Source organism: Neptunomonas japonica JAMM 1380 (assembly GCF_016592555.1).
Classification (GTDB): Bacteria; Pseudomonadota; Gammaproteobacteria; order Pseudomonadales; family Balneatricaceae; genus Neptunomonas; species Neptunomonas japonica_A.
Window position 1 is genome coordinate 1,496,220 of sequence record NZ_AP014546.1, and the last position, 108,093, is coordinate 1,604,312.

At 45.0% G+C, this 108,093-nt stretch carries 146 protein-coding genes, 2 tRNA genes and 1 pseudogene (2 of these 149 running past the window's edge); 96 read left to right on the top strand and 53 right to left on the bottom strand.

Annotated elements, in window-relative coordinates:
• From phnL to NEJAP_RS06850, 13 genes are all read right to left on the bottom strand, one after another.
• Nucleotides 1-272: the start of a phosphonate C-P lyase system protein PhnL gene (phnL, locus tag NEJAP_RS06790; RefSeq protein ID WP_236591095.1), read on the bottom strand. The gene continues 439 nt to the left of window position 1, outside the view; 272 of the gene's 711 nt are visible here — the first part of the coding sequence; its start codon is at nt 270-272; its stop codon lies off the left edge, out of view.
• Nucleotides 273-290: 18 nt separating this feature from the next.
• Entirely contained in the window at nt 291-1,067 is a 777-nt protein-coding gene (gene phnK, locus NEJAP_RS06795) for a phosphonate C-P lyase system protein PhnK (RefSeq protein WP_201349895.1), read from the bottom strand.
• Nucleotides 1,067-1,945, bottom strand: coding sequence for an alpha-D-ribose 1-methylphosphonate 5-phosphate C-P-lyase PhnJ (locus NEJAP_RS06800; RefSeq protein WP_201349896.1), 879 nt, complete (start codon nt 1,943-1,945; stop codon nt 1,067-1,069). The genes phnK and NEJAP_RS06800 overlap by 1 nt, the downstream gene beginning before the upstream one ends.
• Nucleotides 1,942-3,066 (bottom strand): carbon-phosphorus lyase complex subunit PhnI, encoded by a 1,125-nt coding sequence (locus NEJAP_RS06805; protein ID WP_201349897.1) that lies wholly within the window; start codon nt 3,064-3,066, stop codon nt 1,942-1,944. Before NEJAP_RS06805 ends, NEJAP_RS06800 begins: the two co-directional genes overlap by 4 nt.
• A 1-nt stretch (nt 3,067) precedes the next feature.
• Nucleotides 3,068-3,724, bottom strand: a complete 657-nt coding sequence (phnH, locus tag NEJAP_RS06810; RefSeq protein WP_201349898.1) for a phosphonate C-P lyase system protein PhnH — start codon at nt 3,722-3,724, stop codon at nt 3,068-3,070.
• Nucleotides 3,725-3,726: 2 nt separating this feature from the next.
• A complete protein-coding gene (gene phnG, locus NEJAP_RS06815; protein ID WP_201349899.1) occupies nt 3,727-4,212 on the bottom strand; it encodes a phosphonate C-P lyase system protein PhnG in 486 nt (161 codons plus the stop codon).
• A gap of 3 nt (nt 4,213-4,215) precedes the next feature.
• Entirely contained in the window at nt 4,216-4,905 is a 690-nt protein-coding gene (locus NEJAP_RS06820) for a GntR family transcriptional regulator (protein ID WP_201349900.1), read from the bottom strand.
• 36 nt (nt 4,906-4,941) lie between these two features.
• Entirely contained in the window at nt 4,942-5,730 is a 789-nt protein-coding gene (gene phnE / locus NEJAP_RS06825) for a phosphonate ABC transporter, permease protein PhnE (RefSeq protein ID WP_201349901.1), read from the bottom strand.
• A 79-nt stretch (nt 5,731-5,809) separates the two neighbouring features.
• On the bottom strand, nt 5,810-6,826 hold the full coding sequence (gene phnD, locus NEJAP_RS06830) for a phosphonate ABC transporter substrate-binding protein (RefSeq protein WP_201349902.1): 1,017 nt from the start codon (nt 6,824-6,826) through the stop codon (nt 5,810-5,812).
• A 28-nt stretch (nt 6,827-6,854) separates the two neighbouring features.
• Nucleotides 6,855-7,682, bottom strand: coding sequence for a phosphonate ABC transporter ATP-binding protein (gene phnC, locus NEJAP_RS06835; protein ID WP_201349903.1), 828 nt, complete (start codon nt 7,680-7,682; stop codon nt 6,855-6,857).
• Nucleotides 7,683-7,840: 158 nt separating this feature from the next.
• Nucleotides 7,841-9,358: an alanine/glycine:cation symporter family protein gene (locus NEJAP_RS06840; RefSeq protein WP_201349904.1), complete on the bottom strand. Its 1,518-nt coding sequence runs from the start codon at nt 9,356-9,358 to the stop codon at nt 7,841-7,843.
• 182 nt (nt 9,359-9,540) lie between these two features.
• Nucleotides 9,541-10,086, bottom strand: coding sequence for a hydrolase (locus tag NEJAP_RS06845; protein ID WP_201349905.1), 546 nt, complete (start codon nt 10,084-10,086; stop codon nt 9,541-9,543).
• A gap of 62 nt (nt 10,087-10,148) precedes the next feature.
• Nucleotides 10,149-11,354, bottom strand: coding sequence for a Bcr/CflA family multidrug efflux MFS transporter (locus NEJAP_RS06850; RefSeq protein ID WP_201349906.1), 1,206 nt, complete (start codon nt 11,352-11,354; stop codon nt 10,149-10,151).
• Between the two features lie 330 nt (nt 11,355-11,684).
• On the opposite strand from NEJAP_RS06850, the gene paaN reads away from it, so the two are divergent.
• From paaN to NEJAP_RS06875, 5 genes are all read left to right on the top strand, one after another.
• The gene (paaN, locus tag NEJAP_RS06855) at nt 11,685-13,373 is read left to right on the top strand and encodes a phenylacetic acid degradation protein PaaN (RefSeq protein ID WP_201349907.1); all 1,689 of its coding nucleotides are present in this window, start codon (nt 11,685-11,687) and stop codon (nt 13,371-13,373) included.
• A 51-nt stretch (nt 13,374-13,424) separates the two neighbouring features.
• Nucleotides 13,425-14,210 carry an enoyl-CoA hydratase-related protein gene (locus NEJAP_RS06860; protein WP_201349908.1) on the top strand — a complete coding sequence of 262 codons (786 nt, stop codon included), beginning with the start codon at nt 13,425-13,427 and terminating at the stop codon, nt 14,208-14,210.
• Between the two features lie 15 nt (nt 14,211-14,225).
• Entirely contained in the window at nt 14,226-14,969 is a 744-nt protein-coding gene (locus tag NEJAP_RS06865) for an SDR family oxidoreductase (protein ID WP_201349909.1), read from the top strand.
• A gap of 273 nt (nt 14,970-15,242) precedes the next feature.
• The gene (locus NEJAP_RS06870) at nt 15,243-15,914 is read left to right on the top strand and encodes an HAD-IIIA family hydrolase (protein WP_236591096.1); all 672 of its coding nucleotides are present in this window, start codon (nt 15,243-15,245) and stop codon (nt 15,912-15,914) included.
• Complete coding sequence (locus tag NEJAP_RS06875) at nt 15,911-16,933, top strand: S49 family peptidase (protein WP_419197846.1); 1,023 nt, start codon at nt 15,911-15,913, stop codon at nt 16,931-16,933. Before NEJAP_RS06870 ends, NEJAP_RS06875 begins: the two co-directional genes overlap by 4 nt.
• A gap of 75 nt (nt 16,934-17,008) precedes the next feature.
• Here NEJAP_RS06875 and NEJAP_RS06880 read toward each other — a convergent pair whose 3' ends face one another.
• Nucleotides 17,009-17,587, bottom strand: a complete 579-nt coding sequence (locus NEJAP_RS06880) for a Maf family protein (protein WP_201349911.1) — start codon at nt 17,585-17,587, stop codon at nt 17,009-17,011.
• A 212-nt stretch (nt 17,588-17,799) separates the two neighbouring features.
• Here NEJAP_RS06880 and NEJAP_RS06885 point away from each other — a divergent pair, with 212 nt between their 5' ends.
• From NEJAP_RS06885 to NEJAP_RS06955, 15 genes are all read left to right on the top strand, one after another.
• Nucleotides 17,800-18,231 carry a YceD family protein gene (locus tag NEJAP_RS06885; RefSeq protein WP_236591097.1) on the top strand — a complete coding sequence of 144 codons (432 nt, stop codon included), beginning with the start codon at nt 17,800-17,802 and terminating at the stop codon, nt 18,229-18,231.
• A gap of 18 nt (nt 18,232-18,249) precedes the next feature.
• A complete protein-coding gene (gene rpmF, locus NEJAP_RS06890; protein WP_028470082.1) occupies nt 18,250-18,429 on the top strand; it encodes a 50S ribosomal protein L32 in 180 nt (59 codons plus the stop codon).
• Between the two features lie 5 nt (nt 18,430-18,434).
• Nucleotides 18,435-19,469 carry a phosphate acyltransferase PlsX gene (gene plsX, locus NEJAP_RS06895; protein WP_201349913.1) on the top strand — a complete coding sequence of 345 codons (1,035 nt, stop codon included), beginning with the start codon at nt 18,435-18,437 and terminating at the stop codon, nt 19,467-19,469.
• A gap of 95 nt (nt 19,470-19,564) precedes the next feature.
• The gene (fabD, locus tag NEJAP_RS06900) at nt 19,565-20,497 is read left to right on the top strand and encodes an ACP S-malonyltransferase (RefSeq protein ID WP_201349914.1); all 933 of its coding nucleotides are present in this window, start codon (nt 19,565-19,567) and stop codon (nt 20,495-20,497) included.
• An 18-nt stretch (nt 20,498-20,515) separates the two neighbouring features.
• The gene (gene fabG / locus NEJAP_RS06905) at nt 20,516-21,259 is read left to right on the top strand and encodes a 3-oxoacyl-ACP reductase FabG (RefSeq protein WP_201349915.1); all 744 of its coding nucleotides are present in this window, start codon (nt 20,516-20,518) and stop codon (nt 21,257-21,259) included.
• 166 nt (nt 21,260-21,425) lie between these two features.
• Nucleotides 21,426-21,659 (top strand): acyl carrier protein, encoded by a 234-nt coding sequence (acpP, locus tag NEJAP_RS06910; protein ID WP_028470078.1) that lies wholly within the window; start codon nt 21,426-21,428, stop codon nt 21,657-21,659.
• A gap of 108 nt (nt 21,660-21,767) precedes the next feature.
• Complete coding sequence (gene fabF, locus NEJAP_RS06915; RefSeq protein ID WP_201349916.1) at nt 21,768-23,006, top strand: beta-ketoacyl-ACP synthase II; 1,239 nt, start codon at nt 21,768-21,770, stop codon at nt 23,004-23,006.
• Between the two features lie 2 nt (nt 23,007-23,008).
• The gene (pabC, locus tag NEJAP_RS06920) at nt 23,009-23,839 is read left to right on the top strand and encodes an aminodeoxychorismate lyase (RefSeq protein ID WP_201349917.1); all 831 of its coding nucleotides are present in this window, start codon (nt 23,009-23,011) and stop codon (nt 23,837-23,839) included.
• On the top strand, nt 23,836-24,873 hold the full coding sequence (gene mltG, locus NEJAP_RS06925) for an endolytic transglycosylase MltG (RefSeq protein ID WP_201349918.1): 1,038 nt from the start codon (nt 23,836-23,838) through the stop codon (nt 24,871-24,873). The genes pabC and mltG overlap by 4 nt, the downstream gene beginning before the upstream one ends.
• Nucleotides 24,873-25,511, top strand: coding sequence for a dTMP kinase (gene tmk / locus NEJAP_RS06930; protein WP_201349919.1), 639 nt, complete (start codon nt 24,873-24,875; stop codon nt 25,509-25,511). The genes mltG and tmk overlap by 1 nt, the downstream gene beginning before the upstream one ends.
• Nucleotides 25,511-26,530 (top strand): DNA polymerase III subunit delta', encoded by a 1,020-nt coding sequence (locus NEJAP_RS06935; RefSeq protein ID WP_201349920.1) that lies wholly within the window; start codon nt 25,511-25,513, stop codon nt 26,528-26,530. Before tmk ends, NEJAP_RS06935 begins: the two co-directional genes overlap by 1 nt.
• 21 nt (nt 26,531-26,551) lie before the next feature.
• On the top strand, nt 26,552-26,902 hold the full coding sequence (locus NEJAP_RS06940; protein ID WP_028470072.1) for a PilZ domain-containing protein: 351 nt from the start codon (nt 26,552-26,554) through the stop codon (nt 26,900-26,902).
• Nucleotides 26,903-26,913: 11 nt separating this feature from the next.
• The gene (locus NEJAP_RS06945) at nt 26,914-27,714 is read left to right on the top strand and encodes a TatD family hydrolase (protein WP_201349921.1); all 801 of its coding nucleotides are present in this window, start codon (nt 26,914-26,916) and stop codon (nt 27,712-27,714) included.
• The gene (locus NEJAP_RS06950) at nt 27,714-28,613 is read left to right on the top strand and encodes a radical SAM protein (RefSeq protein WP_201349922.1); all 900 of its coding nucleotides are present in this window, start codon (nt 27,714-27,716) and stop codon (nt 28,611-28,613) included. The genes NEJAP_RS06945 and NEJAP_RS06950 overlap by 1 nt, the downstream gene beginning before the upstream one ends.
• Before the next feature lie 132 nt (nt 28,614-28,745).
• Nucleotides 28,746-29,846 (top strand): malate dehydrogenase, encoded by a 1,101-nt coding sequence (locus NEJAP_RS06955; RefSeq protein WP_201349923.1) that lies wholly within the window; start codon nt 28,746-28,748, stop codon nt 29,844-29,846.
• A gap of 90 nt (nt 29,847-29,936) precedes the next feature.
• Here NEJAP_RS06955 and NEJAP_RS06960 read toward each other — a convergent pair whose 3' ends face one another.
• The 6 genes from NEJAP_RS06960 to NEJAP_RS06985 all read right to left on the bottom strand — a co-directional run bounded on the left by NEJAP_RS06960 (nt 29,937) and on the right by NEJAP_RS06985 (nt 32,760).
• Nucleotides 29,937-30,449, bottom strand: coding sequence for a chemotaxis protein CheW (locus NEJAP_RS06960; RefSeq protein ID WP_236591135.1), 513 nt, complete (start codon nt 30,447-30,449; stop codon nt 29,937-29,939).
• A 161-nt stretch (nt 30,450-30,610) separates the two neighbouring features.
• Nucleotides 30,611-30,934: a TusE/DsrC/DsvC family sulfur relay protein gene (locus NEJAP_RS06965; protein WP_236591098.1), complete on the bottom strand. Its 324-nt coding sequence runs from the start codon at nt 30,932-30,934 to the stop codon at nt 30,611-30,613.
• Between the two features lie 11 nt (nt 30,935-30,945).
• A complete protein-coding gene (gene tusB, locus NEJAP_RS06970; RefSeq protein ID WP_201349926.1) occupies nt 30,946-31,245 on the bottom strand; it encodes a sulfurtransferase complex subunit TusB in 300 nt (99 codons plus the stop codon).
• Nucleotides 31,246-31,247: 2 nt separating this feature from the next.
• Nucleotides 31,248-31,610, bottom strand: coding sequence for a sulfurtransferase complex subunit TusC (gene tusC, locus NEJAP_RS06975; protein WP_201349927.1), 363 nt, complete (start codon nt 31,608-31,610; stop codon nt 31,248-31,250).
• A 1-nt stretch (nt 31,611) separates the two neighbouring features.
• Nucleotides 31,612-32,004 (bottom strand): sulfurtransferase complex subunit TusD, encoded by a 393-nt coding sequence (gene tusD / locus NEJAP_RS06980; RefSeq protein ID WP_201349928.1) that lies wholly within the window; start codon nt 32,002-32,004, stop codon nt 31,612-31,614.
• Between the two features lie 75 nt (nt 32,005-32,079).
• Nucleotides 32,080-32,760, bottom strand: a complete 681-nt coding sequence (locus NEJAP_RS06985) for a Bax inhibitor-1/YccA family protein (RefSeq protein WP_201349929.1) — start codon at nt 32,758-32,760, stop codon at nt 32,080-32,082.
• Between the two features lie 132 nt (nt 32,761-32,892).
• Between NEJAP_RS06985 and NEJAP_RS06990 the strand changes: the two genes are divergently transcribed.
• The 3 genes from NEJAP_RS06990 to NEJAP_RS07000 all read left to right on the top strand — a co-directional run bounded on the left by NEJAP_RS06990 (nt 32,893) and on the right by NEJAP_RS07000 (nt 35,952).
• A complete protein-coding gene (locus NEJAP_RS06990) occupies nt 32,893-33,729 on the top strand; it encodes a pseudouridine synthase (protein ID WP_236591099.1) in 837 nt (278 codons plus the stop codon).
• Between the two features lie 155 nt (nt 33,730-33,884).
• Nucleotides 33,885-34,634, top strand: a complete 750-nt coding sequence (mtnN, locus tag NEJAP_RS06995; protein ID WP_201349930.1) for a 5'-methylthioadenosine/S-adenosylhomocysteine nucleosidase — start codon at nt 33,885-33,887, stop codon at nt 34,632-34,634.
• Nucleotides 34,635-34,773: 139 nt separating this feature from the next.
• Nucleotides 34,774-35,952, top strand: a complete 1,179-nt coding sequence (locus NEJAP_RS07000) for a pyridoxal-phosphate-dependent aminotransferase family protein (RefSeq protein ID WP_236591100.1) — start codon at nt 34,774-34,776, stop codon at nt 35,950-35,952.
• Between the two features lie 93 nt (nt 35,953-36,045).
• Here NEJAP_RS07000 and NEJAP_RS07005 read toward each other — a convergent pair whose 3' ends face one another.
• Nucleotides 36,046-36,543 (bottom strand): TlpA disulfide reductase family protein, encoded by a 498-nt coding sequence (locus NEJAP_RS07005; RefSeq protein WP_201349931.1) that lies wholly within the window; start codon nt 36,541-36,543, stop codon nt 36,046-36,048.
• Between the two features lie 372 nt (nt 36,544-36,915).
• Between NEJAP_RS07005 and NEJAP_RS07010 the strand changes: the two genes are divergently transcribed.
• On the top strand, nt 36,916-37,785 hold the full coding sequence (locus NEJAP_RS07010; RefSeq protein ID WP_201349932.1) for an NAD(P)-dependent oxidoreductase: 870 nt from the start codon (nt 36,916-36,918) through the stop codon (nt 37,783-37,785).
• Nucleotides 37,786-37,839: 54 nt separating this feature from the next.
• A complete protein-coding gene (locus NEJAP_RS07015) occupies nt 37,840-37,992 on the top strand; it encodes a hypothetical protein (protein WP_201349933.1) in 153 nt (50 codons plus the stop codon).
• 129 nt (nt 37,993-38,121) lie between these two features.
• Here NEJAP_RS07015 and NEJAP_RS07020 read toward each other — a convergent pair whose 3' ends face one another.
• Nucleotides 38,122-38,721, bottom strand: coding sequence for a short chain dehydrogenase (locus NEJAP_RS07020; RefSeq protein WP_201349934.1), 600 nt, complete (start codon nt 38,719-38,721; stop codon nt 38,122-38,124).
• A 105-nt stretch (nt 38,722-38,826) separates the two neighbouring features.
• On the opposite strand from NEJAP_RS07020, the gene NEJAP_RS07025 reads away from it, so the two are divergent.
• Nucleotides 38,827-39,717: a LysR family transcriptional regulator gene (locus NEJAP_RS07025; RefSeq protein WP_201349935.1), complete on the top strand. Its 891-nt coding sequence runs from the start codon at nt 38,827-38,829 to the stop codon at nt 39,715-39,717.
• Here the strand turns inward: NEJAP_RS07025 and NEJAP_RS07030 are convergent.
• Entirely contained in the window at nt 39,704-40,606 is a 903-nt protein-coding gene (locus tag NEJAP_RS07030; protein WP_201349936.1) for a DUF1853 family protein, read from the bottom strand. The two genes, NEJAP_RS07025 and NEJAP_RS07030, sit on opposite strands and share 14 nt — an antisense overlap.
• Nucleotides 40,607-40,719: 113 nt before the next feature.
• On the opposite strand from NEJAP_RS07030, the gene NEJAP_RS07035 reads away from it, so the two are divergent.
• The 5 genes from NEJAP_RS07035 to NEJAP_RS07055 all read left to right on the top strand — a co-directional run bounded on the left by NEJAP_RS07035 (nt 40,720) and on the right by NEJAP_RS07055 (nt 43,786).
• Nucleotides 40,720-41,019: an excinuclease ABC subunit C gene (locus NEJAP_RS07035; RefSeq protein WP_201349937.1), complete on the top strand. Its 300-nt coding sequence runs from the start codon at nt 40,720-40,722 to the stop codon at nt 41,017-41,019.
• A 27-nt stretch (nt 41,020-41,046) separates the two neighbouring features.
• The gene (gene uvrC / locus NEJAP_RS07040; RefSeq protein ID WP_201349938.1) at nt 41,047-42,948 is read left to right on the top strand and encodes an excinuclease ABC subunit UvrC; all 1,902 of its coding nucleotides are present in this window, start codon (nt 41,047-41,049) and stop codon (nt 42,946-42,948) included.
• 32 nt (nt 42,949-42,980) lie between these two features.
• Nucleotides 42,981-43,529 (top strand): CDP-diacylglycerol--glycerol-3-phosphate 3-phosphatidyltransferase, encoded by a 549-nt coding sequence (gene pgsA, locus NEJAP_RS07045; RefSeq protein WP_201349939.1) that lies wholly within the window; start codon nt 42,981-42,983, stop codon nt 43,527-43,529.
• Between the two features lie 88 nt (nt 43,530-43,617).
• Nucleotides 43,618-43,693 (top strand) — tRNA-Gly (locus NEJAP_RS07050).
• A 19-nt stretch (nt 43,694-43,712) separates the two neighbouring features.
• Nucleotides 43,713-43,786: transfer RNA gene (locus NEJAP_RS07055), tRNA-Cys, on the top strand.
• Between the two features lie 143 nt (nt 43,787-43,929).
• Here NEJAP_RS07055 and NEJAP_RS07060 read toward each other — a convergent pair.
• The 20 genes and pseudogenes from NEJAP_RS07060 to NEJAP_RS07150 form a co-directional block, all read right to left on the bottom strand.
• On the bottom strand, nt 43,930-44,631 hold the full coding sequence (locus tag NEJAP_RS07060) for a DNA-methyltransferase (protein WP_201349940.1): 702 nt from the start codon (nt 44,629-44,631) through the stop codon (nt 43,930-43,932).
• Nucleotides 44,628-44,792, bottom strand: a complete 165-nt coding sequence (locus NEJAP_RS07065) for a hypothetical protein (RefSeq protein WP_201349941.1) — start codon at nt 44,790-44,792, stop codon at nt 44,628-44,630. Before NEJAP_RS07065 ends, NEJAP_RS07060 begins: the two co-directional genes overlap by 4 nt.
• Nucleotides 44,785-45,774, bottom strand: coding sequence for a tyrosine-type recombinase/integrase (locus NEJAP_RS07070; protein WP_201349942.1), 990 nt, complete (start codon nt 45,772-45,774; stop codon nt 44,785-44,787). The genes NEJAP_RS07065 and NEJAP_RS07070 overlap by 8 nt, the downstream gene beginning before the upstream one ends.
• Nucleotides 45,774-45,986: a DUF4224 domain-containing protein gene (locus NEJAP_RS07075; RefSeq protein WP_201349943.1), complete on the bottom strand. Its 213-nt coding sequence runs from the start codon at nt 45,984-45,986 to the stop codon at nt 45,774-45,776. The genes NEJAP_RS07070 and NEJAP_RS07075 overlap by 1 nt, the downstream gene beginning before the upstream one ends.
• 31 nt (nt 45,987-46,017) lie before the next feature.
• On the bottom strand, nt 46,018-46,287 hold the full coding sequence (locus NEJAP_RS07080) for a hypothetical protein (protein ID WP_201349944.1): 270 nt from the start codon (nt 46,285-46,287) through the stop codon (nt 46,018-46,020).
• 11 nt (nt 46,288-46,298) lie between these two features.
• Nucleotides 46,299-46,694, bottom strand: a complete 396-nt coding sequence (locus NEJAP_RS07085; protein ID WP_201349945.1) for a phage protein NinX family protein — start codon at nt 46,692-46,694, stop codon at nt 46,299-46,301.
• 21 nt (nt 46,695-46,715) lie between these two features.
• Nucleotides 46,716-47,168: a hypothetical protein gene (locus NEJAP_RS07090; protein WP_201349946.1), complete on the bottom strand. Its 453-nt coding sequence runs from the start codon at nt 47,166-47,168 to the stop codon at nt 46,716-46,718.
• A 94-nt stretch (nt 47,169-47,262) separates the two neighbouring features.
• Nucleotides 47,263-48,198: a phosphoadenosine phosphosulfate reductase family protein gene (locus tag NEJAP_RS07095; RefSeq protein ID WP_201349947.1), complete on the bottom strand. Its 936-nt coding sequence runs from the start codon at nt 48,196-48,198 to the stop codon at nt 47,263-47,265.
• Complete coding sequence (locus NEJAP_RS07100; protein ID WP_201349948.1) at nt 48,188-48,388, bottom strand: hypothetical protein; 201 nt, start codon at nt 48,386-48,388, stop codon at nt 48,188-48,190. The genes NEJAP_RS07095 and NEJAP_RS07100 overlap by 11 nt, the downstream gene beginning before the upstream one ends.
• Entirely contained in the window at nt 48,388-49,302 is a 915-nt protein-coding gene (locus NEJAP_RS07105; protein ID WP_201349949.1) for a helix-turn-helix transcriptional regulator, read from the bottom strand. The genes NEJAP_RS07100 and NEJAP_RS07105 overlap by 1 nt, the downstream gene beginning before the upstream one ends.
• A complete protein-coding gene (locus NEJAP_RS07110; protein ID WP_201349950.1) occupies nt 49,299-49,538 on the bottom strand; it encodes a hypothetical protein in 240 nt (79 codons plus the stop codon). Before NEJAP_RS07110 ends, NEJAP_RS07105 begins: the two co-directional genes overlap by 4 nt.
• On the bottom strand, nt 49,535-49,783 hold the full coding sequence (locus NEJAP_RS07115; protein ID WP_201349951.1) for a hypothetical protein: 249 nt from the start codon (nt 49,781-49,783) through the stop codon (nt 49,535-49,537). The genes NEJAP_RS07110 and NEJAP_RS07115 overlap by 4 nt, the downstream gene beginning before the upstream one ends.
• Complete coding sequence (locus NEJAP_RS19430) at nt 49,780-49,914, bottom strand: hypothetical protein (RefSeq protein ID WP_268927832.1); 135 nt, start codon at nt 49,912-49,914, stop codon at nt 49,780-49,782. The genes NEJAP_RS07115 and NEJAP_RS19430 overlap by 4 nt, the downstream gene beginning before the upstream one ends.
• Nucleotides 49,911-50,264 carry a hypothetical protein gene (locus NEJAP_RS07120; protein ID WP_201349952.1) on the bottom strand — a complete coding sequence of 118 codons (354 nt, stop codon included), beginning with the start codon at nt 50,262-50,264 and terminating at the stop codon, nt 49,911-49,913. Before NEJAP_RS07120 ends, NEJAP_RS19430 begins: the two co-directional genes overlap by 4 nt.
• Entirely contained in the window at nt 50,261-50,527 is a 267-nt protein-coding gene (locus tag NEJAP_RS07125; protein ID WP_201349953.1) for a DUF3850 domain-containing protein, read from the bottom strand. Before NEJAP_RS07125 ends, NEJAP_RS07120 begins: the two co-directional genes overlap by 4 nt.
• Nucleotides 50,524-50,817, bottom strand: a complete 294-nt coding sequence (locus tag NEJAP_RS07130) for a hypothetical protein (protein WP_201349954.1) — start codon at nt 50,815-50,817, stop codon at nt 50,524-50,526. The genes NEJAP_RS07125 and NEJAP_RS07130 overlap by 4 nt, the downstream gene beginning before the upstream one ends.
• A complete protein-coding gene (locus tag NEJAP_RS07135) occupies nt 50,814-51,077 on the bottom strand; it encodes a hypothetical protein (protein ID WP_201349955.1) in 264 nt (87 codons plus the stop codon). The genes NEJAP_RS07130 and NEJAP_RS07135 overlap by 4 nt, the downstream gene beginning before the upstream one ends.
• 134 nt (nt 51,078-51,211) lie before the next feature.
• Nucleotides 51,212-51,382: pseudogene (csrA, locus tag NEJAP_RS07140) on the bottom strand (carbon storage regulator CsrA); the annotation flags it as partial.
• Nucleotides 51,376-51,660: a hypothetical protein gene (locus NEJAP_RS07145; RefSeq protein WP_201349956.1), complete on the bottom strand. Its 285-nt coding sequence runs from the start codon at nt 51,658-51,660 to the stop codon at nt 51,376-51,378. The pseudogene csrA and the gene NEJAP_RS07145, both read right to left, overlap by 7 nt.
• 147 nt (nt 51,661-51,807) lie before the next feature.
• A complete protein-coding gene (locus NEJAP_RS07150; protein WP_201349957.1) occupies nt 51,808-52,299 on the bottom strand; it encodes a helix-turn-helix transcriptional regulator in 492 nt (163 codons plus the stop codon).
• A 161-nt stretch (nt 52,300-52,460) separates the two neighbouring features.
• Between NEJAP_RS07150 and NEJAP_RS07155 the strand changes: the two genes are divergently transcribed.
• A complete protein-coding gene (locus NEJAP_RS07155) occupies nt 52,461-53,396 on the top strand; it encodes a BRCT domain-containing protein (protein ID WP_201349958.1) in 936 nt (311 codons plus the stop codon).
• Between the two features lie 11 nt (nt 53,397-53,407).
• On the opposite strand, the gene NEJAP_RS07160 is transcribed toward NEJAP_RS07155, so the two are convergent.
• The 5 genes from NEJAP_RS07160 to NEJAP_RS07180 all read right to left on the bottom strand — a co-directional run bounded on the left by NEJAP_RS07160 (nt 53,408) and on the right by NEJAP_RS07180 (nt 55,712).
• Nucleotides 53,408-53,710 carry a hypothetical protein gene (locus tag NEJAP_RS07160; RefSeq protein ID WP_201349959.1) on the bottom strand — a complete coding sequence of 101 codons (303 nt, stop codon included), beginning with the start codon at nt 53,708-53,710 and terminating at the stop codon, nt 53,408-53,410.
• 39 nt (nt 53,711-53,749) lie between these two features.
• Complete coding sequence (locus NEJAP_RS07165) at nt 53,750-54,196, bottom strand: hypothetical protein (protein ID WP_201349960.1); 447 nt, start codon at nt 54,194-54,196, stop codon at nt 53,750-53,752.
• Nucleotides 54,171-54,659: a type II toxin-antitoxin system HicB family antitoxin gene (locus tag NEJAP_RS07170; protein WP_201349961.1), complete on the bottom strand. Its 489-nt coding sequence runs from the start codon at nt 54,657-54,659 to the stop codon at nt 54,171-54,173. The genes NEJAP_RS07165 and NEJAP_RS07170 overlap by 26 nt, the downstream gene beginning before the upstream one ends.
• Before the next feature lies 1 nt (nt 54,660).
• Complete coding sequence (locus NEJAP_RS07175) at nt 54,661-54,906, bottom strand: type II toxin-antitoxin system HicA family toxin (RefSeq protein WP_201349962.1); 246 nt, start codon at nt 54,904-54,906, stop codon at nt 54,661-54,663.
• A 122-nt stretch (nt 54,907-55,028) separates the two neighbouring features.
• A complete protein-coding gene (locus NEJAP_RS07180) occupies nt 55,029-55,712 on the bottom strand; it encodes an XRE family transcriptional regulator (protein ID WP_201349963.1) in 684 nt (227 codons plus the stop codon).
• A 116-nt stretch (nt 55,713-55,828) separates the two neighbouring features.
• Between NEJAP_RS07180 and NEJAP_RS07185 the strand changes: the two genes are divergently transcribed.
• From NEJAP_RS07185 to NEJAP_RS07380, 40 genes are all read left to right on the top strand, one after another.
• A complete protein-coding gene (locus tag NEJAP_RS07185; protein ID WP_201349964.1) occupies nt 55,829-56,047 on the top strand; it encodes a transcriptional regulator in 219 nt (72 codons plus the stop codon).
• A 71-nt stretch (nt 56,048-56,118) separates the two neighbouring features.
• Complete coding sequence (locus NEJAP_RS07190; protein ID WP_201349965.1) at nt 56,119-56,721, top strand: hypothetical protein; 603 nt, start codon at nt 56,119-56,121, stop codon at nt 56,719-56,721.
• Nucleotides 56,722-57,235: 514 nt separating this feature from the next.
• Nucleotides 57,236-57,889: a Rha family transcriptional regulator gene (locus NEJAP_RS07195; protein WP_201349966.1), complete on the top strand. Its 654-nt coding sequence runs from the start codon at nt 57,236-57,238 to the stop codon at nt 57,887-57,889.
• Nucleotides 57,889-58,866 carry a helix-turn-helix domain-containing protein gene (locus tag NEJAP_RS07200; protein WP_201349967.1) on the top strand — a complete coding sequence of 326 codons (978 nt, stop codon included), beginning with the start codon at nt 57,889-57,891 and terminating at the stop codon, nt 58,864-58,866. The genes NEJAP_RS07195 and NEJAP_RS07200 overlap by 1 nt, the downstream gene beginning before the upstream one ends.
• 5 nt (nt 58,867-58,871) lie before the next feature.
• Nucleotides 58,872-59,402: a hypothetical protein gene (locus NEJAP_RS07205; protein WP_201349968.1), complete on the top strand. Its 531-nt coding sequence runs from the start codon at nt 58,872-58,874 to the stop codon at nt 59,400-59,402.
• Nucleotides 59,402-59,614: a DUF7220 family protein gene (locus tag NEJAP_RS07210; RefSeq protein ID WP_201349969.1), complete on the top strand. Its 213-nt coding sequence runs from the start codon at nt 59,402-59,404 to the stop codon at nt 59,612-59,614. Before NEJAP_RS07205 ends, NEJAP_RS07210 begins: the two co-directional genes overlap by 1 nt.
• On the top strand, nt 59,611-59,841 hold the full coding sequence (locus NEJAP_RS07215; protein WP_201349970.1) for a hypothetical protein: 231 nt from the start codon (nt 59,611-59,613) through the stop codon (nt 59,839-59,841). Before NEJAP_RS07210 ends, NEJAP_RS07215 begins: the two co-directional genes overlap by 4 nt.
• Nucleotides 59,831-60,109 carry a DUF968 domain-containing protein gene (locus tag NEJAP_RS07220; protein WP_201349971.1) on the top strand — a complete coding sequence of 93 codons (279 nt, stop codon included), beginning with the start codon at nt 59,831-59,833 and terminating at the stop codon, nt 60,107-60,109. The genes NEJAP_RS07215 and NEJAP_RS07220 overlap by 11 nt, the downstream gene beginning before the upstream one ends.
• Nucleotides 60,110-60,188: 79 nt before the next feature.
• Complete coding sequence (locus NEJAP_RS07225; protein ID WP_201349972.1) at nt 60,189-60,476, top strand: hypothetical protein; 288 nt, start codon at nt 60,189-60,191, stop codon at nt 60,474-60,476.
• Nucleotides 60,469-60,678, top strand: coding sequence for a hypothetical protein (locus NEJAP_RS07230; protein ID WP_201349973.1), 210 nt, complete (start codon nt 60,469-60,471; stop codon nt 60,676-60,678). The genes NEJAP_RS07225 and NEJAP_RS07230 overlap by 8 nt, the downstream gene beginning before the upstream one ends.
• A 10-nt stretch (nt 60,679-60,688) precedes the next feature.
• Nucleotides 60,689-61,126 carry a VRR-NUC domain-containing protein gene (locus NEJAP_RS07235; protein WP_201349974.1) on the top strand — a complete coding sequence of 146 codons (438 nt, stop codon included), beginning with the start codon at nt 60,689-60,691 and terminating at the stop codon, nt 61,124-61,126.
• A 5-nt stretch (nt 61,127-61,131) separates the two neighbouring features.
• Nucleotides 61,132-61,449 carry a hypothetical protein gene (locus NEJAP_RS07240; protein ID WP_201349975.1) on the top strand — a complete coding sequence of 106 codons (318 nt, stop codon included), beginning with the start codon at nt 61,132-61,134 and terminating at the stop codon, nt 61,447-61,449.
• Between the two features lie 10 nt (nt 61,450-61,459).
• Nucleotides 61,460-61,924 carry a hypothetical protein gene (locus NEJAP_RS07245; protein WP_201349976.1) on the top strand — a complete coding sequence of 155 codons (465 nt, stop codon included), beginning with the start codon at nt 61,460-61,462 and terminating at the stop codon, nt 61,922-61,924.
• A gap of 359 nt (nt 61,925-62,283) precedes the next feature.
• Nucleotides 62,284-62,499 (top strand): hypothetical protein, encoded by a 216-nt coding sequence (locus tag NEJAP_RS07250; RefSeq protein ID WP_201349977.1) that lies wholly within the window; start codon nt 62,284-62,286, stop codon nt 62,497-62,499.
• Complete coding sequence (locus NEJAP_RS07255) at nt 62,499-62,876, top strand: D-Ala-D-Ala carboxypeptidase family metallohydrolase (protein WP_201349978.1); 378 nt, start codon at nt 62,499-62,501, stop codon at nt 62,874-62,876. The genes NEJAP_RS07250 and NEJAP_RS07255 overlap by 1 nt, the downstream gene beginning before the upstream one ends.
• A gap of 3 nt (nt 62,877-62,879) precedes the next feature.
• A complete protein-coding gene (locus NEJAP_RS07260) occupies nt 62,880-63,200 on the top strand; it encodes a hypothetical protein (RefSeq protein ID WP_201349979.1) in 321 nt (106 codons plus the stop codon).
• On the top strand, nt 63,197-63,385 hold the full coding sequence (locus NEJAP_RS07265) for a hypothetical protein (protein WP_201349980.1): 189 nt from the start codon (nt 63,197-63,199) through the stop codon (nt 63,383-63,385). Before NEJAP_RS07260 ends, NEJAP_RS07265 begins: the two co-directional genes overlap by 4 nt.
• Entirely contained in the window at nt 63,363-63,722 is a 360-nt protein-coding gene (locus NEJAP_RS07270; RefSeq protein ID WP_201349981.1) for a hypothetical protein, read from the top strand. Before NEJAP_RS07265 ends, NEJAP_RS07270 begins: the two co-directional genes overlap by 23 nt.
• Nucleotides 63,712-63,891: a hypothetical protein gene (locus NEJAP_RS07275; protein WP_169565812.1), complete on the top strand. Its 180-nt coding sequence runs from the start codon at nt 63,712-63,714 to the stop codon at nt 63,889-63,891. The genes NEJAP_RS07270 and NEJAP_RS07275 overlap by 11 nt, the downstream gene beginning before the upstream one ends.
• Nucleotides 63,892-63,895: 4 nt before the next feature.
• A complete protein-coding gene (locus tag NEJAP_RS07280; RefSeq protein WP_201349982.1) occupies nt 63,896-64,276 on the top strand; it encodes an HNH endonuclease in 381 nt (126 codons plus the stop codon).
• Nucleotides 64,277-64,362: 86 nt separating this feature from the next.
• Nucleotides 64,363-64,830: a phage terminase small subunit P27 family gene (locus tag NEJAP_RS07285; RefSeq protein WP_201349983.1), complete on the top strand. Its 468-nt coding sequence runs from the start codon at nt 64,363-64,365 to the stop codon at nt 64,828-64,830.
• 3 nt (nt 64,831-64,833) lie between these two features.
• Entirely contained in the window at nt 64,834-66,561 is a 1,728-nt protein-coding gene (locus tag NEJAP_RS07290) for a terminase large subunit (protein WP_201349984.1), read from the top strand.
• Nucleotides 66,562-66,563: 2 nt separating this feature from the next.
• Nucleotides 66,564-67,781 (top strand): phage portal protein, encoded by a 1,218-nt coding sequence (locus NEJAP_RS07295; RefSeq protein ID WP_201349985.1) that lies wholly within the window; start codon nt 66,564-66,566, stop codon nt 67,779-67,781.
• Nucleotides 67,759-68,421 (top strand): HK97 family phage prohead protease, encoded by a 663-nt coding sequence (locus NEJAP_RS07300; RefSeq protein ID WP_201349986.1) that lies wholly within the window; start codon nt 67,759-67,761, stop codon nt 68,419-68,421. Before NEJAP_RS07295 ends, NEJAP_RS07300 begins: the two co-directional genes overlap by 23 nt.
• Nucleotides 68,422-68,423: 2 nt before the next feature.
• Nucleotides 68,424-69,626 carry a phage major capsid protein gene (locus tag NEJAP_RS07305; RefSeq protein ID WP_201349987.1) on the top strand — a complete coding sequence of 401 codons (1,203 nt, stop codon included), beginning with the start codon at nt 68,424-68,426 and terminating at the stop codon, nt 69,624-69,626.
• Nucleotides 69,627-69,681: 55 nt separating this feature from the next.
• On the top strand, nt 69,682-69,885 hold the full coding sequence (locus NEJAP_RS07310) for a hypothetical protein (protein ID WP_201349988.1): 204 nt from the start codon (nt 69,682-69,684) through the stop codon (nt 69,883-69,885).
• 3 nt (nt 69,886-69,888) lie between these two features.
• Nucleotides 69,889-70,467: a head-tail connector protein gene (locus NEJAP_RS07315; RefSeq protein ID WP_201349989.1), complete on the top strand. Its 579-nt coding sequence runs from the start codon at nt 69,889-69,891 to the stop codon at nt 70,465-70,467.
• On the top strand, nt 70,464-70,877 hold the full coding sequence (locus tag NEJAP_RS07320) for a head-tail adaptor protein (protein ID WP_201349990.1): 414 nt from the start codon (nt 70,464-70,466) through the stop codon (nt 70,875-70,877). Before NEJAP_RS07315 ends, NEJAP_RS07320 begins: the two co-directional genes overlap by 4 nt.
• Nucleotides 70,877-71,311, top strand: a complete 435-nt coding sequence (locus NEJAP_RS07325) for an HK97-gp10 family putative phage morphogenesis protein (RefSeq protein ID WP_201349991.1) — start codon at nt 70,877-70,879, stop codon at nt 71,309-71,311. Before NEJAP_RS07320 ends, NEJAP_RS07325 begins: the two co-directional genes overlap by 1 nt.
• On the top strand, nt 71,308-71,679 hold the full coding sequence (locus NEJAP_RS07330; RefSeq protein ID WP_201349992.1) for a hypothetical protein: 372 nt from the start codon (nt 71,308-71,310) through the stop codon (nt 71,677-71,679). The genes NEJAP_RS07325 and NEJAP_RS07330 overlap by 4 nt, the downstream gene beginning before the upstream one ends.
• Before the next feature lie 11 nt (nt 71,680-71,690).
• Nucleotides 71,691-72,131 carry a hypothetical protein gene (locus NEJAP_RS07335; RefSeq protein ID WP_201349993.1) on the top strand — a complete coding sequence of 147 codons (441 nt, stop codon included), beginning with the start codon at nt 71,691-71,693 and terminating at the stop codon, nt 72,129-72,131.
• Nucleotides 72,132-72,160: 29 nt separating this feature from the next.
• Nucleotides 72,161-72,511 carry a hypothetical protein gene (locus tag NEJAP_RS07340; protein WP_201349994.1) on the top strand — a complete coding sequence of 117 codons (351 nt, stop codon included), beginning with the start codon at nt 72,161-72,163 and terminating at the stop codon, nt 72,509-72,511.
• A 216-nt stretch (nt 72,512-72,727) separates the two neighbouring features.
• The gene (locus NEJAP_RS07345) at nt 72,728-74,926 is read left to right on the top strand and encodes a hypothetical protein (protein WP_201349995.1); all 2,199 of its coding nucleotides are present in this window, start codon (nt 72,728-72,730) and stop codon (nt 74,924-74,926) included.
• Nucleotides 74,927-74,934: 8 nt separating this feature from the next.
• A complete protein-coding gene (locus NEJAP_RS07350; RefSeq protein ID WP_201349996.1) occupies nt 74,935-75,426 on the top strand; it encodes a hypothetical protein in 492 nt (163 codons plus the stop codon).
• Nucleotides 75,426-77,792 carry a hypothetical protein gene (locus NEJAP_RS07355; RefSeq protein ID WP_201349997.1) on the top strand — a complete coding sequence of 789 codons (2,367 nt, stop codon included), beginning with the start codon at nt 75,426-75,428 and terminating at the stop codon, nt 77,790-77,792. Before NEJAP_RS07350 ends, NEJAP_RS07355 begins: the two co-directional genes overlap by 1 nt.
• A gap of 65 nt (nt 77,793-77,857) precedes the next feature.
• On the top strand, nt 77,858-78,388 hold the full coding sequence (locus NEJAP_RS07360) for a DUF1833 family protein (RefSeq protein WP_201349998.1): 531 nt from the start codon (nt 77,858-77,860) through the stop codon (nt 78,386-78,388).
• A gap of 18 nt (nt 78,389-78,406) precedes the next feature.
• A complete protein-coding gene (locus NEJAP_RS07365) occupies nt 78,407-78,829 on the top strand; it encodes an NlpC/P60 family protein (RefSeq protein ID WP_201349999.1) in 423 nt (140 codons plus the stop codon).
• A complete protein-coding gene (locus NEJAP_RS07370) occupies nt 78,819-82,358 on the top strand; it encodes a host specificity factor TipJ family phage tail protein (protein WP_201350000.1) in 3,540 nt (1,179 codons plus the stop codon). Before NEJAP_RS07365 ends, NEJAP_RS07370 begins: the two co-directional genes overlap by 11 nt.
• A complete protein-coding gene (locus tag NEJAP_RS07375) occupies nt 82,355-82,738 on the top strand; it encodes a hypothetical protein (protein WP_201350001.1) in 384 nt (127 codons plus the stop codon). The genes NEJAP_RS07370 and NEJAP_RS07375 overlap by 4 nt, the downstream gene beginning before the upstream one ends.
• A complete protein-coding gene (locus tag NEJAP_RS07380) occupies nt 82,719-83,006 on the top strand; it encodes a DUF4376 domain-containing protein (protein WP_201350002.1) in 288 nt (95 codons plus the stop codon). The genes NEJAP_RS07375 and NEJAP_RS07380 overlap by 20 nt, the downstream gene beginning before the upstream one ends.
• Nucleotides 83,007-83,016: 10 nt before the next feature.
• Here NEJAP_RS07380 and NEJAP_RS07385 read toward each other — a convergent pair whose 3' ends face one another.
• Nucleotides 83,017-83,313, bottom strand: a complete 297-nt coding sequence (locus NEJAP_RS07385; RefSeq protein WP_201350003.1) for a helix-turn-helix domain-containing protein — start codon at nt 83,311-83,313, stop codon at nt 83,017-83,019.
• Nucleotides 83,314-83,522: 209 nt separating this feature from the next.
• On the opposite strand from NEJAP_RS07385, the gene NEJAP_RS07390 reads away from it, so the two are divergent.
• Nucleotides 83,523-83,699, top strand: a complete 177-nt coding sequence (locus tag NEJAP_RS07390) for a hypothetical protein (RefSeq protein ID WP_201350004.1) — start codon at nt 83,523-83,525, stop codon at nt 83,697-83,699.
• 3 nt (nt 83,700-83,702) lie between these two features.
• On the opposite strand, the gene NEJAP_RS07395 is transcribed toward NEJAP_RS07390, so the two are convergent.
• Nucleotides 83,703-83,879 (bottom strand): hypothetical protein, encoded by a 177-nt coding sequence (locus NEJAP_RS07395; RefSeq protein ID WP_201350005.1) that lies wholly within the window; start codon nt 83,877-83,879, stop codon nt 83,703-83,705.
• Between the two features lie 771 nt (nt 83,880-84,650).
• Between NEJAP_RS07395 and NEJAP_RS07400 the strand changes: the two genes are divergently transcribed.
• From NEJAP_RS07400 to NEJAP_RS07425, 6 genes are all read left to right on the top strand, one after another.
• A complete protein-coding gene (locus NEJAP_RS07400; protein WP_201347494.1) occupies nt 84,651-85,601 on the top strand; it encodes a hypothetical protein in 951 nt (316 codons plus the stop codon).
• A 142-nt stretch (nt 85,602-85,743) separates the two neighbouring features.
• Nucleotides 85,744-86,019: a hypothetical protein gene (locus tag NEJAP_RS07405; RefSeq protein ID WP_201350006.1), complete on the top strand. Its 276-nt coding sequence runs from the start codon at nt 85,744-85,746 to the stop codon at nt 86,017-86,019.
• A 96-nt stretch (nt 86,020-86,115) separates the two neighbouring features.
• The gene (locus NEJAP_RS07410; RefSeq protein WP_201350007.1) at nt 86,116-86,580 is read left to right on the top strand and encodes a DUF2846 domain-containing protein; all 465 of its coding nucleotides are present in this window, start codon (nt 86,116-86,118) and stop codon (nt 86,578-86,580) included.
• Between the two features lie 128 nt (nt 86,581-86,708).
• Nucleotides 86,709-87,221, top strand: a complete 513-nt coding sequence (locus NEJAP_RS07415) for a hypothetical protein (RefSeq protein WP_201350008.1) — start codon at nt 86,709-86,711, stop codon at nt 87,219-87,221.
• A 73-nt stretch (nt 87,222-87,294) separates the two neighbouring features.
• Nucleotides 87,295-87,732, top strand: coding sequence for a DUF4262 domain-containing protein (locus tag NEJAP_RS07420; protein ID WP_201350009.1), 438 nt, complete (start codon nt 87,295-87,297; stop codon nt 87,730-87,732).
• A gap of 5 nt (nt 87,733-87,737) precedes the next feature.
• A complete protein-coding gene (locus tag NEJAP_RS07425; protein ID WP_201350010.1) occupies nt 87,738-88,001 on the top strand; it encodes a hypothetical protein in 264 nt (87 codons plus the stop codon).
• A 158-nt stretch (nt 88,002-88,159) separates the two neighbouring features.
• Here NEJAP_RS07425 and NEJAP_RS07430 read toward each other — a convergent pair whose 3' ends face one another.
• Complete coding sequence (locus NEJAP_RS07430; protein ID WP_201350011.1) at nt 88,160-88,606, bottom strand: hypothetical protein; 447 nt, start codon at nt 88,604-88,606, stop codon at nt 88,160-88,162.
• A 61-nt stretch (nt 88,607-88,667) separates the two neighbouring features.
• Here NEJAP_RS07430 and NEJAP_RS07435 point away from each other — a divergent pair, with 61 nt between their 5' ends.
• The gene (locus NEJAP_RS07435; RefSeq protein ID WP_201350012.1) at nt 88,668-88,862 is read left to right on the top strand and encodes a hypothetical protein; all 195 of its coding nucleotides are present in this window, start codon (nt 88,668-88,670) and stop codon (nt 88,860-88,862) included.
• A gap of 543 nt (nt 88,863-89,405) precedes the next feature.
• Here the strand turns inward: NEJAP_RS07435 and NEJAP_RS07440 are convergent.
• Entirely contained in the window at nt 89,406-89,666 is a 261-nt protein-coding gene (locus NEJAP_RS07440) for a hypothetical protein (RefSeq protein ID WP_201350013.1), read from the bottom strand.
• A gap of 246 nt (nt 89,667-89,912) precedes the next feature.
• Nucleotides 89,913-90,047, bottom strand: coding sequence for a hypothetical protein (locus NEJAP_RS19435; protein ID WP_268927839.1), 135 nt, complete (start codon nt 90,045-90,047; stop codon nt 89,913-89,915).
• A gap of 519 nt (nt 90,048-90,566) precedes the next feature.
• Between NEJAP_RS19435 and NEJAP_RS07445 the strand changes: the two genes are divergently transcribed.
• The 16 genes from NEJAP_RS07445 to NEJAP_RS07520 all read left to right on the top strand — a co-directional run.
• On the top strand, nt 90,567-91,553 hold the full coding sequence (locus NEJAP_RS07445) for an alpha/beta hydrolase (RefSeq protein WP_201350014.1): 987 nt from the start codon (nt 90,567-90,569) through the stop codon (nt 91,551-91,553).
• 32 nt (nt 91,554-91,585) lie between these two features.
• Nucleotides 91,586-92,953: a sigma-54 interaction domain-containing protein gene (locus NEJAP_RS07450; protein WP_201350015.1), complete on the top strand. Its 1,368-nt coding sequence runs from the start codon at nt 91,586-91,588 to the stop codon at nt 92,951-92,953.
• A 332-nt stretch (nt 92,954-93,285) separates the two neighbouring features.
• Nucleotides 93,286-93,555 (top strand): hypothetical protein, encoded by a 270-nt coding sequence (locus NEJAP_RS07455; RefSeq protein WP_201350016.1) that lies wholly within the window; start codon nt 93,286-93,288, stop codon nt 93,553-93,555.
• A gap of 27 nt (nt 93,556-93,582) precedes the next feature.
• Nucleotides 93,583-95,475: a phage tail sheath C-terminal domain-containing protein gene (locus NEJAP_RS07460; protein ID WP_201350017.1), complete on the top strand. Its 1,893-nt coding sequence runs from the start codon at nt 93,583-93,585 to the stop codon at nt 95,473-95,475.
• A gap of 11 nt (nt 95,476-95,486) precedes the next feature.
• The gene (locus NEJAP_RS07465; protein ID WP_201350018.1) at nt 95,487-96,017 is read left to right on the top strand and encodes a phage tail protein; all 531 of its coding nucleotides are present in this window, start codon (nt 95,487-95,489) and stop codon (nt 96,015-96,017) included.
• Between the two features lie 6 nt (nt 96,018-96,023).
• Nucleotides 96,024-96,761 carry a hypothetical protein gene (locus NEJAP_RS07470; RefSeq protein WP_201350019.1) on the top strand — a complete coding sequence of 246 codons (738 nt, stop codon included), beginning with the start codon at nt 96,024-96,026 and terminating at the stop codon, nt 96,759-96,761.
• Nucleotides 96,761-97,681, top strand: coding sequence for a hypothetical protein (locus NEJAP_RS07475; protein ID WP_201350020.1), 921 nt, complete (start codon nt 96,761-96,763; stop codon nt 97,679-97,681). Before NEJAP_RS07470 ends, NEJAP_RS07475 begins: the two co-directional genes overlap by 1 nt.
• Nucleotides 97,678-98,883 carry a DUF4255 domain-containing protein gene (locus tag NEJAP_RS07480; RefSeq protein WP_201350021.1) on the top strand — a complete coding sequence of 402 codons (1,206 nt, stop codon included), beginning with the start codon at nt 97,678-97,680 and terminating at the stop codon, nt 98,881-98,883. Before NEJAP_RS07475 ends, NEJAP_RS07480 begins: the two co-directional genes overlap by 4 nt.
• Nucleotides 98,880-100,958 (top strand): ATP-binding protein, encoded by a 2,079-nt coding sequence (locus NEJAP_RS07485; RefSeq protein ID WP_201350022.1) that lies wholly within the window; start codon nt 98,880-98,882, stop codon nt 100,956-100,958. The genes NEJAP_RS07480 and NEJAP_RS07485 overlap by 4 nt, the downstream gene beginning before the upstream one ends.
• A complete protein-coding gene (locus tag NEJAP_RS07490; RefSeq protein WP_201350023.1) occupies nt 100,955-101,224 on the top strand; it encodes a hypothetical protein in 270 nt (89 codons plus the stop codon). The genes NEJAP_RS07485 and NEJAP_RS07490 overlap by 4 nt, the downstream gene beginning before the upstream one ends.
• Entirely contained in the window at nt 101,221-102,186 is a 966-nt protein-coding gene (locus tag NEJAP_RS07495; RefSeq protein ID WP_201350024.1) for a DUF4157 domain-containing protein, read from the top strand. Before NEJAP_RS07490 ends, NEJAP_RS07495 begins: the two co-directional genes overlap by 4 nt.
• A 28-nt stretch (nt 102,187-102,214) precedes the next feature.
• Nucleotides 102,215-103,921 (top strand): eCIS core domain-containing protein, encoded by a 1,707-nt coding sequence (locus NEJAP_RS07500; protein WP_201350025.1) that lies wholly within the window; start codon nt 102,215-102,217, stop codon nt 103,919-103,921.
• A 92-nt stretch (nt 103,922-104,013) separates the two neighbouring features.
• Nucleotides 104,014-106,512, top strand: a complete 2,499-nt coding sequence (locus NEJAP_RS07505; RefSeq protein WP_236591101.1) for a proprotein convertase P-domain-containing protein — start codon at nt 104,014-104,016, stop codon at nt 106,510-106,512.
• A gap of 13 nt (nt 106,513-106,525) precedes the next feature.
• Nucleotides 106,526-107,182: a hypothetical protein gene (locus tag NEJAP_RS07510; RefSeq protein ID WP_201350027.1), complete on the top strand. Its 657-nt coding sequence runs from the start codon at nt 106,526-106,528 to the stop codon at nt 107,180-107,182.
• On the top strand, nt 107,179-107,541 hold the full coding sequence (locus NEJAP_RS07515) for a hypothetical protein (RefSeq protein WP_201350028.1): 363 nt from the start codon (nt 107,179-107,181) through the stop codon (nt 107,539-107,541). Before NEJAP_RS07510 ends, NEJAP_RS07515 begins: the two co-directional genes overlap by 4 nt.
• On the top strand, nt 107,534-108,093 hold the 5' portion of the coding sequence (locus NEJAP_RS07520) for a hypothetical protein (RefSeq protein ID WP_201350029.1). The gene runs 580 nt beyond the window's last position; only the first 560 of its 1,140 coding nucleotides appear in the window; the start codon lies at nt 107,534-107,536; its stop codon lies off the right edge, out of view. Before NEJAP_RS07515 ends, NEJAP_RS07520 begins: the two co-directional genes overlap by 8 nt.

Consider the following 108,093-nt stretch of genomic DNA (forward strand, 5'->3'; position numbering starts at 1 on the left):
CGAACCGCCATTAATTGACGACTGTTGGCTGTTGCTAGATTCACCATCTCACCGTGATGGCGGATGTTAATAGCGCCTTGGCTTGGCAGGTAGTTAGCATACAGTGTTCGTAGTAGGGTGCTTTTTCCGGTGCCACTTTCTCCATGTAGAACGGTGCACTCACTCGCCCCTACTTGTAAGTAGACATCGTTTAACACCTTAAGCTGAGTTCCACCCTGGTTATGCAGAGTGAAGGTTTTAGACAATCCCTGCACATCGATCATTGTTTTCATCTGTTTTGTCCTGTGAGGTTAAGGCGTCAGCACTGAGGAGACCAACAGTTGGGTGTAAGGATGTTGTGGGTCATCTAGTACCTGATCAGTTAGACCGGTTTCGACGATTTTCCCGTTACGCATGACAACTAAGCGCTGTGCCAGTAAACGTGCGACGGCTAAGTCATGAGTGACAATGACCACTGCAAGATTCAGGTCTGTCACCAGAGTCCGAAGCAGATCAAGAATGCGTGCTTGCACAGAAACATCCAGGCCGCCGGTTGGTTCATCCATAAATACCAAACGAGGATGAGTTACCAGATTGCGGGCAATCTGTAAGCGTTGCTGCATGCCGCCCGAATAGGTGCTGGGTTTGTCATCAATACGGCTGACATCCAGTTCGACATCTTCCATCCAGCGCATACCTTCTGTGCGGATATTGCCATAATGACGCTGGCCAACAGCCATCAGGCGCTCGCCAATGTTGGCTCCTGCTGAAACGCCCATGCGTAAACCGTCACGCGCATGCTGATGGACGACTCCCCATTCAGTGCGTAATAAGCGGCGACGCTCTGATTCCGATAATGCATATAGATTCAGCCAATCACCGTCAGCATTGCGGTAGAGCACTTCACCTGCGTTGGGTTCAAGCCTTGCCGATAAGCTGGTTAATAGTGTTGATTTCCCCGACCCAGATTCACCAACGATACCGAGTACTTCACCGGGGTGCAGGTCAAAGCTGATCTCTTCGCAGCCTTTACCGGGTGCGTAGAGTTTAGATAGATTATTAACGCGTAATAGGGGTTCGTACGGCATCACTGAGCCTCCGTTAAAGAGTGGGTGGCCGCGTCAAGTGGTCCGCGTTCACGACAAAAATCGGTATCGGAGCAGATATAACTTCGTGTGCCCATATCATCCATAATCACTTCATCAAGGAAGCTGTTTTCTGAGCCACAGATGGCGCAAGACTCATCCCATTGTTGTATCTCGAAGGGATGATCCTCGAAGTCGAGGCTTTTAACATCGGTGTATGGCGGAATCGCATAGATACGTTTTTCACGTCCGGCGCCAAATAGCTGTAATGCCGGCATCTGATGCATTTTGGGGTTGTCGAATTTAGGGATAGGTGACGGGTCCGTAATGTAGCGTCCGTTGACCATTACTGGATAGGCATAGGTGGTGGCGATATGGCCAAAGTGCGCGATATCTTCATATAGCTTAACGTGCATCACGCCGTAATCTTCTAGTGCATGCATCTTACGGGTTTCGACTTCACTGGGTTCGATAAAACGAAGTGGCTCAGGAATTGGAACCTGATAGATGAGGATTTGATCTTCGTGCAGTGCCGCCTCAGGAATACGATGACGGGTCTGAATAAGTGACGCCTCTATGGTTTTTTCTGTCGTTTCTACGCCGGTGAGATCCTTGAAAAAAGCGCGGATACTCACAGCATTAGTAGTGTCATCCGCTCCTTGGTCAATAACCTTAAGAATGTCGTCTGCACCGATCACTGCTGCAGTGACCTGCATGCCACCGGTTCCCCAGCCGTAAGGCATCGGCATTTCACGACCACCAAAAGGAACCTGATAACCGGGGATAGCCACCGCTTTTAGTAACGCCCGACGAATCATGCGTTTAGATTGTTCATCGAGATATGCGAAATTGTAGCCATCTCGAATCTTTGAAGCACTCATGCGCAGTTCTCCTGAGGTGCTGTGGATAGGTTTTCTGCTGCTGTTGAGTTTTCTTTTCGCAGGCGTCTGAGTAGTTCCAGTTCTGCCTGAAAATCAACGTAGTGGGGGAGTTTAAGGTGGGACACAAAGCCGGATGCTTCGACGTTATCGCAATGTGATAGGACAAACTCTTCTTGCTGAGCTGGAGAGATGCGTTCTTCATCATATTTTTCGGCCTGCAAGGCACGATCAACCAGCGCCATGGCCAGCGTTTTTCGCTCGCTCTGGCCAAAAGCCAGACCGTAACCCCGAGTGAATTTAACTTCTCCCTCTTCTAACTTGCTGAAGCCGTTGATCATCTCGCATTCGGTCACCTGAATCGTGCCGATATCGATAGTGAAGCCCAGCTCATCCGGAGTGACGGCGACCTCGACCTCACCGGTTCTTATCTCTCCAGCAAAGGGGTGATTGCGACCGTAACCGCGTTGTGTTGAATAACCAAGGGCTAATAGAAAACCTTCGTCACCACGCACCAGCGATTGTAAACGCGCACTGCGGTTACATGGATAGGTAGGCGGATCTTGGGTAATATCCGTGGGAGTCGATTGATCGTCAGGCTCTTCTACTAATAAACCTTCCCGTTCCAGCATTTTCAGAACACGCGTCATCGGCTCTTGTTCTTCTGCACCTTCAGCTACTGGTTCAGAACGGGGAGTCTCGTCAGTTGCTGTGCCTTCGGCGAGTAGCTTGAAATCGAGTAATCGGTGTGTGTAATCAAAGGTAGATCCCAGTACCTGGCCACCTGGCAGATCTTTAAAGGTGGCAGAGATACGGCGCTCGACTTGCATCTCTGTGGTATTAATCGCTTCACTGGTATAGAAGCGGCTGAGCGTGGTGCGATAGGCCCGAAGTAGAAAGATAGCTTCAACTAAGTCACCTGCGGATTGTTTAATCGCCAGCGCCGCCAGTTCACGATCATAGATCGATCCTTCAGTCATGACGCGATCAACCGCAAGAGCTAACTGCTGGCTAATCTGTTCTACTGACAAGGCTGTAATTGACGTATCGCCGCGACGGCGTTTTGCTAATAACTGGTGGGCATTGGTGATGGCTTTTTCGCCACCTTTTACGGCTACATACATCTTAAACCACCTCGACGTGAGTCGTTCTGGGGATGCAAACGAGTGACTGCTCTGTTGCAAAGATCATATCGACACCCAGTGGAAATGAATCCGGACGTTCAACCAGATAATCGATAAGCAGGTCTGTCATATCTGAAATATGGACATATCGCTCTTGTGCTATCCCTGGCCCCGATAGCTTCAATGTCGTGTTTTTATGATGAGATCTATTCTTTACATGTTGATCAGCTACGTGATCGGTTGTTTGATTTCTTGGCATCTCAGCAAGTGAATTTATTTGCAAAATCAACGTACAGCTGATTTCTGGATACTCACTGCTGCCTTTAGAAAAGTCTCCCATATCACTGATTTCATTAGGGTAGGCGATAGCAAACAGCGCAGCGTTCTGGGTGTTGGCAATCGGCATGCCGGTATGGAAGTGAAGGTTGTGCTTGATTTCTGTAGTGCTGAGCTCTGGGGATAACCACAGAGGTGTTTGCTGATCCAATAATGCATGGCAGATAGCAAAGGTGCTGCTATACAAGTGCGCTAAAGGCTCAGGCGATGTGATATTAACAATCACTCCCGGCTCACTCATCGCTTTTAGAAGCTTGCGAAATACCACTTGGCTATCATTAATCGGATTCACCAAACCTTTAATAATTGTTGGCGCATTCATGCTTAGTCTTCGCCCCGTACCAGTGTGAAAAAATTAACTTTAGTTGCTGATGTTTCAGCGGTTTTCTGCTGTTGTAAATGCTGTAGCTGATTTTCCAAAGGACGAACAACCTGTTCATTGATAAGTGTGGAGTTGCTATCCGTCTGCAACACAGCGTCTAGTTGCGCTGCTCGTAACGCATGAGCTTTGTCACGCCCGGCGATATAGCTATAGCCATAATGGCCGGCTGTTGAGCGGACTACACATCGGGTGATCGTCATGTCTCCCAGATTAAAAGGAGAACCGGTGCCGCCCATACGGGCGCGTACTTGAGTTAGGCCAATTTCAGGCGCACGAATAGTTTCAAACTGGCTTTCATCGATTAAGTTGTCTGATAAAGCATGCAGTAACTGGCTGCAGGATTTAGCCATGGTAGACATCCAGTGTTGCCGATTACTCAATTGATCATTCACAGTATTATTTCGCTCTTTAATAGATGCTTGTTCCATGGTTTAGGGTTCCACGCTGTATTCAAAAATATCGCTACGTGTGATGCTGATGGAATATTCCATCAGCTGTTGATTATCTTTTAAGACGTATTGTGAGTGGATCTCCATGACCGGAACCCCTCTGCCTATACCTAACTGTTGGCATTCATCAAACGTGGGCATACGGGCGCTCAATTTTGTGTTGCCACGCTCTGCATCAAATTGGTAGTGATTTCGAAGAAATTGATGTAAAGAGCCTGAGGTGTATTTTTCTAGGGTATCTAGGTCTACGTTAAACAGGTGATGCTTAATCAGGGAGGCAGGTTTATCATCAATATATCGACGGGTTTTTAGGATAACCGCTGTTGTAGGCGCTAGATTTAATCGTTCAATGACCTTCGGGCTTAGCGCCTCTTCTGAGTAACCGAGCACCTCAGTTTCAAGAGATAAACCTATTTTTGAGAGGTTGTAGGTAAAGCATGAATTACTATGCAAAGAATAATCAATCGGTGTTCTTACCACTTGATTTCCTAATCCTTGAAAACGCTTGATCAAGCCATCCTGAACCAGTTCGTCAACAGCCCGTCGCAGTGTATGCCGGTTGACATTGAAACGGTCTGCTAGCTGTTTTTCAGATGGTAAGAGGTCGCCAGATTCGTATTGGTCGCGAATTTCGTCTCTTAGCTGTGTTGCAATTTTTAAGTAAACGGCCATGGCTCTGTTGTCTATACAAGTTTCAAGGATAAAAAATCAGATAAAGGCTTTGCGTAGCTGTTGGGAGATCAGATCAATTAAAGTTACACAAATAATAATGACGACCATCACGGCGCAGGTTTGCTGAAACTGAAATCCACGCAGGCTTTCCCACAAGATCACTCCAATGCCGCCCGCGCCGACCATGCCGACAACCGTGGCTGAACGGACATTGGACTCAAAGCGGTACAGGGAATAAGAGATCCATAACGGCAATACTTGGGGAATCACACCGTAAAGAATTTCTTCCAGTTTGTTTGCGCCGGTGGATCTAACTCCTTCAGCAGGGCGAGGGTCTATGGCTTCAACAGCTTCTGAAAATAGCTTGGCGAGTACCCCCGTGGTGTGGATAAATAACGCCATCACTCCAGCAAAAGGACCAAGCCCGACAGCCACTACAAACAACATAGCAAACACCATCTCGTTGATCGCTCGTGTTGCATCCATCAGGCGGCGGGTGGGTTGGTAAAGCCACATGGGTGCTAGGTTTTCTGCGCTCATCAATCCCAGAGGAATGGCGCAAATGATCGATAAAACTGTTCCCCATAAAGCGATATGAACGGTTATTACCATCTCATCGATGTAGTAGCTCAGGTCTTTAAAGTTCGGTGGGAAAAAGTCACCGCCAAACTCAAGCATGTTGCCTGCATCGTTGATAAGCAGCATTGGGTTCATTTCAGCTGATCCCCAGCCCCAGCTTAGCATCAGGAGTAAAATTCCCCAGCTTAGGGTTGCCATCCAGTTAAAAGGTGACTTTGGAATTGTGCTGACCGTTAATGTTGTCATGAAGTCATTCCGTACATAGAAAGACAGCTTCAAGTGAGTTATGTCACCTGAAGCCATGTTAATGAGTTAACTGGAGGAATTAGTTAGCTGAAGCTGCAGCTATTGCACTCATACGGCGATTCAATTCAGACAGTTGGTTATCAATTTTTTGTACTTTCTGCGCTTTGTCTTCATTGCTCATATCTGAAGCATTAATTAGTTTGATACGATTCTTGAAGAGTACCAACTGGCGGATAGGCAGCAATTGATCATCACTAGAAGCTTTAAAGGGAGCCCACTGTAATGCTTTCAGTGTATTCAACTCCGCGACCACGTTAGTTTTTCCATAGGTCATGAAGAAGTTATAGATTTCACTTTTGGTTTCTTCCGGAAGGTTTTTGCGCCATACGATTGGATCAGAAGGAATCAGGGGTGATTTCCAGATAATTTTCACGTTATTTGCTTTCTCAGGGTTGAGTAGCTGAATTCGTGCTAAGGTTTCTGTATTGTTTGTTGCCACATCTACTTGGCCATTGGCTACGGCAAGAATGTTGGATTCGTGGTTAGCATTGGTTATGCGTTTAAAGGCTTTTTTGGGATCAACATCGTTTTTAGCAAACACATAGTAGCCTGGTACTAAAAAGCCTGAAGTTGAGTTAGGGTCGCCGTTACCAAAGGCCAGTTCACTACTGTATTTCAGCATATCGTCAACATTGTTGATCTTGTCATTGTTCTTGTTAGCAAGTAACAAACTCCAATAGCCAGGGTTGCCGGATACATCAACCGTTTGAGCGAAAATCTGGCCACCTGCGCGATCTACAGCTTCCATCGCTGATTTGTTACCCAACCAAGCGACATCGACTTTATTAAAGCGCATAGCCTGAATAATACCGGCGTAGTCAGAAGCAAAGAATGGTTTAATCTTCACTCCCATCTGTTCTGACATATCTTTAAGGAAAGGAACCCAGACAGTTTTTAGGTTCTGCGAGGATTCGGTGGAAATGATGCCAAAGTTAAGCGCTTTAATCTCTTCAGCTTGAGCAAGCGTTACGCCCGACAGCGCTGAGGTTAATGCTAGGCCCGTCGCTAGTTTAGAAAATAGTTTTTTCAGTTTCATCAGTTGGGTTCTCGTTGATGGAGTTTAGTTAAGCAGGAGTTAGTTCAAAGCTAGGTGACAGCTGATCATTGGATACGGCGTCCGGCCGCTGATTCTGCTGTTGGGTTCCATATAACTGGGTCAGTTGTACTCTACTCAATTCGTTGATTCGACCATCGAAGAATATTTCTCCCTGGCGCAGTGCAACGGCACGCTGGCAGTATTTTTGTGCGTAATCGACCTGATGCAATGTGACTACAACGGTAATGCCATCTTTAATGTTAATGTCTTGAAGAATCTCCATCACTTGACGTGATGACTCAGGGTCTAAAGATGCGATAGGCTCGTCTGCCAGAATGATTTCGGCTTTCTGCATTAAAGCTCGTGCAATAGCGACACGTTGCTGTTGGCCACCAGAAAGTTGTGACGCACGTTGTAAAGCAAATTCACGTAAGCCAACGCGATCAAGAGCATTGAGTGCTTCTTGTTTTTCGGCATCAGTAAACCAGCCAAGCAGGCTGCGATAGGTCGGTACACGACTCAAGCCGCCAATTAATACGTTGGTTAATACGCTCAAGCGGCTGATAAGGTTGAACTGCTGAAAGACGTTACCGATACGTGCTCGAGAACGGCGAATATCTTTATGTAGTTTGCCTTGTAGCTGAATAGGCGTATCGAATACAGATACGCTAGAAGGTGTTTTTTTATCAGCTAATGTAAGGCCAGAGATGTGCCGCATCAGGGTTGATTTTCCTGAACCGGAAGGACCGATAAGAGCAACCATATCACCCTGATCAATACACAGGTCAATACCTTTAAGCGCGTAGTTGTTTTTTGAAAATGATTTTTTTACGCCCGATATAGTAATTATCGACATGGAGTATTCCTCTTTTTTGTTAGAGAAATATTAGAAGTGATATGTGACAGACCAGTTATCTAGACATGTCAGAAATATGAAGAATCTGTGGTAATTAGATGACAGGAGAAATGAAAAAGCCACTCTAAGAGAGCGGCTTTTATGGGAAGGGTTAGATATTAAGCAATATCTTTTTCACGTGCTTTTTCTTGAGAGTTAGCATAACGCTTCGCCCAGAAGTCAGCACCTTTAATTCCCAGTTTCTCTGGGTTGAAAGTGTAGGTTTTGACGCCTGCTTTGCGCTGTGCTTCGTAATCTTTTAACGCTTTTATTGCGGGTTTTGAGATGAAGAATATGATCAAAATACCAACAATGTTCAGCCATGCCATCAAGCCAACACCGACATCGCCAAGACCCCATGCAAGGTTTGCAGTTTTAACAGTTCCGTAGAAAGTTGCCGTTAGCAATACAAACTTAAGTAAGAAATTGAAACCAGGTAACTTAAGTGTACGTTTTAGGTAAGCAAGGTTGGTTTCTGCAATGTAGTAATAAGCAAGAATAGTGGTGAATGAGAAGAAGAATAGAGCCAGTGCGATAAATGGCTTACCTACGCCTGGTAGTACTTGTTCAACAGCAGTTTGCGTGTAAGCAGGGCTGTTAGCCGCGATATCTGCAGCTAAGTTCTGAACGAGGAAAATACCTTCGCCTGCACCGTGTACGTTATAAGCGCCTGTGATTAGAATCATGAATGCAGTTGCAGAACAAACAAACAGCGTATCAATATAAACAGAGAACGCCTGCACTAAACCTTGTTGTGCTGGGTGCTCAACCTCAGCCGCTGCTGCTGCGTGAGGGCCGGTACCTTGTCCTGCTTCGTTTGAGTAAACGCCACGTTTAACGCCCCAGCCTATCGCAGCGCCCATGCCGGCCATTGGTGTGAATGCATCAGCAAAAATCATGCTGATAACATCAGGTAGCTGTTCTAAGTTAAGTGCAATAACTGAACAAGCAATAACGATGTAAGCCAGTGCCATGAATGGAACAACAACCTGAGTGAAGTTAGCAATACGTTTTACACCACCGAAGATGATGAAGCTAAGCACCAGTACAATACTGATAGCCGCTATAATTTTGGTAAGGCTCAGATCACCCATTGAAGTGCTGACCATACCGCCTGAACCGAATGCTAGTTCTGCTGCGTTGCCAATACCGTTAGACTGTACACCTGGCAGCATCACGCCACAGGCTAGAATAGTTGCAATAGCAAAAATCCATGCAAACCATTTTTGGCCCATCGCTTTTTCAAAATAAAATGCCGGACCACCGCGGTACTGACCTTCGTGTTCTTCTTTATAAATCTGCCCTAATGCAGACTCTGTATAAGCCGTAGCTGCGCCAAGAAAAGCAACAACCCACATCCAAAACACAGCACCCGGACCACCAAAACCAATGGCCGCTGCTACACCTGCTATGTTACCGGTACCAACACGCCCTGAAAGCGATACAGCTAGGGCTTGAAAAGAGGAAATTCCTTTGTCGGAGCTGCTGCCAGAAAATAGCAAACGCCACATTTCGCCGAACATGCGTACTTGGACAAAGCGAGTAAGAATTGAGTAGAACAAGCCTGCACCAAGGCACAGATAGATAAGAGCTGGGCTCCAGATGATTCCATTTACAGAATCGATAATTGATTGCATATACACTAGTCTCCAGGGAGTTTTCGTTTTTCACGTTATTAGAATTATCGGCGGAAATTTTATAGAGTTATGCTTGGTGATTTTTTCTGTTATGCGTCTGATATCAGACGAAAGTATGGGTTTTCGGGGCGTTTCGAGAGTTTTTTTCTGTTAAGGGCAGGGTGGTTCTGCCCCTATGGGGTCTAGCGTAGATATTCTTTGCTGATGCGCTTGAATGTCTCTGTCCCTGATTTTTGCATCCACTCAAAAGCGACCATCTCACGAGTTACAATATGTATGCCGCAAGAACGCATTCTTTCTAGCGCGTATAACTTATCGTTGGGATTGCGGGAGGATACACAGTCTGCCACAACATAAACTTCTAGTCCTTGTTGCTTTAACTGAATAGCTGTTTGCATAACACAGACATGTGATTCCATTCCAATAACAATAATCTGTTCAAGGTTGCTATCGTGAATCATTTTGTGACAAGAGGGCTCTGACATACAGGAAAAATGTGTTTTTTCCATGTACTTATCTTTTGGTAAAACCTCTCTTAATTCATCGATGGTATGGCCTATGCCCTGAGGATATTGCTCGGAAGTTATGATAGTGATACCGAGTATGCTGGCTATTTCAATTAACCATTTGCTGTTTTGGATCAGCACCTCTTTTTCATGAATAGCGGGAGCTAATTTTTCTTGGATATCGACAACTAATAAGCAGGATTTTTGAGGGTGAATCAGCATGCTTTTCTCCTTATTGATTGCGTTCAGGGTAATCCCTTGAGAGTGACTTTGCCAAGTATGTTTTATCTCTGAGCTGCAGTGTTTATTGATATGGGTTTAATGATAATTAGATAGCTGAGGAAAGCCAGCGTGCCCATCAAGGCAATGCTGGCCGCCATAATAGTAGGGGTGCCTGTATGGCTATGACCAACAATTAAGCCGACAACAGCGGCAATGGCAGACTGTGTGAAACCTAATAATGCCGATGCTGTGCCTGCCATCTTAGAAAATGGCCCCATTGCTCCAGCCATTGCCTGTGGCATCACCATACCTACGGCCATCATAAAAAACACCTGGCAACCAATTACCCAGTACAAGTGATGTAGTTCAAGTAAAGACGCTGCCAGCATTGATATGCCTGCACTTGAGGCTAGCAGAGTACCTATAACTAGCATTTTGTTAATGCCATAGCGGGATCCTAAGCGCTGACTTAGCTGAGTGCCAACCATGTAGCCAAGGACGACTGCTGTGAAATAAAAACCGTAGTTCGCTTCAGGGACGCCAAAAAAATCAATCAACACAAAAGATGACCCGGAGAGAAATGAAAACAGTCCGGAAAATGTAAAGCTGCAGCACAGTGTATAGCCAAGAAAAATCCGGCTGCGAAGTAGTTCACCGTAATTTCTCATAATAATTAGAGGGTTTAGGCTGTTCACATTTTCTGGTTGTAGTGATTCCTGAATTTTGAACGTGATGATTAATGTAACGATAGCTCCGTAAGCGCCAAGGAATATAAAGATGGCACTCCAATTAAACACGAAGAGCATATAGCCTCCAATGATCGGGGCGATAGCGGGTGCCAGTGCCATAATGGTACCCATCATGGACAATACGCGGGCAGACTGTGTAGGGCCATAGATATCTCTAATCATGGTGCGGCCTAATACTGGCCCACCACATGCTCCTAATGCCTGCAAAAAGCGAAACACAATAAGTTCTTCGATGGTTGTTGCTGTAGCGCAGCCAAAAGATGCAGTAGTAAAGAGCGCTAAGCCTGCAAGAAGAATAGATTTTCGACCAAAACGGTCTGCCAGTGGTCCGTAAACAAGCTGTGCAACAGCAAACCCTGCAAAGAAAATGGATAAGGTGATCTGTACTTGATCAATTGATGCATTTAGCTCTGTTGTTAATCTGGGCAACGAAGGTAAGTACATATCTGTTGAAAGTGGCCCAAGAGCAACAATGGAGGCAAGAACCAGTATGGTTGCCAGGGAGGTAGGTAAAAACATCAAGATTCCTTTCGCGGGTATAGGGCCTGACTTTACCTAATATTGGGTGCGCCGAATAGGTTATAAATTGGAAAAAGATAGTTGCAGAAATGAAAAAAGGCGGATTAGGTCCGCCATGAATTCGTGCTATCGGGCAGAATTAATTAACAATTTATTTTACGTATATGCACAGTGTTGCGACAAATAAATCGAAAAAAATAGGTTATAGCAATTCTTCAAGAGATACAATATTTATAACTAAAGACATGCTTTATGTATCATAAACTTTGGTGTATGGTCTCTCTATATGTAAAGAACAGCACCTTCACCGAATAACGACAGAGAATCCTCATGAGCCATGCGATGACGCCCCAGCTTGCTGCATTAGTCACCAAGCACGAAAGCACACTAAACGCTGCCCTGAATGCCATTAAAACCCGCGATTACTGGACGCCTTACCCAGAAAATCCGAGCCCACGTGCGTATGGCGAAACCGCCAATGCGGACGGTGAAGCCGCCTTTAAAAGCTACCTAAACCAGAGCTTTGCATTGGAGATGCCGGGTATTGTTGGTGAAGCCGGTGCTGAAGTCTCCCCGTATGGTATTGATCTGAACGTTAAATACCCGCTGGTCGATTTGGACCAATTACTACCGGCCATGCAGGATGCACGTAAAGCCTGGCGTGATGTGGGCCCTCAAGGGCGTGCAGCCATCTGTTTAGAAATACTGGAGCGTATCAATAAGCGCAGCTTTGAAATTGGCTACGCGGTGATGCACACCTCAGGACAGGGTTTTATGATGGCTTTTCAGGCGGGTGGCCCTCACGCACAAGACCGTGGTCTTGAAGCGGTGGCTTACGGCTACACAGCGATGATGCATACACCGCAAAGTGCTGTGTGGACAAAACCACAAGGAAAGCACGACCCATTAGTTCTAAATAAAACCTTCACAACCGTTGGGCGGGGTATCGGTTTAGTGATTGGTTGTTCAACCTTCCCTACGTGGAATACCTATCCTGGCATGTTTGCCGACCTCATCACCGGTAACCCGGTGGTGGTTAAGCCACACCCTGCGGCTATCTTGCCGGCGGCGATCAGTGTGAAAATTGCACAAGACGTACTAACAGAAAACGGTTTGCCAGCGCATATCGTATCGATGGTCATCGACGAAGATGGCAGCAAACCTGCCACAGCAGAATTGGCCACACGGGAAGAGATCAAACTGATCGACTTCACCGGCAACACGCCGTTTGGTAACTGGTTAGAAAGCAACTGCACACAAGCACAGGTGTATACCGAAAAAGCCGGCGTTAATACCATTGTTATTGACTCCACTGACGACTACAAAGGCATGCTGCGTAACCTTGCTTTTACCTTGAGTCTCTATTCAGGCCAGATGTGTACCACCCCACAAGACATCTTTGTAAGCAAAGATGGCATTGAAACAGACCTCGGTCACAAAACGTTTGATGACGTGGCAGGCGATCTCGCGACCGCGGTGAGCAAGTTCTTATCAGATCCTGAGCGTGCTGCGATGGTGCTGGGTGCTATCCAAGCCCCCGTCACGGCAGAGCGCATTGAAAACAGCGTGACCTTGGGCACGGTCTTGCGTGAATCAGAAACCTTAGTACATCCACACTTCCCGAATGCACGCGTACGTTCACCGCTGTTGATGAGCATTGATGCAGATAAAGCGGACACGTACATGCAAGAACTGTTTGGTCCGATTAGCTTTGTCGTAAAAACGGACAGCACCGCACACTCGATTGCCTTGGCGACCGATGCAGTTAAACAGCACGGTGCGATTACTTTAGGTTGCTATACGCATAATGAGCATATTCAAGAACAGGTAGAAGAAGCGGCAATTGATGGGGGCGTAGCGTTGAGCAGCAACCTCACTGGTGGCGTATTCGTAAACCAGAGCGCAGCGTATAGTGATTTTCATGCCACGGGTTGTAACCCGGCAGCGAATGCGTGTTTGTCAGATTTAGCGTATGTCGCGAATCGTTTTCGTGTAGTGCAGAGCCGTCGCCACGCGTAGAGCGTTTGGGTTGGAGTGCATTCTGGATTAGCTGCGGTAAAGGGTATAAATATGAGTTACGAAACAGTATTGGTTGAGGTAAAGGAGGGTGTTGGTGTTATTACCTTAAATCGTCCTAAGGTAATGAATGCCTTAAATCAGACCTTAACTCGAGAGTTGGGTGAGGTGATTGATGTCTTGGAAAATGCAGAAGAGGTTGGCTGTATCATCATAACTGGTGGTGATAAGGTGTTTGCAGCAGGTGCTGATATTAATGAGATGAAAGACCTGACGTTCCCTCAGTTGTATATGGCGAATTTCCCCTATATTCAGCGTGATTGCTGGCGTGCAATAGATGAGGCTCGCAAGCCTATTATTGCAGCAGTAGCGGGTTTTGCATTGGGTGGCGGTTGTGAAATGGTCATGGCTTGCGATTTTATTATTGCTGGCGAGACTGCGAAATTTGGCCAGCCTGAAGTAACTATTGGTACTATTCCAGGTGCCGGAGGAACTCAGCGTTTGACCAAGGCTGTAGGTAAAGCTAAAGCAATGGAGATGTGCCTTAGTGGGCGTATGATGGATGCAGCAGAAGCTGAGCGTAGTGGGCTGGTATCACGAATTGTTCCAGTAGAAGAGTTGGCTGAAACGGCTTTTAAAACGGCACGAAAAATCGCTTCTAACTCTCGTCCTGTTGTTTACATGGTAAAAGAGTCGGTCAATATGGCGGTAGATGCGTCATTGCGTGATGGTCTTGCATTTGAGCGTCGTAACTTTGCATCTTCCTTTGCATTTGAAGATTGCAAAGAAGGTATGACGGCATTTGCTGAAAAGCGTAAGCCGGATTTTAAGCATCGTTAACGGAGAGTGTTGTTCATGCTGAAGGGCAAGAAGGTTTGGATTACCGGTGCCAGTTCAGGCATCGGTGAAGCTACGGCAAGGCGCCTGGCTAGCGAAGGCGTTTCTTTGGTGTTGAGCGCTCGCCGCGAAGAGCGCTTAGCTTCACTAGCGGATGAGTTGCGTTTGCTGGGGGTTACCGTAAATGTAGAACCTGTGGATGTCTCTGATCGTGCTGGTATGGCTGTTGTAGGCGAGAAGCTTGCGGCTGCTGGCGGTGTTGATATTTTAATCAACAATGCCGGCACCATGCCTATTAGCCCAATATTGGCAGGACGCCTTGATGAATGGGAGCAGATGATAGACGTTAATATTAAAGGTGTACTTTACGCTATTCATGCGGTTTATTCTGGCATGGCTGAACGTGAAAATGGCCATATTGTTAACATTAGTTCTATTGCGGCTCGCCAAACCTACCCAAGCGCTGGGGTATATGCTGGAACCAAGCATGCTGTTCGTGCTATTTCAGATACCTTGCGTAAAGAGGCCATTCGTTATGGTGTAAGGGTAACGGATATTCAGCCAGGTGCAGTTGCTACGGAGCTGCCTGATAGCATTAGGCATGAGAAAATTCGTGACGCGGTAAAGGCTAATATGTACGCAGAGGGTTCAGAAATTCTAAAGCCTGAGGATATAGCGAATGCTATTTTTTATGCAATAACGCAGCCTGATTACATCGATGTGAGTGAGTTGCATATTCGCCCGGTTATTCAAGAAAGCTAGTTATGTCGTGATGCCCACCTATTTGCAAGGGGGACAAGTGAGGCTTGCTTAAGTCTATTGTTCCTCTTTTTTTGTTTTCTTCTTTAAAATCATTTTTTTAGCTTTAATTCCCTCGCTTTCGGCAGGCTTGTGCTATTGTCAAAATCTGACCCACAGAAATTGAACATGAACAACTAATGTCGGTCATACTGGCGTAGTGTCACCGCCTTAGATGAAGAGTCTTTCATTGTGAACTCAGCGATCGAAGCTTTTTGATTTATTACAGCTAGTAGGATGGCTATTGTGTATTCGTTACTTATTTTTGACTGGGATGGGACGGTAATAGATTCGACCGCCCGGATTGTGTCCAGTATGCAATCTGCTGCAAGGGATTTGGGTTTAAGACATTTGCAGGATCATGAAGCTAGGGAAATTATTGGGTTAGGTCTTCCTGAAGCAATTCAGGCATTGTATCCAGATATTGATAGCGAGTTGTTAGTGTCGATGCGTGAGCGCTATGTCTATCATTATATGGAGGGAGATAGTACACCCACATCGCTATTTCCGGGTGTGCAGAAAACGCTGGAGAGCCTGCATAAGAAAGGTTATCGGCTAGCAGTTGCTACAGGGAAAAGCCGACAAGGCCTAGATCGAGTGTTAGCGGATACTGGACTTGGGTGGTTGTTTGAGGTCACTCGTTGTGCAGATGAGACGACATCGAAACCGCATCCTCATATGTTGGAAGAGATTTTGGCGCAAAGTGGGGTCTCAAGTGATAATGCTGTGATGATTGGCGATACTGAATTTGATCTAAAAATGGGTGTCCAGGCAGGAATGGCTACAATCGCTGTGAGCTATGGCGCGCATCATATTGATCGCTTGAAACAATATAAGCCAGTTCTAGAGATGTATGCCTTTCCAGAGTTAGAGGCGTGGTTAGATTTGCAATCAGGAGAAGCAGTGTGAGCGAGAACGAAAATCATTGGGATGAAAAAAAGGACGAGGGCTTGGATCGAGTGTTAGAAAAAGCCGCGAGTAAAAGCAGTAATAAAGAGTGGAAACTTATTGAAAAAATGCTCAATGGTTTGTTTGTTGAGCAGCGACGAGCAAGGCGTTGGGGGATCTTTTTTAAAGGACTTCTTTTTGCCTACTTGATTGCTATTTTGGGGATTTATTTTTCGAGCACATCTTTTACTACAGATTTAACAGGTGATAAGGCTGAGCATACCGCTGTTATTGAGATTGCAGGGCCTATATCAGCTCAAGAAGCAGCCAATGCCGATAGTATTATCTGGTCTTTACGTGATGCATTTAAAGCGGAAAGTGCTAAAGCTATTATTTTGCGTATTAATAGCCCCGGTGGCAGTCCTGTTCAGTCTGGTTATGTCTATGATGAAATTAAGCGTTTGCGGCTGTTGTACCCAGATAAACCCGTTTATGCCGTCATAATGGATATAGGTGCTTCTGGTGCTTATTATATAGCCGCCGCCGCAGATGAGATTTATGCAGATAAAGCGAGTTTAGTTGGTTCTATCGGTGTTATTTCTGGTGGTTTTGGGTTTGTTGATTTGATGGGTAAGGTGGGTGTGGAGCGCCGTGCGATGACGGCAGGTAAGAATAAAGGCTTCCTTGATCCATTCAGCCCGATGAAGGATAGCGATAAAGTATTTTGGCAGTCCGTGCTTAATACTACGCATATGCAGTTTATTGATCAGGTAAAAAAAGGCCGTGGTGATAAATTGGTAGATGAGCCAGACCTGTTTACAGGTTTGGTATGGACCGGAGAACAGGCGGTAGCAAAAGGTCTTATCGATGGTTTGGGCAGTGCTAGTTATGTTGCGCGTGAAATAGTGGGACAAGAGAAGTTGGTTGATTACTCTTCTCAAATGTCGCCATTAGATCAGGTAATTGAGAAATTCGGCGTATCTTTCGGTAAAACAATAGCGGCGCAGCTGGGTTTTGAAGGCGGATATTCGTTGCGTTAAAGTGTTAATAAAGGGTTATCTATGATAGCCCTTTATTCTTTGCTCTATATACGTAAAGGTGGGGCTATATGTTTGTTATATCGCGTTGATGTTAATATTGTTTAACATCGAAATTAGTCTTATAAGCGGTAAGCCGACAAGCGCGTTAGGATCCTCGCCCTCCAGTTTTTCAAATAGTGCTATCCCTAATCCTTCTGATTTAAAACTGCCGGCGCAATCTAGCGGACTTTCCTTGTCTATATAATTTTCAATCATTTGGGCTGTGAGTTCGCGAAAATGAACATAAAAGGGGATTACTTCTGTCTGGGCGTGGTTGTTGAGCGTATCTAATGTGCATAAGCCTGTCAGGAATGTAACGCGCTGCCCCGATGCTTGCTGTAGTTGTTTTCTGGCGTTTTCTTTTGTACCGGGTTTGCCAAGGATGAGGTTGTTGAGTACCGCGACTTGGTCTGAGCCTATAATGACACTACCCGGGTGTTGGACTGCGACAGCGCGGGCTTTTTCTGCAGCAAGGCGCATGACTAATTGTGTGGCGCTTTCGTCCGTATAGGGGCTTTCATCGATATCAGGGCTATGGCAGCTATAAGGCAGTTGTAGCTTGTCCAAAAGGATGCGTCGATAGGGTGAGCTGGAGGCTAAAACCAGAGGTTGCATGTTTCTTTTCCTTAAAGGCTTATGTATTGATGTGCAAACGCGTAAAATAGTAACCGTTTTTTAAGAACGAAACTTTATTTTCCTTTGACAGGAGGGCCGCTGGGCCCTAGAATTGCGCGCTTATGTCGTACGGTAACTTACCGAAAATAGTTGATCCGCGAAAGCTTGCTGAGCGGGAAGTCCGAATTACCGGTCAGGCTAGTGTAAAAGAGATGCCTCGAGTAGGGTCCTATCTATGTACAGATAGTGATGTTATTGATGTTGATCTTCTTTTTTCGCTGGATGAACGCAGAATTCGTATTATAACAGGTGATGCTAAAGGTCGTGTTCACATGACTTGTCAGCGTTGTTTGGAAGCGGTCCAAGTCGATGTCCAGGCTGAGTTCAATCTGGCAATCGCGTTCAATGAGGAGAAGGCAAAGCAGCTGCCTCGCTATTATGATCCATTGATCGTTGAGGACGAAGAGATCGAACTATTGCACGTCATTGAGGAGGAGTTGATTCTCAGTCTGCCATTAGTTCCATACCACACAGACTGTAGTATTCAAACCCAATTCGGTGATGCGGATATGGCTGAAAAGCCGGAAAATGAAAAACCGAACCCGTTTAAAGTATTGGCCCAGTTGAAGGCCAATAAGAAATGATTTAGGAGTTAACTCACCATGGCAGTACAGAAAAACAAAAAGTCTCGTTCACGTCGTGATATGCGCCGTTCACACGATGCTTTGACTGGTCCGACTTTGTCTGTAGACGCAACGACAGGTGAGACTCACCGTCGTCACCAAGTGACAGCTGACGGTTTCTACCGTGGTCGTCAGGTTGTAAATCAAGATAGCGAATAATTTCGTTGTCGAATCGCGTCACTCTCTCGGTTGATGCGATGGGTGGGGACTTTGGTCCCCACGCGATCCTTCCAGCATCTCTTTTTGCTTTAGAGCGTCATCCATATCTGACAATTTTGCTTATAGGTGAAATTGAACAGTTAGAGTCTCTTCTCGCAGCTCGACGCGTTACTGATTCCGTGAGGTCTCGGTTGAAAATCTTGCCGTCTGGTCAGTCGGTATCTATGGATGATAAGCCGTCATCAGCAATTAGACATCGACAAGACTCTTCAATGTCTCTTGCTGTAAAAGCAGTGGCTGAAAATCAAGCAGACGCATGTGTTAGTGCAGGTAATACCGGTGCTCTTATGGCATTTGGGCGCTTGGTGCTAAGGATGCTGCCAGGAATTGACAGGCCTGCCATTATTGCTTCAGTTCCCACGTTGAGTGGTCACTGCTATATGCTGGACTTAGGTGCCAATGTTGATTGCAGCGCTGAGCATTTGTTGCAGTTTGCGATAATGAGTAGTGTGATGGTTGAGGCTGTTGATAACAATGCCGGGCCCACGGTTGGTTTGCTGAATGTTGGCGAAGAGGCTATCAAGGGTAATGAGCAAGTGCGGCTCGCAAACAAGCTTCTTTGTGAGCAGCCGGGTCTGAATTATATCGGTTATGTTGAGGGTAATGATGTCTTTGCTGGTAAGGCGGATATTGTTGTGTGCGATGGTTTTGTAGGTAATGTTACACTCAAAAGTAGTGAAGGTTTGGCGCGTTTGATTTCTAATCGTGTTCGTCAGAGCTTTTCTCGTACCTTGTATCGGCGCTGTTTAGCTCTACTGGCTCGTCCCGTATTGAAAGAGATGCAAGCGCAGATGGATCCTTCTCGTTTAAACGGCGCGACGCTTCTTGGGTTGCAAGGTATCGTTATGAAAAGTCATGGCAGCGCTGATCAAAAATGTTTTGGTTATGCATTGGATCGTGCTATTGCAGAGGTTTTGCAAAACGTACCTGATAAAATAAGTGAGCGCTTGTCAGGATACTTGCCTTCAGTAGGTGATTAGAGCGTTCTAATTCTGTCGCAATATTGTAAACTACACATCTTTTTAGCATAACAGGCTTATGCTGTTTATCAGATTTTTGCGAGTTGAGGACATTTATGTCGCAGTCTTTTGCTTTTGTTTTTCCTGGGCAGGGTTCCCAGCAAGTCGGTATGTTGGCTGCGTTAGCTGCTGAAAACCCAATTATTCAAAATACATATTCTGAAGCGTCAGCCGTATTAGGCTATGACTTGTGGGATCTTGTACAAAATGGTCCTGAAGCAGATCTTAATCAAACGGACAAAACACAGCCTGCATTGCTGGTGTCGGGTGTTGCGTTATGGCGTTTATGGCTCGAAAAGGGCGGCGCTAAGCCTGCGATAATGGCTGGTCATAGCTTAGGTGAATATACAGCGCTTGTTTGCGCTGGAGCTATCAATTTCGCTGATGCTGTCAATCTAGTTAAATTGCGCGGTGAATATATGCAGGAAGCAGTGCCAGCGGGTACGGGTGCTATGGCTGCTATTCTGGGTTTGGCTGATGATGCAATTAAGTCAAGCTGTCAGCAGGCGGCACAAGGACAGGTTGTTTCTCCGGTGAATTACAACTGCCCTGGGCAAGTTGTTATTGCTGGCGAAAAAGATGCTGTGGAAAGGGCTATTACAGCGTGTAAAGAAGCGGGCGCTAAACGTGCCATTCCTTTGCCTGTTAGTGTGCCTTCTCATTGTTCTCTGATGAAACCTGCTGCGGATAAATTAGCGCAAACATTAGCAGGTATTACTATTTCAATGCCTGAAATACCTGTGGTACAAAATGTTGCAGCATCTTTGCCTGAGAGCGTTGAGCAGTTAGCTGAAAACTTGTTAGCTCAGTTGTATAGTCCTGTCTTGTGGACGAATAGTGTGCAGACCATGGTTGATCAAGGTGTAGATACGACTATTGAATGTGGTCCAGGCAAGGTACTATCTGGATTAAATAAAAAAATTCACAAGCCGTTAGTGGTTAAAGCAATAAATGATCCGGCAGGGTTAGATGTTGCGTTAGCGCTGTAACAAATAAGGAAGGTTGTGATGAGTATTGAAGGTAAAATTGCCCTTGTTACAGGTGCGACACGCGGTATTGGTAAAGCTATCGCGTTAGAGCTTGGTCGTCAGGGTGCTATTGTTGTCGGTACGGCAACCAGTGACTCAGGTGCGGGATCTATTAGTGGTTATCTCTCTGAGGCTGGTATAGCGGGTAAAGGGCTAACATTGGATGTTTCGTCGGCTGAATCGGTTGAGGCTGTTATTAAGGCGATTCAGGACGAATTTGGTGCCGTGGCTATTTTAGTTAATAATGCCGGTATTACTCGTGATAACATCATGCTTCGCATGAAAGAAGACGAATGGGATTCCGTATTAAATACAAACCTGACGTCGGTCTATCGTGTGGTAAAAGGTTGCCTGAGAGGTATGACAAAAGCACGCTGGGGGCGTATTATCAGCGTCAGCTCGGTAGTTGCTTCAATGGGCAATGCTGGCCAAGCTAACTATGCTGCTGCGAAATCAGGCATGGAAGGTTTTACACGAGCGCTTGCACGTGAAATTGGTTCGCGTAATATTACGGTCAACTGTGTTGCACCCGGATTTATTGATACGGATATGACCAGTGGACTACCAGAAGAACAGAAAGCTGCTTTGCAGTCTCAGATTCCTATGAATCGTCTGGGACGCCCTGAAGAGATTGCATCTGTAGTAGGATTCCTTGCAAGTGATGGGGGAGCGTACGTTACAGGCGAGTCAATCCAGGTAAATGGCGGCATGTACATGAGTTAAATCAGCGTATTTGCTTTTAGGAATTGTTTTTCTTGGCAATTTGTTGATAATTGGCCGTCAGCCGAAACGAATTTAAACTACCTGCTTGCTATGTATAGGTGGGTTCTAATAAAATCACGATTTCATACCTTCGGTGTGAAGGGTTGATAAAAAGATAGGAAGAGTTATGAGCAATATTGAAGAGCGCGTTAAAAAAATCATCGCTGAACAGCTGGGTGTTAAAGAAGAAGAAGTGATCAACGCAGCTTCTTTCGTAGAAGATTTAGGTGCTGACTCTCTCGACACTGTTGAGCTGGTAATGGCTCTTGAAGAAGAGTTTGAGACTGAAATTCCAGATGAAGAAGCTGAAAAGATTACGACTGTTCAGCTGGCAATCGATTACGTAAGCGCTCATCAGTAATCGAACCGTTTCTTGATCAAATTTTGATTAAAGCTTGATCGAAAAGCCGCATCTATATACGTAGAGTGCGGCTTTTCTATTTCTATAGATTTTAAATGGAGTGGCGCTATGTCTCGAAGAAGAGTGGTGGTTACCGGAATGGGTATGTTATCGCCGGTAGGTAACACTGTCCAAGACGCTTGGGATTCTATTCTCGCAGGTAAAAGTGGGGCTGCGTCTATTGAGCATTTTGATGCTTCTCAGTTTTCTACACGCTTCTCAGCTTCTATTAAGGGGTTCGATGTTGCTGAGTATATGAATCCTAAAGATGCGCGTAAAATGGATTTGTTCATCCAATACGGAATGGCTGCGGCTGCTCAGGCAATCAAAGACTCTGGTCTTGAAGTCACTGATGCTAATGCAGCGCGAATTGGCTGTGCTGTTGGTTCGGGTATTGGCGGACTGACGCTTATTGAAAGTACTCATAACATATTGCAAAAAAGTGGCCCAAGACGTATTTCTCCGTTTTTTGTGCCGGGTAGTATTATCAATATGATTTCGGGTAATCTTGCAATTAAGTATGGTCTAAAAGGCCCAAATATTGCTATTACAACTGCATGCACAACGGGCACGCATAATATTGGCTCAGCTATGCGCATGATCCAGTATGGTGATGCAGATGTTATGTTGGCTGGTGGTGCTGAAATGGCCACGACAGAATTAGGCTTGGGAGGTTTCGCTGCTGCGCGTGCCTTGTCAACGCGCAATGATGACCCGCAAAGAGCAAGCCGTCCTTGGGACCGTGATCGTGACGGTTTCGTTTTAGGTGATGGTGCTGGTGTGCTTGTTGTTGAAGAATATGAGCATGCTAAAGCACGTGGTGCACATATTTATTGTGAACTTGCTGGGCTTGGTATGAGTGATGATGCTCATCATATGACCGCGCCTCCTGCTACAGGGGAAGGTGCTGCTAACTCAATGGCTAATGCTATTCGTGATGCAGGGTTAAATGTTGATCAGGTTCACTATATTAATGCGCATGGCACATCAACGCCGGCGGGTGACTTAGCCGAAACGAATGCCGCTAAGCGGGTATTTGGTAATGCTACAGATGCCTTGCGAATGAGCTCAACAAAGTCAATGACGGGGCATTTGCTGGGTGCGGCGGGAGCGGTTGAAGCAATTTTCTCTATTTTAGCTATCAGAGATCAAGTTGCACCTCCGACGATAAACCTTGATAACCCTTCAGATGGGTGTGATTTGAACTATGTAGCTCATCAAGCTCAGCCATGTGTTATAGATGCTGCTGTATCTAATTCATTTGGTTTTGGCGGTACAAATGGCACATTAGTTTTTCGTAAAATCTGATAGTGCTTGATCTAATAAGGGTTAATGGCGCTGAGTCTCATGAATTAGCGGTCACAGATCGGGGCTTATGTTATGGCGATGGTTTATTTGAAACTATCAAAGTAATACAAAATAAGCCCTTATTATGGGGTGCGCATATAGCTCGCTTACAAGCGGGTTGTGGGCGTTTGGGAATTCCTATTAATGGGCTTGAAGAGCGCTTCAATGCAGACCTTAAAGCGCTTTTGTCCATTAATCCTTATCATACTGCAGTATTAAAGCTCACGGTAACTCGAGGTTCGGGTCCACGTGGCTACTGTCCACTCAAAGCTCCTAAGTTGACTACTATAACGGCATTGTCTGAAGCGGCTGATTTTATGCGTAAAGCGCATGATGGTGTCGAGCTTCGTTGGTGTAGTACTCCTTTATCGGTTAATCCATTGCTTGCGGGTATGAAACATCTGAACCGCCTAGAGCAAGTGCTTGCTAGGCAAGAGTGGGATAGCCCTCACATATCGGAAGGCCTGATGAGAGACCCTAGTGGGTATCTGGTCGAAGGAACTATGAGTAACCTCTTTTGGTGCAAGCAGGGGCAGATCTACACGCCTGAGTTGGACCGCTGTGGTGTTGCTGGTGTATTGCGCCAAACTATTATAGATATTGCAGCAGCACAGCTTAAACCTGTAAAAATTGGGCGCTTTACTGACATGGCACTAAGTGGTGCTGAAGAAGTATTTATTTGTAACTCGCTTATCGATATTTGGCCTGTGATTCAACTGGGTCGTAAAAGTTGGAATATTGGGCCGATTACTCAACAGCTACAAACCTTGCTGAAAAAGGAATATAACGTTTGAAACGGGTATTAGTTTTATTTTTTATTTTATTGTTATTAGGCGCAGCCACTATGGGGTGGTTGTGGCAGGATATGCATCGTTATATGAATGCGTCAATGAACCTAAAAAGCGATATTCCTTCTTTAATTGTCTCTAAGGGAACATCGTTTAACCGTTTGTTAAGCGATTTAGAAGATGATGGCGTGATTAATAAGCCTCTCTATTTTAAAGCTTATGCACGTATTAATAAGCTAGGTGTGAAAGTCAAAGCGGGCGAGTATCTTGTTGAGAAGAATTTAAGTCCAAATGAGTTGCTGCAAAAATTGGTGTCGGGCAAAGGTGTGCAGCATAGCTTTACGGTAATAGAAGGCACAACCTTTAAGCAGTTAAGAGCGCAGTTAGCGCAGCGTGCAGAGCTCATTAAGCAGACTTTGTCTGATAAAACCGATGTGGAAATACTAGCGGCTTTGGGGGCTAAAGAATCACACCCTGAAGGGCTTTTTTTAGCGGACACATTTCAGGTGGAGCGCAACTCTACCGATTTAGCTTTGCTTGCACGCAGTTATAACGCTCAGCAGCAGGTACTTAGCAAGCTTTGGGAAGCGCGTGATAAAAAGCTACCCTACAAAACGTCCTACGAAGCGCTGATTATGGCGTCTATCGTTGAAAAAGAAACAGCCGTAGCCGCTGAGCGACCTCTTATTGCAGGTGTGTTTATTAAGCGTTTAAAAATAGGCATGCGTTTACAAACAGATCCTACTGTTATCTACGGTATTGGCGATAAATATACAGGTAATATTACGCGCAAAGATTTGCGTAAACCTACCGCTTATAATACCTATACTATTAATGGCTTGCCGCCTACTCCAATAGCGATGGTTGGGCGTGAGGCTATTCAAGCCGCTCTAAACCCTAAAGTAGGAAAGTCTTTATATTTTGTTGCCAAGGGTGATGGTAGCCATCAGTTTTCGCCCTCGCTGAAGGCGCACAACAGGGCAGTGAGGCAGTACCAGTTAAGACGTAAACAACAATACCGTTCAACGCCGGAGAAGTGATGGATATCGCAAAAAAAGGTTGTTTTATTACCATCGAAGGCACAGAAGGTGTTGGTAAAAGCACTAATGTTGAGTTTATTCGCCAGTACTTGTCGAATAAAGGTATTGGTTTGCGCTTAACCCGTGAGCCGGGTGGAACACCACTTGCTGAAGAAATTCGGGAATTACTACTTCAGCCTAGAGATGAAAAAGTAAGTGATGATGCTGAAATTCTTTTAGTCTTTGCTGCCAGAGCACAGCATGTTGCTCAAGTGATTAAACCGTCGCTTGAGCAAGGGCTGTGGGTGCTTAGTGACCGCTTTACCGATGCAACCTTTGCATATCAGGGCGCAGGGCGCGGTATTAGCTGGAATCGAATACAGCAGCTTGAGCAATACGTGCTCGGGGATTTACGTCCAGACCTGACAGTTCTATTGGATTTACCTGTCGATGTTGGCATTGCCAGAGCAAAAGAGCGAGGCGCGTTGGATCGCTTTGAGCAGGAAAAACATGATTTCTTCGAGAAAGTCAGGCAAGGATATCATCATCGCTTAAGGGCTGAGCCTGATCGCTTTGCTTTAATTGATGCCTCTCAGTCTTTAGAAAATGTGCAGCAGCAAATTGCTGCGGCCTTGGCTGAAAAATTGGATATTAAGTAATGGAAATTAGTGATCGTTATCATTCACTCAATGCCGCTATTTATCCTTGGTTTGAGGAGCAGTGGCAAAGAGTATTGCGCTTGCATAATGATAATCACTTGCCGCATGCATTATTACTTAGTGGTATGCCGGGAATTGGTAAGGCGCGTTTAGCTGAGTCAATCGCGGGCTATGTTATGTGCCATCAACCTCAGACTAATTCTGCGTGTGGGCAATGCCGTAGTTGTGTTTTATTAAACTCAAGCGGGCATCCCGATTTATACTTTCTTCGCCCAGAAGAAAAAGGCAAGCCTATTAAAGTTGATCAAGTTCGGCAATTAACCGAATTTATGCACAATACTGCCCAGCAGGGTGGGTATCGTGTTGTCGTACTTGAGCCGGCGGAGTCTATGAATATTTCAGCCGCGAATGCGTTGTTGAAAACGCTGGAAGAGCCTGGTCGTGATACATTACTTATTTTGATTACTCACCAATTAGGGCAAGTGCTTCCTACAGTAAAAAGCAGGTGCCAGCGTTTAGATTGTCACCCTCCGGATGAAACTGTCGCTGTTGAGTGGTTGGTTGAAGCGCTTTCGGTTGAGTATCAGGAAGCGTTACAGTTGCTTAAAGTCGTGCATGGTGCACCGTTGGCGGGGGTCGATTTTAAACAGCAAGGGCATCAGGCACTGAGAGCTGATTTTCTGACGGCTTTAAGGGATATTCTTAGGCAGAGAAAATCGCCACCAGAAGTCGCTGGGCAATTTCTAAAAGCCGATCTAGACTTGTTGTTAGGGTGGTTGCAAGGTTTGCTTGCAGATATTACGCGTATACTATTAATGGGCAGTGATGAATTGGTCCGTAATAAGGATATGCAAAAAATGTTAAAGGGTGTTGCTAAAAACAGCACAAAGGATAAAATCTTTACGTTAGCTGATCTGATTCAATTTGAAAGGCTGGGCCTGCAGCGCAGACAAAACCCAAATAAGCAGCTATTGTTAGAACGTATACTCATAGATTGGTCTGCACTCGTGCGAACCTAGAGAAGGAGTTCTCAAGATACAATGTCAGTTGTTCCGCGCATAAGCCACGGCATATTGTCTCTTAATATAGAGACCAAAGAAGATCTGTATAAGGCTTACATGCCTTTTGTTGCTAATGGTGGCATATTTATCCCCACAGCTCGCTCATATCAGCTTGGTGAGGAGGTGTTTATGCTTCTTACTCTAATGGATGATCCTGATAAGATACCGGTGACGGGTAAAGTTATCTGGGTTACACCTAAGGCGCCGCAAGGTGGTAAAAAGCCGGGTATTGGTATTCAGCTCTCCCCTGAAGATACGACACTTGTTCAGAAAATCGAGACTCATTTGGCTGGAGCTCTTAACTCCGGTCGTCCAACTAACACTCTTTAATTTGTATTCTTATGTTCATTGATTCTCATTGTCACCTCGACAAGTTAGACCTGTCCCCATACGATAATAACTTCTCAGCCATGTTGGCCGCTGCTTTTGAAAGAGATATTTCACGCTTACTATGTGTCTCTATTGATATTGAGCAGTTTGAAGGAATGTATAAACTAATAGAAGATCAAGCAAAGATTTTTGCCTCTTTTGGCGTTCATCCACTTCATGTTGAAGATGAGGCTGGGGTGATTTCGGTTCAAGGTTTACTTGATAAAACAAAGCAGCACTCCAAAATTGTCGCTATTGGTGAAACCGGACTAGATTATTTTTATCAGACCGAGACAAAAGCACTGCAACAGCAAAGCTTTATTAATCATTTACAAGCGGCGGCTCAATTAGCCTTGCCCGTTATCGTGCATACGCGAGATGCGCGTGAAGACACGCTGGCACTTATTAACGCACATGGAGGAGATGCTGGGGGGGTATTGCATTGCTTTACCGAATCTCTTGAAATGGCAAAAGCCGCGTTAGATATGAACTATTTAATTTCGTTTTCTGGCATTGTCACTTTTCGTAATGCTCAAGAGTTGCGTGACGTCGTTAAAGCCATCCCGTTAGAAAAAATTCTGATAGAAACTGATGCACCTTATCTTGCACCGATTCCCCACAGAGGTAAGAAAAATGAACCTAAATATGTGGTTGAAGTTGCTCAGTGTATCGCCGATATCAAAGGGGTTTCATTAGAGAAGGTTGCTCAAGTATCCACTGAAAATTTCTATCAACTGTTTTCAAAAGCTGCTGAACTGGATGGTTTGAAATAATGTGGACGATGCCGCCGGTTGATTACATAGAGCCGTTGTTTCGACCGCCCAGTGAGGCGCATTCTCTTATCTTGCAGGTCACCAATGGTTGTAGTTGGAATCGTTGTGTCTATTGTGAGATGTACACGCAGCCGCAGAAAAAGTTCAAACCAAAATCAGAAAAAGAAATACTGGCAGAAATTCAGCGTTGCGGTGAGCAGCTGCCGAATACGCGTCGAATTTTTCTGGCAGATGGTGATGCAATGGCGCTTTCCTTTAGGCGCTTAAAAAGCATTCTAGAAGCGATTAAGCAGCACCTACCTAAGGTGTCTCGTATAACGGCTTATTGTTTGCCCAGTAATGTGAAGAAAAAGACAGTTGAAGAGCTAACAGAGCTAAAATCTCTCGGACTATCGATGCTTTATATCGGTGTTGAAACCGGTGATGATGAGCTACTTACGCTAATTGATAAAGGTGAAACCTACCAGTCTACCTATGATGGCTTAATAAAATTGCAAGCAGCCGGTATTAAGCGCTCGGTCATGGTGATTAATGGTTTAGGTGGGCAGTTGTATAGCGAACAGCATGCACGTGAAACAGCGCGGTTAATGAATGCTACACAACCTGAATATTTAGCGAGCCTAGTGCTGTTCTTTTCTAACGGCGACCAGCGTTACCGAGAAGCCTTTAATGACAAGTATTATGGTATGAATGATATTCAGCTATTTGAGGAAATGCAGCAGTTTGTAGGGGCGCTAGACTTACATAAAACTATCTTCAGAAGTGATCATGCATCTAATGTACTGGTGTTAAAAGGGGTATTAGGTGCTGATAAAACACGCTTGCTAGACCAACTAAACGCGGCAGTTGCTGGTGAGTCATCTGTCTTTTTACGACACTCTAGCGACAGAAGTCTCTAGTTTCGTACTTCTTTGGTACTTTTCTTTGGTGCTTTCTTTTTTGTCCTGTTTTGGTGTGCTATAAACTTTAGTAGTAATTGTTATAAAAACACACGCTATTATAAAAAAAACCACATCAGCAGGAATATTCATATGAGACGTCCCGTTCGAATTGCCGTTACTGGTGCCGCTGGCGCAATTAGCTATAGCCTTTTATTTAAAATTGCCGCTGGTGAGATGATGGGTAAAGACCAGCCAGTTATATTACAGCTTATAGAGTTGCCTCATGCGATGGAGTCCCTTCGCGGCGTAGCAATGGAGCTGGAAGATTGTGCTTACCCTTTGCTACATACTATTACATTGCATGATAACGTTGAAGATGGCTTCAAGAGCGCACATTATGCGTTGTTAGTTGGCGCTAGACCACGTGGCCCAGGTATGGAGCGTAGTGATCTTTTAGAGGTCAATGCAGAAATCTTCGCTCGCCAAGGTAAAGCACTAAACGACTATGCTAACCGAGATGTAAAAGTACTGGTTACGGGTAACCCAGCTAATACCAATGCGTTGATCGCTAGCCGTAATGCGCCTGATTTAAGCCCTTCACAATTCACCTGCCTAACACGCCTTGATCACAACCGTGCTAAAGGTATTCTTGCTAGCCAGTCCGGTGCTACTGCGCGAGATATTAACGGCATTATTATTTGGGGGAACCATTCGCCTACGCAATATCCAGACCTGCACCATGCGACTATCTTGGGTGAACCTGCGTTATCGCAAATTGATTTTAACTGGTATAACGATGTGTTCATTCCACAAATTCAACAACGTGGTGGAGAGATTATTCAGGCGCGTGGTTTATCCAGCGCCGCTTCTGCAGCACAGGCTATCGTCAATCAAATGCATGATTGGGTTCTGGGTACGGAGCCGGGTGAAATTGTCAGCATGGGGATTCTTAGTGATGGCAGCTATGGCATTGCTAAAGGTATTTTTTATTCATACCCAGTACGTTGTAACTATGGCCGTTACCAGATTGTGCAAGGCATCGAGATCAACGACTATAGTAGAGGCCGTCTGAGTACAACTGAGAAAGAGCTGTTAGAAGAAAGGTCTGTGATTGACCATCTGTTGCCTAAAGAGACAGAGGCATCGCATCTTAACTTGTCGATTTGTTTACGTTCAGGTGTGACCTTGTATGCCGATGGTACAGGCCCGGATCAAAACAGTAAGTTCATGACAACAAATCGCGTCATGTAAGTTTATTGAGCAGAATAAAAAAGCCTCTGTTCGTTAACAGAGGCTTTTTTATATGTGTTGAGAAGTGCTTAATGATACTGCTATGGCAGTTTAATGCGGTTCATCTTCAGTGTCTGGAGTAATACTGACCATCATTTTATTAATATCCAACAAAATGGTTAGAAGGCCGTTATAGTAACAAACGCCCTGAACAAAGCGTCTGCTGGATTCATCTCCTGTAATATTGGGTGCTCGCTCAATATCATCTTGAGGGATGTTGATTACTTCATCAACACTATCAACAACAAGACCAACGACTTCTTGCTCATTGTAATCAACCATAATAATACGTGTATTATCGTCGATTTCGGTAAGCGGCATTTTAAAGAGTCGGCGTGTATCTAATACAGTAGCAACATTACCACGTAAGTTGATAATGCCTAATATATAGTGCTCGGCGCCAGGGACAGGTGTCATATCAGAATAACGAAGGACTTCTTTTACCTTCATAACATCAATGCCATAAAGCTCTTTATTAACTTTAAAGGTAGCCCATTGATGGTAAATAATTTCTTCTTGATTGGCTCGTTTGGCGCGCTCTTTCTTGTCCTTATTGGACTGCATGCCTTCGAGCGATTTTAGTTGGTCTGATTCAGCTTGTAAGCTCATGTTGATCTGTCCACTTATAATGACTGCTTAGCGTAAAAATAATGGTTTAAACATAGATTTGTGTATAGGTTTTAGCATAGCGTAGATTTTTGATAAGTGTACTTTCTTGCAGGTTTTTATAAACAATTAGTCGGTTTTGGTAACCCAGCAAGTTTAGCTGCTTGCTTTGCCGGGCTATCAGGAAAGAGCTTCATGAGGTGCATACTTTTCCCTTTGCTTGGACCTAATGCAAGCCCAACTGCTTTTACCAATGGACGCATGGCGGGAGATAATTCGTATTGCTGATAAAAATCACGAATAACCTGAATAATCTCCCAATGAGCGTCGGTCAGGTGGATGCTTTCTTCAATGGCAAGGTAGCTAGCTACAGCATCTGACCACTCCTCTAAATTGAGGAGGTAGCCTTCGTCATCCAGTTCTACTGTGTGTCCTTCAATCATGATTTGTCGCATCAGAACCAACTCACAGTTTTAGAATGCTGGCATGCTAACTCAACAAACTGTTGGTCATCTACAGCGCTGATTTTGTTGTTATCAGCCAATATGAGGCCGCGAGCCTGTAGATCAGCCGATAAAAAACTGATGTCGATCTCTTCTAATGTGCTTAGTTGCTGAGCAATAATGGTATGCGTGGCAGCGTATACGCCATTCTCAATGATGAGTAGTGTATCGCCAGGCAGCAAAGCGGCTATGCAAGAGTGCCATAGCGCGGCGTTAGAAGGAGGCTTGTTGATGGTATGTAGTGTCGTCATATTCAAAATCTCAGTACAACATCGTGGTCACGAATCATCAAGGCAATATCTGCCTCGTTTACCCACTCAGCAGGTATGACTAGCTGGTCCAGTGTGATTTTCTGCTCTTCTGCCGCCAGCGTTTCAATATAGATATTTTCAATATCGTACATAGGTAGGGCTGAGCAAATACTGGCTAGATTTTTTTGTTGAATCTGTTGTGGCTGCTGAGACTTTAACAATAAAGCTGGCGCATCTTGCATTAGCAGTAGAGAGACAGGCAGGCCAAAAGCCGCGGCTGTTAGTGCAACATCTAATGCCTCTTTGGCGTGAGCATCGCCGTAAGGTGCGCGCGAAAGAATGAGCAAAATATTCTTCTGTTGCATGCTAGGCTCCAAAAGTGACAAGGCGATCAGAAGTGATAGCCGCTTCGCTGAGCTGCCCTAAACCTGATAACTCATAAGGGGCTTGGCTGTTAAAAGAGCTTTTCTCATGGCGTTTTGCTTCAGCTTCATCCATCACGCCACGCTTTAAGGCCGCTGCAATACAGACGACAAGATCAAGCTTGTGTGCTTGAGCTAGCTCTTTCCAAAGTTGGTGTATGTTTTGCTCATCTCGTGGTGGTGCACTTAACATCGACGCTGTATGTACACTTTCGCCATAGAAGAAGATGCGATGTATCTGGTGTCCTGCTTTGAGTGCGCTGTCGGCAAAGCGGTAAGCTGTATGTGCTGACTGGCTATTATGAGCAGAACCATAAATAAGAATGGAAAAAAGCATGAGGAATCCGTACAAAGAAAAACGCCCCGTTATCTTAGCAAAGAAAACGAGGCGTGTGATGTAGTGATGCGAGTATTAGTCGTCGCTTAAAAAGCCCGTCAACGCGAGTAGATGAATAAATAGGTTGTAGATATTCAGATACAAGCTTGTTGTTGCCATGATGTAGTTTGTGTAGGTGCCGTTAACGATGTTGCTGGTGTCGTACAAAATAAAGCCAGCCATTAACAGAACAACCAATGCCGATAGCGCTAGGTGGAAACCACCAACATTCACGCCAAACATCGGCAGAATGAACATAGCAACCATAGCAATGATAGCGACCATCATGCCTGCAGATAAGAAGCCACCCATGAAGCTAAAGTCTTTACGGCTAGTCAAAACATAAGCAGACAAGCCAACAAATGTCAGAGCTGTCATGCCCATTGCTGTCATGATGATCTCGCCACCATTAGGCAGGCCAAGGTATTGATTAAGAATTGGACCTAAGCCAAAACCCAATAAACCAGTAAAACCAAATACAAGCGGTAAAGCAGCAGCACTATTTTGTTTTTTATGCAAAATAAACAGCAAAACAAAACTAGTAATAACGCTTCCCAAATACATAATAAAAGGAGGGTTAATCGCCATGGAAATACCGGCAGTTACTGCACTGAAGACTAACGTCATGGACAGTAGCATGTAGGTATTGCGAATTACCTTGTTCGTTTGCAGAACGGATTGTTCTGAGCGTGTGCCAATCGAATGTGCGTTACTCATGTTTTCCCCGGAAGTTCATATTGTTAACTAATAGCTATAATGGCTACTTCTGTGGTCATTTCAAGTGTTATGACCCTATTCTGCGATAAAGATTCCAAGTAAAATGCCGATTCATCTGATTTATCGCCTGGAATGATTAATACCCTTATGCCTTATCTGGATATCCTTTATCAGGATGACGACCTCATTGCTGTTCATAAACCTGCTGGATTATTGGTTCATCCAAGCTGGATAGCGCCTAAAAACACCCCAAATCTGGTTTACTCGTTGAAAACCTATTTTAGAGGTGCGCCTGTTCATACGATTCACCGTTTGGACCGTGCAACTTCAGGCGTGATTGTGTTTGCCAAAAACAAGCTGATGGCACAAAAGATGAATAGCTTGTTTGCTGAGCGAAAGGTTAAAAAAACCTACTTGTGTGTCACACGAGGATTTACACCTGAAGAAGGTGTGATCGATTACGCGCTAAAGCCCATTCACGATAAAATGGCTGATCCGTTGGCTGACCCGGACAAACCAGCAAAAGAAGCGGTATCTGCTTACCGCCGTTTAGGCACGGTCGAATTACCGATCGCTGTTGGTAAGTATCCTTGTGCTCGTTACTCCTTAGTAGAGGTTAAACCACAGACAGGGCGTAAGCATCAAATTCGTCGCCATATGAAGCATCTACTGCACCCACTAATTGGTGATACTAATTATGGTGAAGGGCGGCATAATCGTCTTTTTCGAGAGCATTTTGAAACACGCCGGATGTTATTGATGGCTACTGAACTCACTTTTGAGCATCCAGGTAGTGGCGAAATACTAACGATTAAGGCGCCGGTCACACGTAAAGTTGCAAACTTATTTGATCGGCTCGGGTGGCAAGGTCTTTATCCAGAGCAAAAATCTAAACAATCGCTGGAAACAGTAGAAGCCTTAGCCGGTGAAATGGATGAATTAGATGCAGCTTGTACTAGTGAAGATTAATTAAATTCATACAGTAGAAGTAAGTACTTTGGTTTGATTGAAGTTAATGCTTTTTATAGACATATTCAGTTTGTACAAACTGTTAAATTGCGTATCCTGTAGGCTGAATTTTCAGAAGAAAATTACTCCATTTTATTAAAGGACAGTTAGGTTCAATGATTAAGCAGCGGTCACTGAGTGACATTATTAAAAACAACAAAAAAATTAAAGTTGGTATCATTGGTGCGATGGATCAAGAAGTAGATATTCTTCGAGATCGTTTAGAAGATCGCGAGCAACATTTGATTGCTGGTTATGATTTTTATACAGGCTCATTGGCGGGTCTAGACGTTGTTTTACTCAAGTCGGGTATTGGTAAGGTCAATGCTGCGGTGAGTACTGCCTTGTTGTTACATGAATTTAATCCTGATTGTATTATTAACACAGGATCGGCGGGTGGTTTTGACCCCGAACTAAATGTTGGTGATATCGTGATCTCCTCTGAAGTGCGTCACCATGATGTAGACGTCACTATTTTTGGTTATGAGCCTGGTCAAGTGCCAGGCTTGCCTGCAGCGTTTGAACCCGACGTGACATTGGCACGAATGGCTGAACAATCGATAGAGCGCTTGCAAGGTATGCGCACTGTTCATGGCTTGATTGCTACAGGTGATAGCTTCATGAATGACCCTGTGCGAGTAGAGCATACACGTACGGTGTTTCCTGCAATGAAAGCGGTTGAAATGGAGGCGGCTGCTATCGCTCAAACCTGCCATCAATTTGCAACGCCTTTTATTGTGATTCGAGCGCTATCAGATATCGCCGGTAAAGAGTCACATCTGTCTTTTGATCAGTTTCTTGATACCGCGGCGATACACTCCGCCGATATGGTTGTTGAGATTGTTCGTGCACTGGCTAAACTCTAACGTGAAAGCTGGCTCTACAAGGCTGGCTTTGCAAAGGTTACCTTTGTGCAACTAGATTTATATCGAACCAGTTTTCTGAATGAGTTTAGATAATTTTACAAACAAGTTTTCCGAGAAGTTTACATAAAAGAGAGTTCCTATGATTAAGTCGTTTCATCCACCGCAAAGAATTTTAATGGGCCCTGGCCCTTCAGATGTAAGCCCTCGTGTTTTAGAGGCGATGGCTCGCCCAACGATTGGCCATCTGGACCCTGCTTTTGTACAGATGATGGATGAACTTAAAGGGCTGCTAAAAGCAGCCTTTAAGACTGACAATGAACTCACCATGCCTGTTTCCGCCCCAGGTTCTGCCGGAATGGAGGCATGCTTTGTAAACCTAGTTGAGCCTGGTGAAAAAGTGATTGTCTGCCAGAACGGTGTTTTTGGCGGCCGCATGAAAGAAAATGTAGAGCGCTTTGGTGGCGAAGCAATATTGGTATCAGATGACTGGGGCACGCCGGTTAGTGTCGATAAAGTAAAAGCCGCTTTTGAAGCACACCCTGATGCTAAAATTTTAGCCTTTGTACATGCTGAAACATCAACAGGTGTTCGCTCTGATGCGCAGGCTCTGTGTAAACTCGCTCAGGAATATGGCGCACTCACCATCGTTGATGCGGTAACGTCGCTAGGTGGTACTGAATTAGAAGTCGATGCATGGGGTATTGATGCTATCTACTCGGGAACACAAAAATGCTTGTCGTGCCCACCAGGGATCTCGCCGGTAAGCTTTGGCCCTAAAGCGGTAGCCAAAGTACAAGCACGTGAATCAAGCGTACCTAGCTGGTTCCTCGATAAAAAATTGGTGATGGGTTACTGGGGTGGCGAAGGTAAGCGTGCTTATCACCACACGGCACCAGTTAACTCGCTTTATGCACTGCACGAAGCTCTTGTCATGCTGCAAGAAGAGGGCTTAGAAAACGCTCAAGAACGTCACGATCACCACCACCAAGCGCTTAAAGCCGGCTTAGAAGCGATGGGTATTCAATTCTTAGTAGAAGAAGCCTACCGTTTACCGCAATTGAATACTGTTATTGTGCCAGAAGGCGTTGATGAAGCGGCAGTGCGTAGTGCATTGCTGAATAACTACGGCTTAGAAATCGGCGCTGGTTTAGGCGCATTGGCTGGTAAAGTATGGCGTATCGGTTTGATGGGTGCTGCGTGTAACCGTCGTAACGTAACGCTATGTTTGTCTGCACTAGAAAGCACATTGGTACAGATGGGCGCACCGGTTAATGCCGGTAAAGCATTGGTAGCAGCAGAAGCCTTTTACAAAGGCTAATTGATTCACGATAAGTGTATTAGTTGAATAATAAAAAGCCGCTATAAGTTTTCTTGTAGCGGCTTTTTCATGTGTTTTATTTGGGTAAGTTACTTAGTCTTTGTTGATTTTAGCCAGCTCTGCTTCAATCAGTTTCGTTTGAGCGGGTTCTAACCACTCGCGTCCACCCATAAAGGTCATTACGCTACGACCTTCTTCATTTAATAGAAAGCTCATCGGTAAGCCTCTGATACCTAATGCCATAAAAGAGACGCCACGCTTATCTAGTATGATAGGGAAGGTTAGATCTCGTTCTAGTAAAAATGCTTCAACCGCTTCTGTATCTTCACCGGCATTGATGGCAACAACTTCAAAACCTTGGTCTTTGTATTTTTGTCGTAAAAGCTCCATTGAGGGCATCTCTTTTACACAAGGCGGACACCATGTTGCCCAAAAGTTAAGCAAAACAACTTTGCCACGAAACTCGCTTATGTTGACTTCACGGCCTTCAAGATTCGGGAAGCTCAGCTTGCTAAACATCATGCTGTCATCTGCAAATGTTGGGCTGGAGATAAGAAAAAAGAAGCTAATCAGTAGTCTGCGTAAAAGCATGTAGTATCTCCAGTGAAGCGGGCTAATAAGAAAGTAGAGCACTTAACGTAATAATTGGTTCAATCAATAGCATCTGTTTGATGCTTTATATCCAAGGTTTTGTGGTTTTATACTGATACATTAAAAAATACCAGAGCAAGTGACCTGTGTTGCATATCTGTATATGTTTTTTTGTATCGAACTGCATCTGTAATGATTGCAGTTTTCTGGTTAATCTCTTCCCATGCTTTTTATCGTGCCATTTTAGCTACGTAAAATCAGAGCTGTGTTTATCAGCTTTGCTATGTGTTGTTCTGGCTTAAAAAACGGCATTATGGCATAAACAAGCTTAACAAAAGACGATGGGTTACATCAGACCAATAAGGAAAAGAGATGAAATTAGCATTTATCGGCTTGGGAACAATGGGATTTCCAATGGCAGGGCACCTACAGAATAAGGGGCACGAGGTTACTGTTTATAACCGCACAGTGGCAAAAGCTGAACAATGGGTAGCAACCTATGGTGGTGCTATGGCACTTACGCCTGCTTTAGCTGCTAATGGTGCTGATATCGTTATTACTTGTGTCGGTAATGATAATGACTTGCGCGAAGTAACCCTGGGTACTGATGGTGTTTTATCGGCGATGGCATCGGGCACATTGTTGGTCGACCATACTACGGCGTCTGCAGAAGTGGCGCGTGAGTTAAGTCAGGTAGCGACAGAGCAAGGTGTTGGTTTTCTGGATGCGCCGGTATCTGGTGGGCAAGCCGGTGCTGAAAATGGCGCGTTAAGTGTGATGGTGGGGGGTGACCAAGCCTCTTATGATCGTGCTGAGCCAGTCATGCAGGCGTATGGAAAATCGATTCGTTTGTTAGGCGAAGCCGGCAGTGGCCAGCTAGCTAAAATGGTTAACCAGATATGTATTGCCGGTGTCGTGCAAGGCTTGTCTGAAGCCGTGCATTTTGCAAAACAAGCAGGCCTTGATGGTGAGCAAGTCTTTGATGTGATTCAGCATGGCGCGGCGGGTTCTTGGCAGATGATCAATCGTCATAAAACCATGATTGATGATGTGTTTGATTATGGCTTTGCGGTTGATTGGATGCGTAAGGATTTGGGTATCACATTAGATGAAGCTCGCCGTAATGGTGCGCAATTGCCGGTAACGGCTCTGGTCGACCAGTTTTATGCAGAAGTGCAGCGTATGGGAGGTGGGCGCTGGGATACCTCTAGTTTGGTAAAACGGTTTGATGCAGATCAATAAATTGCTATAATCACGGCAAAATTTAATTAAGCATTAGACTAAAGGTATAATTATATGTTTGGCGTTGATAAATACAACTTGATCTCTATCGCACCGAGTTTAGCTGTTATTGCTGTATGCGTAGCATTGGTTTTTGTCGGTGTGGGTGTATTGAAAAAAGTAATGGTGCAAGACGCAGCAAAAGCGGCAGCACGCGACGTTAAATAGTCATAGTAAAGCAGTTACCAATCTCTATTGATAACTGCTTTTCTTTTTATAACCTTCTAAATTTATTACTTCTTACCTGTCTCTTTTGAAGTGCTCTATAGCTTCAAACCATCTTCTTAAATGTGTGGATCATACGTAATCAGGTACATCTAAGGTGTTTCCGTGATCACTTCCTGTAACTGCAGCTACATAAGCCTTGGCTGTGTCTTTAGCAGAAACTCCGTAAGCGCTATCCATGCCCATCATTTCCATGGTTTCCTTCACAAAAGCGGGGGCTACAATGTTGACTCTAAAGTTTTCGATTTCAAGTGCAGCCGCCTTGGCGAAGCTCTCAAGGGCACCGTTAGCCATACTGATCGCTGTACTTCCTGGCATCGGTTGGCGGGAGAGAATACCGGAGGTAAGCGTAATTGAACCACCGTGGTTAATAAATGCTTTGCCTATTCTTACTAGGTTAATTTGTCCCATCAGCTTATTGTTTAGTGCCAGCTGGTAGTCACTGTCTTGTAGTGCATCTAAGGGCGCAAAGTTGGCGAGGCCTGCTGTAGAAATGACCGCATCTACGTTTCCTGTTTTAGTAAACATAGCGCTAATTGACTCTGGGTTGCCTATATCGACCTGTACATCACCGCTGTTGTAATTAGCACGAATGATCTCGTGTTCAGAAGAGAGAGCGTCTGCTACGTTGCTGCCGATAGTACCTGATGCGCCAATAATTAATACTTTCATTTCTATCTCCAAGCTGCTGTTTGTTAACTTGGAAACTATCTTATAATTATGCTTAGATATGAAAAACAGTATAATTAAGAAATCATTATTCTTATTTGGTGAAATATGGATCTATTGAAGTCGATAGAAGTCTTTCGTCGTGTGGTGGCATTTAAGAGCTTTAGTGCAGCTGCGAATGATCTTAATATGGTTAATTCAGCGGTGAGCCGACATGTTTCAGAATTAGAGAGGCGGCTTAACTGTAAGTTATTGCAACGCACTACACGCTCAATGAATCTCACAGCCGAAGGTCTTCACTACTTGCAGCGCTTTGAATCTATCGTTAGCAGTGTTGATGAGCTAGACCAAGATGTAGAGCGCCGGCAGAACGATATTGTTGGTCAATTGCGTATTACCGTGCCACTGCATGCCAATGGTCTGCAAAATTTTCAGCCACGGTTGTCGGAGTTCTTAAAGCGTTATCCTGGAGTAAATTTGTCGTGGCTGTTGGTGAATCGGCACGTACATCTTATAGAGGAAGGTATTGATCTTGCTATACGTGTGGGGGAGCTACCTGACTCAAACTTAGTAGCTAGAGAGCTATGCAAGATGAGAGTCTATTTTGTTGCCAGCCCCGCGTATTTGGACGTTGCAGGCATGCCGCAGACCCCGGAACAGATGGCTGAGCACCGTTGCATTATTGATGGCAGCATTAGCCAGCCGACGCGCTGGGTTTACCAAGCTGAGCGAGGAAAAAAGCATGTGACGGTATCGGCTAACATCGAAGTTAATAACGCTGAGCTCGTGGCAGGCTTTGCCGTTGATGGTTTTGGTATTGCTTACTTGCCAGACTTTATAGTGAATGAGCATATAGCGAGAGGGCGTCTCGTGCGTTTATTAAGGCCCTATGAAGTTGGGCCTGTCCCTGTATCGTTGGTGTACCCCATGAATCGCATGATGAGCCCGGCATTGCGAGCCTTAATTGACTTTCTACTAGAGGAGCCTATAACGGAGTAGGCCAGTTATCCCGTACAACAAAACCCCGACTGGTTTCTTGCCAACGTTGCAGTGTGTTATTCCATCGTACGCAGGCTAGCATTGTAGGTTTGTTATCCTCACATACTTGTTGCTTCATCTGTGTAAAGTTTAATGGACTGAGTGTGTCGTAATGGGCAATGCCACCCATCCAATGCCAGCGAGGCAGGATGATAAAGCAGCGGTCGGTTTCAGTTTTTAGCGTCTCTATCTGATGTTGAAAAAGCCACCATCCTCGTAAGTGTTGTGGGTTTATGAGCTGATTGTTGGGTATAAATGATTGCCAGTTGTCGTAGGGGTAGAACAAAATACCCGTTAAGAGCAGCTGGCGTTGTTCTGGAGTAGAAAAACCCGCGTTATGGATAGCCTGTAAAGCGGCAGGTGTCTTACTAAGGGGTAGTTGATGCTCAATCAAACGTTTCCATTTTTTATCCAGCCGATCTTTACCGCCTGGGCCGATAAAGCTTTCAAGACCACTTTCGGCGCTCTTTCTAACATCATGTTCAGCGCCCGTATAAAGATAAAACTTGATGGCGAGTTCGAGATGAATACAACGTTGTTTTGCACTCTCGTATAGGCAATCCAGTTCACCTAAGGTGCGCTTCTCTCCTGTGATAACAAGGTTTCTTTGTAGTAGTTTTGCTTGTTTGCTGTGTTGAAAAAGCACAGAGATACAGTCTTCAAACTGTCGACCCAAGCGGTATGCTGGTGGCGCTGGGTAGGTCATTTCTGAGGTTGGGCAATGATGTAAATCTTCAAGATGTTTGTTCGGTATGAATACCTCAATATCTGCAGGGCAACTTATGATGGGCTGTGAGCCTACCAGCCATTGCAGATCTTTCTTAATATCAATAACTAACCGGTCTTTCACTGATACAATACCCAATATTAATGATTCACATCCATGATGTTCTTCCCTAAAGTATATTACTATGGGTGCCGTAACGGGGAAGTGATAATCAATAGTCGCCAGTAGGTAAGTATATGAGCGAAGTTACAAATACAGAGCAGAGAGCACAAAGGCGTTTTCCATTGCTCTCAGATACTAATATAAATACCGTATTGATGAATGGTGCGCAGATCGCTTTATGTAAGCTAAAACGTGCTCGTAATTTTGATGCGCGACTTTATTTTTATGCCGAAATCGGAGCCTTCCTTGAAGTATCTTTATCACGTGGGGCGGGCATTTCGGATGATACGCGGGCGCGTCTTGAAGCCGTGCATCGTGAAGCAACACATATACATATGGACGCAACCAAGGCATCAAGAGCAGTTGAAGATTAATAACTTTTATGTGTAATTATAAACGCTATGCCTGAAGCTACATCTGAGACAGCCGCTCAAGCTGCTGAACTATCTACCAATGAAGATAAACCTATCACCGAAGATACACCTGTATTTGATAGTAAGGCGTTTTTGCTTCGCTTAACGCCGCGTCCAGGTGTTTATCAAATGCAAAATGCAGCAGGTGAGCTGCTCTATATTGGTAAAGCAAAGAACCTTAAAAAGCGTGTCAGCAGTTACTTTCGCACCACTGGCCTTACGGTAAAAACTAAAGCGCTAGTAAGTCATATTGCCAACATAGAAATAACCGTTACCAATAGCGAAACCGAAGCGCTGTTACTTGAACAGAGCTTAATTAAAGAATACCGGCCGCCTTATAATATTCTCTTAAGGGACGATAAAAGTTACCCGTATATCTTTGTATCTGAAAAAGAAGACTATCCGGTGCTTACGTTTCATCGGGGTACAAAGCGAAAAAAAGGCCGCTACTTTGGGCCTTTTCCGAGCAGAGCTGCCGTTAATGACAGTCTTAATATACTGCAAAAGATTTTTCGTATTCGCTCGTGTGATGATGCATTTTTCCGTAATCGTTCACGCCCTTGTCTGCAATACCAGATCAAGCGCTGTAGTGCGCCTTGTGTAAAAGCCGTATCAGCACAAGCGTACGGCGAAGATATTCGCCACGCATCTATGTTTCTTGAAGGTAAAAGCCACGCCATCATGAAAGAGTTGGCATTACAGATGGAAGCCGCCGCTGCAGGGCTGGATTTTGAGCGGGCTGTTATCTACCGGGATCAAATCAGTAGCTTACAGCTGATTCAAGAACAACAGTATGTGTTTGGTGAAAGCGGTGATGCCGATGTCTTAGGCTGTGCGATACAACCCGGTGGCGTATGCGTACATGTCTTGTTCGTTCGTGGCGGGCGTATTGTGGGCAGTAAAGCCCTGCATCCGAAAGTGTCGATTGAAGACAGTGAATCAATGGTGCTGTCGGCATTTATTGCGCAGTGGTATATCGGTAGCGCCAGAGAAATACCTGACCAAGTTATCTTTAGCCATGATCTTGACGATAAAAGCTGTATTGAAGAAGCGTTGAGTGAACAGCGCGGTAAAAAAGTGAATTTAAGCTCACGGGTTAAAGGTGAGCGTGCGGGTTGGCAAAAACTAGCATTAACGAATGCAGAGCAGCACCTAGGTAGCCATCTGGCGAGTAAACAGAATATTTATAAACGCTTTATGGCTTTGCAAGAGGTGTTTGCGTTAGAAGAAGTACCTAAGCGTTTAGAGTGCTTTGATATATCGCACAGCTCAGGTGAGGCGACTGTTGCTTCATGTGTTGTTTTTGATCGTAACGGCCCACTAAAAAAAGACTACCGTACCTTCAATATTGAAGGCATAACTGGTGGGGATGACTATGCCGCGATGCACCAAGCACTGATGCGCCGTTATACAAGAATCAAAAAAGGTGAGGGCGTATTGCCCGATATTCTCTTGATTGATGGCGGTAAAGGGCAGGTAACCCAAGCAGTAAAAGTACTCGAAGAGTTACAAATTAGTGAAGTGCAGATTATCGGTGTTGCAAAAGGTACTAGCCGTAAAGCAGGCTTTGAAACACTGGTGATGGCAGAAACAAATCAAGAGGTCGTATTAGCCTCGGATTCAGCCGCGCTTCACTTGATACAGCATATACGTGATGAGGCGCATCGCTTTGCCATTACAGGGCACAGAGCACGGCGAGGAAAAGCACGAAACCAATCAAAACTTGAAGGGATTTCTGGCGTAGGCCCGAAGAGAAGACGCGAATTACTGAAACATTTTGGCGGAATTGCAGCAATTGAGCGCGCGAGTGTTGAAGAAATCGCAAAAGTCACTACCATAAGCCCAGCGCTAGCCGATGAGATATACGCAGCGTTGCATCCAGAAGCCTGATCTCGGAGTTGTCAGCTTATATGCTGTTATCGATGAACATACCCAATTTACTTACGTTGTTACGAATCGGCCTGATTCCAGTACTCGTGCTTTGCTACTATTTACCTTACGCGTGGGCGCCTATGGCAGCCGGTGCTATTTTTGCTGTTGCAGCCTTTACCGATTGGCTAGATGGCTACTTGGCGCGGCGCTGGGATCAATCATCAGCACTGGGCGCATTTCTTGACCCTGTTGCCGATAAACTAATGGTATCACTTGCCTTAGTATTGTTAGTTGAGACATTTGCACAACCTTGGATGACCATCCCTGCGATGATCATCATTGGTCGTGAAATTGTTATCTCTGCTCTTAGAGAGTGGATGGCAGAACTGGGTAAGAGAGCCAGTGTTGCCGTCTCTAATATTGGTAAAATAAAGACAGCGCTACAGATGGTCTCTATCTTTGCGCTCATCTCTTTTGAGCCATTTACGACTATGTCGTGGGCGGGTGTGGCCGCTTTGTATGCTGCCGCTTTGTTAACCCTATGGTCGATGATTCTTTATATAAAGGCGGCTTGGCCAGATTTAACTGAAGAGCTGTAAGTGGTTAATCTTTAAGAAAAAAAAGAAATGCATAACAAGGTTGACACCACCTCAGATCTCTCTATAATACGCCCCACTGTTGCACAGAGCGGGAATAGCTCAGTTGGTAGAGCACGACCTTGCCAAGGTCGGGGTCGCGAGTTCGAATCTCGTTTCCCGCTCCAAATTTGTACAGCATGCGATGGCGCGATGGCAGAGTGGTCATGCAGCGGACTGCAACTCCGTTAACGCCGGTTCGATTCCGACTCGCGCCTCCATTTACAAAGCAATATAAATCAGTCACTTAGGTGGCTTTTTTTATGTCTGAAATACATTGAATTTTTCCCCAGCTAATAAAAACTAATATAACCACTAATATACAGTGGTGTGTTTTTATACAGCCTTGCATGATTTGAATATATTAACAAAGCTCAAATGATGCTTGTGCTGTTTCACTTTCAACTCTTTGTAGTGTTTCTTCGAAATAATCTTTATCAATCTCGGTACCAACAAGATCAACACCGTAATAATGTGCCGCTATCGCAAGAGAGCCGCTACCAACATGGGTATCTAAAACGCGATCGCCTTTCTTTGCATATTTAGATAAAAGCCATTGATATAACTTTACTGGTTTTTGTGTAGGGTGGATCCGTTTCTCTTTATTTTTCATGTCTCCCTGTAGCATTCCAGACCAACGGTACTTAAACATTCTTACTGCTGTTGGAAAGCTGGTGTATGCGAGTTCGCAGTCTGCAAAGTTACTGGTACCGTTATCTTTATCCCAAACTATCCAAGCTGGTGAGGCTATATTGATGCGATCGGCAAAGTGATTAGCGCCCCAAATTATCTGATTCTTGCTAACGCGCTGTAGTTCTTTGAAGTATTCACAAGAAGGCGGCTCGTTATCCCAGTCTTTATCAGCAAACACAGTGCTTTTAATTTCGGTACCGCGAGTGTTTTTAGTGCCCCAAAATTTTCGGGCGCCTGCTTTCGGCGTTCTGGTACCGCTTCGTTTTCCTGCTTCACCTAATCCATAAGGAGGATCAACGATCGCTAAGTCGAACGAGTTATCGGGGAGTGTTTTCATATACTCCATGCAATCCATATTTAGAAGCTTTATCACTTCGCCATCCTCTCAACCCAGTATCTAATATCAACAAGAACACTTATCAAAAAAGCAGTCACAAGACCGTAGGTAGTAAATCCTGTATCACCAATAACGCAAAGCCCAAGAAATACAGCTATCAACTGGCCGCAAAACCAATACTTTCTAGCTTCACTCATTAGTATCTACCACCTTAATTTTACGATCATAAACGGCAACCTGGGCGGCTGTCTTATGGCCTGAGAATTCCTGCTTATTGCCTTCATAATCACTTATCGATTTAGCTTTTATGTCGTGAAAGGTGAAGTCAAACTTCAGGTTAGGGTGCTTGCTGGTGGCCTCTACTTTTGCAGCGGTGTACCAGTGTCGCAAACGGGTAGCCGAAATATGATTCCCTTCCTCATCAGACATTACCCACTTCATGCTTTTAACTAGCTGGTTAGCAAGAACAAGCTCAATAGCTGCTTTCAGTCGTGGGTTCCAGCGCTTAATCTGCTCTTTGTTGGTCTTTCCTTGCTTGATGTATATGCCTTCATCCTGCAGGTCTGAACGCTTTAATGCCAGCACATCGCCTTGCCTAGCAGCACAGCAATAACTAATCTCCATTGCGGCTTGAAGCATTGGGCTGGCGCAGTTTAATACGGCGTAGTACTCCTGATCTGTAATGTAGCGTGTGCGGCTTTGCTCCGTGAATTTATGAACTTTTAAGCAAGGGTTGATCGTAACAATCCCGCGCTCATATCCCCAGCCGAAAACCTTGCTCATAAAGCTGTGCTCGCGGTTGGCTTGAACTTCCGACTTCACACCCCGTTTATCCATATACATTCTAATATTCTTAGGCGATATAGAAGCACAGGACATTTTCCCAAACACCTTTAAAACTTTTGTGCCGTAAGAGCTGTAGTCATTTTGAGTACGTGGCGCTAACTTCGAGAATGACTTCGATTTAAAAAAGTCATTGACCAATTCAGCGAATGAGCCGGCCTTCATTTCTAGGCGTGACAACTCTTCTTCGTAGCGCTTCCAAACCAATCTTTGAGAGGCATTAAGGGAGCAGAGTGTAATACTCCCGCCTGATGCTGGATGGTACTGATAAGCGTATGGTGTCTTATACACTCGCTGTGGCATCCACTCTGTCCCCGGCTTGCGTTTTCTGCCCATTACATTGCTCCAAAGTTTGGTTCGTCATCAAATCTAGGTGCTTCTAGGCTCTTCCCAGGGCGGTTAACCATCCCCCATGTTAGGCTAATACCGCCGCCCATTTTATCAACAAAGAAAATGCCTGCCCGGCTTAGAACTTGTTTCTGTTTTTTGACTTGGCTTGCACCAGTCAGAGCAACGACTTGATCATCTGTTAAAATTTCATCTGCCATGTTCTTCTCACTTCAATAACTGGTATTTTGCTTAGGGCTTCGTTGCGCACGGCTCTTCTTTTAGTGTCAATCTGGCAGTGCCCTCGCGGCCCGCATACAGCAGGCCGTCCATTGACTTCTGTTCGCTTTTTGTCATATTTCGCCATTTTGAAATATAAACATCTTTGCCTTTCATCACTCCTTGCGGGGAGCAAACGCACGAAGATCCGTAGCTATATCCGTTTTTACTTAGCCACTCTTCAGCTTCATTCTTCGCAGAGAATGTATCTCCATTGCCTTTAAATGTTTTCTCAAAACCCATACCTACCTCACTTATCGCTTTAGCTGCATCATTTGTAGAAAAACAATCATTGCTGCCCGTAATAGGCCGCTATTGTCATCACAGACTGAAGAGTAAGCTTCTGGTCCCCATGATTCAGCTCTTGGTTTTCCAATGTGGCTCTTCGGTCTAGGGGTGATTATGATGTTATTCACAATAATCACGGGCCACGCCTCTTCAGGGTTCGCGCAGAAATTCATTTGCTCCCATGCTTCGCATTGCTGCCCGCGCTCATCTGTCTTAGCCGCCCATATAGTGTTCGGATATTGCTCATGGTACTTCTCAGTAAATCCGCTACGACCTTCTTCATACTCAGTTTTAACCAGGTAACCAAGCGTTACAGCAACAGCTTTATTAATCTCAAAGGTGCTCACATCTTCATAGCTCATAATGCCTACCTCACTTATCGCTTAAACGGATCGCTGGCCGTATTTATTAATTAGCATTGATTCGCACTCATCAGCCAACACATCAAAGTAAGGCAACGAAACAACATTAGCTTTTCCTTCTGAATAACCTTCAGGAACCCCGCTAGATAACCAGAACTGCCTCGCATCTTTAAAGGCCGCTTTCGCATGATCTGAGTTAATACAGAATGTCAGTAGGCTTTTTCCATAAACCGAATAGATTTTCTTTTCTAATATAAGTCGCGCAATTCTGGATCTCAGGTGTGGCTTTTTAATCAGATCAGTGATTCGCTGTCTTGACGCCATATGTTCAGCCATTGACGCAAACAACCAGTATTCATCATCACAAACCACCCCGTAAAATCCGCCGTTATATTTATGCAAAACACCTTTTGCGAGCAACCGCATTTGATTTTCCCATACGGCATTCAGCAGGTTTTCATCTGTTATTTTCATGACTTCTTATCTCCCGCTGGTTTCTTTTTAGCTTTACGCTTTGGCTGCTCTAACAAATACAGCTTTGGCGCTGTGTGTTTAAGGATTCGCTTTTTCATTCGCATAACCCGTAAGCAGATTTACAACTTTCAGGATCGGCTGAGGCCGCAATTAAATCGAACTGCCGACCACCCCTTGCCGTTCCTGACCACTCGATCATTCGGTCTATGCCGTGCGTTTTATAATCAACTAAATCTGTACTGGTATGCAGCGCATCGTTAGTGGCCGTAAAGAATGTTGAAGACTGCCGCCGTGACGCCTCGCTAACTAGCCGTTCCCACTCCCTGACTCTGGCCACTTCATCAGGAAACCTGAGCGCAATCGCTTGTAGCTCAGCCTTATTGCTGTTAACACACGGCATGCAACCCACTCTCCCCATCCCCTGCTTATATAAAGGATTAGGCTTTAATCCCATGTATCGATGAGCTTCAAAAACCCTATCAGCATTCCAGCGCACCAAAGGCCGGTAGTTAAAAAGCCCACCTCCAACTTCTTCAAACTCTTTTGCATATCGTCGGGCATGGGACTCATCACGCCTTACACCTTGCCAGCTCCAAATAATTTCATTCGCATCTAACAACGGTAAAAATACTTGCTCAATGATGGGCTCTGTCTTTAAAAATTGTGTGCAAAACCGTGCCTGGCTGGATGGGAACCGACCTTTCCACATACACAAATCCAAAAATGGAATGCCGGTGGGATACAAAACTTGTAACGCACGATCTCTAGCCGCATCAGTCCAGCCTGGTAGCTCACCGGCTATTAACTTTCGACGCTTGCGGGCTATCTGTTCTGAAAAATCCGCTTTAACTCTGCGAATTGGTTTACCGAACCAACTTTCTAAATAATCAAGATATTCATACGTTTCAGGGTGTTCATGTCCTGTATCAGCACTGACCATTTCGAAATCAACTTCTTGCGCAACAGCTAGCAATGCAGTAGAGCAAGAATCCTTACCGCCCGACATAGAGAGAATATTATTAATTTTCATCACCACCCCCGAACATATCGTCTGTGTTAGCGCACCGCTCAGTAGTGGATTCAAAATGTGTGCAGCGAACAACCTTAATATCAGGTGTTGGTTTTTCGATCACTCGCATATCTGAGAACGGTAGGTCGCTGCAATTATCATTAGCCTTAGTGCAAGCGGCACACATAGAGCCTTTAGGTGTATGGCTCATTATTTAGGCTCCTGCTTGGCGTTTTCTACTGCGCTCCACTGGCTTGTTGAAATGCCTAATAGGTCTGCCATATTTCCTTGTGTCATATTTAGACGAAGGCGAGCTTTACGTAATGTGCTGGCAATAGTTTCAGGGCAGTCTTCAGTTTTATAGTCCCGCTCAATGAGATTTTTCCGTGCCTTAATACCGGCGAGAATACCCATGGCTAAAAAACCATCTTCGCCACTTTTACACCAAACTGGTACGTCGTCTTCTCCTAATCTATGAGTGCAAACATCGCCATCGATAGAGATGTAAAACGTAGGCATTCCATCAGCCAAAACGCCGCTTCTAGTTTGTAGACTTTCTGCTCGAGTAACGCTTTCAAGGCTCTGCTTTGGCGTAGTCTCTAAAACAGTCTCAGCAGACATAACCGCTTGCATTAAGCCTTCTTCAGTTTTAGCGGCATGTAGAAAGTGCTTAAGTGATTCGGTAACAGCAAATAGGTGAGCTTCTAGCTCTTTTATGGAGGAGTCTTGATGATTAATTCGCCCGCATGCCAGCCTAGCAAGCTGGGGTATTGATACCGTCCAGCTTCCCTCGTTACCGTCAGCATCTTCGCCGTATACATCGATACAACCATCTTCAATATCGGATACGTCATAAGATCCTAGAGTTGTTAGCTCATAGTTCAACAGGTCATCTTGAGGCGTTTTCGTGCGTGGCTCTGCTGATTTAGTCATGACTTCATCATCTCCGCTAGTTAAGAGCTGAACATCTTTATCATTCACGTACATGGATTGCCCCTCTGCAATAAGAAGTACGGCAACCCCAAAGCCAGCACCGACTTTCTCAGCCGGAGCGACTCCAACCACCGAGTATTTTTCTTCATTCCAAAGGACTGTTTGGCCTATAACGCCACATGGAGTATTCATGCTGCTCGCTCCCGTTTCCCTGTCTTAATTTCATCCAGAATCGTTAACAGCTCATTGTGCTCCGGCCATAATCGGAGCAACCAAAGGCGCTTAGTTTGCGACTTGCCATTCTCTGTAACGGTTAAGTCAACTGGCGTTGGTATAAGCAACCAAACCAATATTTGTGAAAAACCAAAGCACGCGGCTCCGAGCATAATGAATGCAATTGCGGTTACGGTTAGATCTAAGATGCTCATGCCTTAGCCTCATCAATCAGCTTTAAAAAATTCCGTTGCTCACGTAACTGTCCTATTTCAGCTTTTTCATCCCAGTATTCATCATAACTAGCCGCATCAACTAGCTGAGAAATCTGCCCAGCTTTTTCAATGGCGTTTTTATAGCTACCATCTTCAGTTATGTTTTTCGCCAGCTCTAAAATTCTTAATGAAATACCTTCGCGGCCTAGTATTTCGCCAGCTTCGCGTTTCTTAGCGATTCTCATTTCACAACCCTCACTGAACTACCTACACCGAACCACTGAACCACAAGAGACTTAGCTGCTTCTTTGGTCATGCGAAGGGAGCTGATATTACCGATAGGCTTTCCGTCCTGGTTGAATATGGTGTAGTTCATGAATCAGCTTCCGCAGCTGCGTGTTCTCTCAACTGCTTAGCAATATCGTGGGCGCGAGAAGTAAAATCATTCATTGATGAGCGACCCTGCTCGAGCTGAACAGACTCTAACGCGGTAGCAATTCGCGGCCTGCCTGTCTTCTCGAAAGCATCATGAAAACCTGTGTTAAATTGATCTTGGAACCATTCATCAGAGCCGCCCAACAAGAAAATTGGCATCCCATTATCTGATTCATCGTCAATGATTCCGTAACGCCCTCTACCGATAATGCAAACAGCTATGCAGGCCGCTATTCTGTCAGAGCAGTCGATGGTTGCTTTATCGCTAGGGTTAGATATTTCAAGTCTCATGCTGGCTTTACTCCCATAACTACCCACCCATCAGAAAGACCGTAGCCGGACACGATCGATGTAATCTCTGTTACTAACTCGCTACCGGTATACTCAAGCGGTGCACCTTCTTGAATTCTGAAGCCTGTAGTGGTGGTTTCTTGAAGAACCAATATGTCACCTACAGCAAAATCACGGTCATTAAGGCGAATCTCAAAGGGCTTAAGCCCCGCAAGGCTTTGCTGAAATACTTGCGGGTCTGTTTTTAGGTGGTGCTTTTTCATGCTGCCACCTCGATCATTTTATAATCACAGATAAACTCGAAATCCCCACTCCAGTCGCTGCCATGTTCATCTTCGCCGTTTTCATCTATCTCACTATCAGGAGGGCGCTTTTTTAAATCTGTTTGCGTAGCTCTTGATGTGATTACACCAGCAACGACCTGATCCACTGCTTCATCCCATCCATCATTCAAGTGGTGTTGAATGCAATCGTGAGCAGCAGCATCTCTTTTTTCTATCGTGTCGTACTCTTCCATGCCGCAATCAGGGCAGTACACAAAATAATTACTCATGCGCTTTTCCTTAAATTCTCGATACTTGTCACCTCTTTAAATAGTGACAAGTCACGATCTATTAGTGCCGCTACGTTATGAATCATTACAGTGATAGCTTCGGCGTCTTGCTCAAAGCCAGCTTCTGTTTTGATTCGCTCAAGTTCGCCAGTAGTGCCGCTAAACATATCCATGTTTAAAGGCTTTGCACCGACTGCTGCAAGGTGTTCCGCTTTGCGTTTACGCTCATCTCTTTTTCGCTGAGCTACATCCTTCGCCATGACTATTCGCCCTGTCTCGTTTCGGGCAATTGATCAGTAATGCACTCACGTAGCGCGCACTCGCAAAACTCACACACACCCTTGCACTCATCACAATTAGCTGGTGTTCCAGTGCAAAGTGCTAAATCCTGCTTCTCTGATTTTTCAGCCTGAATGCGCTCATAAATCTCTTCACGGTGTACCGCTACATCTTTAGGAGCATTAACACCGATACGCACCTGGTTGCCCTTTACGCCCAGCACAGTGACGGTTATTTCATCACCTACCATTACCGTTTCACCTACACGGCGAGTAAGAATTAGCATTGTTCGGTTCCTTCCTTTTTTGGTTTGATTTCAGTTTGTTCAAAAATTCTTTTAGCTTCGATTTCGCAGATATCTAGTTTTGTTAGCACTAGCTGTTCACAGGAAACTCTGTGAGTCATATCAATGCCGCCACGGGTCTTTATAGCGATAACATCAACAACAGTTTCGCCTTCGCAGTACTGACAGCCCACACGCTCAACAATCGTGTATACAACTCTGCAAACTAATCGGGCGCCGGGGAATGCCACCAGCAATGAGGCACTACTCAAGCCAGACATTAAAAGTTCCTCAAGCAGTGCATAACGGATGCAACAAAAGGCGCGCCGTGGTGATACTGAATAACGCCATGAATCACAGCAGTAACGGGTATAAGGGCAAAGAACAAAGCGAGAAGCCCGCAACCGTACATAAGCAAAATAAAGTATTCAGGCAGCATAAGAGGCTCCAAAATCTGAACCGTTGTAGAGGTCGTAAACAGCATCACCCACCAGCTTTTCAATATCGTCTAAGCGGTTGTTTCGTGTTCTGCTGGTGGTTCTTGTACGTCGACTGGTACGAGTGCGGCGGCTTAGTTCAATATCGGCGTCAGCGTCTATTTGCAGGGCTGGAAGCGTTAACCAGGTAAAGCTCATAATCAGAATCAAACCAAGACGGTGAAGCGCTCCAAGATCCATTAATGAGTTGATAGCAAGTACCACATCGCTGGTGGAGGTTTTGAAGTAGATGGACTGCCACATTTGAACGATGTTGCTTTTACTGCAATGCATCTCTTGAGCTGCCTCTTTCTGAGAAAGGCCATTCATTCGACATACAACTGCGCGTGATTCAGTAGGAGTTAGCTTACGACCACCTGGCAATGCCATTGGTTGGCATTGCCATCCTTGAAGTGCATATCCTTTTGCTGTTCTAGTAATCATTTTGAGCATCGCTCTATTTACAAGCTATGCTTTCAGTATACAAGCAAATAACTTCTTTTCAAGTTTAACTTGTAATTTATTTTAAAGTTATTCTTGTTTGTTGGGCGCAGAAGACTATCTGTAAAATTTAGAATTAAGTTATATTTCAAGGATGAAAGAGAATGCCTACAGCAAAGCAGTGCCTTAAGTGCGGGGTTGAAAACTCTGATTATATAAATGCCCCTGCTGCTGCATGCCCGGAGTGTGGCGCGGTATATGCAAAGGTTGATGCCTACCTTGCTAAAAGCACTAAGCCCAAGAGCGATGGTTTCTCGTTCATAAAGAAGCTTGGAAGAATGCTTAAGCCTATTAGCACTAAAGCCGAGGGCCGGCACGATACAAAAGAAACAGCTCCGACCAAAAAACCATCTAAGGCAAAACGCAAAACCACCAAAGAGCCTCCATTAAAAAAAGTGAACGGACAGTCCGCTACCGCTAGGTTTGACGCCTCAAGACGCGCGACGCGCGATAGGAATGAGTTTTACGGTATATGTAGAGGTGTTATTTTTGATGGCAATGTTAGTCAGCTGGAGGCTGAAAATCTTTTGACGTGGATGCAGATGAATACCGGCCTAATTGAAAGCTGGCCGGGCAATGTTATTTACGAGCAGCTAAAGATAGAGCTATCAGGAGGGAATTTAAGCAAGGAGGGATCAGCAGCGCTATTGACGTTGATGAAAGAGGCGACAGGGCAGGCTCAAAAAGCTGAGGGGGTTGATGTTACAACAGGGGAGGTTTTATCTGTAGCAGTGAGCACTGCTTTGCCCACCGTGCATGTAGACTCTATTGTATTTGAAGAGTCGGTATTCGTGCTAACTGGCCAGTTTGAATATGGCACTAGAACAGAGTGTGAAGACGCTATTAGTGACTTAGGTGGGCGATGCGTAAGAAGCCCTACAAAAAAGACACATTATTTAGTTATTGGTGAGCTAGGAAGCAACGATTGGTCGAGCACTTCTGCTGGCCGTAAAATCGAGAAAGCGGTGGGTATGCGCGAAGCAGGCCATCACATAAAAATTATCAGCGAGCAGAATTGGTCTAAATTTTTAGACGGATAGAATAGATCCGGTTAAAACCGGCTCCACTTTATTTTTAATATGCGCTCACCCATGATATTGATTTTCCAATTAAGGTCGTCATAGCGGTAGAACCATGTTTCAACTGTTCCCCATTCTTTGCAGGGTGAGTTTTTAGACCGCCGACTAACACAAACAACCTTTTTAACTCTGCTTTTTGGTGAGCCAAGATTGGCCAATAGAACGTCGATAGAGTCGCCTTCGTTAATCAGTACCCGGCCGCCATCGGCTCGCAAAGAGCCAGCATTAGCATTAAACGAGAATATTATCGCAAGTATTAAAGTCCATTTTTTCATTAGACGGTTCCATTGTTACGAAAAATTGCTTTATTGATGTTATTGAAAGTCCGCTAAGTTAGCTAGCATTGGAGGAGTAAGGTTTTGAATAGGGGTGCTTCTTAGTAGCTCAGCAGATCTAATGGCGACTATAGGTTTTAAGGACAAATAAAACATCCAGCGAGCATCCCTAATTTCTTTGGTTGAAAATTCGCCATCTTGTACTTGATACCTAAAAATAAGAGTCATCCCTCCTTCAACGACTTTGGGCGTTTCGCTGTGATCTTCTGTTTGCTCGCCTTCGAAAGCGTTAGTGGAGAAGGAGTAATGCCATTCAAAGAACTCGTCGGTCTTTACCGTTTCGTCATCACCAAGCATTAACTCAATTTTTTCTTCGTAGGTAATGAATCCTTTTTCTTTAGGGGAGTCATCATAGTTATTTAAAAATTGACTGGATTTGATTATTTTAACTAGTTCGATACTAGTGAGTAGTTTTGGTATTTCCACTTAGCTCACCATTAAATTGATCGATAAAAGGGTTGCCGAGATCGTTATAGTCGACATCAATAGTGTTGCGCTTTTCTTTTGCACTTGCGTTTTCTTGAACGTGCAGATGGATATTGTTAGTAACTGATTTGTCTTCCAGCAAGAAGTCAACAGCGTTAATTAACAGCTGATTAATGCTTATGCCATCTTGGTGTGCTTTTATAGCAACAGCTCTATGCCTTTCCTGCCCTATGCGAATATTAGTAGTGCCCGATAGCGGCTGGTCTGGTTTTTTATCTATTTCTTCACAGGTAGCCAGATAATCATCAACAGCTTCTTCGAATGCTTTTTGTAGGCCTTTCGGATCATCTGCTTCAAACATTATTAGGTCTTGGATATATAGAATTTTTCCACAAAGAATATTGTCTTCGCAGTCGATTTCCATTGTGCCAATATAGCCTTTATGTTTTTTTGTTGTATTCATGCTAAATCCTCTTCATCTCTTTGAGACGCGCGACAATGTTTTTCAAATAGCATCGCTTAACCTCATTCCCTGGGTGTGGAGGGTGTAAAGCAAATATAACCTTGGTTTCAGGGCAAATAAATTTTACACCATTACCAGAAGGCTCTTCTTTAAATCCTACGCTTTTCATAAGAGACTGTAGCTCAGTCCAAGTAAAATCTTTCGGTATCTTACAGAGCCGTTGAATGAGCTTTTCTTTTCTGCTCATGTTAAGCGTAGTCTCTTTGTTTGATGTTGTAACTATAATTTAGTTGCACAAGTATAACAATACTGTACGAAGATACATTGTTATTAGTGAAAGCATCCTTGTTCATTGTTCAATCCTATGATTTACAGTAAGTTTCTTTCCACTATAGTCACTGCTTGGCCAATCACTCTTAATTGGTCAATATTGTGAGATGATACGGTTTCATCACGATAAAGGTTTTTGTCGTCGTTATCGCTACTGATAAGCCAAGATCCATCTAAGCGCTTATTAAACCGCTTTATTCTTAGGTCGCCATCAAAATCAAACGCAAATATTTTACCGCTAATAGGCTTATGGATCGCAGTATTAATTAACAATAGGTCACCACTCATTAAAGTAGGCTCCATTGATTCGCCGCGAATAGGCACTATATTGGCTCTTTCCTTATCTACCTGATAGCGCTCAAGCCACGCTCTATCCATAGGCATATACTCCTTAATTACATCGTCAGTGACATACGAACCAGCGCCAGCCGCTAGGGATGCATCCAGAATAGGTATTTGCACGAACTTTGAAGGCAAGTATGAAATGCTCGCTTTTTCATTGACTTGGTTCTCTGACTCTAAATTAGCGCCAAAAAGAAGAAAAGAAGCTGACACACCTAAGATTTTTGCTAGTAGGTCGACACGGTGCTGTCGAGGGGTTGTGCTCGACTCCCATTGCTGGACAGCCTGCGGCGTCACATTCATTTTACGCGCTAGCTCAGATTGAGACATCCTAAGAGATTCGCGCGCTTCTGTAAGTCGTTCAGAAAAGGTTTTATTCATAATCGCAATTATACAAGCGGCGCTTGTTATTCTCATTTAAAGAAAAACTTGAAAGCCTTAAGTGCTTTCTGTAAGTTTGTCTTGTAATTAATGACGAAAATCAGGATGCACACGCAATGAATGCACTCGAACGGGTAATTTCTATTATCGGTAGCCAAACCCGGTTGGCAGAAAAGCTAAATACAACCCCGCAAGCTGTTCAGCAGTGGGTGGCCAAAGGGCAAGTTCCGGCCCTGCGCGTGATTTCAATTGAAACAGCTGTTGTTGGCAAAGTAAGTCGTCACGAGCTGAGGCCTGATCTTTACCCTAAAGAATCACTACCCCAAACCACATAACCCATTATCCATATTTTAAGTCGTTTTTTTATACAACGTGTTTCATGTGAATTTATACAGGGGTTAGAAGAGTGAAGGCATTAGATGCATTAAAGCCCAGAGGCGCTAAAACCAAAGCATTATTAGCTGAACTTCAGAGTGCAGACCTATCTGTTGAGGCCGCTCATGCGCTCGATCTAATCCTTAATGTGCCGCATTTTGTTGTTGAGTGCTTTTATCCATCAGCAGCTGGTGGCTCTTTGAATTGTATAGAGCCAACCGACAGTTTTGAGCGAATCGTCATAGCGGCTAAAGAAAACAATGTTACTGCGTTGATCGGGGAGCATGTTCGTTTATCCGCTATTAAGCGCAAGACTGAGCAGCGGGCAACAGGGTTTGAGTGTATTGCTTTTGAGCCTTCAAATAAAAAACAGGAAGAGCGGCAGAGCAGAGAGCGCACTTTTGATGACAAGCTAAAAGCGGCGCTCGGTGTTGCTGTTTATGGTGCTGAAGGCGTGGGATTTCCTATTCTATTTGATTTGATGTGGCCCGCTGAAGAGTTCTTTATTTACGACGTTAAGCATGAGGCATATCGCTTTCTGACAGATGCCCTTGATCAAGCGCTTCGTACAGCGCCTCATCACGATCTTGGCCTGATTTTCCAAGCCTCAGTTGCTCGTATGGAGGACGTTTAAGTTGTTTTACTTCGATAACGTAATGCCAAAATCCTGTTTCGAGCTGTATTACATCGCCAGCTTTAGCTTGGCTCTCGGAGTGGTATTGCTTTGGGTTCATATCCCCTTCCAAGCCAGTGTAATAAAGGTGATATGAGTAGGTTTGTGTCATGTGTAGCTCCGTTACTTGATGTGTGTAGGAGCGTTGATGGCAGCGGAGTTGCACATTTTTTTAAAACGGGAGAGATATATGGAAGCTGTTAAAGAGTTGTGGAAGCGCTGCAAAACATACTTAAAGCAGCTTCTGTGTATTCATAAGTCAGGAAGACCTCACCTAAACGCAGCTACGAAAGTAATCACAATAGAGTGCAATAAGTGCGGGTATAAGCATTCATTCCCTGTAGGGCGAAAAGCAGTAAAGCATAAAGGCATGTGGGTATAGCGTGACATGTCACGATTTATAAGCAGGCAATAAAAAGCCCGCAAAAAAGTCTTAGAGGACTGCGGGCTAGTAATCGCTAGATTGGAGAAAATTATGAACGAGATGATTATGAATAGCAAATCAGCGTTAACAATGAGCAGTCTTGAGATATCTCGACTGGTTGAATCTCGCCATGACAATGTAAAAATAGCTATTGATAGGCTGGTTGCTAGAGGCGTAATTCACCAACCTGCAATGCAGGATGGGATTAAAGCGTCAAATGGGGTAACCACTTCAGAATACCTAGTAAAAAAACGCGATAGCTATGTTGTCGTTGCTCAGCTATCACCTGAGTTTACAGCTCGGCTGGTGGACCGCTGGCAGGAGCTAGAAGAGCAACTAGCCCCGCAAGTGCCTACTAATTTCGCTACCGCTCTACAGCTAGCAGCAGATCAAGCCAAACAGTTAGAGCTCGCAGCGCCTAAAGTGGCTTTCGTTGAAAACCTAGTAGAGCGCCATACATTAATGACTGCTACCCAGATCGCGCAAAAGCACGGTATGTCAGCAGTAAAGCTTAATCGGCTACTTGATGAGCTGGGTGGCGTTTACTCTAAAAGCGTTAAGCGTGGACGCGCATTCATTCAGTCGTTTATTGATAACGGCTACGGTGAGCTTAAGCAGACAGAGCATGGGCACTCTCAGTGCTTGTTTTCAACTGCTGGCGAAGTATGGATTCACTCTAAGCTAGTTAGCGAGGGAGTCTGTTAATGAGCCGTACTGCTACTGACTGGGCGTGGTCGCTCAGTATTAAGCCTGCATCATTAAAGCTTTTGCTGCTATCGATGGCTGATAGAGCGGATGAGGGGCATTGCTGCTACCCATCTATTGCGCGCTTAGTGAAAGATACCGGGTTAAACAAAAAAACCATCCAGTCGGGTATTTTAAAGCTGGTGGAGATGGGTATTTTAGAGGATACGGGCGAGCGTAAAGGCCCAACTCAGCGTGTGCGTGTGTTCTGTTTAGAGGGTATTAAGAGCGGGCGCACTAATTACGATGCTAAATCTAAAGACCCCAAAAACGGTAACATTAAAAAACAGCTAGATTCATCATCTAATGATACCGAAAATGGTAATGTTCCCGAAATTGGGAATGTTCCCAAAAACGGTACTTTGAACGATACCGAAAACGGTGTTTTGAATGACCCCGAAAACGGGGTACAGAACCACCCATTAGAACCACCCATAGAATCAACTGCTGCAGCATGCGTGGGATATGATGAAGCCGCTCCCGGTTCTGATCAAACTCAAAGCACGGTAGTGCTCGCACCCTCGAAATTATTCGACACTTCAACTCCTGATCACAAGCAAACTTTCCAGATGCATGTTGATTGGCAGCCAACAGCCAAATTTTCAGAAATGTGCCGATTCAATCAAATCAATCTAGCGTCGATTGATGAAGATGAGCAGGGCGATATTTTACGCGAGTTCATCACGTACTGGATAACCAATGGTGACCGCCCAGCTTCTCAGGGGGAATGGGAGCGCCGTTTCATGAACCAGATTAAACGCCTTCAAGTACGTAAGTTCGATTCACCTCAGACAATCAGAGCTCAAGTGACGGCTGAAGTTATGGACGTAGGTAACTTGGATTGGATGAAGGGGAATATTGACCCGCTCAAATCGCCAAAAAACAAGCGAGCTGATGTATCCAGAGCAATCATGAACGTGGGAGATACAGACTGGTGAGCATCATGATAGATATTTTAAAATCAGTTGAGCGTCTTTGTGATCATTGTGGTACGCCGTTAAAAAGGAAAATTTACAAGGGTGGTAGAGCTGAAGCACTCGCCCCTTTTAAAAAAAGGAAAACGTGTAGTAGAAAATGCACCGGCTTATTGATGAGCATAAGCGAGAAAAAGAATAACTGTGACCAATGCCATAAGCCGCTTATTAGAAGATCTTATGCAGATGGGCGGACAGAACCCTCTGCAAATTTTAGGAAAAGGAAGTTCTGTAATAGTGATTGTTACGCCTTATCAATATCAGGCAAGAACCATTGGAAGCCAAAAAAAGCAGCGCTCAAAACCCCTGTGATTCCGATAGTAATCGCCGCGCCAGATTTGCCGCTTCGTCTAATTCCTAGTGATGCGACACACAAAAATGAATGCGGAATATTCAAAAAAGTAGGTAAACGGTGGTTTCGTCACGATGGGTTTGGGTGGGTTGTTTCTAATAACACCAACTCTAAATACAAGATTAAGCCTATAGGGGAGGTCGCTTAGTGCAATCCCGCATCGGATCAGCCGTTGAGGCTATTCAAAATATCATAGTTGGTTATACGGTGAATATGCTCGCCAATTTCGTTATTTTCCCTTTTTTTGGCTGGGATTTATCGCTACAGCAGAACTTAGCGCTGGGCGTTATCTATACCGCGATTTCGTTTGTGCGCAGCTATGCCATTCGCCGATTTAATAATTGGAACCTAATGCAATGAAAGATCCTGAAAAGGTCGTTGAGTACGTACTGACAACACAGCGCGATATTCCTGCTGTTCTGAATAAGGTCAGGCGCCAGATGGAGCTAGGGCTAAAAGAAGGGCCTTTCGTTGTCCATATAGGCCGTCAAGTTGTTGATGGGTGTCGTTCTGGTGACCATAAAGACCACCAGCAGATTAAGGGAGTTTTAGAGCGCATAGCGGCTGAGGTAAACAATGGCAGCTAAACAGAAGGCATTCAGAAGCCCTAAGTATTTGAAGTGGGTTAAGTCTCTTCCTTGCTGCATGTGTGGGGGTAATGCAGACGATGCACATCATATCGTTGGGATTGGTCACTTGGGTGGTATGGGCACTAAAGCCCCTGATAGCTACACAATGCCTTTGTGCCGCCAGCATCACCAAGAGATCCACCAGCAGTCTGAATTATGGACTGATCAATGGGAGTGGGTAGCCAGAACACAGGCAAGAGCGATTAGTGAAGGGGTGGAGGTGTGATAGATATGTGGGCAATTTCCATCTTAAAAATAATTTTAGGGTGTTTAGTATTTAAGCTGCTTTCTAGCGAGGCTTCGGTATGAGCAAGAGAGAGCTGAAGGGTTTTAACATTACAGCGAGCGCAGCAGATTTTAATAAATCGATCAAAGCGGTGGCTTGCGCTTTTCAAGCATTAAAAGCGTCAATGGAGGTTGAAATACTCCCTGTTTCAGATGGTCGCCAGCGATGTAAAGCACCAGGGCACCCGACGAGGTTAGCAACCCACTATACCGAGCATGGGCATTTCTGCCCCGAGTGCGCTCATAGAATTAAGCAACAACACCAATACGGCGGTAAAACGCTTATGAGGAAGATTCAGCATGGCTAAGCTAACAGTGCAAGTAAGTGTAGAAACTGTATTTCAAAAAGCGCTAACACGTGTCGTTGAAGCAATTGAAAAGGAACATGGGATTAAGATTTCTAATGTTAACTTTAGCTGGAATGACTTTACTGATACATCAATGATTAGCCATGTAAGCAAATCAAACGTATCTGAATGCGAAATAACCAGCTCATTATCTATCAAGTAGGTGAAGCCTGTTGAAAAAATGGACAGCTCCACCAGCAGCTAAAAAATCTAAACCCCGTAAGCCAAAAATAGATTGGGAAGGGAATGAGCAAACCGTTTTCTTCAACTGGTTACGCCTACAGCACAAAGCGGCTTTTAATATGGCCTACCACGCACCTAATGGAGGGAATCGAAGCGAATCCGAAGGGGCTCGGCTTAAGAGGCAGGGCGTAAAGGCGGGCGTTCCTGATGTGTGTATTGCTATCGCTAAGGGTGGGTATTTTGGTTTGTATATTGAGTTTAAGGCCACCCCACCAAAAAACTCAGCCGTTTCAGTAAGCCAGGGCGAGTGGCTCGCAAAATTAAATGCGCAAGGTTACAAGGCTGTTTTGTGCAAAGGGCTAGATTCAATAATGGCTGAAGTGTCTGATTATCTGAAATTACCGGCAACAGTTGTAGAAAAGGATTAGCGCCGATGAAAGAAAAATCAAAACCTTTAGCCGTTGTTATCCCTGATCTAATCCGTTGTGATAACCCTGCATGTCATGGGGGCGTTATTAGCGGTTTGTTTGGCAGCAAAAACCCTTGTTATAAATGTAATGGTTCTGGTCTACTGGATAAAAACACAGTAGAGGCGGTTGATCCTGTTTTAATGGTCTACGCGCTAACGGAACAGATAAAACAGTTACAGATAAAGATTAAAGCGTTAGAAGCAAACCAGAAGCCTTTAGAAGAGTTTCATCCTCATGCTGGTGCATCGAAAGCGCTTGGCGGTAGACGGACAATGGATTAGCGGGTGATTAATGGATAGTGACGTTATTGAAATAGTAGATAGGCATATATCTCTGCTTTCTGTAGATGCCATTAATAGCGAGATCGGATTCAGAGGTGCTCCGAATATAATCAATCAGCTAATAATCTGCAAAGGCTGCCTGCCTCGCAGTGATGGGTGTATTGGCGCGCACGACGATAACATGGTCAATAAGGTTGATTCGATGCTAAAACCTATTGTTAGTAAATATAGCTGGTGGTGTGATGGATGTATGAAACTATTAAAAAACCAAAATAGCGATAGCCCGTATTGGTGTCTAATAGCTGAGGTTTATTTATCATCTCGCCCAAACCGAGCAACCGGCAAAAGCAGCCATACGCAAGCAGATATTGCCGCGATAGTGGGTCTTAGTCGCTCGTCGTATCAAGCAAACGTGAGCAAAGGCGCTCAATTCATTAAACAATTGGTAGATTTACGCAGCATTGAGGCTGCTTAATAATTTATTTTGATTTATTAATTTAGAGCCTTGATTTATCAGGGCTGAAAGAGTACTGTATTTTGTATTGTAGGAGAGTTGCGAAAGCGCTCTCTTTTTTTATGCCTGCAATTTCGCGACAGAACTTAATCCAGCGGGGTGAGTCATGTAAATTTATTGTTGTGGTTCGGGTTTATCTAACGGCCTGATCATCAAATGTTAGGCGTGCGCAGCGACATATCCCGCACGGTGGCCGATAGGCATGGATTGAAATAGGTTGGGGTGGCATCCCATTTGCGCGTTCAGCTTGCCGTACATATATGTCTTTTAGAGCCTCGCTTATGCGGGGCTTTTTTGTGCCTCCTATTTAGAGAATGTTTATGTCAGACGAACGGATACAGCTGCTCGAATGGAAAGTAGGTGAGCATTCGTCTGCTATCAAAGAGCTGCGAGCTGATCACCATAAACTCAGCAATGCGCTTGTTGGAATACAGAATTCATTGAAACAGATTAAATGGACTGTGCTTGGCGCTGTGCTTTATGCAATGGCTACTGAGGTTGGTTTGCTTAATGCTATCAAGGCGGTGCTGGTGTAATGGGTGATCTAAGCAAAGATTTCAGCAGGAATGAGTTTTCCTGCAAGTGCGGCTGCGGTTTGGATGATGTGAATCCTGCGCTTATCACTGTGCTGCAAGATCTAAGGGATTGGTTTCGCCAGCCGGTCACTATTAATTCCGGTTGTCGATGCTATGACCACAATGAAGCGGTTCAAAAGAAAGCTAACCCAAATTACATAGCGAATTCCTCTAAGTCACAGCACATGCTTTGTGCTGCTGCTGACATTGTTGTCAAGGGGATATCAGCGGGCGAAGTAAGTAGGCATCTCGATATTCAATATCCTAACCAATGCGGCATTGGTTCATATAACAGCTTTACACATATAGATGTTAGACAGCGCAAGGCCAGGTGGTGATATATGAGCGACTACAAAGGCAGCTATCAAACGTTTGGTAGAACAACTGTTGAGAAGCGGCATTCGTGCCCGCTCTGCTTTCGTTATGTGCTGCGGCTGGATTTTGTTGATGAGTCTTCTTTTGCAGCAACTGTTACCGTTGAGGACAGGCCCACGGCGAATGATGGTAGTCGCACTATGTATGTATGCATTGCGCTCTCTCAAAAGCCGGGTAACGGCCACCTCACACGAATGATTGCTGATACACGTCAGTACTTTAAAGATGAGGGTTATACGCACGCTGAATACGTGATTGATAAAGAACAACAACGGATAGAGTTATGACCGCAGACAATCGTTATCGAAGCCGTAAGTTTTGGCTGGCTGCTACCGCGTCATTAGTTTCTCATGCCGCTTTGTTATCTTCCGGCATGACTGGCGCGGACTGGGTGTCAGCTCAAGCCCTCATCCTTATGGTGTATAACGGCGCTAACGTAGGGGAAGCTTATGCCATTAAGACTACTAAGTAGTTTCCTCGCATCTAAGGTGACCACCATTGTTCTTATGCTTATGCTTATGCTTATGCTTTTGCTAAGCGGTGGCGCTTGGTTCATCTACTCAGAGCTACAGGCTAAGGCTGTTATCGCAAAAGAACTTAAGGATATCAAAGACAACCAAGCGGCTGTTAATGCTGCTGATCATGGCTTAGTGCAGGTTGAGGCAGTACTTAAACGTAATGCAGAACAGATCAAAGCGGCGGTACGGCATGCGACCAATACAAACACTAATGATCTTACTGATGAGTCTATCAGTATCATCCTGTGCTCTAACGGACTGGCTCACCCCTCGGCGTGTAGTGATCCCTGATCGATACCTAGCCGACTGCCATCAGCCATTAGCAATGGGATTCAGTAAGCAGTTATTACTTGAGTGGGGATTAGACCAGCATGAAGCGAGTGATCTTTGTAATGCTCGCCTGCTATGTGCTCGTGAGATTAATAGCGGACGAATTAAAGACTGCAAGGTTAAGGAGTAAAAGTATGCCGCCACGGACGCCGAAGGCATGCAGGCTGCAAGGATGCCGTCACACAACACAACATAAGCACGGCTACTGTGATGAGCACGCGCATAAGGCAGAGCGCAAGGCGTGGGCTAACTCAGGGAAAGGTAGAGGCGGCAGACCTTGGCGACGTAAGCGCGACATAGTTAAAGCTAATGCTGATGGGCTGTGTGTCTTGTGTCGATTGAAGAGAATTATTTCGACAGGTTCTGTCTGTGATCACATCGTGCCAGAGGCCGAGGGCGGCTCGTCAGACATAAGTAATCTTCAATGGTTGTGTGTGCCTTGTCACGACGAGAAAACCGCTAAGGAATCAAAGCGTGGAGTATCACGCACGCCCACAAGGGGAGGGGCGGGGTAAATCTCTACAGCCTGCGCACACGGACACCGTCCCCCTTGGTCACATTTTTATGTGTCTAAAATTAAAAACTGAAACCGGTGATGATCATGGGCGGAAAATCAGCGGTGCCTGGTCGTGGCCGAAAGCCAAAACCGAATTCTAAAAAACAGCTTTCTGGTAGCCGTAACGCTAACGATAACGCTGTTGAGTTTGATCTGATTACTAATATCGATCCTCCTGTTTGGCTTGATGAGCTCGGCCAAGGCATGTGGAAAACAGTTGTTCCCCATCTCTGTAAAGAAAAAGTTTTAGCGGTTACCGATCTACATAACGTCGAAGCCTTCTGTTCTGCTTATTCAACCTTCCGCGCGGCTGAAGTTCACATCACTGAGAACGGTCTTGTGGTCGCGGGCGCTACGGGCGGCCCAATGAAAAACCCAGCTTGCACGGTTAAGAATGAATCACTTCGACAAATGACAATGTACGGCGCAGCGCTTGGGCTTGATCCAGCATCACGCGGTCGATTAATGGGCACAGGCGGCAAAGAAAAGGGGAATGATTTCGAGGGTTTCTAATACATGGCTAGTTATCCCAACGTCAACGCGGCGAACAAATACGCCCGGGATGTTGTTGGTGGCCGTATTCTTGTTTGTCGATATATACAGTTAGCATGCCAGCGACACCTCAACGACTTAAAAGCAGCGGAATCAAGATCATTTAAATTCAATTTTGATCGTGATGCGGCTGAACGTGTTTGTGTATTTGTTCAAAAGCTTCCTCATACGAAAGGAAAGTGGGCGCGTGAACGACTCAGAATAAAGCTTGAGCCATGGCAGTTGTTCCAATTTTGTTGTGTGTTTGGCTGGAAGATAAAGAAAAGCGGTTTTAGAAGATTCCGCGAAGCTTACTCAGAGATCCCGCGTAAAAACGGAAAGTCTGCGATTGGTGCCGGCGCTGCGCTCTATATGTTCGCTGCAGATGGTGAAGCAGGCGCAGAAGTTTATGCCGGCGCAACAACAGAAAAGCAAGCCTGGGAAGTTTTCCGTCCTGCTCGGTTGATGTGCCTTCGTACTCCTGATTTAACCAGTTATTTCGGTATCGATGTAAACGCTAAAAACCTGAATAGACCCGCTGATGATTCGCGCTTTGAACCGCTGATAGGTGATCCTGGCGATGGTTCCTCGCCTTCATGTGCAATTGCTGATGAACGGCACGAACACAAAGATAATGCTTTGTACGATACGATGATATCAGGCATGGGTGCGCGTGATCAGCCGTTGATATGGGCTATTACCACATCCGGCTTTGATATCGCTGGGCCTTGTTATGATGACCGCCGCCGAGTGATAGAAATGCTCGAAGGCACCACACCAGACGACGAGCTTTTTGGTGTTATTTATACGGTAGATCCTGAAGACGATTGGACCACACCTCAAGCACTGCGCAAAGCTAACCCAAATATGGGCGTTTCTGTTAGTGAAGAGTTTCTTTTAAATCAGCAACAGCGCGCCATACGAAACCCACGTTTAGCCAACACCTTCAAAACAAAACATCTTGATTTATGGGTATCCAGCAAAAGCGCCTTTTTCAACATGGAAGAGTGGAAAGCGTGCGAGGATTTAACCCTAACGCCTGAAATGTTCGCGGGTGAAGATAGCTATTTAGGGGCCGATTTAGCGCGCAAACTCGACATGAACTCAGTCCCTCGGATATTCGCTCGAGAGATTGATAGCAAACTTCACTACTACTGTGTCGCGCCGCGCTTCTTTGTACCGTATGACACCGCTTTTGATACCGACAACAAGCGCATGGCCGACCGTTTCCAAGGATGGGTTAACAAGGATCTGATGATTCTTACTGATGGCGCAGAGATTGACTACCGCGAAATACTGCACGAAGTCTTAGGCATGCGCGACACCGCACCGATCAAATCAATCGCAATCGACCCTTCAGGTGCAACCAACCTAAGTCATCATTTAATGGATGAAGGCATAGAAGCGATAACGATCACGCAGAACTACACCAACATGAGCGACCCCATGAAAGAACTCGAAGCCGCCATTAAAACAGGCCGGTTTCATCATGACGGTAACCCAATAATGACCTGGTGTATTTCCAACGTAGTCGCTAAATACCTACCCGGCAATGACGACATAGTGCGGGCAGTCAAAGAAGGAAACGACAACAAGATAGATGGCGCAGTAGCGCTCATCATGGCGATAGGTCGGGCTCTGCTTGATCACAACACGCCGCACGAAGATGACATTTCTGATCATCTCGAAACATACGGAATCAGGACACTTTAATAATGGGCTTACTTTCTTGGTTCGGTCGTAAATCATCGACACAAATCATAGATACACCAGAAAAGCTGGCCGCCGCTATTGGTTACGGACACGACACCTACACGGGCCGCGCCGTTTCAGGCCAGCAAGCCTTACAGTTAACCACTGTTTTCGCGTGTATCCGTGTGCTTTCTGAGTCGATGGGCATGCTTCCTTGTAAGCTTTTCGAGCAAACCAACAACACACGCACGCCAGCCACAAAGCATAAACTCTATTCGCTGTTAACCATCGCACCCAATAACTACATGACCGCCCAAGAGTTTTGGGAATTGCTTATGGTGTGCCTATGTTTGCGCGGTAATTTTTACGCCTACAAAGTAAAAGTGATGGGCGAAGTTGTTGAGCTTCTACCGATTGACCCAGGCAGGGTATCCCCAAAGCTCGGCGATAATTACGAACCGGTTTATACCGTCACATTTAAAGACGGAACAACCGAAACACTCACACAAGATGATATTTGGCATGTTCGTACCTTAACCCTCGATGGGCTGGTTGGCCTTAACCCGGTAGCGTATGCGCGTGAAGCGATAGCGTTAGGGCTGGCCACAGAAGAACATGGCGCCAGAATGTTTAAAAACGGCGCAACGCCTACCGGAATACTGCAAACCGCAAACCAGTTATCAGAGCCGGCATTCAATCGCGTTCGGGACCAGTTTCAAGAAAACCATCAAGGCATGGCAAACAGCCATAAACCTATGATTTTAGAAATGGGACTTGATTGGAAGCCGATTAGCTTAAACGCTGAAGATTCACAGTTTCTTGAAACCCGTAAATTTCAACGTGATGAGATATGCGCTATTTATCGCGTTCCTCCTCACTTGGTAGCTAACCTAGAAAAAGCCTCTTTCAATAACATTGAAGAGTTGGGTTTGAGCTTCGTGAACTACGGGCTTGTTTCATACATGACTCGTATCGAAAGCCGTATCAATACCGGATTGCTCAAGCCGTCAGACAGAGGCCGCTATTATGCCAAGTTCAATGCGGCCGCATTGCTGCGAGGTAATCTAAAAGCCCGTTTCGAATCCTACGGGCAAGGCATTAACTGGGGGATTTTAAGCCCTAATGACTGCCGGGAACTAGAAGATATGAACCCGCGTGAAGGCGGTGACCTTTACCTAACACCGCTTAATATGACTACACAACCGGAGAGCAATAACAATGCTGACAAAGAAAAGGCTTGATGTTGCCCTTAACATTAAGAGCGTAAGCGACACAGGCGAGTTTGAAGGTTACGGCTCTGTGTTTGGTGTTAAAGATAGCCAAATGGATATTGTTGTACGTGGCGCGTTTGAGAAAAGTTTATCGACTTGGAAAGAGAAAGGCCGGTTACCTGCGCTACTGTGGCAGCACAACATGAACGAGCCAATCGGTATCTACACCGAAATGAAAGAAGATGATACCGGCTTATATGTTAAAGGGCGCTTGCTGGTGGATGATGACCCGTTAGCAAAACGCGCACACGCCCATATGAAAGCCGGTTCGCTTTCTGGTATGTCGATTGGTTACATGCTGAATGACTACGACTACGACAGCGAAAAAGACGCTTTCATCTTAAAAGAACTCGACTTATGGGAAGTCTCACTCGTTACCTTCCCCTCTAACGATGAAGCACGTATTTCCAATGTAAAAAATGCACTGGATCACGGAACTATTCCGCGACCTAGTGAAATAGAGAGAACCCTGCGAGAGGTTGGGTTTTCACGTTCGCAAGCTAAAAGCTTTATGGCTAATGGCTTTAGTGCGCTGGAGCTGCGAGACGCAGACACAGATAAAGCACTGCAATCCCTTAAAACACTTTCCAACCTCTTTACGGAGAAATAATCATGCCTGTTGAATTAAAAGATATCGAACTTGTAGCCTCAGAAATTAAAGGCCAGTTTGATGAATTTAAAGCGAAGAACGATAAACGTTTTGACGCTATCGAATCAGAAAAAGGCGCACTGGCTGGTCAGGTTGAAACCCTGAACGGCAAACTGTCTGATCTGGATGAATACAAAACCGCACTTGAAAAAGAACTAGCTGGTTTAAAGCGCCCAGGTGCAACCGGTGTATCAAAAGAAGTAGAAGCCCATAAACAGGCATTTACTCAGTTTATGCGCAAAGGTCGTGAAGAAGGCTTACGCGAACTTGAGCAGAAAGCACTTAATACCACGGTTGATGCCGATGGTGGTTTTGCAGTGCCAGAAGAACTGGACCGCACTATCATTGAATTGATGCGCAATGATTCGCCAATGCGTCAAGTGTGCAACAGCATCACCGTATCAACCTCTGATTACAAAAAACTGGTTAATCTTGGTGGCGCTGGTTCCGGTTGGGTTGGTGAAGATGATGCTCGCCCAGCAACAGGCACGCCAACGCTTGCACAGGTTATCGCCTCAATGGGTGAGATTTACGCTAACCCGCAAGCTACGCAAACTTCACTTGATGACATGTTCTTCAATGTTGAAGCATGGCTAAACAATGAAGTATCAATGGAGTTTGCAGAAAAAGAAGGCTCTGCGTTCCTGTTGGGTGATGGCACCAATAAGCCAAAAGGAATCTTGGCGCACACGTTAGCGCTTACTGCTGATGCTGTGCGAGCGTTTGGCAGTATCCAAAACATCAAATCAGGAACGGCTGGGAACTTTGATGGTGATGATTTGCTAAGCCTAATCTATGGATTGAAAAAAGGCTATCGCAACGGTTCACAATTTATGATGGCGGGTACAACGTTGCATAAAGTGCGTACCCTGAAAGATGCGCAAGGCGCTTACCTGTGGGCTCCTGGCTTACAAGCTGGCCAGCCTTCCTCTTTGCTCGGTTATGCCATCGCAGAGAATGACGATATGCCGGTTGTGGCAGCGGATGCCAACGCGCTGATGTTCGGTAACTTCATGCGTGCTTACACCATTGTTGACCGTATCGGTACACGAATCCTTCGTGATCCATACACCAACAAACCAAACGTGGGCTTCTACACCACAAAACGAGTAGGCGGCATGCTGACCGACTCTAACGCGGTTAAAGTACTTACGCTAAGCGTTTAATACTGGCTGATAAAAAAAAGACTCCTTCGGGGGTCTTTTTTATGGAGAAACTAAAATGTCAAAAGTCATTATTGTAGAAAAAACATTCCTTCATGCAGAAGATGGCAACACGGTTACCGAATACGCAGAAGGTGAACACTTGGTAAGTGAACGCTGCGCTGAAGTTGCTATTAAACAGCTGAAAGTGGCGAAAGAAAGCAAAACAAAAGCGGCTGACTTTATCGCCGCACAAGAAAAAGAAGCGGCTGAAAAGGCGTAAACCATGCCAATTATCACCCTAGAACCTGCAACAACCGAACCGGTCACACTCGAAGAAGTGCGAGCTCAATGCCGTATAGATGGCGATATAACCGACGAAAACACATTGTTGCAGGGGCTAATATCAACGGCGCGTGAATACTGCGAAAACCACACGGGGCGTCACTTTGCTGCTAAAACGCTGCATTACATTGGTAATTGGTGCGCTAATAAGATTGAGCTAACCCCCAACCTTAAAACAGTCAGTTTTATTCAGTACCGCGACCATAACAACGAACAGCAATCGTTTCCAGATACAAAGTATTACGTTGATTCAGTTTCGCTGGTGGGTGCGGTCATCCCGCTGAGCACTTGGCCGAGCACCTACCCGACACACCCGCAGCCGGTCACTATCGAATTTGAAGTGGGCGACACAGATGAAAGCGGCAATTCATCATGCCCCTATGGGGTGAAGCAGGCCATTTTATTGCTGGTGGCTCATTGGTACGAAAACCGCAGTGCTGTTGCCTTTAGTGGCACAAGTAAAGAAGTTGAGTATTCCGTTTCTGCATTGCTCTCACCGTACAGGGTTTTAAACGTATGAAGCGCTTACATGCCGGAAAACTCGACCAGCGCATAACGCTCTATAAGCCGCTCACAGGCAAAACAGAATCAGGCGCACCCATTACCCATAAATTTGAAAAAGTAGGGACGGTGTGGGCGGCGGTTGAGCTGGTAGGTATTGCAGAAGATAACAGCGGCGAAAAAGACCAAGCCACCGGAAAGCACCTAATAACAATGCGTTGGCGCAACGTGGGTAAAAATTGGATAGGTATTTGGCGCAATCAAATTTTAAGAGTGATTGGCGTTGATGACACCGACCCACAAAAAAGGCAAAAACAGCTAACCGCCGAAACAGAAAACGCCGTCGCTGAAATGTGGATTAACGAAAACACCCTAGTAGATGATGCCACAGAGCGGCTAAGAGAGGTTGTTAACGAGGGCTGGCCGTAATGATGAATGAAAGCTGGGAAATTACCGGGCTAGATGATCTTGAGAGGCAGCTCGCTGCGCTAGGGGGTGAAGATGGGCTAACAGCATTACGTCGTGCGTCTCGTGCGGCCATGAAGCCAGTCAAAGAACAGATGATAGCGAATGCCCCCTTTGATGATGATTCTCAGGGCGAGCACATGCGCGACAAAATCAGCATGACCACCAAAAAGACCGACAAGCGCAAAGCTGGTAAAAATAATGCACTAGCGGTGCGTGTTGGACCAACAAAAAAACATGCTCAAAAAGCGATAGCGGCAGAGTATGGCAACGAGCATCAAGAAGCCATCCCGTTTATGCGTCCTGCACTTTTCGACCAACGGCACCAAGTTGTTGATGGTATGCGTACTAAATTAGCGGTTGAGATAGAGCGAATCGTCAGGAAAAACGCACGATGAACATAGGAAAAGGTTTAATCGCGTGGCTTGAGGCCGAACTAAAGCTGGATGCGTTCTGGCTAGAGCGTCCCGAAGGTGTAAAGCGTTGCTGTGTTTATCGATGCATTAGCCCTGGCACTATCAGTGGCAACCTAAAAAGCCCAGGCATAAAAGCCGATACGTACTCAATCACGGTTTATCACGACGACCCCGACAAAGGCCATGCCGCCGCTGAGATTATCAGAACGAAACTAAATGATTTTACTGGCGATTTAGGCGGCTATCCAGTCCAGCAAATACAGCCAACAGGTGGCTTTGATCAGATCCTCAATGCAGAGGCCGGCATCAAAGTTTATCAATTCAACCGTGATTTACTCATTAACCATTAAGGATAAACATTATGTCCGTCGCAGATCCTAGTACCTATGCAAAACTGCCAGCCGGAACCCGTTTTTTATGGGGGCCGCTTGGCACCGCAACTGCTGATCTTAAGCTGCTAAAAGATGCAAACGCGATTGGTGCCACTGGCAAAAAGGGCGGCTTTGTTGAAGCTGACCGGCTTATTGATACCGAGAAAAAATACATCGCCGATATGAAAGACGGTGAAGATAAAGAATTTGCCTTTCTTGATGACCCTACCGACGATGATTTAACAGCATTTTTAGCGGCGGCAGATGCAGATCAAACCGTTATCGTGCGCATTGAATTCCCTAATGGCCGCTTTGCCGATATGAATGTAGCGCTTAATGGCTGGTCTACCCAAGAGCTCGATAAAGGTAAGCCGATGATGCTGGTTGCTTCTGGTAAGCAGAACGCAATTAACCGCGGCATGATCGTTTAATAGCCCCTCTCTAATATTCGGAAAAAATCATGAAAAAACAATCGTTAAAAGCAAAGCTATTAAACCCCGCTAAACTGACCCCGCTTACCGTCGCTATTTTTGGTGATACATATCAAGTTGCGCGCTCATCAGCGGCGAAAGTAGCGCTTGTGAATAACCAACTGAACGATACCGATGATCCTCAGGTGTTAGAAAAAATATCGGCGCAGTTTATTTTGGAATCGATTATTGATGAAGACGGTGTTTCGTTATCAGAAAGCGTTACAGCTGAAGAACTGCTTAACACTTATGATCACGTATCTGTGCGTGAAGCATACACAAAAATAATGAAAGTTAATTTTGGTGGTTCAGAAGGTATCGAAGAAGCAAAAAAAGACTAACCAGCAACCCGGCTTTAAGCGTTTGTTTTGAGCTGGGCGAACTGCTGGGCCTAGCCGATCCACGCGATATCTATCATGCAGATGCCGAACTCATCGCCTTATGGCGTGCTTATTTCAATCTGAAAAACGAACCACAAACAACCGAAAACACTAACGATGTTGATGCGCAGGTAAATGCCTGTGAGCGGCTTTTGATGTAGCACCTAAAGGATTTATATGTCAGATATAGCAAAGCTAACGGTTGCGCTATATGCCAACTCTGCGCAGTTTGTTAGTGAACTGCAAAAATCACAGCGTAAATCTAATGAATGGAAGCGTGAAGTTTCAGCAGCCTATAACACGGTTAAAACAGCCGGAGCTGTAGCGGCAGCGGCAACCGTTGCAAGCCTTACTCTCATCTATAAGCAGCAATCAAAACTCATTGATCAAACCGCCAAATTTGCCGACCGAATCGGCATTAGTACGGAGTCGCTAAGCCAGTTTCGCTATGCGGCAGAATTAACGGGCGTAGGGCAAAAGTCACTTGATAACTCTCTTCAAGCAATGGTTCGTCGTCTTGCTGAAGCTGAGCAAGGAACGGGGGAGGCTGCAAAATCTCTTAGGCAGCTAGGGCTTGATGCTGAAGAGTTAGGACGGCTAACACCAGATGAGCAGCTCTATGTATTAGCTGATGCGTTCAAAGGCGTAGAGAGCCAATCAGAGCGCGTAAGAATTGCATTTAATCTGTTCGGGCGCGAAGGCGTAAGCATGGTTAACATGCTCGCTGGTGGCGCAGATGGTTTGCGTGCTATGGCAAAAGAGGCCGACGATCTAGGGCTTTCATTGTCGCGTGTCGATGCCGCCAAGGTTGAGATAGCTAACGATGCTTTTTTGCGGGCGACCAAGGCTAGCACCGCATTTGAGCAACAGATTACAACACAACTCGCGCCGGTTATCGCTGGCCTCTCTGATGAGTTTGTCAGAATGGCGAAAGAACACGGCGGCATGAGTAAAGTTGTGACTGATGGTATTTACTCAACAGCCAAAGGGGTTAGCTATGTTGGTGATGCTTATAGAGGCTGGGCATTCATTTTAAAATCAGTAGAGGTTGCGTGGCTGCAATTAAAGCTCGTAGGAATGGAAGCCATGAACGCAATGGTACGTGCCGCTTATGATTTCGGCACGTACATTGTTCAATATATGGTTTGGCCGACACTAAAAGCACTGGATGCTATGGGGCTTGTAAATGACTCAGCTAAAGAGATGGCCGACAGTTTACGTGAACTAACCACGATCAGTGGCCCGCCAATATTCAACCTAGAAGACACCTATCAAACGCGCAGCGAACTAAAGCGATCAGTAGATGAGTTTAGAGCGCTACTCTCTGAGCCTTTGCCCTCTGACAACATTGAAAATTGGTATCAAGAAAACAAAGCGCGAGTCGAAGCGTTAGCGCAGGATATGGCCAGCAGCGTTAACCGAAATTCAGCCACAGCCGGAGCACTACCCCCTAAAGGCAAGCCAGCAAAAGAAGGCCCGACAGAGCAAGAAAAAGCACTAGAGCGCCACCGCTTAGAAATGGATAGTATCCGGCAGGGGTTTTTAGAAAAAGACCAGCTAGAGTATGAACAATGGCAGGAGCGACAAAGCAAGCTAGCTGATTGGTTCCTTGCTGAATACGAAGCGTCAAAAAGTAATAAGGCGCAAATGGCTGCGCTAGAAGATCAGTATCTAACGCTAAGCCAAAACAACCATAAAAAATACCAAGACAATATCAATAAGATTGAGTCAGCTCGAATGCAGACGCGGTATAAAGCCGCTTCTAGCATGTTCGGGTCAATGGCTGATCTGGCTAAAACATTTGGTGGTGAACAGACCGGCGCATATAAAGCACTATTTGCTGTAAGCAAAGCTTTCTCTATTGCTGAATCAATCATGGCGATTCAAACCGGCGTAGCTAAAGCGGCCGCGCTGGGGTGGCCTGCTGGTATTCCAGCAATGGCGAGCGTGTTATCTGCAACATCAGGCATTATTTCAACGATCCAAGGCACGGGAATGCCGACCTATCACACAGGTGGTATGGCGGGCTATGGATCAGATAATTTCAGTGACTCTTTAAAAAGAAACGAAGTCCCCGCGATATTAGAACGCGACGAAGAAATACTTCCAACCTACGACCCACGCCACCGAAAAAACCTTAAAAAAGGCCGGGGCGCTGGTGGCGGTGGTTTTCAATGGACTGGGAGCATCATTATTAACAACAACGGCGAACCAGTGAGAGCAGAAGCCAGCATGGACGATGAAGGCAATCTTCAAATGTGGCTAGAGCGCGCAGACGAATATATTGCACAAGGATTTATCGAAGGAACGGGCCAAACCTCACAAGCAAACGATGCTGTTAATGGCAGTGGTCGCGCTAACACGGCAATCAGATAGGGTAAAAAATGGATATAACCGATTTAGAACCCTGGCCGCTTGAGCAGTTGGACTACCCGTTAAAGCGCGGCTACCGCTACACAGTGCGGGATAATCGCGAAATATCGAGCATGTATTCTGGCCCCGGTATCTCGCGCCTAATATCACGCTTTACCATTACCGATTATCAAGCCTCATTACTGTTCTCGAAGGGCGAAGAGCTCTATTTCAGATGGTGGATATCGAACAAGCTAAACCATGGTAATGACTACTTTGCTATGCCGCTACTAACCGGCGCAGGGATGAATACCGTTGCTGCAATATTCAGCAAAAACGGGATTGGCGCCAGCGTCTTAGACGGCAATCGATACCGAATTAACATTAAGCTCACGTCGTTTGCACTACCGGCTGAATCAATGACAGAAGCCGAGGCGCTAGCGGCTTTAGAGACAGATCCGGTACTGATAGCGTTGGTCGAATCGAAAAACAAATTATATAACATTGTTCATGGGGATTGGTAATGGCTGATATCGCAACAGTAGCAGACGAACTTGAAGTTTTAAAAAATAAATTTGCCGAATTTATAAACGGAAGCGAAACAGACATAGTCGCCACGAATAGCGGCCCCCGCGATAGTATAGCAAAAGCAATAAAAGACGCGCTCGATGCAGGCGCTATTAGCGGTGACATGACCGGTGAGCAGATAGCTGAGGCTCTCTTTTCGCAAGCTGATTTGAATGCGTTTACAGATAAAGAAAAAGACAGAGTGTCCGTATCGTTAGCGCAAGTAGGCACTCTTGATGAATTACGAAATTTAGAGCCTGAAACAAACGGCCAGCAGATCGTTTTAGCGGGACATACTGTAATAGGCGTGGGCGGTGGTGAGTTTTATGCAGACGCTGCTAGTGAGTTGATAGATGATGATGGATTAACTGTTGTAACGCCTCTGGGCAATCGTTGGCGGCGGCGTGTATCAGACGGCGGTTATATTGGTATTACTGCATTTGGAGCACAAAAAGGCCAGAATAATTCAGCTTATCTTTCAAAAATGAAATCAATAGTTGAGCTGATATCAGTTGATATTGATTCAATCATTGACTCAGTAATAATTGACAATACGGATAATGTAAAAAAAATTAAACTGGATGCTAGCGTTTCTATGCTAGCTGGCTCATCTGCAATGCTTGTGATTAATTCTGTTGAATCAGGCATGACTGTAGATGGTAATCGTGAAGCAGGCCATAAAGTCACTCGTCCTGACACGGGTCGGGTTGTTAATATTATTGGTGATAAAGACTATGCAAATAAGGATATTTTAATAAAAGGGATTGACGCGTCAGGCGGCACGGGTGAGTTTATGTTTTGGTCAGCCTGTGATGGAATTGAGTTTAGAGATAATTTTATACATGACGGTGTTGGCTCGGCGATTTATAATTTAAATACACAAATAGCAGACAGCTATAAAAGCCAAAATGTAAAATTCATTGGTAATATTATTCGTGATTTGGGCGTTGGTACAAATATAAAATCTCACGGCATCAGTATTAACTCATGGCGCTATATTTATGGAGTAACAGTATTAGATAACGATATTCGTCGAGTGCGGAATAATGGGATCGAAATATGGGCAGCATTTGTGAGAGTTTTGGGTAACTATGTTGAAGATGTGCGAATCGCGTATAGCTACGGCCAGTGCCACTATCTGACTCACGCAGGGGGGAACATCGCTTTTAATTCTGTGCCAAATACAGCGAGCGATCCGAGCAGTGTAGGAGGGATCGGGATAGAGATCGGTGGCTGCACTCGCGTGACGTTGAGTGATTATATTATTGATGGTTTTAGATCCGGCATTGATGCTACTGAGTCCGTTATTAGCACGCCTCAGGATTCGCTATGGCATGACCCAACATCTCTCTGGCTCGGCGAGAGCGGTGTGTTAACTGATGCAGACAGTCCTTCGTTCGTTCGATTAAAAACGCTATCTGGAGATCCGAAATTATCAGGCTCATATTATGTGTCGATAGGAGCGGGAGTTATTACTAATTATTTAAATTTTGGGATTCGGTGTAGTGCTGATAACCAGTACAGAGATGCATACGTTATAAATGGGCCGAGAATTTCTCACGGCGGAAAGTTTGCAGGCAGTACATCGCCTGCTGCGGCTGGGATTATTGTTGTTAATGCGGCGGCAAGCATCAGCGGTGCTGTTTTATCTGATTTATCACATTATGGAATTAATGCCGATCAGGGCAGGTTGTCGCTGGGTGTTAATTATTTTAGAAACATTGATGGTGACGTAGTTAGATTGGTGGGAGCGGGGAGCAGCCTACATTGCCCGGCAAGCCAGGATATTCAAAACTGTTTAGATTTGGGTTCTGCGTTGGGGGGGGCGCCCACTCAAGGCTCGTTCAGTCCTGGTCAAGAATGGGCTAATCATTCTGCAAATGATAATGGGCAGCCGCGCACATTTGTTGTTAGCCAAGGCGGAACATATGGGAATATGTTATCAACAACCGCTGATGTAATTGCGGGTTCTGATATAGCAGTACTTAAGCGTGTTGTTAATCCGTTGGGCGCTGTGCAGCGTGATATGTATATTGATATTTTAGGCGTTACCGGGGCATTTAAAGTGCTGGATGTGGGGGTTCCAGTTAATACTGGCTCAGGATGGACGATGGATGTTAAGTTATCCGTGGCTTCTGATGTAACTATTGATGATGCTGCAGTGAGTCATTCGGCCCCTGTTTTGCAGATTGTAGGGCAGTACGGGTTTAGAAAAAGCGTTTCTTCAAAACCCGATTTTATTGGTCAAGAAGCCATTGTTGGTGATTTGATTTATAAGTCCACAGGCACTACTTCTAGCGCCGACTGGAGCCAATTAAATTAAACAAGAGCGCAAAGCTAGCGGCCCGCCAAGTGCGGGCTTTTTATGCCTGCTTTTAAGGAACCTCAATGACTTTGCAAGAAGAGGCTGCGCAATTACTGGCAGAGCATTATGCCAGCGCGCCGAGCGGCGAAGTGCGATATATAACACTAGAACTAAGGCATCCCGCATTTTTAATGGAGGGTTTGCCATCGGGTGTTATTCATATTGTTCATGCCCCCGAACCGCTAACGGTGACGCTAGAAAATAATGACGTAGTAACGTGTTTAGCGGGTGCGTTTACGGTCCAATGGCCTGAAAAAAACACAAAAGGCCGTCGTGATATGCAGCTAGTGATGGATGCTATTAGCACAGATGTGATCGAACAATTAGAAAGAGTTGCAGATTACTCGCCCCGCACAAAAATAAGCGCCACTGTGCGTGAGTATCTATCAACCATGCTTACTCATCCTGGGCGAATCGAGGCGGGTTTAACCATGCTTAAGCCTTCGGTGCGGGGTGGCCGTGCTACCAGCACTCTAGTGTTTAGTGACTCTATTAATAAATCTGTTCCTAGTATTCCTTACACGCTTAAAACACACCCCGCGCTAGCATCATAACCACCCCGGATAACCCACATGAAAAACAACTACCAATGGTTGAGCGACATGCTCGGCAAGCCGTGGCGTGCTTATGCCACAGGTGAAAATGTTGAAGGTGTAGAGGCATGGGATTGCTGGGGCGTTGTGGTCCATGCGTTTTATCAGCTTCACGGTGTTGCTTTAGATCGTCATCTAGATATCCCAACCAAAAGCCCGCGCTCCTTTGTGCGAGTGGTTGCACAAGAAATAACATCAGGCCATTGGCGGCAAATATCCCATCAAAAACATGGCTGTGTTGTGTTGCTGGCTACTGCTACTCGTTTTCATCATATCGGTATCTGGCTAGATATAAACGGTGGGCGATTATTACACAGCACTGAAGGTGTTGGTGTGGCGCTAGATAGCTCAGCACATTTATCAAATTACAACTTAGTAGAGTACTGGGAATATGTCGGTTAAAGTCACAGTCCATAAGCACCCGTTAAGCTCAGTCGGCGCTAAAGAATTTGATTATGAGCTAGATGTAACATCGGGTATCACACTAGAAGAGCTCGTATTAAAGCTAAACCCTGCTTTTAGACCGGGCACTTATCAGCCTGTTATTGCCCGCATCAATGGGGAAGAAATACCCGCCGTTGATTGGGATATTACCCCTTTATGTAGCGGGCAGCACTTAACGCTACGCCCACGCCCGTTTGGATTAGATCCTATTAGCTGGGCACTTATTGCCTTTACGGCTGTTACTGCGATATATACCTACACGCAAATGCAGTCCATGCAAGACCTCAATCAAAACCACAAAGACTTACCTGAGCAATCCCCAACTTATGATTTAAACGCGCAAGGTAATAGCCCTCGCCTTGGTCAGCCTATACCGGTCGGGTATGGGCGCCAGCGTGTGTGGCCTGATTTTGCGGCAATGCCGTTCAGACGCTTTATAGATGGTGAGCAATATTTATTCCACGTATTCGCTATAGGTCAGGGGGAGAACGCGCTTTCAGAAGCGAAAATCGGTAATACTTTGCTCAGTAATTTCGCGAATTACGAGCAGCAAATCTGCCTGCCGGGTGAGCGTGTAACACTGTTTAATCCTGATGTTTATACCTCTAGTGATGTAAGCAATATTGAGCTGTTCGCGGCTAACGATGAGAAGCATTTGGGTTGGTCTGGCCCTCATACCGTTTCACCTGCGGGGGTGCAAGTTACCACTATTGGTGCGGACCTTATCGCACCGCAAGGCTTGGGGCTTCAAGATAAGCAAACCGGCGCATTATCGCAGGTGTCTGTCACTATTGAGGCGGAATATCGTGCGGTAGATGAAAGCGATAACGGTATTGGTGCCTGGGCGCATCTTGATAGCTGGACATTAACAGGCAAAACCGTTGAAGCGATACGGAAAACGGTCACCACTGATGTTGCTGTAGGGCGTTATGAAGTCAGAATGCGCCGCAGCTCTGATAGTGCCGGGCCTACTAATATTCGTTTGCAAGACAGTGTTTTTTGGGGTGAGCTTAAGTGTGATATCGATTCTGACCACACTTATGACCACACCGTATGGGCGGTAAAAATCAAAGTGGACGGGCAGTTATCAGGCCAAAGTGAGCGTCGCTTCAACGTTATTCGTCAGCGATTATTACCCATTTGGGATGGTACAAACTGGAGCCAGCCACAAGCCACCCGCAGCCCAGCATGGGCCTTTTGTGATCAAGTAAAGGCCAAATATGGCGGCGAGTATGATGATAACCGCCTAGACTTGCCCGCACTAAAGCGGCTGGCTGATGTGTGGCTTTCACGCAATGATTTTTTTGATTTCAATATAGATACAAAAAGCTCGCTTGATGCTGTTCTGCAGATGATAGCCAAAGCAGGGCGCGCCGAAAAAATCGAATACAAAGGTGTGTATTCAATGGTGCGAGATGAGCCAAAGATAGTGCCAGACTATATGTTTGGCATGACAGAGATTATCTCCGGCTCTTTTGATCTGCAATACGACACGATGGATCAATGGGGAAATGATTCTGTAGAAATGGAATACCGCGACGCTGATACCGGTATGCCTGTGCAAGTACTGTGCGTACTGCCCGGTAAAGCAGGCATAAACCCTGTTAAGCTAAAACGCGACGGCATTACCAACCACGCACAAGCCTACCGTGAGGGCATGTTTGAAGCCGCTAAGAGCGAATACCGCAACCGTATTTGTCAGTTCAAAACCGAGCTTTCTGGTGGATTACCCGAAAAAGGCAGCTGTGTTGGTGTTAGTCATTACTCAAGCAACTGGGGAACCAGCGGCGAAGTATTAGCCGTTGCTGATAACGGCGATGGATCGCAAACATTAACGCTATCAGAGCACGCTATTTTTGAAGCAGGCAAAACTTACGTCGTGAGCTTGGCTGATAAGCTGCAGCAGCCCCAAGGCCCATACGTCGTAACAGCGGGCAATAATGCGAATCAAATAGTTATTAGTAGCACGCACAATGCCAGTATCTATACAGGCTTTAAGCGCAAGCGCACCTCGTTTATGCTTGGTGAAGCTAACAAGCACCATCGCCGGTTTTTAATGCGCACCTCGCGCCCTGCAGGACCTTATAAGTTTAGCTTTACGGGCGAATACGACGACCCGCGCGTACATGAAATTGACGACCTAATTGCAGATGGCACAATTAACATTCCGCCAGGCACCACGATTAATGAAAATGCGTTATCACTGGTTACAGGTTTAAATGTTTCTTACAGCGGCACAGCGTCGCAACCTATTGTTAAATTTGGCTGGAACTCTGTTGATGATGCAACCAGCTATATATTGCAGATATCACACGATAACGGCAGCACATGGCAGCCGTTCGGCACAAGTTCTGTGCTCACTCTCACTAAAAACGTAGATCCTGCAGCGGCAGTTGTGCGAATAGCCGCGCGTAATGAAGATATTATCGGTGGGTGGGCAACACTTAATATACTGCCTGGTATTACATCTTTGCCGGTCCCACCCGCACCCACTGGCTTTAGTGTGGTTGGCAAAACGGTATCAGTAGAATGTGTGTGGGATGATGCAACCGACCAGTATTTAAACCACTCACACACAGAGCTTTGGCGTAGCGGAACAAACGATATTGAAACAGCAGGTATCGTAAAGCCCGTTATCCACACACGCTACACAGATACCGTCGATCCCGGCAGTAGTTTGTATTATTGGATTAGGCACGTTAGCAAGGCCGATGTGCCAGGACCATTTAACGCGGAAGCGGGAGCGCATGTAGAAACCGGCACAGACCCTGCAGCAATATTAGAACTACTGGAAGGAAAGCTAACAGCAACACAGCTTCATTCTGATATATCCGAGCCGTTAAATGATTTCACGGAGCAGCAATCTGTATTTGTTAAAGTTAGCACTCCCACTCAAGCGGCGGGGTATGGCATATCATTAGAGTCAGATGGGGAAGGGGGCTATATAAGCCAATTTCTCGCGATTGCGGATAGGTTTGGTTTTTTCCATCCAGCGGCTGCAAATGCTTTGGTTTTCGGTATTTCCAATGGACGCACTGTGATGAGCGGTGCCGATATAGAAGACGCTAGCATTAACACCCTGCAGCTAGCAGGGCAGGCGGTAACTATTCCGGCATCTGCGGAAGTATCGGGCACTAAAACACTGCTTCATCAAACATATACTGCTGTGAGTAAATTGTTTTCATCTGTAGGGAAGCCCGTGTTTATATCGGGATGCGTGGTTTTTAGAGGACAGCAAGTAGAAAGTACTATCACGTTAAAGCGCGGCACAACGGTATTAAAATCATTCCCTGTGGTTGTGAGAGGATACGACTCAGCACCTGGGTCTGATCACCCTATTTATGTGGATGGTTATCTTGCTGTGCCTATTGTAGATAGAGATGACCCGCCTGCGGGTGATTTTGTTTACTCAATCGTGGTAACGGCAACAAATTCAACAAAGATATCAAACAGAGTTATTACGCTAATCGGAGTAAAAGATACGTGAGTAATAATATACGAGCACTTATTTATGATTTAGCCACAGGCGAGGTCTTGAAAATGGCTGCTGATACACCGCTTCTGCTCTCGAAAGAGGCGGGCATAAGTGGTGGCTGGGTGGCGGCAGATGAAGGCGACACGGACGAAAATAGTTATATGGATGTAACCACTTCGCCGCATTCAAAGCACCGTAAAATGGATTACACGCTAGAGACACACCCTGTTCCTTGCACTGCAATTATTGAAGGTGTTGAGTACTCTATAACAGAGCCAATGAATTTTGCTTTTGTGCCCGGTCCGGTGGCTGTTGATTACGAAATTATCATTAACGGTGGCATTCAATATTTAGAAAAGGAGTTTATTGTTCATGAAAACGCTGCTACATAACTCGCCGCCTGAGATTTTAGCTTTACGCAAAAAGGCACATAGAGACAGCGAGGTTTCAAAAATACTCGTCACGACCTCTACAGGTAAAGTTTTTGATGGTGATGAGAAGTCTCAGGATCGAATGGCGCGTGTTGTTGCTGTAGGTGAGGCAGGAATGACCACTCAATGGAAAATGGCAGATAACTCAACTCAAACCGCAACATGGGAAGAAATAAAAGAGGCGCTTTTACTAGCAGGGCAAGCCCAAACTAACGTTTGGGTTGCGTAACTATAGCCTCTTATTTCTCTAGCAGCTTTAAAACCGCTTTCCTCTTTTCTTCGCTTAGCTCTCTGAGCCATTTTATTACTGCTTTCTCATCATTTGTTAGCGTGTCCATGTGCTTCCCTGTGATATACCACGTTGTGTTTATTCCCAATACAGAGCATAGACGCTCTACAACAGTAAGAGAATTTGGCTCTGTATCTTTTTCCCAGTGCCGATACGTTGAAACGGCTATTGATAATTTATTGGCTACTTCCTGTTGTGTTAGATTCAGCTTCCTCCTTGCTTGCTTTAGTCGGAAATGCTTACTCATACACGCAACTCGTTTTTATATCTTGTTTGAATCAGTGTAGCTTAATAATTGACTACTCGTTCCACAATTGGCGTACAGGGTGCGACAACCATAGAGATATTTAAAAAAAGTAACGTCCCGAACGCTATTGGTTTGCACCGAGTGTGCGTTTTAATGATCATGTTGGTGGGTGTGACACGGCGTCGCAATGGAGAGACAGGGAGGCTTTAATGCAATCGGTTATTCAAAAGATAGAAACAGATATGGATATTGATATGTGCCTTGGTGTGCTTTCAGCACTACTTACTCATAACGGGTTAGATTTAATTAGTCAGGATGACATGCATTCGTGCTTAAAGGTGCTAGATGAAAAACTACGGAAAATTAGAGGGGAGGGGGAAGCTTGAAAGCTAGCCCCTGCTTAGGGGCTCTGTTTCTTTAGTAACTTCTTTAACTTCGCTAGCAACCTCTTTTGCAGCTTCAGCAATAGGCTTCGTTATAGCCCTGGTTAAATCAGCTGTAATTTCAACAGGGGCCGCTACGGTTTCAGCAACATCTTTTACAACACCTATTAAGCTTTTAAACATGGTTTATTTCTCCTGTGCCGCTCCATTACACAGCTAATATACAGCTGCCTAAATTTAGTAAAACATTGATAAAAAAGGTGTTTATTTAGCATTTATATTAGCTGGGGAGGGCTTAAGCTTATGATTAATAAAGGATTGCTCACGGACTGCAACTCCGTTAACGCCGGTTCGATTCCGACTCGCGCCTCCATTATTAAAATCAGTCACTTAGGTGGCTTTTTTTATGTCTGAAATTTGGTTTCCGACTATTTGTAAATGTAAATTTGCGGTCTTTTTGGCACTGGCTTGCGCACTTTTTGTCACACACTCTAAGCCTTACTTCAGCTAAAATTTCCTATCAATAAAACTCTTCTAGTACATATCAATCACTACCTTAACGAACGAAATAAAGTTATCAAATAGGCTCAGAAATCTAGAGCAACTATCGAGTAATTTCTGTTCAAATATACAGTGTATTTATGGGTTGGCGATATTTATGCTGGTTTTGCATAAATTGTAACGAGACAAATGCTTGTATTGCTTCAGGTGCTGAGTTAAAAATATAAGTAAATCAGACAGATGGATGTCTAGCATGGGTAGATATACGGACCCCCGTATATCAATTGTTAATACGCATGCGCGGTTTGTCACGGAGGATACCTCTATATTGCTAAAGATTTTCCTTCCTTTTCAAACGGTTACATCTGTTTTTAACTAATGGCGGTGAGGGTAGATACACGGACCCCCGTATATACAAATGTTAGCCGTATATGAACTTATGAGAAAATTTGAATGAAGTGGACAGATTCGGAGTTAATTAAACCGCTATCATTAGGAATTATAGAAAATGAAAAATCATATTGGGCAAATCATTTTTATGCTGTCATTGAATGTTTAAATTCACATAAAGGCCCAAAGTATTCTCCACGACGTATCGAAGGGTTTCCTATTTGGTCGTTGAATGAGTTACGGGGATGCCTCCCTCCAAATTTCTTTGAAAATATTCAGGACTATTTGAAAAACTGGGGCTTTCAATATTTTCTTGTTAGCTTTCTAAATCAAAAGGCCTCAAATAATATCGTAAAAGAAATTATCACAAGGCTGGGGAATTTATACGGAGTGACATTTGTATCAGGATTATCTGAGTATTCATTTCATATTTCTGGGAATGATTCAGCATTAAGCTTTGATTTAAATGACAGGTTTTCCGAAGTTTTTCCAATGAAAGTAGGTTTGAACAAGCCAAACATTCAAACATTAATATCTAATTCTGATATTTGTTTGGTTCTACACAATCCTATCGCCAATGCTAAAGTCGGTATTTTTGGTGAAATTGAAGGTGTTTACGGAAATAGATTGAGGAATCAATCTTTTTGGGACTCAAAGCAAGATTATTGCGTTTTTAATATTGGCGTCATAAACGGGAAGGGCAAAGGTTGCTACATTGAAAATTTTCATTTGAATGGAATAAACAGGGTACATGTTTATTTTGAAAAAAATCACTTTGTTGTATCTGATTTTGGTAAAACGTTAGAATGGTTTAAGCAACTTTTGATATATGGACCTCACTTGAAAATCACATCAGGTATCGATGAATTAGACTTTTTTTTAGATATGCTAAAAAGATACTGGTTCAAGCCTGCAAGTGAATTACTTGCAGAGTTAACTAGCTATATTGATGGTGAGGATTTGGTTGGGAAATCTGATAAAGCAATATCTATTATTACTGATATTAGAGCCTAGTATCGGAATAAATACGGCTAACAAGCGCTTCCACTGGGACAACTTTTCGCTACGCATTTTTGTGTTGTCGCTGCGCGCCAGTATTACACAAAAATGCTTCACTACAAGTTGCCCGTGAAGCGGGCGTTAAATGGTATAGAGAATGAGAATAGCTGCAATAATATTTTTAGTTATCGCCATATTGAGTCTGATATCTGGGATTGGGTATTTGGCTGTTGGGTTATTGAATGAAAGTTCTGGTCAAAATATGCTCTCCCCTTGGCCTGGAGTCGCTCAGGTATTAATAGCTACGTATTTGCTATTATTTTCTTTGCTGTTTTTGAAGAATACAGAAAAGTATAAAAATTATTTTGTAAGTGGGATTTTTCTGTATGGGAGCTTTGTTATGTTTAGCTTCTATCAGCTAAATACCACTTAACAAATTTGTCAACGATGCCCTTCGGGCTGGACAGCTTTAAGCGTGGCTTCGCCACAAAGCTGCCCGTTACAAAAACGTTATATTTAGGGAGTAACAATGAAGAAAATTGCAGTATTCTTATCACTAGTTCTCATGCTTTCAGGGTGCTCTTCCACAGGCCCCGTCTTTCAGCAAATCACATTAACGCCACCTGATAAATCGACTGTATACATATACCGTCCGCACCAAGGCTTCAACATGGCTGGCTGGCCAGAAATCTTCATTGACGGTAAAAAAGAGTTTGCTCTAAAAAACGAAGGTTATGGGGTGGTTCATTTATCACCGGGCGAGCATAAAATAAAAGCTGAGGGATCTGTGATATTTACAAACTGGTATCCAGGCCCAATGGAAATCACAAAAACCTTTGAAGCAAACAAAGAGTACTTCATCAGGGTTACTCCAAAGATGACTTCTGCAATGGTTGTTGGGAGTTCAATGACAATGACGGGCAAGGCAAATGTTTCTGTCGTCACCGAGAGTAAAGCACTCTCAGAAATTGCTGAAACAAAGAAAGTTCATTGATAAAAAAATATAACAAAGCAATCAACTGCCGCCAGCAAGCTGGCTCGGAACTCCAAAACGCTGCGCGTTTTTCCGTCCCGTTATTGCGGCGTTAAGTGTTAAAGACACATCCAATTTATGAGGAACGAATGAAAATAGAAAAGTATTTAGGTTTGATAGCGGCAATACTGGGTGTGATTACATTTATCGATCAGTATTTATGGAAATCCAAGCTACTAAATAACCTAGCAATACCTGATTCAATACCAACTAGTATTTTTTTAATAGTATTAGCCGTAGTTTGTTTTGTATTTTTCTTTTCTTCACGCAAGGAGATAGCACTGCCTTATCCCGACCAAAGGACAGTGGTTCAGGATCTGAATGATAAATTGCGGTCCTCTGAAGAAAGGATTGACGAGCTATCTCATAAAAATGAAGAGCTTTTACCTTTAAAAAGGCTATTTGATGGCAATGAGCATCTACAAGATAAGATTCATGGTATTTTACTAAAAGGGAGTCTCAGCTCGGACAACCTAATAAAGGAACTTGAAATAAGCCCTAAAAATAAAGACGCTATAGCTAACTTTCAAGCCGTCATAGGGCGTATGGGTAAACAAGATTTAGTAAGCACAACATCTTTAGGCTATTACAAATTACCCTAAAACACTTAACAAGGCGCTCAAGCATGGACGCAGCAAAGCTGCGCCGCTTAGCTTGGCGCTATACGAGTCGAGTATGAGTAAGAGTGAAATAAAGGAGAATATCGAAGAGTGCGGGTGGCATTTTCTCTTTGTATTCGATCCAAACGGCGAGCATGAGGATTTCTCGTACTCAGTCGGTTTAGAGGAAAAATTCGATCACCCAGAAATAATTATCTTTGGACTTAAAAAAGATTCGGCTCACGCGATAATCGCGGACATCGTCGAAGACATAAAGTCTGGTGTGAAAATGGAGCCTAATACAAAACTTGGCAATGTCATCGGCGGAGGTTTTGAGGTCATGTTCAAGCCAATTATCAGTTCCGCATACAAAGAGTACCTAGGCACTGCCGTGGACTATTACGGTAGGGAGTTTAGGGCGCTGGTAATGTTTTGGCCAGACAAGTCAAATCTCCTGCCAACTGAAAAAGGGTGCGAGGTAACTGTTCAAGATGAAGCGCTTGCAATCGTATGATCTGCATGAATATTCAAGAATCAGAACAATATGAAGAGTTAGCTACTGAGTGGCAATATCAGATGATAATTTTACTAAAAAATGCATTAGCCAAGCATGGCATTAATCAAGATCAAACTAAAGAAATTATAGGAGAATTTGCCTTCGATTTTGCTATGTGGCATGACCAAGAAGAAATAAAGCAGGAAGGAAAGTCATATAATCCTAGAATAAGTTTTGATGATTTATCCGGTAATATTCATATCAGTTCTGAGAAAAAACCTTCATGAGTACGCTTTCAGAAGTACAAGTGAAGCATTTGGCGAATAGGCTTATAACAATTGTCAACACGTATGCGCGGTCTGCCACGGAAGAGGCCTCTATATTTCTAAAGCCCCCCCCTATTCATAACCCTTCCTAGTGCAATTAATTAATTCATACTTCTAAGCTAGTTTGTAGGCTTTAAAGTCTCAAGCGCCTCTTTGCTTATATACTTTCCAATTCCACCGATATGGGCGTTCACTTCTTTATTTCTCATTAGTTCTTTCATAGCGACTTTTCCAAGTACTTGAAAAGCAGCTACGAAGGCAGCTTTATCTTCGTATTTTAATGCCTTTTTAGCTGTGGCAGTGCAGCGCTTTGTCATTAAATCTACCACTAACTCGGCTGTTCGCTGGTTTAAATGCTGAGCTTGTTTGTCTGTTATAGTTGAAGAACTGGATATTTCTGGATGCTTAGACATTCCGGCATACATCCACTTCATGATAAGAGTCTTATCTGAGCTAGTAGTTTTTTCTGTTAGGCATCTTGTTAGATCATCGCTGAAAATTCCTGCATAAGAAACGGTAGAGAATAAAATAAGCGATGTTGCCATGATTCCTTTTATAAAACGCATAAACATTCCTTTAAGTAGTAAACCCTATCTTATACTATCACCGGCCGATAGGCAGAGTTCTATGAGTTCTTTTCATGCGAATTTAGAGTCAGAGTCGACTTTGTTTTTAGTACAGGTAATGTTCGATTCAATCCTAACTGTCGATGATATCGAGTCTCCGAGGGGTGGCAGAATTAAAGTCATGTTACAAGAGGCGCGAAGTAAGCTTGGTGTTATTGCTTTGGCTGTAGGAGCAGACCTATCTCCGCAAGTTTGAGAGAGGATTGTTGTAGTAGGTGATAGGGAGAGATTCTTGCTCACCTCTCGGCTCTATCAAAGCGTTGTACTTGATTACTTTCTGACACCTAGCTAAGCGGGGGGGGATGGTGCAGTCTTCTGTGGCAGTATCCCAGTGCCAGGCCGAATGTGTAAAAAGTGGCTTAACGGTTAACTCATTATTGGCAGGGTGTGGCTGTATGACAGCACCATCTCATTGGCAAGGTTCAACACTGATGCAATGGGCACTTTGCCGCTGTAACTGAATACATTAGTAGGTATTGACCAATCTGGTGCGCTTCAGTTGAGTGTAAAGCCTGTACCAAATAGCTCGTTAGTGGCGATTTGTGCGGCGGTTGATCTGCGGGCTTCGGTATGTGTCTTTTGTACGCTATAGGGTAATGAGAGCAACTTGGTTTTACTGTAGGCATGTTACCTAAACGGGGTGGGTAGTTTGGGATATGCTGACATCCTTAATTGGTTGGGTAAATCCCTAGAGCAATAGTGGCAGTGTCAGCAATCTGTAAAGCTTGGTGTTAAACAGTTAGAAGAAAGGATTCAGGGGTTGTTGAATGAAAAGCAAAGATAGCTCTGAATACTCAATATTGCATCTTTGTCGGAAGAGAGTTAGTTCATGTTGGGTCGGGTTTTTATGATCTTCGAAGTGTTCGGATAAATCAAAATCATCATAACCTCGCATTAGCCATTTTAACGTCTTGGCTTTGTGGTTAACGCTGAGCATTTGGCCCTGAGGGTTATAGCGTACGTAGTGTGTATTATCGTCTGAGGTGATTACTTTAAACATATTGCCTCCGTGCATTATGTTGGTATTTAAGAAACAAGTTTAATTTTAGACTAGTTTTGTTGAAAGTCTCTATTGTGATTTGTGAAGGTTATGCCTTTTTAATGGCTATAAGGTTTGTATCTAAAGCATGCCAAATACTGCGTTACAGTTCGGCGGTATGATGGCTTGGGTCGATCGAATTGTTGGCTATGGAGCGGGCCGCTTGAGCGAGGTTGTAGCATTTGCCCAAGCGGTGAATCGATATTCTTATTTATCTATTTTAACTGAGCTACCTTCACCAAACCATTTTTCGGCTAGTGCTTTGGCTGCTTTTAAGCTCATTTCTTTAGAGTGGATATCGCCAACAGGGCGTCCATCTTTATTAAATATTTTGTAACTCATCTCATAGCTCCAAGCTTTTATTTTTTCCGTTCATATTAAATGTAGTCTATTTTTTGACAGTATTATGGATTTTAGTTCGTTTCTTTGTGTTTTCTTTATGTTTACAAGATAAAAGCTTAGAGAAACATCGAGTTATCATGTTTTTTTGTAAGCGGTAAATAGCATGTTTAGGAATGGCGTTAGAACTCGTTGATTATACTTTAGTTGTAAAAATCGAACGTTTGCTTGAATTGGAGTGCAGTGCCGAGCAATCTGGTCTACAAGATTTGGTGTTAGCAGTTGAAGTTAATGCAGCAAAGATAATGTGCATGCTTGTTATCAGCTAAGGCAAATACTGTCTTATCTTCATTAATCCCTTCTTTATACATGAGTGTATTGTCATTCTTATTTTACGTAAGTTCGGCATACAGCATGCGCATCTGATAATTATAATAAATTGAACTGAGACGCGTAACGATACCGCGGCAAGGCTATTCACGGTTCGTTACTACCTAGAGGCTTCTCAGTTTAGGAGGCGGGATGCTATTTATTACGAATCGATTTCCCAAACAAAATATAGAAACTGAAATTGGCCGTATTTTTGACTTTGATCTTGAAAATAATGCGTCGAGTAATTCGGTGTTTTTCTGTGAGCGTACGGGCAAAAAAGAATACACTGAGATTGGCAGTATTGATTTTTTAACGCGTCTTAAAGAATCCAAATATCGTCAGGTTCTTATCTACATTCATGGTTTTTCTAATCTCCCCGAAGATGTTTTTGCTGGTGCACAGGAGTTCCGTGATCTGTGCGAGAAGCAAAAAAAGAAAGAAGTTTTGGTCATTCCGTTGATCTGGCCTTGTGATAATGATCTTGGCGTTGTTCAGGATTATTGGGATGACCAGAAAGCGGCTGATCAAAGTGGCTTTCCTTTTGCCCGCGTACTAGAGAAGTTCTTAGCATGGCGTAATGATGAAAAGCTAAACCCTAGTGATAACCCTTGCCTCAAACGCATTAACGTTTTGGCACACTCTATGGGTAACCGAGTCCTTCGCGAAACCCTATCGGTATGGAAGAAGTATGACCTTCCCCAAGGTGTGCCGCTCATTTTTAGAAATACCTTTTTAGTGGCAGCGGATGTGGTTAATGAAACACTACACGAAGGTGAAAAAGGCGAGGTGATTTGCCATGCTTCGCGTAATGTTATTGTTTATCACGCCTCTGATGACCTCGCGTTACGTGCCAGTAAAATATCTAACTTAAAAAACAAAATAGCTTCACGAAGGTTAGGGCATACCGGCCCCGAAAAAATTGATGAAACTCCGCAAAATGTCTATTCGGTAGATTGTGACGATGTCAACAACAGTTACGATAGACCTAAAGGCCACTCGTACTTTAGATCAGGCAGTAACAAAGGCTCACCGGGTAAAGTGTTCAAGCACATATTTGCGTGCTTGTTATCAGGGCGGGTGTTTCCTGATGATGAAGATCGCCGCACATCGATTATAAATTCAAAGAAAAAAAGCTGACTTTAATTCGCACCTTCTAAAGGAGAATAGAAGTGGATACGGGTCTGATAACAGTTGTACCTTTTTCGACACCAGAGCGTTTTAGTGAGTTAAAAGTGGCGTTAGATACCTTGCCATATAATATCAATGTTATATGGCCAGAGGATTGGGCGCGCTTAACTCAAGCAGAGCTGGGCAGTGCGCTTGTGGTATTCATTTCTGAAGAGCAGGCATCAAATCTTGAGTTATGCCAGTATTTTGATGAACTGGGAGGCCTTCCTAAATTATGTATTTTGGATGGCATTAGTGGCTTTAAACAGCGACGTATTATTGATCGCTGCCATGATGTGATGACATGGCCATGTAGCGCCGAAGAGATTAGTTATCGCTTTTGCCGGATGCTGGAAAACAACACTCAATCTGTAGGGGAGAAGTCTCTGGATGCCGAGCTTAAACAAGCTTTTATTCAGATGAACTTTATTGGTGAGTCTCCGGTTTTTTCACAAGCACTCTCGCGTATTCAAAAGGCTGCTAAGTATGATGTGTCTGTTTTGTTAATGGGTGAAACAGGCACAGGTAAAGAGCTAGCTGCCCGTGCTATACATTATATGGGAGGGCGTAATGCACAGCCTTTTATCCCAGTTAATTGTGGTGCATTGCCAGAAGAGATCTTTGAAAATGAGTTGTTTGGCCATTCACAGGGCGCTTATACGGATGCTAAAAAGAACCAGTTAGGGTTGGTCGCTCAGGCAGAAGGAGGGACGCTGTTCTTAGATGAGATCGACTCACTGTCTTTAAAATCTCAAGTAGCGTTGTTGCGTTTTTTACAAGATCATCAATATAGACCATTAGGCTCACAAGGTTATGTGAAAGCTAATGTGCGCTTGCTTGCAGCAACCAATGCCGATTTGGCTGAATTGGCACAAGCCGGTACTTTTAGGGAAGATCTATTTTATCGTCTCAATATTATGCAAGTCACCATGCCAGCTTTACGTGAACGTACTGATGATCTTCCTCTTTTAACGGACCACCTCATAAAGCGTTTTATGCTAGAACACGGCGGTGAAGATAAGCATTTATCTGCGGGTTGTTATGCATGGATGCGTCAGTATTTGTGGCCAGGTAATGTGCGTGAGTTGGAGAATGTTTTACTGCGAGCCTTTCTTGAAACAGAAGGTTCAGCAATTTTGTTATCGCCACCCGCACAATGGATTGAGGAAAATGAAAGCATTAATATTTCCGGTGTTAATTGGGATGTGGATTACAACCAAGCTAAAAGCCTTGTTGTCGGCGCGTTCGAAAAAAATTACTTAATGCATGTACTTTCAAAAGCCGATGGCAATGTCTCACGAGCCGCTAGGCTTGCCGGTAAAGAGCGGCGCTCGTTAGGTAAGTTAATCAAAAAGCATGGTCTCAGGTAGTTTTCTGCTCCTTCATTTTTTTATCTAGCGTTTATTTATCCCTAAGCATGGCGATATACCTCTCTGGGTTAAAAACAACCCACCTACACACGCTGTAACCCATGGCGTTATAAAACAACCCCACTTCATACAAACATATGTATTAACTAAAGAATTCTTCAACCGTTAAATGCTAGCGCTTATCGCGCATAAGTTAACCGGGTTCCTTTTGCCCCACCTAAAACAACTGGTAATTATTAATTCATTAAAAATCAATACTTTATGTTTTGGTATGTATCTTGAATTGATTAAAAGAGTATCAACCTTGCTGTAACGAATATGAGTAGGCAGGCATGCAAAACAACCACAGTGATGAGATCGAAATAATGCGCATCGCCAGTGAAATTAGACGCTACCTGGGTAATCACCCACAAGGGGTAGACACGATTGATGGCATTACAAAGTGGTGGTTGCCACAGCAGCGTATTGAAGAGTCATCTCTGTTAGTACAACAAGCGTTGGACTATCTGGTTTCAGAATCTCGTATAGAGCGCATAACTAGCTTAGACGGTAAGTACTTGTATTTTGACTCAAATTCAGTACATGGCGAGCAAAAACATTAATGCAATCAAAGGTAGAGGAGTAAGGACATGCCAGTTTCTCTCACATACCCCGGTGTTTATATTGAAGAGATCCCTAGCGGTGTGCGCACTATTGCGGGAGTCGCAACATCGATTACTGCCTTTGTTGGCTATACAAGTAAAGGCCCGCTAGATAAGGCTACGTTTATTAGTAGTTTTTCCGATTTTGAACGAAACCACGGTGGCTTACATCGAGATAGCCCACTCTCTTATGCGGTTCGGCAATTTTTTTCTAACGGTGGGAGTCAGGCTTATGTGGTGCGTGTTGCTTCAGGGCAAGCGGCCGCACGCTGGCAAATGAATGATGGCGCAGGCCCAGTGTTGGATGTTGTCGCATCGAGCTCTGGCGCGTGGGGTAATGATCTACGAATGAGTGTTGAGCATATCGGTACACGTAATCCTGATGCTGATTTTAATTTAGTGGTATCTCAAGTTGTGCTTTCAGGGGGCGTGCCTCAAACGGTAGTACTTGAAACACACCGTAACCTTAATCTTAATCCCAACTCGCCCAATTACGCGGTGGCAACGGTGAATGCTGAGTCTGCGTCGATTCAAGTAACGCAATCACCGTTAGTCTTTGCTGCTTCGGGGGTTGCTGTTAGTCAGGCTATTACGTTTCCTTTGGTACTAACTAATAATCTATTGTCAGGGGCAGTGGATGGAAGCGAGGCATTCTCGCTAATACTTACATCCAATCATGCTGATATCGGTGCATTAATAACAGATGTTAACTCAGCCATTACAACAGCGGGGCTTGCTACAAGAATGGTGGCTGTTGAGTCTGGCCTTGATGGTGATGTAACCGGCAACGGCAGCTTACGGATAGGGTCTTTGGCGGTAAATGAGTCATCTTCAGTGGGTGTGGCCGTCGGTGATTCAGGAGGTTTAGCGTCGGTTATTGGCTTAGGTTTGGCCAGTGGCGGTCGTGAATTCACAGGTGATGCAGAGCATCGGCCGAACGTAGTTAGTGATCTGTTGCCGTTGAGTGTGGGCAATGATGGAAGTAAAGGCGGTGCACTTGAGCTTATCGGTAGCCCAGCGGCTAAAAGCGGGATATATGCATTGCTTGATGTTGACCTCTTTAACCTATTGTCGATTCCTGAAAGCCGAGACTTGCCACCGGTTCAGGCTGATCCATTAATCCAGGCAGGAATAAAGCTCTGCGAAGATGAGCGAGCTTTCTATATCGTTGACCCTCCAAGTGGCCAGATATTAACGAACATAGGTAGTTGGGCAAATGGTGTTTCTCAATCGCGCAATGCGGCGGTGTATTTCCCAGCTGTGCTGGTCTCTGATCCACTTGATAACTTTAGGGCGCGTGCTATGGCTCCTTCAGGTTCTGTGGCAGGCGTCTTTGCGCGAACCGATAGCACGCGAGGTATTTGGAAAGCACCCGCAGGAACGGATGCAACCATAAATGGCGTGGCGGCTATTAGTCCTACGATGAATGATATTGAAAATGGCCAGTTGAATATTCTGGGTGTGAATGCACTTAGAACATTTCCGACCTATGGGAAAGTGATTTGGGGATCACGAACGATGAAAGGTGCAGACGCGCAGGCTGATGAGTATAAGTATGTTCCAGTGCGCCGTTTAGTGCTGTTTTTAGAAGAGAGCTTATATCGCGGTACCCAATGGGTCGTGTTTGAGCCTAACGATGAGCCATTGTGGTCTCAAATTCGGCTGAACCTTGGTGCATTTATGCAGAACCTTTTCCGCCAAGGGGCTTTTCAGGGAATGACACCGCGGCAGGCTTACTTTGTTAAGTGCGATAAAGAAACCACCACTCAGAATGATATTGACCGAGGTATTGTCAATATAGTGGTCGGCTTTGCCCCACTGAAACCTGCTGAATTTGTCATTATTAAATTCCAGCAGATCGCTGGCGAACTTGAGGTTTGAAGGAGTAAATCATGGCTCAGTTTAGTGTTAATCCACAACGATTTGATCCCTACAAGAACTTCAAGTTTCGTGTGAGATGGGATGGCAAATATGTCGCAGGCATCAGCAAAGTAGGTGCGCTTAAGCGCACCAATGAACCGATCACTCATCGAGAAGGGGGAGACCCAAGCACCGAACGTAAGTCGCCGGGACAAACAAAATTTGAAGCAATCACGCTAGAGCGAGGCGTTACTCACGACAAAGAGTTTGAGCAGTGGGCCAATAAAGTATGGAACTTTGGCTCAGGTTTAGGCGCGGAGGTATCACTCAAAGATTTTCGTAAAGATATCGTTATCGAGATGTATAACGAAGCGGGGCAGTTGGCCATCGCGTACAAGGTGTTCCGTTGTTGGGTATCTGAGTACCAAGCCTTACCCGAACTGGATGCCAGCGGTAGCGCTGTTGCGATTCAGTCCTTGAAGTTAGAAAACGAAGGTTGGGAGCGTGACTATGATGTGTCTGAGCCTGTTGAACCTGAATTTACAGAGCCTGCAGCTGGGTAATGGCTGATGAAATCTCTAAACGCAGACGAGCTGCTTAATGTATGGGAGCAAGGGTTGAACCAGCCTTTGTTGCAACGTGCCTTAATGTTGTTGGCTGCTGCGTTTCCAGAAATAAAATCAGACAGTCTAGCAAAGTTGAGCATCGGGCAGCGCGACCTACTACTGATGCAGTTACGCGAGCGTTTGTTTGGGCAGTTACTGTTAAATAGGTCGGCATGCCCTGAATGCGATGAACAACTGGAGTGGCAAAATAACCTGTCTGACTTCATGGTTCCTAATGGTAAACACGCCAGTGATCAACACTTTGAGCTTGAGAAAGATGCGTATCAACTGCAGTTCCGCTTACCCAATAGTTTGGATATTGCGGCGGTTGTAAACAGCAAGAGTGCATTATCAACACAGCAGCAATTGTTATCTCATTGTGTATTAGAGGTGAAACGTGAAGGCTCTGATTATGAACCTGATCATTTACCGGAGACGATTGTTCAAGCTCTGATGGGGCGTATTGAGCAGTTAGATCCTCAAGCTGATATCCGCATTAATCTGGCATGCCCTGAGTGCTCTCATGAATGGACGGTATTGTTTGATATTGCCTGCTTTCTCTGGGAAGAGGTTAACGGCTGGGCTGAGCGTACGCTGCAAACCGTTTATAAATTGGCGGTGGGATATGGCTGGAGTGAGCAAGAGATCTTGAGTCTTAGTCCTGTTCGCCGGCAACTCTATCTAGGGATGATGGGGGCATAATGGATTTTATTCAAAGCTTAATGACGCGCAACCAAACCGATAATGCTCAGACACATACGCTGTCTGGTAATAGGCTTATCGTGCAACCGCGACAGCCATTAAGGTTTGAAGAAAAAAGCTTAAAAGAAACTGCTCAGGTGCCTGTACAAGAGCATGACTCGCCACATATAAGGAGTGAGTTATCCGCAAACATGCGGCCACAAGAGCAAAGCAGCCTTGAGCCAAATAAAACAGTCCCTGTACATAATCTCTCTAGTCTAGAAACAATTAAAAAAATCCCTGAGCTTAATTTATACAGTGCTGATGTTAAGACTAACTCTTTGGAGAAAAACCAAGAGCCGCTTTTTAATAACTCAATTGAATCTTCTTTTTCTAAAGGTTCGTTTGATGGGCCATTTTCTGCACCATTTATTCGCAATAATGGAAAAACAAAACCAGTATCGCAAGAGAAACCATTATCAGAAGAGAAGCAGCCGCCGCTGATCGTTGATCATGCTCTTAATCAACGTATTCAAACCGTCCTTCAGAGCTTAAGTACAAACACACATACCGTCACAAATATAAGTACGGACGATCAATTACCTCTACGTGAGCCAGTTAAGCTTGCTAGCCAGCCAGCTAGTTCTGTATTGGGCAAGCCTGATGTTAAACGGCAAGCACTCAGCGAGCAGAATATATCGACTGGAGAATTACAAACACCAGACTGGTTGGCAGAGCTGCGCTCTGGGTTACAGCAGCGCTGGCAGGCACAGAATCAAGTTGCAAATGTTGAACCGGTGATCAATGTCACCATTGGGCGTGTTGACGTACGTGCCGTAACAGAGAGTACAGCCCCACAGGTTAATACGAGTAAAAAGCCAGTGAGTACCATGACACTGGAAAGTTATTTAGAGCAGCGTGATCGCCGGAGGCAGGGATGAGTAGCCCCGCCGCATTAGCCACTGTCACTGCAACGCTAAAAAGCTTGTTGCATGGGCTCGTTGATAATGAAGCTAAAATCACGACGCAGCCTCCTAGCAAAGCGCGTAGCGGTGATGACGAACAGATCAATGTTTTTCTGTACGGCACACACGTTAACACTGCTTTCAATAATGCACCACTTCCCGGTACGAGCCGAAATGGAGAGAGTGCGTATCCGCCAATGCCATTAACACTGAAGTATCTTATAACTGCTTACGGTGCTAATGATGATGATATTTCTGGCCAGCAGTTAATGGGGCAGTTAATGAGTCTTTTACATGATCATCCAATTTTAGGCCCGACAGATATCATTGGCATCATGCCGGACTCGAACCTACACCATCAGACAGAGCGCATTCGCATTACCGCTGATGGCTTGTCACTAGATGAGATGTCTAAATTATGGGCAAGCTTTCAGTCGGCAGAATATAGGTTGTCGGTAGGATATGAGGTGTCGTTAGTGCTGATCGAAAGTGCGCGCCCATCCTCAACACCTTTACCGGTACTCATCCGTGGAGAAGCTGATAAAGGTGTCATCGCTCAGCCTAGTCTTATTCCACCGTATCCAGCTATTACAGAAATAGAGTTGCTTAGTCAGAACGAAAGCGCTGTGTTGGGGGACGGGTTACTACTGAAAGGGCACAACTTGGTTGGCGCCAGTATTGTGCGCTTTAATCACCAGAACCTTGCCAACCCTATTGAGATAGCGGCTCTAGCGGGTGGAACCAACACACAATTGCGTGTTGATATTCCTAATGCTCCTGCAGGTTGGCAGGTAGGGGTTTATGCAGTCGAGGCTGTTATTAATAAGGTGGGTGGGCAGAGTGTAACGAATATATACCCACTGACGATTGCACCTCAGATATTGTCAATTGCTCCCCCTAACCCCGTAGCGCGTAATAGTGTGGGTGCGGTGGCATTAACATTGATTTGTAGCCCGAATATCTTGCCACAACAGCGTGCAAGCTTACTATTAGGTGATAAAGAAGTGCTCTCGCAAGCACACTCAGCCTCGACCAATACATTGAACTTTATCATTGAAAGTGCAGCGCTGGGTACTCGTCATGTTCGCTTACGTATCGATGGTATCGATAGCTTATTGGTCAATAAAAGTGAAACGCCTCCTGTTTTTGACGCTGCAATGGAGGTGGTTATCGTATGAAACAACATCCGGACTGGGTCAGCACCAATGAGCAATATCTATCAGCCATGTTGATATGGTTGCGCTTGGTATTACAGCAAGTCATACATAAAACTGAACCTGAAATTGAGCCCCAAATTCAATCATGGGGTTCTTGGTTTAGCCGCAGAAAAGCGACACAAACAACGGTTCGTCATGATCATGCACCCAAAGATGAAGAGGTAGATAAGGCCCGTAAAGCTATGGAGGCGCTGGAAGAAAACGACCCTCCTCCTGCCATGGTGTTGTTATCACAAGCCCTTGGTTTGTCGAGGTTTGATACTCAGGTGCTCGCGCTATGCACGGCGATGGAACTCGACACCCGCATTGGTGAATTGTGCGCTAAAGCACAGAACGACCGCAACAAAACTCACCCGACATTTGCCTTAGCATTTACGCTTTTTGATGACCCAGATTGGAATGTATTAACCCCTCAAGCGCCGTTGCGGTATTGGCGGTTACTGGAAATTAACCAACCAGGTACACAGCCTTTAACGACCGCAGCATTAGGCGCTGACGAGCGTATTGTTAATTATATTAAAGGGCTAAGCTATCTTGATGACCGCTTGTCTCCTTTGTTGGACTCAATGGATTCTCAGTTGAATGCAGACTACGCGTTACCCCTTTCTCAACAGCAACAAGTCGATAAGGTGGTTGCTGTATTGCAAGCAAGTTTTGGCAGCCAAAAAATACCTGTTATTGAGTTGTTAGGGCATGACTCTGCCAGTAAACGCTTAGTGGCTGAGAGTGTCTCATCTGCTCTAGATGTGAATCTCTTTTCTATTAATTTGCAATCACTCCCCAGTAATAATGGTGATTTTGAAACCTTTAGGCGCCTTTGGGAGAGAGAGTCTTATTTAATGCCGCTTGCTTTATATCTCTATGTGTCTAATAGCAGTGATTCTGAAAAGCATTTACTTCAACGTTTTTTGGAACATAACAAAGGGATTACTTTTGTCAGTATTGAGGGAAGTAGGGGGGTAGGGTTTGAACGGCACGTCTCAATTGATATCAGTAAGCCAACGGCCCAAGAACAGCAGCAACTGTGGAGTAATGCATTGCAGCAATCTAACAGCGGGCATTCTCAACGTTTGGCAGAGCAGTTCTCTTTTTCACAGCATGATATTTACTCTTTGGCACATACCGCTTTGCAACGATGTAAAGAGAGTGAAACCGCTTTAAATGGCGAACTATGGGGCGTCTGTCGTGTTTCTGCTCGTGCCGGTATGGAAAAGTTAGCACAACGAATTGATAGTAAAGCTACCTGGAATCAATTGGTCTTGCCGCAGGAGCAAACAGAGTTGCTTCGGCAAATTGTGGGGCAAGTGGCGTATCGCAATCATGTTTATGAAGGGTGGGGTTTTCGTGAGCAAATGAATCGTGGCTTAGGCATTAATGCTTTATTTGTCGGCGAAAGCGGAACCGGGAAAACCATGGCCGCTGAAGTGATAGCAAATGAGCTTGAGCTTGATCTGTATCGGGTTGATCTCTCGTCGGTAGTGAGCAAGTACATTGGAGAAACGGAAAAGAATCTTCGCAAGTTGTTTGATGCGGCAGAAGATAGCGGTGCCATTTTATTTGTTGATGAAGCTGACGCACTGTTTGGTAAGCGTACTGAGGTAAAAGATAGTCATGACCGTTATGCCAATATTGAAATCAATTACCTTCTACAGCGTATGGAGTCCTATCGAGGTCTCGCTATTCTCGCAAGCAATATGCGAAGTGCATTGGATAAAGCGTTTGTAAGGCGCTTGCGTTTTATTGTCGATTTTCCATTTCCCGCTATTGAGCAACGCGCAGACATATGGAAGAGGGTGTTTCCAGCACAAACTCCCATTGATGGAACACTCGATTATCAGCATCTTGCTAAATTGAGCCTGACGGGTGGGAATATACATAACGTAGCCATTAATGCTGCATTTTTAGCCGCTCAACAAAACACTCAAATCAGTATGCCACTAGTTCTGAGTGCCGCACGCAGTGAATACAAAAAACTGGAACGCCCTGCTAAAGAGTCAGATTTTTGGTGGGATGAACCGGAAGGGACGGTCGCATGAGTATTAATTTGCATATCGAGACGCTGGTGTTGAATGGAATTGATGTTCAGGCGCACCAGACACAAGCGCTCAATACCGCCTTGGTGCTTGCACTGAAGGCCAAACTACAGGAGCAGCGAGTGTCTCAAAGGAGCGCAACAACATTACTGCCCTTCATATCCAACCCATATGTTAAAACCCATCCTATTTTCATTAACAGCAGCCAAAGTGCCAGAGATGTTGGTGAAAAAATTGGTAATGCGGTGTATTGGGGGATCAGACAATGACAATGTTATATGTGCCTCAAATTAAAAAAATTGATCGATCAACGGCGTTATTATCAAGACATATTTTGCAACGTAAGTGCGCTTGTGGTCAGCATAAGAGCGTGAGCAGCCCATGCGAAGCATGTAGCAAAAAAAATGCCCAAGCTAATGAGGTTCCTGCTTCGGTATACGATGAGCTGCAATTAGCTGGACAGCCGTTAGATTCTACAACGCGCTCTTTTATGGAGCAGCACCTAACACAAGCATTAGTGAATGCGCCGATAAGCTCAACTCAAAGAGGCGTTGCTGCAAGTAGTCTGAGCCTAGGTGCAGTGGATAGTCTTTATGAAAGAGAAGCCGATCAAGTGGCAGATGCTTTACCTTCAAGCCCTCTTCATTTTTCATCAGTACGTGAGCAAATAAAACCATACACACAACTAGATCTTTCTAGCGTGCGCATTCATACCGGTTCTAAAGCCGCTGAATCAAGCAATGCTATTAATGCTCGAGCTTACACCGTTGGTAGTGATGTAGTTTTTGGTGCTAATCAGTATTCGCCTAATACACTCTCCGGTCGTCACTTGTTAGCGCATGAGTTAACACATGTAGTCCAGCAATCGGCTAATGGTCAGGTATCCCGGGTTATTCAGCGGGCTGGATGTGCAGGGCGAAATGGTCGCAATTGTAATGGCGCTAGATGCACCACGCCTGCCGGCCGTAGAGGCATGTGCCAATGGGGTGGTATGAAATTTGGCTGTAATTGTAGGGATCAGTCCGGTGATGCACCCACTCCTGTGAATTTGCCTTATTGGATAAGCGTGTTATTGGGCGCTGCGGCTACAGCAGCGGTAATTGCTTGTTTTGCTTCAGGCGCATGTGAGTTTGGGCTGATTGTTGGTGGCTTAGGAACAGCCGCTGCTGCCGCTGTTATTGCGCTACTCAACGCGGCAGGAGTTAGAGATAGTGGTGAAGGTTCGGCTTAATGAATCAACTTAAGATTGGGAAAAGCTAATGAGTCACGAGCGCATGGACAAAACAAGTAATACGCAGCACCAAGCAGCGCCTCGTTTATTACAACGTAAGTGTGCATGTGGCCAGCATAGTCCAAAAGGTGAGTGTGAAGCGTGCGCTAAGAAAAAATATGCAGTGCAAAGGAAGCTTGTAGTCGGTGCCAGTAATGACCCATTGGAGCAGGAGGCGGACCGGGTCGCGGATCAGGTTTTAACCATGCCACTGCCAACATCAACTGTTGGTTTTCCACGTATACAGAGGTTTTCATTATCGTCAGGTGAGCCGTCAGGTGTGGCGCCAGAGAGTGTAGATCGGGCGCTAGTGAGTCAGGGGCAACCTCTGAATAAAGACCTTCAGCAAGATATGGGGCAACGGTTTGGATATGACTTCTCGGGTGTGCGGGTGCATACCGGTAGTTTGGCTAATCAATCAGCACTGGAGTTGGGTGCTCAAGCCTATACGGTTAAACAGGATATTGTGTTTGCTGCGGGGCGGTTCGCTCCACATACCTCTACAGGGCGACGCCTGCTTGCCCATGAAATGACGCATGTTGTACAGCAGGGGCAGTCGCAACAGAATAGAGCACCGTTAATGCCAATTTCTTCTTTAGATAAAGGCGTTATCAGATTAAAACGTGATCCGGATGTTGCTCAGAAAGGATATTACACATTCAAATTATTAGCAGGAGGAAAAAAAGAGATAGCCGTTCAATTCTACTATCCGGGAAGTGGAAATAAGGTCAAAGTTAAAATGGCTTCATTGCGTAAACCCAAGGTTGTTGAGGATGAATATATTTTGAGTAACCCCGGAAAATTCTCCCCATCGATTAACTACGAAGATGGGGTAACGACGTTTTTTGATTTGACTGGGAATGACCAAAAAAACGTTGAAGCTCATGTGACCATGGATGCGCTTTATAGTGTTGATTTTTTAACTGCGGACTCTAATCCTGCAGATCCTAAGTACCAACGGCACGAGATTACGAATACATTTGCGGTGATGAGTTGGGAAGGTGTTAAAAAAGTTATCAATATTAGTGAAGGTGAGAATCAGCAAGCTTGGGTTATGAGGCCACACCCTCACCCTAACGTGCATTTCATGTATTACAACACCGTGACTCGAGAGGCATTTATACCCTCAGTATTGACCTCAAACAGTAAGTTTAAAGGTGTACGTTCCGGCAAGAATGCTATTAAGAAAAAAGATGTAACGGTTTTGGATTGGGGGGATAGCTGGAACGGGTTCAACGTAGCAGGGGGCATTTTGACATGGGGACAAATTGATGCATCCAGTGTTGAGGGGATGGTCAAATCGATAGAAAGCGAATTAGAAGTGGGTAGTTGTATGGGCTCATTAACCATTATAGGACATGGCTCTCCAGGTAGTATTTCAGTTGGAGACGGTACTGGAAGCGTTGCAGGTAAACATATCAGAGGAGGTGCCCTGGACTCTACATCGGATATTTATGATGCGGGAATGGCAAAACTCCTGGCTAGGTTGACCCCTAGATTTTGTGGTGACGGAAAAGCGGTTTTACGAGGTTGTAATGTTGGAGATGGGAAGCTTGGAGAAAGTTTTAGCCAGTTACTTGCCAATCTTTGGCGGGTCAATGTTAAGGCGCATATAGGAACGGTTAGAGGTGGTGGTTATTGGACTACAGGTAAATGGCAAAGATCATCTCCTGCTGATAAAACGCAAGAGGATTAACGTCGAGAGTGGTTATGTGGTGAGTTTTAATAGTCAGTCGTTCGCATAGAAAATATAAGGATTGATAACAGTTAGCGGTTAGGAGGCATATGATGAATAAGTCAGCTAAAACCTACACCTATCGTGGCGGCCAGAAGGTCGCACTGGAAAAAAGTCCAGACCAAATGGTCGTTAGAGCACTGTCTGCAGGTTTGGATGATGGCGCTATTGCATCATCAGAGCAGGTTTCATCTGCATCAACACGTGTTAATACGAGCGGTGCGGAGCTTGATGCTTTGATGTCACGTAGTCGTATTGTTGCGCCAACCCACCACGCATATTACGAGTCTGATTCGGGCGCTGAGTTTTTAATCACGGACCGCATTTTCGTTACTTTCAAACAAGCACTCTCAGATCAACAAATTGATGATTTTGCTGGCCGTTACGGTTTGGTAAAAACGGCTAGTTATAGCGATCGTGATTACCTGTTTCAGTTAACCAACCATACGGGGATGAATCCGGTTAAGTTGGTTGTGAAACTGACAGAAGAAGAGCCCTTACTTGAAGCCGCTGAGCATGACTTAAATCAGCGAATGAATGCTGAACAATTTTCTCTTCCGACCGACCCCGATTATGCCAGACAGTGGCATTTACATACGCATTTGAATAACGCGGATTTTGATGCGCGTTCTAGTGTTTTATGCGAGAACTCCTGGGGGCTGCTCGATGGATTTGGCAGTGACGAGGTTGTCATTGCTGTATCCGATGATGGTTGCAAGCTGGATCACCACGACTTTGATTCTCCTGATAAGTTTGCATCATGGGGCTATTTTCGTGGATCGCGTTTGGTCACTGCTGTGGATATTGATGCAGACCCTCAACAGATGTACAAAGCCGGGTCTAATCATGGGACATCATGCTGTGGTGTTATCGGTGGTGAGATTGATTCGGTACTTACGGTAGGGGCTGCAGCGAGTTGCCAACTGTTACCGATTCAATGGGAGTCTTCAGGGCCCTCTCTGTTTATAAGTGATTCAAAATTGCTGACAACGCTTAATTATATTGCTGATAAAGCCGATGTGATGTCCAACTCATGGGGCGGTGTGCCGACCAGTGTTTGGGCTTTGCCGGTTATAAATCGGATTAAAGCATTGGCATTAACGGGCGGACGGCGTGGCAAGGGCATTGTATTTCTCTGGGCCGCAGGCAATGAAAACTGTTTGATTAATCATACTGCGAGTCAACCCGTTCCTTATGATCATGGTGTTGAAGTGCAAGGTGGTGCGCTTGTTTGGGTGGGGGTAAGAACCACACGCGTGTTTCGCAATAATTTAGTGGGTATTGCGGGTGTGATGCATATTGCTGCACTGGCGAGTACAGCCAGGCGTAGCCATTACTCAAATTATGGCCCAGGTATTGGTGTGTGCGCACCTTCCAGTAATAGCCATGCCTATTACCGTATGACAGTGAGGGGCTTAGGCATTACCACTACAACAGGTGAGTCAGGCGGTGTAACCCATAGTTTTGGCGGCACATCCAGTGCAACGCCTCTCGTTGCCGGTATCGCTGGTTTGGCAATTTCTGCAAACCCCAGTTTAAGTGCGCTTGAGGTTATTTCCATACTCAAGCAGACAGCGTCTAAAGATCTTGATTTTAGTGGTTATCCACGCACGCCACCGGCTAACTTTGACATGAATACTGATTGGGATGTGTCACCTGTCTCTCCTTTTGATGCCGGTACTTTCATTGATACAGGAGAGCCCGAGGGTAGCTGGAGCCCATGGTTTGGGCATGGGCGTGTGGATGCCAATGCCGTTGTCGCTGAGGCGTTAAGCCGTAATCAACCAGTGGGAGATAAAACCTTCCAAGGTGACTCTACTCCGGACCGAAGTATTCCCGATAATAACGAGAGAGGCATAAAGGATAAAATTGTCTGTGCACGTGAATTTTCATTGGCATCTATCAAGGTCAACGTTGATATAAGCCATACCTATATCGGTGACTTACGCGTCTCCCTAATATCACCCTCAGGCTCGGTTGTACCGTTACATGATCGTACCGGTGGTAGTGGCAATGACCTTCATGTTGAGTTTGATAACACCTCGGCTCCTGGATTATTGGCGTTAATAGGGGAGTCGGTTAAAGGGGAGTGGGCATTGCATGTTCAGGATCTGGCGCTGGTGGACCGTGGTCGATTAAAAGCGTGGTCGTTGGAGGTTAAAGGGCAAGCAGACACCTCAATTGTAGTTGAAGAGAGCCCGGGCGTGATTATTCCCGATAATGTCCAAGGTGGTATTGAGCGCTCTTTAGCTGTTTCTAAAACCGGGCGTCTGGATAGCATCGAAGTTTCACTGGATATCACGCATACCTATGTGGGTGATTTAAAAGTGGAGTTGACCTCCCCGAGCGCTACTTCTGTGTTGCTGCACAACCGTACCGGCGGCTCTGCCAATAATGTGATTAAAATTTATAGCTTATCAAATGCCTCTGCGCTGCAGGTTTTCCAAGGTGAAGCGGTTAAGGGTGCTTGGAAGCTAAGAGTCTCGGATCATGCCGGTGTTGATCAGGGTAAGTTGAATCACTGGGCGTTAAGGATTGTATCAACCACATAGGAGTGATACCTGGATGACGACTTTTCCAAATTCTCCCCGCGTTATTAAAGGCGGCATTGTGTTGGTTGACCCTGCATCTGCGCGGGTACTTCGGGTTATTTCGCTGCAATACAACCCTGGAACACTGACGCGTACTTTTCAGGCGCAACGGATGGGAGATGGAGCCTCCCAATCTGAAGCGTTACGCCTTAAAGGCCCTGCGTCAGAAACACTGAAGTTGGAAGCAGAGATTGATGCTGCTGATCAGTTGGAATTTCCCGAGCAACATCAGTCCGTGGTTGAATTTGGTGTAGCGCCGCAATTGGCGCTCTTGGAAGCCTTGATAAACCCCGCTAGCGCTAGCTTGTTGGCGAATAAGGCATTAGCTAATGCTGGCACGTTGGAAATTGCCTCCATGGAGTCAGCGCTAACGCTGTTTGTGTGGGGAGCCAATCGAATAGTGCCAGTGCAAGTCACTGAGTTTTCAATTACTGAAGAGGCCTTTGACCCTTCTTTGAATCCGTTAAGGGCCAAAGTAAATCTTGGGTTACGTGTGCTAACGATTGATGATTTGGGCTTCGACCACAAAGGTGGTGGTTTATTTATGGCCTACCTTCAGTCGCGTGAGCAGTTAGCGAAGAAGGCCGCAACTTTTGGTTTTGATGCACTAGGGATAGGAGGCATACCATGATTGATCCTGTTAAAGCATTCATGCAAGCGAATGCGCTGAGCACCTCGGCATTTGCACCGGGGAGCCGTTATCACGGTTTGGATACCGCTCAATGGGCACAACCTGATGGTGAGCTGATTACCTATGTTCGGCGGCGCTTTATTCCACCACCAGAGAACTTTGCTACCTTGCAAGAGCATCAAATAGTTGAAGGCGACCGTTTAGATAATCTTGCGGCAAAATACTTGGGGGACCCTCAACAGTATTGGGGTATCTGTGATGCGAATGGTGCGATGCGCCCCGATGAACTGACAGAGACTTTGGGTAAACGTTTGCGTATCACCTTACCTGAAGGAGTACCGGGAGGCGCAGATGTCTAGTGCTGTGCATATGAGCCTGATGATTGGGCCTGTGGTGCCTATTCCTGTGCCCGCCATGATGATTAATGCGCTCGAAGAGGCAACGGTAACAAGCGCTGCTGATTCATCCAGTGGTTTTCAGTTACGTTTTAAGGTTCATAGTAAGTCAGAACTGAACACGATTTTTTTAATTGCGGTAGGGCAAAATACCAGTGTGGGTACACCACCATTGCGTGTAGTGCTGATTGTTACACTCAACGGTAGGCCGCGCCCTTTGTTTGATGGTGTTGTCACCAATGTTGAGGTGCAAGCCGGGCAAAATGGCCAGCCCGGTAGTATCACGGTGACCGGCGATGATTTAACGAAAGTAATGGGGCTAATCGATTTTAGTGGGCTTTCCTATCCTGCCATGCCTATTACCGCCCGAGTTGCACTGATCTGTGCTAAATATGCAGCCTTTGGCATTATTCCATTGCCCATCCCTGCATTGTTTCCCGATGTACCTATTCCGGTAGAGCGGATACCTGCGCATCAAGGCACCGATTTAGAATATTTACAGCAGTTAGCGAGTGA

Coding starts and splice junctions, on each gene's coding strand:
- fabF (WP_201349916.1), top strand. CDS start 21,768: ATGTCTCGAAGAAGAGTGGTGGTTACCGGAATGGGTATGTTATCGCCG.
- NEJAP_RS07480 (WP_201350021.1), top strand. CDS start 97,678: ATGAGTAGCCCCGCCGCATTAGCCACTGTCACTGCAACGCTAAAAAGC.
- NEJAP_RS07380 (WP_201350002.1), top strand. CDS start 82,719: ATGAAAACGCTGCTACATAACTCGCCGCCTGAGATTTTAGCTTTACGC.
- NEJAP_RS07365 (WP_201349999.1), top strand. CDS start 78,407: ATGAAAAACAACTACCAATGGTTGAGCGACATGCTCGGCAAGCCGTGG.
- uvrC (WP_201349938.1), top strand. CDS start 41,047: ATGCCTGAAGCTACATCTGAGACAGCCGCTCAAGCTGCTGAACTATCT.
- NEJAP_RS07340 (WP_201349994.1), top strand. CDS start 72,161: ATGAAAAAACAATCGTTAAAAGCAAAGCTATTAAACCCCGCTAAACTG.
- NEJAP_RS06845 (WP_201349905.1), bottom strand. CDS start 10,086: ATGCTGATTCACCCTCAAAAATCCTGCTTATTAGTTGTCGATATCCAA.
- NEJAP_RS07295 (WP_201349985.1), top strand. CDS start 66,564: ATGGGCTTACTTTCTTGGTTCGGTCGTAAATCATCGACACAAATCATA.
- NEJAP_RS07505 (WP_236591101.1), top strand. CDS start 104,014: ATGAATAAGTCAGCTAAAACCTACACCTATCGTGGCGGCCAGAAGGTC.
- NEJAP_RS07005 (WP_201349931.1), bottom strand. CDS start 36,543: ATGCTTTTACGCAGACTACTGATTAGCTTCTTTTTTCTTATCTCCAGC.
- NEJAP_RS07135 (WP_201349955.1), bottom strand. CDS start 51,077: ATGGCGAAGGATGTAGCTCAGCGAAAAAGAGATGAGCGTAAACGCAAA.
- NEJAP_RS07205 (WP_201349968.1), top strand. CDS start 58,872: ATGATAGATATTTTAAAATCAGTTGAGCGTCTTTGTGATCATTGTGGT.
- NEJAP_RS07220 (WP_201349971.1), top strand. CDS start 59,831: ATGGCAGCTAAACAGAAGGCATTCAGAAGCCCTAAGTATTTGAAGTGG.
- NEJAP_RS07115 (WP_201349951.1), bottom strand. CDS start 49,783: ATGAGAATCGCTAAGAAACGCGAAGCTGGCGAAATACTAGGCCGCGAA.
- NEJAP_RS07330 (WP_201349992.1), top strand. CDS start 71,308: ATGAACATAGGAAAAGGTTTAATCGCGTGGCTTGAGGCCGAACTAAAG.
- NEJAP_RS07425 (WP_201350010.1), top strand. CDS start 87,738: ATGAATATTCAAGAATCAGAACAATATGAAGAGTTAGCTACTGAGTGG.
- NEJAP_RS07390 (WP_201350004.1), top strand. CDS start 83,523: ATGCAATCGGTTATTCAAAAGATAGAAACAGATATGGATATTGATATG.
- NEJAP_RS07310 (WP_201349988.1), top strand. CDS start 69,682: ATGTCAAAAGTCATTATTGTAGAAAAAACATTCCTTCATGCAGAAGAT.
- NEJAP_RS07360 (WP_201349998.1), top strand. CDS start 77,858: ATGACTTTGCAAGAAGAGGCTGCGCAATTACTGGCAGAGCATTATGCC.
- NEJAP_RS07075 (WP_201349943.1), bottom strand. CDS start 45,986: ATGGCAGATGAAATTTTAACAGATGATCAAGTCGTTGCTCTGACTGGT.
- NEJAP_RS07035 (WP_201349937.1), top strand. CDS start 40,720: ATGAGCGAAGTTACAAATACAGAGCAGAGAGCACAAAGGCGTTTTCCA.
- NEJAP_RS07500 (WP_201350025.1), top strand. CDS start 102,215: ATGAGTCACGAGCGCATGGACAAAACAAGTAATACGCAGCACCAAGCA.
- NEJAP_RS07095 (WP_201349947.1), bottom strand. CDS start 48,198: ATGAAAATTAATAATATTCTCTCTATGTCGGGCGGTAAGGATTCTTGC.
- NEJAP_RS07385 (WP_201350003.1), bottom strand. CDS start 83,313: ATGAGTAAGCATTTCCGACTAAAGCAAGCAAGGAGGAAGCTGAATCTA.
- NEJAP_RS07090 (WP_201349946.1), bottom strand. CDS start 47,168: ATGAAAATAACAGATGAAAACCTGCTGAATGCCGTATGGGAAAATCAA.
- NEJAP_RS06960 (WP_236591135.1), bottom strand. CDS start 30,449: ATGCAGTCCAATAAGGACAAGAAAGAGCGCGCCAAACGAGCCAATCAA.
- NEJAP_RS07280 (WP_201349982.1), top strand. CDS start 63,896: ATGCCGCCACGGACGCCGAAGGCATGCAGGCTGCAAGGATGCCGTCAC.
- NEJAP_RS06880 (WP_201349911.1), bottom strand. CDS start 17,587: ATGCAACCTCTGGTTTTAGCCTCCAGCTCACCCTATCGACGCATCCTT.
- NEJAP_RS06860 (WP_201349908.1), top strand. CDS start 13,425: ATGAGTTACGAAACAGTATTGGTTGAGGTAAAGGAGGGTGTTGGTGTT.
- NEJAP_RS07105 (WP_201349949.1), bottom strand. CDS start 49,302: ATGAATACTCCATGTGGCGTTATAGGCCAAACAGTCCTTTGGAATGAA.
- NEJAP_RS06820 (WP_201349900.1), bottom strand. CDS start 4,905: ATGGCCGTTTACTTAAAAATTGCAACACAGCTAAGAGACGAAATTCGC.
- NEJAP_RS07195 (WP_201349966.1), top strand. CDS start 57,236: ATGAACGAGATGATTATGAATAGCAAATCAGCGTTAACAATGAGCAGT.
- NEJAP_RS07240 (WP_201349975.1), top strand. CDS start 61,132: ATGAAAGAAAAATCAAAACCTTTAGCCGTTGTTATCCCTGATCTAATC.
- NEJAP_RS07515 (WP_201350028.1), top strand. CDS start 107,179: ATGATTGATCCTGTTAAAGCATTCATGCAAGCGAATGCGCTGAGCACC.
- NEJAP_RS07335 (WP_201349993.1), top strand. CDS start 71,691: ATGTCCGTCGCAGATCCTAGTACCTATGCAAAACTGCCAGCCGGAACC.
- NEJAP_RS06985 (WP_201349929.1), bottom strand. CDS start 32,760: ATGAGTAACGCACATTCGATTGGCACACGCTCAGAACAATCCGTTCTG.
- NEJAP_RS07120 (WP_201349952.1), bottom strand. CDS start 50,264: ATGAGACTTGAAATATCTAACCCTAGCGATAAAGCAACCATCGACTGC.
- NEJAP_RS06885 (WP_236591097.1), top strand. CDS start 17,800: ATGCCTCGAGTAGGGTCCTATCTATGTACAGATAGTGATGTTATTGAT.
- NEJAP_RS19435 (WP_268927839.1), bottom strand. CDS start 90,047: ATGAGTTACAAAATATTTAATAAAGATGGACGCCCTGTTGGCGATATC.
- NEJAP_RS07025 (WP_201349935.1), top strand. CDS start 38,827: ATGGATCTATTGAAGTCGATAGAAGTCTTTCGTCGTGTGGTGGCATTT.
- NEJAP_RS06940 (WP_028470072.1), top strand. CDS start 26,552: ATGTCAGTTGTTCCGCGCATAAGCCACGGCATATTGTCTCTTAATATA.
- phnE (WP_201349901.1), bottom strand. CDS start 5,730: ATGACAACATTAACGGTCAGCACAATTCCAAAGTCACCTTTTAACTGG.
- phnC (WP_201349903.1), bottom strand. CDS start 7,682: ATGTCGATAATTACTATATCGGGCGTAAAAAAATCATTTTCAAAAAAC.
- NEJAP_RS07155 (WP_201349958.1), top strand. CDS start 52,461: ATGCCTACAGCAAAGCAGTGCCTTAAGTGCGGGGTTGAAAACTCTGAT.
- NEJAP_RS07405 (WP_201350006.1), top strand. CDS start 85,744: ATGAGAATAGCTGCAATAATATTTTTAGTTATCGCCATATTGAGTCTG.
- NEJAP_RS07420 (WP_201350009.1), top strand. CDS start 87,295: ATGAGTAAGAGTGAAATAAAGGAGAATATCGAAGAGTGCGGGTGGCAT.
- NEJAP_RS07150 (WP_201349957.1), bottom strand. CDS start 52,299: ATGATTACTAGAACAGCAAAAGGATATGCACTTCAAGGATGGCAATGC.
- NEJAP_RS07345 (WP_201349995.1), top strand. CDS start 72,728: ATGTCAGATATAGCAAAGCTAACGGTTGCGCTATATGCCAACTCTGCG.
- phnD (WP_201349902.1), bottom strand. CDS start 6,826: ATGAAACTGAAAAAACTATTTTCTAAACTAGCGACGGGCCTAGCATTA.
- NEJAP_RS07350 (WP_201349996.1), top strand. CDS start 74,935: ATGGATATAACCGATTTAGAACCCTGGCCGCTTGAGCAGTTGGACTAC.
- NEJAP_RS07100 (WP_201349948.1), bottom strand. CDS start 48,388: ATGAGCCATACACCTAAAGGCTCTATGTGTGCCGCTTGCACTAAGGCT.
- rpmF (WP_028470082.1), top strand. CDS start 18,250: ATGGCAGTACAGAAAAACAAAAAGTCTCGTTCACGTCGTGATATGCGC.
- NEJAP_RS06935 (WP_201349920.1), top strand. CDS start 25,511: ATGGAAATTAGTGATCGTTATCATTCACTCAATGCCGCTATTTATCCT.
- NEJAP_RS06965 (WP_236591098.1), bottom strand. CDS start 30,934: ATGATTGAAGGACACACAGTAGAACTGGATGACGAAGGCTACCTCCTC.
- mtnN (WP_201349930.1), top strand. CDS start 33,885: ATGATTAAGCAGCGGTCACTGAGTGACATTATTAAAAACAACAAAAAA.
- NEJAP_RS07485 (WP_201350022.1), top strand. CDS start 98,880: ATGAAACAACATCCGGACTGGGTCAGCACCAATGAGCAATATCTATCA.
- NEJAP_RS07470 (WP_201350019.1), top strand. CDS start 96,024: ATGAAATCTCTAAACGCAGACGAGCTGCTTAATGTATGGGAGCAAGGG.
- NEJAP_RS07245 (WP_201349976.1), top strand. CDS start 61,460: ATGGATAGTGACGTTATTGAAATAGTAGATAGGCATATATCTCTGCTT.
- NEJAP_RS07455 (WP_201350016.1), top strand. CDS start 93,286: ATGCAAAACAACCACAGTGATGAGATCGAAATAATGCGCATCGCCAGT.
- NEJAP_RS06955 (WP_201349923.1), top strand. CDS start 28,746: ATGAGACGTCCCGTTCGAATTGCCGTTACTGGTGCCGCTGGCGCAATT.
- NEJAP_RS06840 (WP_201349904.1), bottom strand. CDS start 9,358: ATGCAATCAATTATCGATTCTGTAAATGGAATCATCTGGAGCCCAGCT.
- NEJAP_RS06800 (WP_201349896.1), bottom strand. CDS start 1,945: ATGAGTGCTTCAAAGATTCGAGATGGCTACAATTTCGCATATCTCGAT.
- paaN (WP_201349907.1), top strand. CDS start 11,685: ATGAGCCATGCGATGACGCCCCAGCTTGCTGCATTAGTCACCAAGCAC.
- NEJAP_RS07110 (WP_201349950.1), bottom strand. CDS start 49,538: ATGAGCATCTTAGATCTAACCGTAACCGCAATTGCATTCATTATGCTC.
- fabG (WP_201349915.1), top strand. CDS start 20,516: ATGAGTATTGAAGGTAAAATTGCCCTTGTTACAGGTGCGACACGCGGT.
- NEJAP_RS07290 (WP_201349984.1), top strand. CDS start 64,834: ATGGCTAGTTATCCCAACGTCAACGCGGCGAACAAATACGCCCGGGAT.
- tusC (WP_201349927.1), bottom strand. CDS start 31,610: ATGCAACAGAAGAATATTTTGCTCATTCTTTCGCGCGCACCTTACGGC.
- NEJAP_RS07215 (WP_201349970.1), top strand. CDS start 59,611: ATGAAAGATCCTGAAAAGGTCGTTGAGTACGTACTGACAACACAGCGC.
- fabD (WP_201349914.1), top strand. CDS start 19,565: ATGTCGCAGTCTTTTGCTTTTGTTTTTCCTGGGCAGGGTTCCCAGCAA.
- NEJAP_RS07395 (WP_201350005.1), bottom strand. CDS start 83,879: ATGTTTAAAAGCTTAATAGGTGTTGTAAAAGATGTTGCTGAAACCGTA.
- NEJAP_RS07300 (WP_201349986.1), top strand. CDS start 67,759: ATGCTGACAAAGAAAAGGCTTGATGTTGCCCTTAACATTAAGAGCGTA.
- NEJAP_RS07355 (WP_201349997.1), top strand. CDS start 75,426: ATGGCTGATATCGCAACAGTAGCAGACGAACTTGAAGTTTTAAAAAAT.
- NEJAP_RS06805 (WP_201349897.1), bottom strand. CDS start 3,066: ATGTATGTAGCCGTAAAAGGTGGCGAAAAAGCCATCACCAATGCCCAC.
- NEJAP_RS07015 (WP_201349933.1), top strand. CDS start 37,840: ATGTTTGGCGTTGATAAATACAACTTGATCTCTATCGCACCGAGTTTA.
- NEJAP_RS07145 (WP_201349956.1), bottom strand. CDS start 51,660: ATGTCTGGCTTGAGTAGTGCCTCATTGCTGGTGGCATTCCCCGGCGCC.
- NEJAP_RS07230 (WP_201349973.1), top strand. CDS start 60,469: ATGGCTAAGCTAACAGTGCAAGTAAGTGTAGAAACTGTATTTCAAAAA.
- phnG (WP_201349899.1), bottom strand. CDS start 4,212: ATGGAACAAGCATCTATTAAAGAGCGAAATAATACTGTGAATGATCAA.
- NEJAP_RS07200 (WP_201349967.1), top strand. CDS start 57,889: ATGAGCCGTACTGCTACTGACTGGGCGTGGTCGCTCAGTATTAAGCCT.
- NEJAP_RS07265 (WP_201349980.1), top strand. CDS start 63,197: ATGACCGCAGACAATCGTTATCGAAGCCGTAAGTTTTGGCTGGCTGCT.
- NEJAP_RS07465 (WP_201350018.1), top strand. CDS start 95,487: ATGGCTCAGTTTAGTGTTAATCCACAACGATTTGATCCCTACAAGAAC.
- NEJAP_RS07225 (WP_201349972.1), top strand. CDS start 60,189: ATGAGCAAGAGAGAGCTGAAGGGTTTTAACATTACAGCGAGCGCAGCA.
- NEJAP_RS06990 (WP_236591099.1), top strand. CDS start 32,893: ATGATTAATACCCTTATGCCTTATCTGGATATCCTTTATCAGGATGAC.
- NEJAP_RS07410 (WP_201350007.1), top strand. CDS start 86,116: ATGAAGAAAATTGCAGTATTCTTATCACTAGTTCTCATGCTTTCAGGG.
- NEJAP_RS07130 (WP_201349954.1), bottom strand. CDS start 50,817: ATGAGTAATTATTTTGTGTACTGCCCTGATTGCGGCATGGAAGAGTAC.
- phnK (WP_201349895.1), bottom strand. CDS start 1,067: ATGCCGTACGAACCCCTATTACGCGTTAATAATCTATCTAAACTCTAC.
- NEJAP_RS07070 (WP_201349942.1), bottom strand. CDS start 45,774: ATGGGCAGAAAACGCAAGCCGGGGACAGAGTGGATGCCACAGCGAGTG.
- NEJAP_RS06865 (WP_201349909.1), top strand. CDS start 14,226: ATGCTGAAGGGCAAGAAGGTTTGGATTACCGGTGCCAGTTCAGGCATC.
- NEJAP_RS06850 (WP_201349906.1), bottom strand. CDS start 11,354: ATGTTTTTACCTACCTCCCTGGCAACCATACTGGTTCTTGCCTCCATT.
- phnH (WP_201349898.1), bottom strand. CDS start 3,724: ATGAATGCGCCAACAATTATTAAAGGTTTGGTGAATCCGATTAATGAT.
- NEJAP_RS07255 (WP_201349978.1), top strand. CDS start 62,499: ATGGGTGATCTAAGCAAAGATTTCAGCAGGAATGAGTTTTCCTGCAAG.
- NEJAP_RS06870 (WP_236591096.1), top strand. CDS start 15,243: ATGGCTATTGTGTATTCGTTACTTATTTTTGACTGGGATGGGACGGTA.
- NEJAP_RS07020 (WP_201349934.1), bottom strand. CDS start 38,721: ATGAAAGTATTAATTATTGGCGCATCAGGTACTATCGGCAGCAACGTA.
- NEJAP_RS07320 (WP_201349990.1), top strand. CDS start 70,464: ATGAAGCGCTTACATGCCGGAAAACTCGACCAGCGCATAACGCTCTAT.
- NEJAP_RS07250 (WP_201349977.1), top strand. CDS start 62,284: ATGTCAGACGAACGGATACAGCTGCTCGAATGGAAAGTAGGTGAGCAT.
- tusB (WP_201349926.1), bottom strand. CDS start 31,245: ATGACGACACTACATACCATCAACAAGCCTCCTTCTAACGCCGCGCTA.
- NEJAP_RS07180 (WP_201349963.1), bottom strand. CDS start 55,712: ATGAATAAAACCTTTTCTGAACGACTTACAGAAGCGCGCGAATCTCTT.
- NEJAP_RS07460 (WP_201350017.1), top strand. CDS start 93,583: ATGCCAGTTTCTCTCACATACCCCGGTGTTTATATTGAAGAGATCCCT.
- NEJAP_RS07435 (WP_201350012.1), top strand. CDS start 88,668: ATGAGTTCTTTTCATGCGAATTTAGAGTCAGAGTCGACTTTGTTTTTA.
- tusD (WP_201349928.1), bottom strand. CDS start 32,004: ATGCTTTTTTCCATTCTTATTTATGGTTCTGCTCATAATAGCCAGTCA.
- NEJAP_RS07490 (WP_201350023.1), top strand. CDS start 100,955: ATGAGTATTAATTTGCATATCGAGACGCTGGTGTTGAATGGAATTGAT.
- pgsA (WP_201349939.1), top strand. CDS start 42,981: ATGAACATACCCAATTTACTTACGTTGTTACGAATCGGCCTGATTCCA.
- NEJAP_RS07430 (WP_201350011.1), bottom strand. CDS start 88,606: ATGCGTTTTATAAAAGGAATCATGGCAACATCGCTTATTTTATTCTCT.
- NEJAP_RS07440 (WP_201350013.1), bottom strand. CDS start 89,666: ATGTTTAAAGTAATCACCTCAGACGATAATACACACTACGTACGCTAT.
- NEJAP_RS07065 (WP_201349941.1), bottom strand. CDS start 44,792: ATGAGTGAAGCTAGAAAGTATTGGTTTTGCGGCCAGTTGATAGCTGTA.
- NEJAP_RS07315 (WP_201349989.1), top strand. CDS start 69,889: ATGCCAATTATCACCCTAGAACCTGCAACAACCGAACCGGTCACACTC.
- NEJAP_RS07010 (WP_201349932.1), top strand. CDS start 36,916: ATGAAATTAGCATTTATCGGCTTGGGAACAATGGGATTTCCAATGGCA.
- NEJAP_RS07495 (WP_201350024.1), top strand. CDS start 101,221: ATGACAATGTTATATGTGCCTCAAATTAAAAAAATTGATCGATCAACG.
- NEJAP_RS07325 (WP_201349991.1), top strand. CDS start 70,877: ATGATGAATGAAAGCTGGGAAATTACCGGGCTAGATGATCTTGAGAGG.
- NEJAP_RS07270 (WP_201349981.1), top strand. CDS start 63,363: ATGCCATTAAGACTACTAAGTAGTTTCCTCGCATCTAAGGTGACCACC.
- NEJAP_RS07510 (WP_201350027.1), top strand. CDS start 106,526: ATGACGACTTTTCCAAATTCTCCCCGCGTTATTAAAGGCGGCATTGTG.
- NEJAP_RS07175 (WP_201349962.1), bottom strand. CDS start 54,906: ATGAGCAGAAAAGAAAAGCTCATTCAACGGCTCTGTAAGATACCGAAA.
- tmk (WP_201349919.1), top strand. CDS start 24,873: ATGGATATCGCAAAAAAAGGTTGTTTTATTACCATCGAAGGCACAGAA.
- NEJAP_RS07000 (WP_236591100.1), top strand. CDS start 34,774: ATGATTAAGTCGTTTCATCCACCGCAAAGAATTTTAATGGGCCCTGGC.
- NEJAP_RS07370 (WP_201350000.1), top strand. CDS start 78,819: ATGTCGGTTAAAGTCACAGTCCATAAGCACCCGTTAAGCTCAGTCGGC.
- NEJAP_RS07475 (WP_201350020.1), top strand. CDS start 96,761: ATGGATTTTATTCAAAGCTTAATGACGCGCAACCAAACCGATAATGCT.
- NEJAP_RS06945 (WP_201349921.1), top strand. CDS start 26,914: ATGTTCATTGATTCTCATTGTCACCTCGACAAGTTAGACCTGTCCCCA.
- NEJAP_RS07445 (WP_201350014.1), top strand. CDS start 90,567: ATGCTATTTATTACGAATCGATTTCCCAAACAAAATATAGAAACTGAA.
- NEJAP_RS07170 (WP_201349961.1), bottom strand. CDS start 54,659: ATGAATACAACAAAAAAACATAAAGGCTATATTGGCACAATGGAAATC.
- NEJAP_RS07400 (WP_201347494.1), top strand. CDS start 84,651: ATGAAGTGGACAGATTCGGAGTTAATTAAACCGCTATCATTAGGAATT.
- NEJAP_RS07260 (WP_201349979.1), top strand. CDS start 62,880: ATGAGCGACTACAAAGGCAGCTATCAAACGTTTGGTAGAACAACTGTT.
- NEJAP_RS07305 (WP_201349987.1), top strand. CDS start 68,424: ATGCCTGTTGAATTAAAAGATATCGAACTTGTAGCCTCAGAAATTAAA.
- NEJAP_RS07285 (WP_201349983.1), top strand. CDS start 64,363: ATGGGCGGAAAATCAGCGGTGCCTGGTCGTGGCCGAAAGCCAAAACCG.
- NEJAP_RS07125 (WP_201349953.1), bottom strand. CDS start 50,527: ATGAAAAAGCACCACCTAAAAACAGACCCGCAAGTATTTCAGCAAAGC.
- NEJAP_RS07080 (WP_201349944.1), bottom strand. CDS start 46,287: ATGGGTTTTGAGAAAACATTTAAAGGCAATGGAGATACATTCTCTGCG.
- acpP (WP_028470078.1), top strand. CDS start 21,426: ATGAGCAATATTGAAGAGCGCGTTAAAAAAATCATCGCTGAACAGCTG.
- NEJAP_RS06950 (WP_201349922.1), top strand. CDS start 27,714: ATGTGGACGATGCCGCCGGTTGATTACATAGAGCCGTTGTTTCGACCG.
- NEJAP_RS07415 (WP_201350008.1), top strand. CDS start 86,709: ATGAAAATAGAAAAGTATTTAGGTTTGATAGCGGCAATACTGGGTGTG.
- NEJAP_RS07085 (WP_201349945.1), bottom strand. CDS start 46,694: ATGAGCTATGAAGATGTGAGCACCTTTGAGATTAATAAAGCTGTTGCT.
- NEJAP_RS19430 (WP_268927832.1), bottom strand. CDS start 49,914: ATGAACTACACCATATTCAACCAGGACGGAAAGCCTATCGGTAATATC.
- NEJAP_RS07160 (WP_201349959.1), bottom strand. CDS start 53,710: ATGAAAAAATGGACTTTAATACTTGCGATAATATTCTCGTTTAATGCT.
- NEJAP_RS07185 (WP_201349964.1), top strand. CDS start 55,829: ATGAATGCACTCGAACGGGTAATTTCTATTATCGGTAGCCAAACCCGG.